This window comes from Pseudomonas sp. Ors-4-3C (assembly GCF_055755035.1).
This window is the reverse complement of sequence record NZ_CM146900.1, coordinates 3,375,093-3,488,799: the sequence shown is the minus strand read 5'-3', so window position 1 is coordinate 3,488,799 and position 113,707 is coordinate 3,375,093. Positions and strand designations below refer to the sequence as shown.

Annotated in this window: 101 protein-coding genes, 5 tRNA genes and 1 pseudogene (2 of these 107 only partly in view); 73 read left to right on the top strand and 34 right to left on the bottom strand. The window is 59.7% G+C overall.

The window, feature by feature from the left end:
- Positions 1-26, top strand: the final stretch of a protein-coding gene (locus ACVHNU_RS15640; protein WP_003226592.1) for a hypothetical protein. Its footprint begins 208 nt before the window's first position; the window shows 26 of its 234 coding nt (coding positions 209-234); its start codon lies beyond the left edge, outside the window; it ends in the stop codon at positions 24-26.
- Positions 27-120: 94 nt separating this feature from the next.
- On the opposite strand, the gene sulA is transcribed toward ACVHNU_RS15640, so the two are convergent.
- Positions 121-594, bottom strand: coding sequence for an SOS-induced cell division inhibitor SulA (gene sulA / locus ACVHNU_RS15635; RefSeq protein ID WP_338802554.1), 474 nt, complete (start codon positions 592-594; stop codon positions 121-123).
- Positions 595-604: 10 nt separating this feature from the next.
- Positions 605-1,213, bottom strand: coding sequence for a transcriptional repressor LexA (lexA, locus tag ACVHNU_RS15630; RefSeq protein WP_003226590.1), 609 nt, complete (start codon positions 1,211-1,213; stop codon positions 605-607).
- A 229-nt stretch (positions 1,214-1,442) separates the two neighbouring features.
- On the opposite strand from lexA, the gene ACVHNU_RS15625 reads away from it, so the two are divergent.
- The 4 genes from ACVHNU_RS15625 to ACVHNU_RS15610 all read left to right on the top strand — a co-directional run bounded on the left by ACVHNU_RS15625 (position 1,443) and on the right by ACVHNU_RS15610 (position 7,372).
- Positions 1,443-2,150: a TetR/AcrR family transcriptional regulator gene (locus ACVHNU_RS15625; protein ID WP_007961819.1), complete on the top strand. Its 708-nt coding sequence runs from the start codon at positions 1,443-1,445 to the stop codon at positions 2,148-2,150.
- 158 nt (positions 2,151-2,308) lie between these two features.
- Positions 2,309-3,319, top strand: coding sequence for a beta-N-acetylhexosaminidase (gene nagZ / locus ACVHNU_RS15620; protein WP_003226589.1), 1,011 nt, complete (start codon positions 2,309-2,311; stop codon positions 3,317-3,319).
- Between the two features lie 12 nt (positions 3,320-3,331).
- Entirely contained in the window at positions 3,332-4,069 is a 738-nt protein-coding gene (locus ACVHNU_RS15615; protein WP_103485793.1) for an S-methyl-5'-thioinosine phosphorylase, read from the top strand.
- A 9-nt stretch (positions 4,070-4,078) separates the two neighbouring features.
- On the top strand, positions 4,079-7,372 hold the full coding sequence (locus ACVHNU_RS15610; protein WP_473017752.1) for a DEAD/DEAH box helicase: 3,294 nt from the start codon (positions 4,079-4,081) through the stop codon (positions 7,370-7,372).
- A 148-nt stretch (positions 7,373-7,520) separates the two neighbouring features.
- On the opposite strand, the gene ACVHNU_RS15605 is transcribed toward ACVHNU_RS15610, so the two are convergent.
- From ACVHNU_RS15605 to mfd, 3 genes are read right to left on the bottom strand one after another with little or no spacing between them, the layout of a single operon-like run.
- Positions 7,521-10,211 (bottom strand): DEAD/DEAH box helicase, encoded by a 2,691-nt coding sequence (locus tag ACVHNU_RS15605; RefSeq protein ID WP_003226586.1) that lies wholly within the window; start codon positions 10,209-10,211, stop codon positions 7,521-7,523.
- Between the two features lie 11 nt (positions 10,212-10,222).
- The gene (locus ACVHNU_RS15600) at positions 10,223-10,789 is read right to left on the bottom strand and encodes a peptidoglycan binding protein CsiV (protein ID WP_262142950.1); all 567 of its coding nucleotides are present in this window, start codon (positions 10,787-10,789) and stop codon (positions 10,223-10,225) included.
- Positions 10,790-10,799: 10 nt separating this feature from the next.
- Positions 10,800-14,249, bottom strand: a complete 3,450-nt coding sequence (gene mfd / locus ACVHNU_RS15595; RefSeq protein ID WP_262142951.1) for a transcription-repair coupling factor — start codon at positions 14,247-14,249, stop codon at positions 10,800-10,802.
- 354 nt (positions 14,250-14,603) lie between these two features.
- Between mfd and ACVHNU_RS15590 the strand changes: the two genes are divergently transcribed.
- Positions 14,604-16,067, top strand: a complete 1,464-nt coding sequence (locus tag ACVHNU_RS15590; protein WP_003226583.1) for a glyceraldehyde-3-phosphate dehydrogenase — start codon at positions 14,604-14,606, stop codon at positions 16,065-16,067.
- Positions 16,068-16,248: 181 nt separating this feature from the next.
- Here the strand turns inward: ACVHNU_RS15590 and tcuC are convergent, their stop codons facing one another.
- Entirely contained in the window at positions 16,249-17,550 is a 1,302-nt protein-coding gene (tcuC, locus tag ACVHNU_RS15585; RefSeq protein ID WP_103485788.1) for an MFS transporter, read from the bottom strand.
- A 416-nt stretch (positions 17,551-17,966) separates the two neighbouring features.
- Here tcuC and ACVHNU_RS15580 point away from each other — a divergent pair, with 416 nt between their 5' ends.
- Positions 17,967-18,911 (top strand): FAD:protein FMN transferase, encoded by a 945-nt coding sequence (locus tag ACVHNU_RS15580; protein ID WP_473020076.1) that lies wholly within the window; start codon positions 17,967-17,969, stop codon positions 18,909-18,911.
- A 198-nt stretch (positions 18,912-19,109) separates the two neighbouring features.
- A complete protein-coding gene (gene sthA, locus ACVHNU_RS15575) occupies positions 19,110-20,504 on the top strand; it encodes a Si-specific NAD(P)(+) transhydrogenase (protein WP_003226580.1) in 1,395 nt (464 codons plus the stop codon).
- 42 nt (positions 20,505-20,546) lie between these two features.
- On the opposite strand, the gene ACVHNU_RS15570 is transcribed toward sthA, so the two are convergent.
- The gene (locus ACVHNU_RS15570; protein ID WP_003226579.1) at positions 20,547-21,269 is read right to left on the bottom strand and encodes a glycerophosphodiester phosphodiesterase; all 723 of its coding nucleotides are present in this window, start codon (positions 21,267-21,269) and stop codon (positions 20,547-20,549) included.
- Between the two features lie 14 nt (positions 21,270-21,283).
- Positions 21,284-21,865 (bottom strand): PilZ domain-containing protein, encoded by a 582-nt coding sequence (locus ACVHNU_RS15565; protein ID WP_003226578.1) that lies wholly within the window; start codon positions 21,863-21,865, stop codon positions 21,284-21,286.
- A 94-nt stretch (positions 21,866-21,959) separates the two neighbouring features.
- On the opposite strand from ACVHNU_RS15565, the gene ACVHNU_RS15560 reads away from it, so the two are divergent.
- The 3 genes from ACVHNU_RS15560 (at position 21,960) to ACVHNU_RS15550 (ending at position 25,210) form a co-directional block, all read left to right on the top strand.
- Complete coding sequence (locus ACVHNU_RS15560) at positions 21,960-23,210, top strand: lipoprotein-releasing ABC transporter permease subunit (protein ID WP_473017749.1); 1,251 nt, start codon at positions 21,960-21,962, stop codon at positions 23,208-23,210.
- Positions 23,211-23,217: 7 nt separating this feature from the next.
- Positions 23,218-23,901, top strand: coding sequence for a lipoprotein-releasing ABC transporter ATP-binding protein LolD (gene lolD / locus ACVHNU_RS15555; RefSeq protein WP_164747873.1), 684 nt, complete (start codon positions 23,218-23,220; stop codon positions 23,899-23,901).
- 64 nt (positions 23,902-23,965) lie between these two features.
- Positions 23,966-25,210: a lipoprotein-releasing ABC transporter permease subunit gene (locus ACVHNU_RS15550; RefSeq protein WP_103485785.1), complete on the top strand. Its 1,245-nt coding sequence runs from the start codon at positions 23,966-23,968 to the stop codon at positions 25,208-25,210.
- Between the two features lie 108 nt (positions 25,211-25,318).
- Here the strand turns inward: ACVHNU_RS15550 and ACVHNU_RS15545 are convergent, their stop codons facing one another.
- Together ACVHNU_RS15545 and ACVHNU_RS15540 are read right to left on the bottom strand one after the other, a co-directional pair.
- On the bottom strand, positions 25,319-26,668 hold the full coding sequence (locus tag ACVHNU_RS15545) for a heavy metal sensor histidine kinase (RefSeq protein ID WP_473017748.1): 1,350 nt from the start codon (positions 26,666-26,668) through the stop codon (positions 25,319-25,321).
- On the bottom strand, positions 26,668-27,348 hold the full coding sequence (locus ACVHNU_RS15540) for a heavy metal response regulator transcription factor (RefSeq protein WP_003226570.1): 681 nt from the start codon (positions 27,346-27,348) through the stop codon (positions 26,668-26,670). Before ACVHNU_RS15540 ends, ACVHNU_RS15545 begins: the two co-directional genes overlap by 1 nt.
- A gap of 154 nt (positions 27,349-27,502) precedes the next feature.
- On the opposite strand from ACVHNU_RS15540, the gene copI reads away from it, so the two are divergent.
- Together copI and queF are read left to right on the top strand one after the other, a co-directional pair.
- Complete coding sequence (copI, locus tag ACVHNU_RS15535) at positions 27,503-28,036, top strand: copper-resistant cuproprotein CopI (RefSeq protein ID WP_201136997.1); 534 nt, start codon at positions 27,503-27,505, stop codon at positions 28,034-28,036.
- Between the two features lie 61 nt (positions 28,037-28,097).
- Positions 28,098-28,928 carry an NADPH-dependent 7-cyano-7-deazaguanine reductase QueF gene (queF, locus tag ACVHNU_RS15530; RefSeq protein WP_473017747.1) on the top strand — a complete coding sequence of 277 codons (831 nt, stop codon included), beginning with the start codon at positions 28,098-28,100 and terminating at the stop codon, positions 28,926-28,928.
- Between the two features lie 172 nt (positions 28,929-29,100).
- Here queF and ACVHNU_RS15525 read toward each other — a convergent pair whose 3' ends face one another.
- Positions 29,101-29,364: a DUF4404 family protein gene (locus ACVHNU_RS15525; protein ID WP_003226564.1), complete on the bottom strand. Its 264-nt coding sequence runs from the start codon at positions 29,362-29,364 to the stop codon at positions 29,101-29,103.
- A 109-nt stretch (positions 29,365-29,473) separates the two neighbouring features.
- Positions 29,474-30,094, bottom strand: coding sequence for an HAD family phosphatase (locus ACVHNU_RS15520; RefSeq protein ID WP_262142955.1), 621 nt, complete (start codon positions 30,092-30,094; stop codon positions 29,474-29,476).
- A 195-nt stretch (positions 30,095-30,289) separates the two neighbouring features.
- Between ACVHNU_RS15520 and ACVHNU_RS15515 the strand changes: the two genes are divergently transcribed.
- A complete protein-coding gene (locus tag ACVHNU_RS15515) occupies positions 30,290-30,979 on the top strand; it encodes an MlaA family lipoprotein (RefSeq protein WP_103485780.1) in 690 nt (229 codons plus the stop codon).
- Positions 30,980-31,032: 53 nt separating this feature from the next.
- On the opposite strand, the gene ACVHNU_RS15510 is transcribed toward ACVHNU_RS15515, so the two are convergent.
- Positions 31,033-31,332, bottom strand: a complete 300-nt coding sequence (locus ACVHNU_RS15510) for a PilZ domain-containing protein (RefSeq protein ID WP_003226557.1) — start codon at positions 31,330-31,332, stop codon at positions 31,033-31,035.
- Positions 31,333-31,606: 274 nt separating this feature from the next.
- Here ACVHNU_RS15510 and rssB point away from each other — a divergent pair, with 274 nt between their 5' ends.
- Complete coding sequence (gene rssB, locus ACVHNU_RS15505) at positions 31,607-32,791, top strand: two-component system response regulator RssB (protein ID WP_003226555.1); 1,185 nt, start codon at positions 31,607-31,609, stop codon at positions 32,789-32,791.
- Complete coding sequence (rssC, locus tag ACVHNU_RS15500; protein ID WP_003226553.1) at positions 32,788-33,270, top strand: anti-sigma factor antagonist RssC; 483 nt, start codon at positions 32,788-32,790, stop codon at positions 33,268-33,270. Before rssB ends, rssC begins: the two co-directional genes overlap by 4 nt.
- Positions 33,271-33,485: 215 nt before the next feature.
- Here the strand turns inward: rssC and tal are convergent, their stop codons facing one another.
- The gene (gene tal, locus ACVHNU_RS15495) at positions 33,486-34,412 is read right to left on the bottom strand and encodes a transaldolase (RefSeq protein WP_003226550.1); all 927 of its coding nucleotides are present in this window, start codon (positions 34,410-34,412) and stop codon (positions 33,486-33,488) included.
- A 207-nt stretch (positions 34,413-34,619) separates the two neighbouring features.
- Complete coding sequence (locus ACVHNU_RS15490; RefSeq protein ID WP_473017746.1) at positions 34,620-35,570, bottom strand: glycosyl hydrolase family 5; 951 nt, start codon at positions 35,568-35,570, stop codon at positions 34,620-34,622.
- Between the two features lie 291 nt (positions 35,571-35,861).
- Between ACVHNU_RS15490 and ACVHNU_RS15485 the strand changes: the two genes are divergently transcribed.
- The 8 genes from ACVHNU_RS15485 to ACVHNU_RS15450 all read left to right on the top strand — a co-directional run bounded on the left by ACVHNU_RS15485 (position 35,862) and on the right by ACVHNU_RS15450 (position 45,548).
- A complete protein-coding gene (locus ACVHNU_RS15485; protein WP_003226547.1) occupies positions 35,862-36,302 on the top strand; it encodes a low molecular weight protein-tyrosine-phosphatase in 441 nt (146 codons plus the stop codon).
- Between the two features lie 38 nt (positions 36,303-36,340).
- On the top strand, positions 36,341-38,569 hold the full coding sequence (locus tag ACVHNU_RS15480) for a polysaccharide biosynthesis tyrosine autokinase (RefSeq protein ID WP_473017745.1): 2,229 nt from the start codon (positions 36,341-36,343) through the stop codon (positions 38,567-38,569).
- A gap of 38 nt (positions 38,570-38,607) precedes the next feature.
- Complete coding sequence (locus ACVHNU_RS15475; RefSeq protein WP_003226542.1) at positions 38,608-39,690, top strand: glycosyltransferase; 1,083 nt, start codon at positions 38,608-38,610, stop codon at positions 39,688-39,690.
- A 15-nt stretch (positions 39,691-39,705) separates the two neighbouring features.
- On the top strand, positions 39,706-40,818 hold the full coding sequence (locus ACVHNU_RS15470; RefSeq protein WP_473017744.1) for a polysaccharide pyruvyl transferase family protein: 1,113 nt from the start codon (positions 39,706-39,708) through the stop codon (positions 40,816-40,818).
- Positions 40,815-42,044 carry an MATE family efflux transporter gene (locus ACVHNU_RS15465; RefSeq protein WP_473017743.1) on the top strand — a complete coding sequence of 410 codons (1,230 nt, stop codon included), beginning with the start codon at positions 40,815-40,817 and terminating at the stop codon, positions 42,042-42,044. The genes ACVHNU_RS15470 and ACVHNU_RS15465 overlap by 4 nt, the downstream gene beginning before the upstream one ends.
- Positions 42,035-43,138 carry a hypothetical protein gene (locus ACVHNU_RS15460; RefSeq protein WP_003226536.1) on the top strand — a complete coding sequence of 368 codons (1,104 nt, stop codon included), beginning with the start codon at positions 42,035-42,037 and terminating at the stop codon, positions 43,136-43,138. The genes ACVHNU_RS15465 and ACVHNU_RS15460 overlap by 10 nt, the downstream gene beginning before the upstream one ends.
- Before the next feature lie 12 nt (positions 43,139-43,150).
- On the top strand, positions 43,151-44,194 hold the full coding sequence (locus ACVHNU_RS15455; protein WP_473017742.1) for an acyltransferase family protein: 1,044 nt from the start codon (positions 43,151-43,153) through the stop codon (positions 44,192-44,194).
- Positions 44,195-44,408: 214 nt separating this feature from the next.
- Positions 44,409-45,548 carry an SGNH/GDSL hydrolase family protein gene (locus ACVHNU_RS15450; RefSeq protein WP_473017740.1) on the top strand — a complete coding sequence of 380 codons (1,140 nt, stop codon included), beginning with the start codon at positions 44,409-44,411 and terminating at the stop codon, positions 45,546-45,548.
- Positions 45,549-45,639: 91 nt separating this feature from the next.
- Here the strand turns inward: ACVHNU_RS15450 and ACVHNU_RS15445 are convergent, their stop codons facing one another.
- Together ACVHNU_RS15445 and galU are read right to left on the bottom strand one after the other, a co-directional pair.
- Complete coding sequence (locus ACVHNU_RS15445) at positions 45,640-46,044, bottom strand: mannose-1-phosphate guanylyltransferase (RefSeq protein WP_473017738.1); 405 nt, start codon at positions 46,042-46,044, stop codon at positions 45,640-45,642.
- Between the two features lie 38 nt (positions 46,045-46,082).
- Entirely contained in the window at positions 46,083-46,916 is an 834-nt protein-coding gene (galU, locus tag ACVHNU_RS15440) for a UTP--glucose-1-phosphate uridylyltransferase GalU (protein ID WP_103484261.1), read from the bottom strand.
- 389 nt (positions 46,917-47,305) lie between these two features.
- Between galU and galE the strand changes: the two genes are divergently transcribed.
- From galE to ACVHNU_RS15410, 6 genes are all read left to right on the top strand, one after another.
- Entirely contained in the window at positions 47,306-48,322 is a 1,017-nt protein-coding gene (gene galE, locus ACVHNU_RS15435; RefSeq protein ID WP_473017736.1) for a UDP-glucose 4-epimerase GalE, read from the top strand.
- A 231-nt stretch (positions 48,323-48,553) separates the two neighbouring features.
- The gene (locus ACVHNU_RS15430; protein WP_003226528.1) at positions 48,554-48,790 is read left to right on the top strand and encodes a hypothetical protein; all 237 of its coding nucleotides are present in this window, start codon (positions 48,554-48,556) and stop codon (positions 48,788-48,790) included.
- 90 nt (positions 48,791-48,880) lie between these two features.
- Positions 48,881-49,996, top strand: a complete 1,116-nt coding sequence (locus ACVHNU_RS15425) for a polysaccharide biosynthesis/export family protein (RefSeq protein WP_177434754.1) — start codon at positions 48,881-48,883, stop codon at positions 49,994-49,996.
- Between the two features lie 8 nt (positions 49,997-50,004).
- On the top strand, positions 50,005-50,670 hold the full coding sequence (locus ACVHNU_RS15420; protein ID WP_003226524.1) for a YjbF family lipoprotein: 666 nt from the start codon (positions 50,005-50,007) through the stop codon (positions 50,668-50,670).
- On the top strand, positions 50,667-51,428 hold the full coding sequence (locus tag ACVHNU_RS15415; RefSeq protein WP_473017735.1) for a capsule biosynthesis GfcC family protein: 762 nt from the start codon (positions 50,667-50,669) through the stop codon (positions 51,426-51,428). Before ACVHNU_RS15420 ends, ACVHNU_RS15415 begins: the two co-directional genes overlap by 4 nt.
- Complete coding sequence (locus ACVHNU_RS15410; RefSeq protein WP_473017734.1) at positions 51,425-53,503, top strand: YjbH domain-containing protein; 2,079 nt, start codon at positions 51,425-51,427, stop codon at positions 53,501-53,503. Before ACVHNU_RS15415 ends, ACVHNU_RS15410 begins: the two co-directional genes overlap by 4 nt.
- A gap of 1,508 nt (positions 53,504-55,011) precedes the next feature.
- On the opposite strand, the gene ACVHNU_RS15405 is transcribed toward ACVHNU_RS15410, so the two are convergent.
- From ACVHNU_RS15405 to ACVHNU_RS15395, 3 genes are all read right to left on the bottom strand, one after another.
- A complete protein-coding gene (locus ACVHNU_RS15405; protein ID WP_201137009.1) occupies positions 55,012-56,406 on the bottom strand; it encodes an undecaprenyl-phosphate glucose phosphotransferase in 1,395 nt (464 codons plus the stop codon).
- Between the two features lie 389 nt (positions 56,407-56,795).
- Positions 56,796-57,455 (bottom strand): winged helix-turn-helix domain-containing protein, encoded by a 660-nt coding sequence (locus ACVHNU_RS15400; RefSeq protein ID WP_103520637.1) that lies wholly within the window; start codon positions 57,453-57,455, stop codon positions 56,796-56,798.
- 279 nt (positions 57,456-57,734) lie between these two features.
- Positions 57,735-58,478 carry a winged helix-turn-helix domain-containing protein gene (locus ACVHNU_RS15395; RefSeq protein WP_473017733.1) on the bottom strand — a complete coding sequence of 248 codons (744 nt, stop codon included), beginning with the start codon at positions 58,476-58,478 and terminating at the stop codon, positions 57,735-57,737.
- A gap of 507 nt (positions 58,479-58,985) precedes the next feature.
- Here ACVHNU_RS15395 and ACVHNU_RS15390 point away from each other — a divergent pair.
- Entirely contained in the window at positions 58,986-59,819 is an 834-nt protein-coding gene (locus ACVHNU_RS15390; RefSeq protein ID WP_473017731.1) for an undecaprenyl-diphosphate phosphatase, read from the top strand.
- Positions 59,820-59,871: 52 nt separating this feature from the next.
- Here the strand turns inward: ACVHNU_RS15390 and dusA are convergent, their stop codons facing one another.
- A complete protein-coding gene (gene dusA / locus ACVHNU_RS15385) occupies positions 59,872-60,867 on the bottom strand; it encodes a tRNA dihydrouridine(20/20a) synthase DusA (protein ID WP_003226510.1) in 996 nt (331 codons plus the stop codon).
- A 200-nt stretch (positions 60,868-61,067) separates the two neighbouring features.
- On the opposite strand from dusA, the gene ACVHNU_RS15380 reads away from it, so the two are divergent.
- The 7 genes and pseudogenes from ACVHNU_RS15380 (at position 61,068) to ACVHNU_RS15350 (ending at position 67,072) form a co-directional block, all read left to right on the top strand.
- A complete protein-coding gene (locus ACVHNU_RS15380; RefSeq protein WP_103484270.1) occupies positions 61,068-61,445 on the top strand; it encodes a DUF6232 family protein in 378 nt (125 codons plus the stop codon).
- A gap of 747 nt (positions 61,446-62,192) precedes the next feature.
- Entirely contained in the window at positions 62,193-62,594 is a 402-nt protein-coding gene (locus ACVHNU_RS15375) for a hypothetical protein (protein WP_226500016.1), read from the top strand.
- A 501-nt stretch (positions 62,595-63,095) separates the two neighbouring features.
- A complete protein-coding gene (locus tag ACVHNU_RS15370) occupies positions 63,096-63,458 on the top strand; it encodes a DUF6124 family protein (protein WP_473017730.1) in 363 nt (120 codons plus the stop codon).
- Between the two features lie 447 nt (positions 63,459-63,905).
- Positions 63,906-64,982 (top strand): annotated as a pseudogene (locus ACVHNU_RS15365) (methyl-accepting chemotaxis protein); the annotation flags it as partial.
- Positions 64,968-65,840, top strand: coding sequence for a methyl-accepting chemotaxis protein (locus ACVHNU_RS15360; protein ID WP_473020075.1), 873 nt, complete (start codon positions 64,968-64,970; stop codon positions 65,838-65,840). The pseudogene ACVHNU_RS15365 and the gene ACVHNU_RS15360, both read left to right, overlap by 15 nt.
- 134 nt (positions 65,841-65,974) lie before the next feature.
- Positions 65,975-66,754 carry a S6 modification regulatory phosphodiesterase RimA gene (gene rimA, locus ACVHNU_RS15355; protein WP_473017728.1) on the top strand — a complete coding sequence of 260 codons (780 nt, stop codon included), beginning with the start codon at positions 65,975-65,977 and terminating at the stop codon, positions 66,752-66,754.
- Positions 66,755-66,856: 102 nt separating this feature from the next.
- The gene (locus tag ACVHNU_RS15350) at positions 66,857-67,072 is read left to right on the top strand and encodes a hypothetical protein (protein ID WP_081794889.1); all 216 of its coding nucleotides are present in this window, start codon (positions 66,857-66,859) and stop codon (positions 67,070-67,072) included.
- Between the two features lie 132 nt (positions 67,073-67,204).
- On the opposite strand, the gene ACVHNU_RS15345 is transcribed toward ACVHNU_RS15350, so the two are convergent.
- Positions 67,205-67,990, bottom strand: coding sequence for a transporter substrate-binding domain-containing protein (locus ACVHNU_RS15345; protein ID WP_473017727.1), 786 nt, complete (start codon positions 67,988-67,990; stop codon positions 67,205-67,207).
- Between the two features lie 76 nt (positions 67,991-68,066).
- Positions 68,067-68,537: a hypothetical protein gene (locus ACVHNU_RS15340; protein ID WP_473017726.1), complete on the bottom strand. Its 471-nt coding sequence runs from the start codon at positions 68,535-68,537 to the stop codon at positions 68,067-68,069.
- A gap of 165 nt (positions 68,538-68,702) precedes the next feature.
- On the opposite strand from ACVHNU_RS15340, the gene ACVHNU_RS15335 reads away from it, so the two are divergent.
- The 5 genes from ACVHNU_RS15335 (at position 68,703) to ACVHNU_RS15315 (ending at position 73,062) form a co-directional block, all read left to right on the top strand.
- Positions 68,703-69,368, top strand: a complete 666-nt coding sequence (locus tag ACVHNU_RS15335; protein ID WP_473017725.1) for a ribonuclease T2 — start codon at positions 68,703-68,705, stop codon at positions 69,366-69,368.
- A gap of 135 nt (positions 69,369-69,503) precedes the next feature.
- Complete coding sequence (locus tag ACVHNU_RS15330; RefSeq protein ID WP_473017723.1) at positions 69,504-70,001, top strand: PAAR domain-containing protein; 498 nt, start codon at positions 69,504-69,506, stop codon at positions 69,999-70,001.
- Positions 70,002-70,004: 3 nt separating this feature from the next.
- Entirely contained in the window at positions 70,005-70,733 is a 729-nt protein-coding gene (locus ACVHNU_RS15325; RefSeq protein ID WP_473017722.1) for an alpha/beta hydrolase, read from the top strand.
- Positions 70,733-71,257, top strand: coding sequence for a hypothetical protein (locus ACVHNU_RS15320; RefSeq protein WP_201137114.1), 525 nt, complete (start codon positions 70,733-70,735; stop codon positions 71,255-71,257). Before ACVHNU_RS15325 ends, ACVHNU_RS15320 begins: the two co-directional genes overlap by 1 nt.
- Positions 71,258-71,493: 236 nt before the next feature.
- Positions 71,494-73,062: a sensor domain-containing diguanylate cyclase gene (locus ACVHNU_RS15315; RefSeq protein ID WP_473017721.1), complete on the top strand. Its 1,569-nt coding sequence runs from the start codon at positions 71,494-71,496 to the stop codon at positions 73,060-73,062.
- Between the two features lie 77 nt (positions 73,063-73,139).
- Here ACVHNU_RS15315 and ACVHNU_RS15310 read toward each other — a convergent pair whose 3' ends face one another.
- Together ACVHNU_RS15310 and ACVHNU_RS15305 are read right to left on the bottom strand one after the other, a co-directional pair.
- A complete protein-coding gene (locus tag ACVHNU_RS15310; RefSeq protein ID WP_201138490.1) occupies positions 73,140-73,445 on the bottom strand; it encodes a hypothetical protein in 306 nt (101 codons plus the stop codon).
- A gap of 89 nt (positions 73,446-73,534) precedes the next feature.
- On the bottom strand, positions 73,535-74,119 hold the full coding sequence (locus ACVHNU_RS15305; RefSeq protein ID WP_473017720.1) for a GNAT family N-acetyltransferase: 585 nt from the start codon (positions 74,117-74,119) through the stop codon (positions 73,535-73,537).
- Between the two features lie 127 nt (positions 74,120-74,246).
- Between ACVHNU_RS15305 and xth the strand changes: the two genes are divergently transcribed.
- Both xth and ACVHNU_RS15295 read left to right on the top strand, forming a co-directional pair.
- On the top strand, positions 74,247-75,041 hold the full coding sequence (gene xth, locus ACVHNU_RS15300) for an exodeoxyribonuclease III (protein ID WP_003226468.1): 795 nt from the start codon (positions 74,247-74,249) through the stop codon (positions 75,039-75,041).
- Between the two features lie 100 nt (positions 75,042-75,141).
- Positions 75,142-75,969, top strand: a complete 828-nt coding sequence (locus ACVHNU_RS15295; RefSeq protein WP_473017719.1) for an arylamine N-acetyltransferase family protein — start codon at positions 75,142-75,144, stop codon at positions 75,967-75,969.
- Positions 75,970-75,971: 2 nt separating this feature from the next.
- Here ACVHNU_RS15295 and ACVHNU_RS15290 read toward each other — a convergent pair whose 3' ends face one another.
- A complete protein-coding gene (locus tag ACVHNU_RS15290; RefSeq protein ID WP_473017718.1) occupies positions 75,972-76,304 on the bottom strand; it encodes a BrnA antitoxin family protein in 333 nt (110 codons plus the stop codon).
- 3 nt (positions 76,305-76,307) lie between these two features.
- Positions 76,308-76,592, bottom strand: a complete 285-nt coding sequence (locus ACVHNU_RS15285) for a BrnT family toxin (RefSeq protein ID WP_473017717.1) — start codon at positions 76,590-76,592, stop codon at positions 76,308-76,310.
- A gap of 253 nt (positions 76,593-76,845) precedes the next feature.
- Between ACVHNU_RS15285 and ACVHNU_RS15280 the strand changes: the two genes are divergently transcribed.
- On the top strand, positions 76,846-78,372 hold the full coding sequence (locus ACVHNU_RS15280) for a nucleobase:cation symporter-2 family protein (protein WP_473017716.1): 1,527 nt from the start codon (positions 76,846-76,848) through the stop codon (positions 78,370-78,372).
- A gap of 122 nt (positions 78,373-78,494) precedes the next feature.
- On the opposite strand, the gene ACVHNU_RS15275 is transcribed toward ACVHNU_RS15280, so the two are convergent.
- A tRNA-Asn gene (locus ACVHNU_RS15275) sits at positions 78,495-78,570 on the bottom strand.
- 227 nt (positions 78,571-78,797) lie between these two features.
- Here ACVHNU_RS15275 and ACVHNU_RS15270 point away from each other — a divergent pair.
- The gene (locus ACVHNU_RS15270; RefSeq protein WP_003226459.1) at positions 78,798-79,028 is read left to right on the top strand and encodes a hypothetical protein; all 231 of its coding nucleotides are present in this window, start codon (positions 78,798-78,800) and stop codon (positions 79,026-79,028) included.
- Here the strand turns inward: ACVHNU_RS15270 and ACVHNU_RS15265 are convergent.
- Both ACVHNU_RS15265 and ACVHNU_RS15260 read right to left on the bottom strand, forming a co-directional pair.
- Positions 79,025-79,225 (bottom strand): hypothetical protein, encoded by a 201-nt coding sequence (locus ACVHNU_RS15265; RefSeq protein WP_003226457.1) that lies wholly within the window; start codon positions 79,223-79,225, stop codon positions 79,025-79,027. The genes ACVHNU_RS15270 and ACVHNU_RS15265 overlap by 4 nt on opposite strands.
- A gap of 226 nt (positions 79,226-79,451) precedes the next feature.
- Positions 79,452-80,648 carry an amino acid aminotransferase gene (locus ACVHNU_RS15260; protein WP_473017715.1) on the bottom strand — a complete coding sequence of 399 codons (1,197 nt, stop codon included), beginning with the start codon at positions 80,646-80,648 and terminating at the stop codon, positions 79,452-79,454.
- Between the two features lie 337 nt (positions 80,649-80,985).
- On the opposite strand from ACVHNU_RS15260, the gene uvrB reads away from it, so the two are divergent.
- Positions 80,986-83,001, top strand: a complete 2,016-nt coding sequence (gene uvrB / locus ACVHNU_RS15255; RefSeq protein ID WP_003226454.1) for an excinuclease ABC subunit UvrB — start codon at positions 80,986-80,988, stop codon at positions 82,999-83,001.
- Between the two features lie 139 nt (positions 83,002-83,140).
- On the opposite strand, the gene ACVHNU_RS15250 is transcribed toward uvrB, so the two are convergent.
- Both ACVHNU_RS15250 and ACVHNU_RS15245 read right to left on the bottom strand, forming a co-directional pair.
- Positions 83,141-84,691 (bottom strand): MDR family MFS transporter, encoded by a 1,551-nt coding sequence (locus tag ACVHNU_RS15250; protein WP_260525034.1) that lies wholly within the window; start codon positions 84,689-84,691, stop codon positions 83,141-83,143.
- Positions 84,681-85,730, bottom strand: a complete 1,050-nt coding sequence (locus ACVHNU_RS15245) for an HlyD family secretion protein (RefSeq protein ID WP_103522046.1) — start codon at positions 85,728-85,730, stop codon at positions 84,681-84,683. Before ACVHNU_RS15245 ends, ACVHNU_RS15250 begins: the two co-directional genes overlap by 11 nt.
- Before the next feature lie 231 nt (positions 85,731-85,961).
- Between ACVHNU_RS15245 and gltX the strand changes: the two genes are divergently transcribed.
- From gltX to ACVHNU_RS15195, 10 genes are all read left to right on the top strand, one after another.
- Positions 85,962-87,443: a glutamate--tRNA ligase gene (gene gltX / locus ACVHNU_RS15240; protein ID WP_103484287.1), complete on the top strand. Its 1,482-nt coding sequence runs from the start codon at positions 85,962-85,964 to the stop codon at positions 87,441-87,443.
- A gap of 203 nt (positions 87,444-87,646) precedes the next feature.
- Positions 87,647-87,722 (top strand) — tRNA-Ala (locus tag ACVHNU_RS15235).
- Between the two features lie 79 nt (positions 87,723-87,801).
- Positions 87,802-87,877, top strand: a tRNA-Glu gene (locus ACVHNU_RS15230).
- Positions 87,878-87,930: 53 nt separating this feature from the next.
- A tRNA-Ala gene (locus ACVHNU_RS15225) sits at positions 87,931-88,006 on the top strand.
- An 80-nt stretch (positions 88,007-88,086) separates the two neighbouring features.
- A tRNA-Glu gene (locus tag ACVHNU_RS15220) sits at positions 88,087-88,162 on the top strand.
- A 181-nt stretch (positions 88,163-88,343) separates the two neighbouring features.
- Positions 88,344-88,883, top strand: coding sequence for a TetR/AcrR family transcriptional regulator (locus ACVHNU_RS15215; RefSeq protein WP_045122549.1), 540 nt, complete (start codon positions 88,344-88,346; stop codon positions 88,881-88,883).
- A 30-nt stretch (positions 88,884-88,913) separates the two neighbouring features.
- Positions 88,914-89,747: an alpha/beta fold hydrolase gene (locus tag ACVHNU_RS15210; RefSeq protein ID WP_003226446.1), complete on the top strand. Its 834-nt coding sequence runs from the start codon at positions 88,914-88,916 to the stop codon at positions 89,745-89,747.
- A gap of 46 nt (positions 89,748-89,793) precedes the next feature.
- On the top strand, positions 89,794-90,243 hold the full coding sequence (locus ACVHNU_RS15205; protein ID WP_003226444.1) for an acyl-CoA thioesterase: 450 nt from the start codon (positions 89,794-89,796) through the stop codon (positions 90,241-90,243).
- A gap of 169 nt (positions 90,244-90,412) precedes the next feature.
- The gene (locus ACVHNU_RS15200) at positions 90,413-91,372 is read left to right on the top strand and encodes a tRNA dihydrouridine synthase (RefSeq protein WP_003226441.1); all 960 of its coding nucleotides are present in this window, start codon (positions 90,413-90,415) and stop codon (positions 91,370-91,372) included.
- 120 nt (positions 91,373-91,492) lie between these two features.
- Positions 91,493-91,936 carry an Hsp20 family protein gene (locus ACVHNU_RS15195; RefSeq protein WP_003226440.1) on the top strand — a complete coding sequence of 148 codons (444 nt, stop codon included), beginning with the start codon at positions 91,493-91,495 and terminating at the stop codon, positions 91,934-91,936.
- Between the two features lie 45 nt (positions 91,937-91,981).
- On the opposite strand, the gene ACVHNU_RS15190 is transcribed toward ACVHNU_RS15195, so the two are convergent.
- Together ACVHNU_RS15190 and ACVHNU_RS15185 are read right to left on the bottom strand one after the other, a co-directional pair.
- Complete coding sequence (locus ACVHNU_RS15190) at positions 91,982-95,260, bottom strand: PAS domain S-box protein (protein ID WP_139055556.1); 3,279 nt, start codon at positions 95,258-95,260, stop codon at positions 91,982-91,984.
- Between the two features lie 68 nt (positions 95,261-95,328).
- Positions 95,329-96,219, bottom strand: a complete 891-nt coding sequence (locus ACVHNU_RS15185) for a LysR family transcriptional regulator (RefSeq protein WP_007969232.1) — start codon at positions 96,217-96,219, stop codon at positions 95,329-95,331.
- 141 nt (positions 96,220-96,360) lie between these two features.
- Here ACVHNU_RS15185 and leuC point away from each other — a divergent pair, with 141 nt between their 5' ends.
- The 15 genes from leuC to ACVHNU_RS15110 form a co-directional block, all read left to right on the top strand.
- Positions 96,361-97,779 (top strand): 3-isopropylmalate dehydratase large subunit, encoded by a 1,419-nt coding sequence (leuC, locus tag ACVHNU_RS15180; protein WP_095136733.1) that lies wholly within the window; start codon positions 96,361-96,363, stop codon positions 97,777-97,779.
- A 12-nt stretch (positions 97,780-97,791) separates the two neighbouring features.
- Positions 97,792-98,436, top strand: a complete 645-nt coding sequence (leuD, locus tag ACVHNU_RS15175) for a 3-isopropylmalate dehydratase small subunit (RefSeq protein ID WP_103484400.1) — start codon at positions 97,792-97,794, stop codon at positions 98,434-98,436.
- A gap of 137 nt (positions 98,437-98,573) precedes the next feature.
- Positions 98,574-99,341 carry a class I SAM-dependent methyltransferase gene (locus tag ACVHNU_RS15170; protein WP_103520448.1) on the top strand — a complete coding sequence of 256 codons (768 nt, stop codon included), beginning with the start codon at positions 98,574-98,576 and terminating at the stop codon, positions 99,339-99,341.
- Positions 99,342-99,393: 52 nt separating this feature from the next.
- Positions 99,394-100,476 carry a 3-isopropylmalate dehydrogenase gene (gene leuB / locus ACVHNU_RS15165; protein ID WP_003226430.1) on the top strand — a complete coding sequence of 361 codons (1,083 nt, stop codon included), beginning with the start codon at positions 99,394-99,396 and terminating at the stop codon, positions 100,474-100,476.
- Between the two features lie 66 nt (positions 100,477-100,542).
- Entirely contained in the window at positions 100,543-101,655 is a 1,113-nt protein-coding gene (gene asd, locus ACVHNU_RS15160; RefSeq protein ID WP_003226428.1) for an aspartate-semialdehyde dehydrogenase, read from the top strand.
- 247 nt (positions 101,656-101,902) lie between these two features.
- Complete coding sequence (locus tag ACVHNU_RS15155) at positions 101,903-102,913, top strand: aspartate-semialdehyde dehydrogenase (RefSeq protein WP_473017714.1); 1,011 nt, start codon at positions 101,903-101,905, stop codon at positions 102,911-102,913.
- 209 nt (positions 102,914-103,122) lie between these two features.
- The gene (locus ACVHNU_RS15150; protein ID WP_473017712.1) at positions 103,123-105,771 is read left to right on the top strand and encodes a motility hub landmark protein FimV; all 2,649 of its coding nucleotides are present in this window, start codon (positions 103,123-103,125) and stop codon (positions 105,769-105,771) included.
- Between the two features lie 263 nt (positions 105,772-106,034).
- Positions 106,035-106,859 (top strand): tRNA pseudouridine(38-40) synthase TruA, encoded by an 825-nt coding sequence (gene truA, locus ACVHNU_RS15145; RefSeq protein WP_171061913.1) that lies wholly within the window; start codon positions 106,035-106,037, stop codon positions 106,857-106,859.
- A gap of 65 nt (positions 106,860-106,924) precedes the next feature.
- Entirely contained in the window at positions 106,925-107,569 is a 645-nt protein-coding gene (locus ACVHNU_RS15140; protein ID WP_103520452.1) for a phosphoribosylanthranilate isomerase, read from the top strand.
- A 200-nt stretch (positions 107,570-107,769) separates the two neighbouring features.
- Positions 107,770-108,690 carry an acetyl-CoA carboxylase, carboxyltransferase subunit beta gene (gene accD, locus ACVHNU_RS15135; RefSeq protein ID WP_027611535.1) on the top strand — a complete coding sequence of 307 codons (921 nt, stop codon included), beginning with the start codon at positions 107,770-107,772 and terminating at the stop codon, positions 108,688-108,690.
- Positions 108,687-109,994: a bifunctional tetrahydrofolate synthase/dihydrofolate synthase gene (gene folC, locus ACVHNU_RS15130; RefSeq protein WP_473017711.1), complete on the top strand. Its 1,308-nt coding sequence runs from the start codon at positions 108,687-108,689 to the stop codon at positions 109,992-109,994. Before accD ends, folC begins: the two co-directional genes overlap by 4 nt.
- Positions 109,978-110,631: an SPOR domain-containing protein gene (locus ACVHNU_RS15125; protein ID WP_400497106.1), complete on the top strand. Its 654-nt coding sequence runs from the start codon at positions 109,978-109,980 to the stop codon at positions 110,629-110,631. The genes folC and ACVHNU_RS15125 overlap by 17 nt, the downstream gene beginning before the upstream one ends.
- Positions 110,632-110,729: 98 nt before the next feature.
- Positions 110,730-111,290, top strand: a complete 561-nt coding sequence (locus ACVHNU_RS15120) for a CvpA family protein (RefSeq protein WP_045122548.1) — start codon at positions 110,730-110,732, stop codon at positions 111,288-111,290.
- Positions 111,291-111,331: 41 nt separating this feature from the next.
- Positions 111,332-112,837 (top strand): amidophosphoribosyltransferase, encoded by a 1,506-nt coding sequence (gene purF / locus ACVHNU_RS15115; RefSeq protein ID WP_003226416.1) that lies wholly within the window; start codon positions 111,332-111,334, stop codon positions 112,835-112,837.
- An 80-nt stretch (positions 112,838-112,917) separates the two neighbouring features.
- On the top strand, positions 112,918-113,707 hold the 5' portion of the coding sequence (locus ACVHNU_RS15110; RefSeq protein WP_473017709.1) for an O-succinylhomoserine sulfhydrylase. It continues 422 nt past the right edge of the window; the window shows 790 of its 1,212 coding nt (coding positions 1-790); its start codon is at positions 112,918-112,920; its stop codon lies beyond the right edge, outside the window.

Below are 113,707 nucleotides of genomic sequence, written 5' to 3'. Positions count from 1 at the left end.
AAGAAGGGCCGCGGGTTCTTCACTGAGCCCCGCCTGTCGGCGTTTGCTGTTACCGCATCAGATCGGCTTCTCTGTCCTTGGAGAAGCCATGCGCTTCACACAGCGCGTGTCACAAGTGAATCAACCCAATCGAATATTCAAGCTCTGAGCGTCGCCCGTGCGCGCAGCGCTGATCAACTGCTGCCGTGAGCTTGTGTTCAGCGGGTTGAGCCAGGTCACCACCGTGTGGCTACGACCCAGACGCAGTGCTTCGCAGGCCAGTTGCTGGGCGCTTTGCGCGCCACGTGGTTGCAGCAGCAGAATGCGTTCACGGTTCAGGCCGGCCTCGCGCAGCCAGGTCTGAGTCAGGCTGGCAGGAGGGGCAATCAGCGTCAGCCAGCGCGCGTCCTGATCTTCGCTCAGTTCGCGCAGGATCGGGGCTAGCAGGTTCAGGCAGTTCCCGGCTGCACCGCGCAGTGACAGCTCGCTGAATACTTCCGGTTCGGCAATCCATGGGCGCTCGACCACATCTTTCAGGATCGGCGCCATCGGTTGTGCCAGAAACACTTCGAATAACGGCAGTTGTGTTTGCTGAGGTGTGTGTGGGAACTGCATAAAGCCTCCTTTAGCGGCGGATTACGCCGACACTCAAGCCTTCGATCACCAGTTCCTGATCTTTCAGGTCGACTTCGATAGGGGCGAACTCGGGGTTTTCGGCAATCAGCCAGACTTTGCTGCCTTCGCGCTTGAAGCGTTTGACGGTGACTTCGTCGCCGATTCGCGCAACCACGACCTGACCATTGCGTGCTTCACGGGTGGTGTGAACCGCCAGCAGGTCACCGTCGAAAATACCGATGTCCTTCATGCTCATGCCGTGTACGCGCAGCAGGTAATCAGCGCGAGGGTGGAAGAACGCAGGGTTGATATTGCAGGACTCTTCGATGTGCTGCTGGGCAAGGATCGGTGCACCGGCAGCGACCCGGCCAATGATCGGCAGGGTAGAGTCGTCAGCCTTGGCTTCAAACCCGGGAATGCGAATGCCGCGGGAGGCGCCTGGGGTCATCTCGATCGCACCCTTGCGGGCCAGGGCCTTGAGGTGTTCTTCCGCCGCGTTGGGCGACTTGAATCCCAGTTCCTGAGCGATTTCCGCGCGGGTTGGCGGGTAGCCGTTGTCTTCGAGGCAGCGTTTGATAAAGGCCAGAATCTCGGCTTGGCGTGGCGTCAGCTTTAGCATATTGATCGCTCTGTCTTTTTATACAGTGACTGGGATTATATACAGTGAAGCGGTCTTGGCAATGCCCGTTTTTTTGCAGGCCGCCGGACGGTCGGCAGCCGTGCTTATTAAAGGAGCGGTCCAGTGTGGTTAAATAGCTGACCGACCATTCCCAAAACGGACTGGCAGGCTTGACAAGGCACAGGCTGAAACGTATGTTTCAAACAAGTGTTTGTCAGGCGGAGTAGCCATGGCCCAGTCGGAAACCGTTGAACGCATTCTTGATGCTGCCGAGCAGTTGTTCGCGGAGAAAGGTTTCGCGGAAACCTCATTGCGTTTGATCACCAGCAAAGCCGGAGTAAACCTGGCGGCGGTGAACTATCATTTCGGCTCCAAGAAAGCGCTGATCCAGGCGGTTTTCTCGCGCTTCCTCGGGCCGTTCTGCATCAGCCTCGATAAGGAGCTGGAGCGTCGCCAGGCCAAGCCTGAAAACAAGCCGACCCTTGAAGAACTGCTTGAAATTCTCGTCGAACAGGCGCTCGTGGTGCAGCCACGCAGCGGTAACGATCTGTCGATCTTCATGCGTTTGCTCGGCCTGGCGTTCAGCCAGAGCCAAGGCCACTTGCGTCGCTATCTGGAAGACATGTACGGCAAGGTGTTCCGCCGCTACATGCTGCTGGTCAATGAAGCAGCTCCACGCATTCCACCTATCGAACTGTTCTGGCGCGTGCACTTCATGCTCGGCGCTGCGGCGTTCAGCATGTCCGGGATCAAGGCCTTGCGTGCGATTGCCGAGACCGATTTCGGCGTCAACACCTCGATTGAACAGGTGATGCGTCTGATGGTGCCGTTCCTTGCCGCCGGCATGCGTGCCGAAACCGGTGTCACCGACCCGGCCATGGCGACTGCGCAACTTCGTCCGCGCAGCAAATCGACCCCGGTAGCCGCCAAGGTTTAACCGCACACGGGTGGGCGCGGCAGTTTACATCCGCTAAGCTAGCCGCCCATGCCGACTCTCGTTCTGAACCCGTTTCCTATCGACATCGCCAACCTGCCGGGCAACGCTCTCGGTGGCGATGTCGTGCGAATCGGGTTTTTCGTTTTCAAGGAATCTCTATGACTGCTGGCCTGCAAGGCTCGTTGATGGTGGACGTCGCCGGTACCTGGCTGACGGCCGAGGATCGCCAATTGTTGCGTCAGCCCGAAGTGGGCGGCCTGATCATTTTTGCCCGCAACATCGAGCATCCGCGCCAGGTGCGTGAGTTGAGCGCCGCCATCCGCGCCATTCGCCCGGATCTGCTGCTGGCGGTCGATCAGGAGGGCGGTCGCGTGCAGCGTCTGCGTCAGGGCTTCGTGCGCCTGCCGGCGATGCGCGCCATTGCCGACAACTCGAACGCCGAATACCTCGCCGAACAATGCGGCTGGATCATGGCCACCGAAGTGCTGGCGGTTGGCCTCGACCTGAGTTTCGCCCCGGTGCTGGATCTGGATTACCAGCGCAGCGCCGTGGTTGGCACGCGTTCGTTCGAAGGGGATCCCGAGCGCGCCGCGTTGCTCGCCGGCGCCTTCATTCGCGGTATGAACAGCGCGGGCATGGCCGCTACCGGCAAGCATTTCCCCGGTCACGGTTGGGCCGAAGCCGACTCCCACGTCGCGATCCCGAATGACGAACGCAGTCTCGACGAGATTCGTGCCAACGACCTCGTACCGTTCGCCAGACTCAGCAAGCAATTGGCAGCGGTGATGCCGGCGCACGTCATCTATCCGCAAGTCGATTCGCAGCCGGCCGGGTTCTCCCGCCGTTGGTTGCAGGACATCCTGCGCGGCGAGTTGCAGTTCGACGGCGTGATTTTCAGCGACGACCTGTCGATGGCCGGCGCCCATGTGGTCGGCGACGCCGCCAGTCGCATTGAAGCCGCGCTCAGCGCCGGTTGCGACATGGGCCTGGTGTGCAACGACCGCGCTGCGGCCGAACTGGCCCTGAGTGCTGCGCAACGGATGAAGGTCAAGCCGTCCGCACGCATTGCGCGGATGCGCGGGCAGGCGTTCGCCAGCACCGACTACCGTCAGGATCCGCGCTGGCTCACCGCCATCGGCGCGCTAAAAGACGCTCAATTGATCGATTAAGGACTCTTCGTTATGACGGTTTACGCAATCATCGGTGGCACCGGCCTGACCCAGCTCGAAGGCTTGAGCATTCGTCAGTCGTTGGCGGTGGACACCCCTTACGGTGCGCCTTCGGCCGAGGTGCAAATCGGCGAGTACGCCGGCAAGGAAGTGCTGTTCCTCGCCCGTCACGGCCATCCACATCGCTTCCCGCCGCACAAGGTCAACTACCGCGCCAACCTGTGGGCGCTGAAGCAGGCCGGCGCCGAGGCGATCATCGCGGTCAATGCGGTGGGCGGTATTCATCCGGCGATGGGTACCGGCCATTTCTGCGTGCCGCATCAGATCGTTGATTACACCAGTGGCCGCGAACACACGTTTTTCGCCGATGATCTGGAGCACGTCACCCATATCGATTTCAGCTTCCCTTACAGTGAGCCGCTGCGTCAGCAATTGATCGCCGCGCTGGCTGCCGAAGGCTGCGAATACAGCGATCAGGGCGTGTACGCCTGCACCCAGGGCCCGCGTCTGGAAACCGTAGCGGAGATCGTGCGTCTGGAGCGTGACGGTTGCGACATCGTCGGCATGACCGGCATGCCGGAAGCGGCATTGGCCCGTGAGCTGGATCTGGATTACGCCTGCCTGTCGCTGGTGGTGAACCCGGCAGCAGGCAAGACCACGGCGGTGATCACCATGGCCGAAATCGAGCAGGCGCTGCATGACGGGATGGGCAAGGTGAAATCGACGTTGGCGCGGGTGTTGGCCAGCTAAGGACTGTCCATGAGCATTTTCATCGAGCGGCTTAAAGGGCTGGCATGGACTGACGCATTCAGTAGCAAGGCGTTGGCCAAGGCCCGCGCTTATGCTGCCGATGATCGGGTAGAGATCATCGAGATCGATGACAGGAAGATCGAGGCGTTCTGCGTCGGTTCGGAAACTCAGGCATATGAACAAAGCATCTACCTGTCCGAAGATCGCCTGGGATCGGTTAATTTGCGTTGCTTGTGCACCTGCCCCGTCGTGATTGATTGCAAGCACTGCGCGGCGGTGCTCTATCACCTGCAGGGCATTGACGACGATACGTCCGAAAGTGACGCACAGATCCCCTTGGGTCGGGCGCTCGAGCATTGGCTTTCGACAGTCCCCGTCCCGGCCAGGCCCGTCGACGAAGGGGCGCAAACCGCGGGCACGCGCCTGTTTTACAAACTCAAACCCACGGCTGCGAACGGCAAGTGGCTGCTCGATATTTTCAAGGTCTATCAGCTCAAGAGCGGCGAGTTACGCGAAGTAAAACCGATGTATTCGCTGTCGGACATGCTCATGCGCCAGCCCGGTTATCTGTCCGAACTGGATCTGCGCGTCGCCAGGCTGTTGGTCGCCATGCATTCCCATCACGCCTATTACAGCGGCTATCCGCTGGAAGGCAGCAGTGGCGCGGAACTGCTGGAAATGCTCCTGCGCACCTCGCGCCTGTTCCTCGACTTCGAAAACTTGCAGCCACTGACGCCGGGCGCGAAACGCATGGGTCTGTTCTCTTGGGCCGAGCAGGCCGACGGTGGGTTCCGCGCCCAGTGGAGCAGTGCCGAGGCTGCGCAGGAAACCGTGCTGGCGCTGGAGCCGCTTTATTACCTCGATCGTGAGCAGCGACAGGTTGGCCCTCTGTTCAGTGAGCTGGAAGAAAAACTGGCCTGCCATTTGACCCTCGCCCCAGACATCCCCGCGCGTCAGGCGATGCAGTTCAGCCATCGCATGAGCGCGATGACCAAAATCCCGCCGCCGCACAAACTCACCGAACGAATCATCGATGACGTGTTTCCGCAGCCGCAACTGACCTTGGTCAGCGGCCGGGAGCGTTCGCGCTGGGAATACGTTCTGGAGCACCGCGCCGCTCTGGTGTTTACCTACAACGGTCATCCGGCGGTGGATCGTCATCCGGAAGTGATGATCCTCAATGGCACTGAAACCCAGCGCATTCGACGCCAGCCTGCGATGGAAAAGAAGCTGCGCCAGAGCTTGCAAAAGCACGGCTTCAAAAAAGCCACGCGCAAGAGCGCTATGGATCGTCCCGGCGAGATGTTCACCTTGCCGGATGATTCCGCCTGGCTCGGATTCATGCATGAAGGGCTTGCCACACTGCGCGCCGCGGACTGGGAAATCGAAATCAGTCCCGGCTTCCATTTCGATGTGCAGCCGGTTGAACACTGGTACGCGGAGGTCGAAGAAGAGGCCGGGCATCAATGGTTTGATCTGCAACTGGGCATCGTCGTCAATGGCGAGCGCTACAGCTTGTTGCCGATCCTTCTGCATCTGTTGCGCACCCAGCCACGTTTGCTCGACCCGGTGAATCTGGCGCAACGCAGCGACGACGAAAAACTCCTGATCGAACTCAAGCCCAGCGGTTTTGGCGACCCGGCAGGCGCCAAGGTGGCGTTGCCGCTGAGTCGGGTCAAACCGCTGATGGCGACGCTGGGCGAGCTGTACCTGGGCGGACATCAGGGCGATGCGCTGCGCTTGACTGCTCCAGACGCCGCGCGCCTGAGTATGCTCGATGGCGTGCCACTGGAATGGCAGGGCGGCGAACGCCTGCGCACTTTTGCCAAGCGGCTGCACAATTCCAGTCACACCCACATTGCTGCGCCGGCCGGCCTTAATGCGCAACTGCGCCCGTATCAGCTCGAAGGCCTTGGCTGGATGCAGACTCTGCGGGAGCTGGAGGTCGGCGGCATTCTTGGCGATGACATGGGCTTGGGCAAAACCCTGCAGACCCTGGCGCATCTGCTCACGGAAAAGCACGCCGGGCGCCTCGATTGCCCGGCACTGGCGGTGATGCCGACCAGCCTGATTCCCAACTGGCTCGACGAGGCCCAGCGCTTCACGCCTCAGTTGAAGGTCCTGGCGCTGCATGGGGCCGGGCGGCAAAAAGACTTCGCCAATCTCGCCGAATACGACTTGGTGCTGACCACTTACGCCTTGCTGCCCAGGGATCTTGAAACTTTACGGCCGCAGTCGTGGAGCGTACTGATTCTCGACGAAGCGCAGAACATCAAGAACCCGCTGAGCAAAGCGGCGCAGGCCGCACGTGACTTGCAGGCCCGTCAGCGCTTGTGTCTGAGCGGCACGCCACTGGAAAACCATCTCGGCGAGCTGTGGTCGCAGTTTCATTTCCTCATGCCTGGCTGGCTGGGCGACAGCAAATCCTTCAACCGCGATTACCGCACACCGATCGAGAAGCATGGCAATGTCCAGCGCATGCAGCACCTGACGGCGCGCATCAAGCCATTTCTGCTGCGTCGCAAGAAAGATCAGGTCGCCACTGAGCTGCCGCCGAAAACCGAAATCATCCATTGGGTTGAACTCAGCGACGGCCAGCGCGACGTCTATGAAACGGTGCGCGTGGCGATGGACAAAAAAGTGCGCGACGAAATTGCCCGCAGTGGTGTGGCGCGCAGTCAGATCATCATTCTTGATGCCTTGCTCAAGCTGCGTCAGGTCTGCTGCGATCTGCGCTTGATCAACATGCCGCTCACGGCGAAGGCATTGCGCTCGGGCAGCGGCAAGCTGATCAGCCTGATGGAGATGCTCGAAGAGTTGCTCGGCGAAGGTCGGCGCATCCTGCTGTTCTCCCAGTTCACCTCGATGCTGGCGCTGATCGAACAGGAGTTGCAGCAGCGCGCTATCGATTATTCGTTGCTGACTGGCGACACCACCGACCGGCGCACGCCAGTCAAGAATTTCCAGGGCGGCAAGGTGCCGTTGTTCCTCATCAGCCTCAAGGCTGGCGGTACCGGTCTGAACCTGACGGCTGCGGACACGGTGATCCACTTCGACCCGTGGTGGAACCCGGCGGTGGAGAGTCAGGCAACTGATCGCGCTTATCGTATCGGGCAGAACAATCCGGTGTTTGTTTACAAGTTGATTGCCAAAGGTACCGTGGAGGAAAAAATCCAGGCGCTGCAGCAGGAGAAGGCTGCGCTGGCCGGGGCGGTGCTGGAAGGCGGTACGACAGGTGGGTTCAAGCTGGAGCAGAGTGACATCGAGGCGCTGTTTGCGCCGCTGCCGGTTTCCAGGGGTTGACTGTCCAGGTCAGAGTTCGACATCTGATGGCCCCATCGCTGGCAAGCCAGCTCCCACAGGTTTTGTAATGTTCACAAATTAGTGCTCAACGCAAAGCACCGTGGGAGCTGGCTTGCCAGCGATGGCAATTTATCGGAAAAAACACATCTCAACGCTTGTCGAACTTGTCCGGCAACGGCGCAAACAGCGCTTCAATATCATCGCTCTGCAGTTTCCAGTCCCCGGCCTTGCGCCCATCCAGTACGCCCGCTGCCAAGTCAGACTTTTCCTTCTGCAGGTGCTGAATCTTCTCTTCCACCGTGCCCCGGGCAATCATCTTGTAGACGAACACCGGTTTCTCCTGGCCGATTCGATACGCACGGTCAGTCGCCTGATTCTCGGTGGCGGGGTTCCACCACGGGTCGTAATGGATCACCGTATCCGCTTCGGTCAGGTTCAAGCCGACGCCGCCAGCCTTCAGGCTGATCAGAAAGATCTGACGCTTGCCGCTCTGGAATTCCTTCACCGGCGTGCGCCGATCACGGGTCTGGCCCGTCAGCAAGGCGTAGGCCACGTTGCGTTTTTTCAGTTCGTCTTCGATCAGTGACAGCATCGAGGTGAACTGCGAGAACAGCAGAATCCGCCGACCTTCTTCGAACAGCTCTTCGAGCATTTCCATCAGGCTGTCGAGTTTGCCCGAGGTGCTGCCACGGGCGGGCAGGGTGGCGTCGTTGACCAGGCGCAGGTCGCAGCAGACCTGGCGCAGCTTGAGCAGGGCTTCAAGAATGATGATCTGGCTACGCGCCACGCCTTTGCGAGTGATCTCGTCGCGGACTTTCTTGTCCATCGCCAGGCGCATGGTTTCGTAAACGTCGCGCTGCGCCTCATTGAGATCGACCCAGTGGATGATCTCGGTTTTGGGCGGCAGTTCGGTGGCCACCTGTTCCTTGGTGCGGCGCAGCAGAAACGGTTTTATCCGCCCATTGAGGTGCTGCAGCCTGACTTCGCTGGCGCGTTTTTCGATCGGCACGCGGTAGTCGGCATTGAAGCTTTTGACATCGCCCAACCAGCCCGGCAGCAGAAAGTGGAACAACGACCACAACTCGCCGAGGTGGTTTTCCAGCGGTGTGCCACTCAGGCACAGGCGCTGGCGCGCGTTGAGTTCGCGAGCGGCCTGCGCGGCCTTGCTGTTGGGGTTCTTGATGTACTGGGCTTCGTCGAGAACCAGAACGTGCAAGGGCTGTTGTGCCAGCCGTTCGACGTCCTTGGGCAGCAGCGCGTACGTGGTGAGGATCAGGTCGAAGTCGGCCAGATGATCGAAATGCTTTTTGCGGCCGGCACCGTACAGCGCGACCACTTTCAGTTGCGGCGTGAAGTGCGCGGCCTCGTCGAGCCAGTTCGGGATCAGGCTGGTGGGCATCACCACCATGCACGGTCGATCCAGGCGTCCGGCGTTTTTCTCGCTGAGAATATGCGCCAGGGTCTGTAGGGTTTTGCCCAGGCCCATGTCGTCCGCCAGAATCCCGCCAACCTCAAGCTGACGCAGCGACTGCATCCAGCTCAAGCCTTCGAGCTGATAGGGACGCAACGTCGCGTTCAAGCCCTTCGGCGCTTTGGCCGTGTAATCGCGAATGTCGCGCAGGCGTTGGGCGAAACTGCGGATCTGCTCGCCGCCTTCCCACAGCAGGGGAATGCCTTCCAGCGAATTGAGGCGCGTGGCGTCGGCCTTGCTCAGGCGCAGGGTGGTTTCGCCCGGCTCCTGCAAGTAGAACTCGCCCAGCGTTGCCAGTACCGGTTTTAGTCGGCCAAGGGGCAGCGCCACTTGCAACGGCCCGTGCTCACTGTTGCGTTGCGGCACATTGACCAGAATCAGCTCGTCATCGCGGCGCCGCGCCAGGCGTTCCGGGTTGAGGATTTCCGTGTGCGAACGCATCAGGTTGAGCAGGATCGGCAGCAGGCTCAGGCGTTCACCATTGACGATGATCCCCAGTTCCAGATCGAACCAGTCGCGCTCCGGCGCCTGTTCGACGGTGGCGTACCAGTCGTCGACGGCGGTCAGGTCGAAACCGAACTCCTCGTCGATCTGCAATTCCCAGCCTTGGGTGCGCAGCTTCGGCAGTTCGTTGAGGGTAAACGTCAGCCAGGCGCTGTCGTTGACCATCTCGTACAGCTCGCCGGCGCTTTCCGGCAGCGCTTTGCTCTGGCGCGTGGCGATACGGAAGCCGAGGATTCTTAACTGTTCGCGGTAGGACTGTTCCACTTCCGGATGGCGTTTTATCCGCAGGGTCTGCGTTTCCTGACGAATCAGAATGTCGCTGTTTTTCTGTCCGCTGACGTATTCATCCAGATAGCTGAACGACAGCGCTGCTCGATGCTGAATGTAACGCTGCATTTTGCCGTTGCGCGGCTCGAACGCGCTGAACTCGACACTCGCCAGCCACAGGCGCGGCAGCGGTTGCACGTTGTCCACCAGCACTTGCGGCGGCGCTTTGGGGCTACGGTTCTCCAATACGGCCTGGAGTTTTTCCAGCAGCTCGGCGTCTTTCGCAGCGGCAGGGTATTCGAGGGTTTCCTGCACTTGCAGCAGCACCGCGGCGCAGTGTTTGCAGTTGTTGCGCACCGGGCAGGTACAGGTGGCGTCAACCAGCAACAGGGTGTCTTTGGCTGACTCGCGCAGGTGAATGGTCTGACGGTAGACGTTACCGCCAGAGCCTTCGCAACTGGCGGTGATGGTTGCATCGCCGACCTGTGCGATGCGTACCCGGTTCTCCAGGGCGTAGCGGCGGCCACGCTCCAGGCTCTGTTCCTTGAATCGGCTGACCCAGGAGGGTGCCAACGGTTTACTCAGGGGCGGGGACATAAGGACTTCGATCAGTCCGGAATCGCTTCAGGGGCTTGCCGTGGGGCGGGCGCCGTCAGGGAGGTGATCTTGATCAGCAGCGCCAGGTGGCCGTTGTCGAGATAGTTGAGCTGGCCGTTCTTGGTGTGGCTGTCCTGCTTCAGGCGTTCGCTGGCAGTGACCATGCCGTTGCTGTCGATCTGGTTGACCCAGAAGTCGGCGTTCACGTCGGTGAAGCGCCCGAGTTTCAATTCCAGGGTGCCCTCGATCGGGAACTGGCCGAACTGTTCCTTGCCGTCGCTGACGGCGACCTTGGTCGGCGCTTCGCCGAGGGTCTGCTGCCAGGCCTTGTGCATCAGCACGCTGTAATCACCGCTGGCGGTGAGTTTGCTGGCAATGTCGCCGAGCGCGGGTGTGCGCAGGCTGTCATCACCCAGGCGTCGAGCGCCGGCGGCCCAGTCTTCCGGCGCGGCGCGGCTGACAATCGCCGGTACAGCGTTCTGGCGCACCAGAATCATTTCGACCTGATACAGGTCATCGGCGAAAACCGAAGGGGCTACCAAGGCAAGTAGCAAAGTCAGTGAGCGAAACAGGCGCATGCGGCGTCCTTCAAACAGTTTTCGGGAGGAGGCGCTCGAACAGCGCCTCTACAGTATTAAAGCGCTCTTCCGGGCGCTCCATCGGCACCTGGAACTTGAACATCGTGGCGCCTTCGAATTTGTAGCGTTTTGGCTGAGTCTGGATCAGTTTGATCAGAGTCATCGGGTCTACCGGCGTCTGCGCGGCGAACTCGATACGCCCACCCTGCGGCCCACCGTCGACCTTCTTGATGCCCAACTGCTCGGCCTGCAACTTCAGTGCGGTAATGCGTACCAGGTTCTTGGTCGGCTCAGGCAGCAGACCGAAACGGTCGATCATCTCCACTTGCAGATCCTTCAGGCCTTCCTCGTCGGTGGCCGAAGCGATGCGCTTGTACAGAATCAGACGGGCGTGAACATCCGGCAGATAGTCTTCCGGAATCAGCGCCGGCACCCGCAGGTTGACCTCCGGGCCTCCGCCGAGCGGTTGATCGAGGTTCGGCTGTTCGCCCTTGCGGATCGACTTCACTGCGCGCTCGAGCATTTCCATGTACAGGGTGAAACCGACTGCCTGAATCTGCCCGCTCTGGCCATCGCCCAGCAGTTCGCCGGCGCCACGGATTTCCAGGTCGTTGGTCGCCAGCACGAAACCGGCGCCCAGATCCTGAGTGTTGGCAATCGCTTCCAGACGCTTTTCTGCGTCCGAAGTGATTTGCTGGCGCGGCGGCGTCAACAGGTAGGCATAGGCCTGGTGGTGACTGCGCCCGACGCGTCCACGCAACTGGTGCAATTGCGCCAGGCCGAACTTGTCGGCGCGCTCGATGATGATGGTGTTGGCGCTTGGCACGTCGATGCCGGTCTCGATGATGGTCGAGGCGATCAGCACGTTGAAGCGCTTGTGATAGAAGTCGCTCATCACCTGTTCGAGTTCGCGTTCGCGCATCTGCCCGTGGCCGATGCCGATTCGCGCTTCCGGCACCAGTTCGGCCAAGTCCGCCGCGCACTTCTCGATGGTCTTCACGTCGTTGTGCAGGTAGTAAACCTGACCGCCACGCAGCAGTTCACGCAGCAGGGCCTCTTTGACCGTGCTCTTGTTCTGCTCCATGACGAAGGTGCGCACCGACAGGCGTCGCGCCGGCGGCGTGGCGATGATCGACAGGTCGCGCATGCCCGACACCGCCATATTCAGCGTGCGCGGAATCGGCGTGGCAGTCAGCGTAAGAATGTCGACTTCGCTGCGCAGGGCTTTGAGCTGTTCTTTCTGACGCACACCGAAGCGGTGTTCTTCGTCGATGATCACCAGACCGAGGTTTTTGATCTTCACGTCGTCGGACAGCAGTTTGTGCGTACCGATGACGATGTCGATCTTGCCTTCCGCGAGATCGGCAATCGCTGCATTCACTTCCTTGGCCGATTTGAAGCGGCTCATCACTTCCACGGTCACTGGCCAGTCGGCGAAGCGGTCGCGGAAGCTGTTGTAGTGCTGTTGGGCGAGCAGGGTGGTCGGCACCAGAATCGCTACCTGGCGTCCGCCATGCACGGCGATGAACGCAGCGCGCATCGCCACTTCGGTCTTGCCGAAACCCACGTCGCCGCAGACCAGACGATCCATCGGCTTTGGCGCGAGCATGTCTTCGCGCACGGCTTCGATGGTCGCTTGCTGGTCCGGCGTTTCTTCGAACGGGAAACCGGCGCTGAACGTCGCGTAATCGGCTTTCGGGTCGGCAAACGCGTAGCCTTCGCGGGCGGCACGACGGGCATAGATGTCGAGCAGCTCAGCGGCGACATCGCGCACCTGTTCGGCGGCTTTGCGCTTGGCTTTCTGCCAGGTCTCGGAGCCGAGGCGGTGCAACGGCGCCAGCGCGTCATCGCTGCCGGTGTAGCGGGCGATCAGATGCAGGTTGGCCACCGGCACGTAGAGCTTGGCGTTCTCCGCGTATTCCAGGGTGAGGAATTCCGCCGCCTGATTGTCGATCTCCAGAATCGTCAGGCCGAGATAACGTCCGACGCCGTGGTCGATGTGCACCACCGGTGCGCCTTCGCGCAGCTCGGTGAGGTTCTTGATCACCGCATCGTTGTTGGCGTCGGCGCGCTTTTCGCGACGGCGGCGCTGCATGACTCGCTGACCGAACAGCGGGCTCTCGGCCACCAGCGCCAGCGCCGGGTCGTCGAGCATCAAGCCTTCGTCGAGCGGCGCAATGGTGATCGCCAGACGATCCTTGCTCGAAACGAAGTCCGGCCAGCTGTCGACGGTTTTCGGCCGCAGCTTCAGACGTTCCAGCAGTTCCAGCAGGACTTCACGACGGCCCGCGGACTCGGCGGTGAACAGCACACGCCCTGGGAATTCATCAAGGAACGCCGAGAGCGCCGCCAGCGGTTGCGTGGCCTTGGCTTCGATCGCCAGGTTTGGCAGTGCTTGCGCCGGGAAGCGCTCGCGGCCGGCACCGGATTCGACGTCCTGCTGACTGGCGACGACCCGTGGCCAGCTCTTGAGGCGCGCGAAGCAGTCTTCCACCGGCAGGAACAATTCCGCAGGCGGCAATAGAGGGCGCGATGGATCGACGCGGCGCTCTTCGTAGCGATTGCGCACGTCGTTCCAGAAGTTTTCTGCTGCTTGTTCGATACCCGGCAGCGAAAACACTTGAGTGTCCTGCGGCAGGTAATCGAACAGTGTCGAGGTTTCGTCGAAGAACAGCGGCAGGTAGTACTCGATACCGGCTGGGGTGATGCCACTGCTCAAGTCCTGGAAGATCGGGCAGCGCCGGAAGTCGACGTCGAAACGCTCGCGAAAGCGCGCCTTGAAGCGCGTGACTGCATCTTTCTGCAGCGGGAACTCGCGGGCCGGCAGCAGCTTGACCGATTCGACCTTGTCGATGGAACGCTGGTTTTCCGGATCGAAGGTGCGCAGGGTTTCGATTTCGTCGTCGAACAGGTCGATGCGATAGGGCAGTTTGCTGCCCATCGGGAACAGGTCGATCAGCGCACCGCGTACGGTGAACTCGCCGTGCTCGTAAACCGTATCGACGTAGCGATAGCCGCTGGCTTCCAGGCGCGAGCGCATCTGTTCGACATCGAGCTTCTGGCCGACATCCAGCACCAGGCTGCTGCCGAGCAGGAATTTGGTTGGCGCCAGGCGGTGCAGGGCGGTGGTGATCGGGACCACCAGCACGCCGTGCGCCAGTTCCGGCAACCTGTAAAGGCTGGCGATGCGCTGGGAAATGATGTCCTGGTGCGGCGAGAACAGATCGTACGGCAGGGTTTCCCAGTCGGGAAAATGCAGAACCGGCAAATCCGGGGCGAAGAAGCTCAGCTCCTGCTCCAGCCGTTCGGCACTCTGGCTGTCGGCGGTCAGTAGCAGCGTGAAGCGCTTGGCTGCGCTGGCAGCCTCGGCAATCGCCAGGCTGAGGGCGGCACCGGGCAAGTTGCCCCAATGCTGTTTACCTGCCGCGGCAGGGAGAAGCGGTAGACGCAGAACAGGCACGGAAGGTTGAGCTCCAGGCGTTGCGACAAAGTCGGTAATTGTAGCGGCGTCCGGTGCCGCCTGTCAGTTGCAGACTGCGTCTATCTTCGCGGTTTGCGCGAAATGTAGTGGTAACCATAAAAACGAGCACTTTTTTAGTGGTTATGTAGTGCCGAAATCGACTGGTGTTACGGAGGGTTACAGACATCGTCTAACAGTCGTCGAAAAATTGACTGCGCTGAAAGCCCCGGTTTTACTGGGCTGGCGCGGGGCGTAATTTTTTTGAACGGAATTTTGTTACCGATTGCGCGACAAGCGCGCATTGCTACAAGAGGTTCTCGGCGGCATAATGTAGCCCCTTTTTTCTGCCCCTACATGTGGAAGGTTCCCGTGACTCAGAAGCCCGACCAGTGTCTTGGTGAATGGATCGACCGTGAAGCACTCGCAGAAGCGATGATTCCGCTTATCGGTCAGCTCTACCGCAATAACAACGTGGTGAGCTCGATCTATGGCCGCAGCCTGATCAACCAGTCTGTCATCGCGATTCTCAAAGCTCACCGCTTTGCTCGCCACCGTTCCTCCGACGATAGCGAACTCTCCGTCCACGAAACATTCCCTCTGCTTAAAGCCATGAGCGAGCTCAAGCTCGGCGCGGCTTCGGTAGACCTGGGCAAGTTGGCGTTCAAATTCCGCAGCGAAGGCAATGGCCGCAGCGCCGAGCAGTTCGTTCGTGAAGAACTGGCTGACGTGGTTGGTCAGCAAAACGCTTCGGCCCGTAAAGGCACTGACGTTGTGCTGTACGGCTTCGGTCGTATCGGCCGTCTGCTGGCGCGCATCCTGATCGAGAAAACCGGTGGTGGCGACGGTCTGCGTCTGCGTGCCATCGTCGTGCGCAAAGGCGCTGAAAACGACCTGACCAAACGCGCCAGCCTGCTGCGTCGCGATTCGGTACACGGTCCGTTCAACGGCACCATCGTCATCGACGAAGAAAACAACACCATCACCGCCAACGGTAACCTGATCCAGGTGATCTACGCGAAGAACCCGACCGAGGTGGATTACACCCAGTACGGCATCAAAGACGCGCTGCTGGTGGACAACACCGGTGTATGGCGTGACGCCGATGGCCTGGGTCAGCACCTGCAATGCCCGGGTGTTGCTCGCGTTGTTCTGACCGCGCCTGGCAAAGGCAAGCTGAAGAACATCGTTCACGGTATCAACCACAACGAAATCACCGCTGACGACAAGATCGTGTCCGCCGCTTCCTGCACCACCAACGCCATCGTGCCGGTGCTGAAGGCTGTGAATGACAAGTTCGGCATCATCAACGGTCACGTCGAAACCGTTCACTCGTACACCAACGACCAGAACCTGATCGACAACTTCCACAAGGGCGATCGCCGTGGCCGTTCCGCCGCGCTGAACATGGTCATCACCGAGACCGGTGCTGCCACCGCTGCTGCCAAGGCCCTGCCTGAGCTGGCCGGCAAGCTGACCGGTAACGCGATCCGCGTTCCGACGCCAAACGTGTCGATGGCCATTCTCAACCTGAACCTTGAGAAAGCCGCCAGCCGTGAAGAGATGAACGAGTACCTGCGCTACATGGCGCTGCACTCCGATCTGCACAAGCAAATCGACTTCGTCAACTCGCAGGAAGTGGTGTCCACTGACTTCGTGGGTTCGCGTCACGCCGGTGTGGTCGATGCTGAAGCAACCATCGTTCAGGACAACCGCGTTGTTCTGTACGTCTGGTACGACAACGAGTTCGGCTACAGCTGCCAGGTGGTTCGCGTGATGGAAGACATGGCCGGTGTAAACCCGCCAGCGTTCCCGCGCTAAGCCTTAGCTGCAAATGAAAACGCCCCGACTTTGGTCGGGGCGTTTTTTTATGCCTGCTGAATCTCTATTGCCTGTACCGGCCTCTTCGGGAGCAAGCCACCTCCCACAGGTTTGGCGGTGTTCACATCATCGTGTTGGCACCACCGGACACTGTGGGAGGGGGCTTGCTCCCGAAGGCGTCCTATCGGGCGCCGCCGACTATCGAGGCCTGCGCAGTCCGCAGCTCATGCTTGTTGCCACGGAACAGCACCAGCGTCGCAATCAGCCCCAGCACCGCCGCACCGCTGAGCCAGATCCCCGGCGCAGCCTTGTTGTCCAGCACATGAATCAGGTAAGTACAGGCCGCTGGCGTAAAGCCGCCAAAGGTCGCCGTCGCCAGGCTATAGGCCAGCGAGAACCCGGTCGTGCGCACTTCCACCGGCATGATTTCGGTCAGCGCCACCACCATCGCACCGTTGTACGAGCCGTACAGGAACGACAGCCACAGTTCGACGATCAGCAAGTGACTGAAGCTCGGGTTCGCCACCAGCCACGACAATGCCGGGTAAGCGGTCAGGATTGCCAGAATGGTCGCCGCCAGCAGTAGGGGTTTGCGCCCGATCTTGTCGGAGACCGCGCCCATCACCGGCAGCCAGAAGAAGTTCGACAGGCCGATACATACGGTCACCAGCAGCGCGTCGAAGTCCGACAGATGCAGTTCGGCCTTGCCGAAGGTCGGGGTGTAGGCGGTGATCAGGTAGAACGAAACCGTGGTCATCACCACCAGCGCCATGCCGGCGATGACGATGCCAAAGTTCTGACCGATCGAACGGACGATTTCGCGCAGGGTAGGGCGATGTTTACGCGCCTGGAATTCCGGCGTTTCTTCCAGCGAGCGACGAATCACGAAGATCACCGGAACGATCATGCAGCCGATCAGGAACGGCACGCGCCAGCCCCAGTCACCCATCTGTTCCGGGCTCAGCCAGTGGTTGAGACCCACCCCGAGCAGGCCGGCAAAGACCACCGCTGCTTGCTGGCTTGCCGACTGCCAACTGACGAAAAAGCCCTTGCGGCCCGGTGTGGCGATTTCCGCCAGATACACCGAAACACCGCCCAGCTCGACGCCGGCCGAGAAGCCTTGCAGCAAACGGCCGAATAGCACGATCAGCGGGGCGGCGACGCCGAGGGTGGCGTAGCCGGGGACGCAGGCAATCAGCACCGTACCGGCGGCCATCAGCGCCAGCGTAATGATCAGACCTTGGCGACGGCCATGGCGGTCAATATAGGCACCGAGGAAAATCGCTCCCAGCGGACGCATCAGGAAGCCGGCACCGAACGTCGCCAGGGAGAGCATCAGGGAAGCGAAGGCGCTGTCGGCCGGGAAGAAGGTTTTGGCAATGGCCGTGGCGTAGAAGCCATAGACCATAAAGTCGAACATCTCGAGAAAATTGCCGCTGACAACGCGAAAAATCGCTTTGCCTTTGCCCGTGGTGGAGGACATTGGTTCGTACTCTCTGTTGGCTGTCTTATTGGAAATCCCTGAACTAGACACGTCCTCGCCGTCACGCGGCAAACTCAGGCAGTACCCGTGAACAGTTTTGTAACCATATGTGTATAAAGAACGTTAGGCAACAATTGGTTAGGGCACTGCTTAAACGATATAGCCATTACGAAGGCCAGCATGACGCTATCAAGCGAATGAAAAACCTGTAGGAGCTGCGGAACGCTGCGATCTTTTGATGTTGCTTGAAAAGATCAAAAGCAAAAGATCGCAGCCTCGTTTCACTCGGCAGCTCCTACAGGTTCTGGCGCATAATCTTCAGCTTTGTGTGGGGAGTAGGGGATTTGTCTAAAAGGAGGCTGATCAGCCTTTTGCTGCTGGTGGGCGCCTTGTCCGGCTGCGGCAACGGCGACTCCATGGAAAGCTTCGGCGGCCCGACCATGGGCAGCACCTATTCAATCAAGTATGTGCGCCACGCCGGTCTTCCCGAGGCCGCGCAGGTCCAGCTTGAAGTGGAAAAAATCCTCACCGACGTCGATCAGCAGATGTCGACCTATCGCAGTGACTCAGACATCGAGCGCTTCAATGCTTTGCCGGCGAACAGCTGTCAGACCATGCCGGCTGCCGTGCTCGAATTGGTCCGTGTCGGCGAACAGCTGTCAGAGCAAAGCGAAGGTTCCTACGACCTGACCGTCGAGCCGCTGATGAACCTGTGGGGGTTCGGCCCGCAAGGGCGTGAAGAGAAAGTCCCCAGTCCCGCCGCACTGTCCGAAACCCTTGAGCGGGTCGGCTACCACCATTTGCATATCGACGGCGACCGCTTGTGCAAGGATGCGCCGGTCGAAGTCGACTTCAACAGCATCGCCGCCGGTTACGCCGTCGACACCATCGCAGCCAGGCTCGAGTCGATGGGGATCCATGACTATCTCGCCGAAGCCACCGGTGAGCTAAAGGCCAAGGGCAAGAAGCTTGATGGTTCGTCCTGGCGTATTGCGCTGGAAGAACCGCGAGACGATCAACAGGTGGCCGAACGGATCATTCAGGTCGACGGCTACGGCGTTTCCACCTCCGGTGATTACCGTAACTATTTCCTGCAGGATGGCCGGCGCTATTCCCACACCTTCGATGCGCGTAGCGGGGCGCCGGTCCTACACAACCTGGCGTCGGTCACGGTGATTCATCCTTCAGCGTTGATGGCCGATGGACTATCGACGCTGTTGCTGATTCTCGGGCCTGAAAGGGCTTGGGACTATGCCGAAAAACATGACATTGGTGCATTCTTCGTCATTCGTGCCGATACAGGTTTCGTTATCCGCACCAGTACGGCTTTCGAGCGCCTCAATCACGCAAAAGTTGACTGAAAACAGTACGAAAGCTGGCGTTGTAGTGCAGGCAAAAGTAGCCTACGACGCGACCAAGGGTTAATGTGCGCGGCGTTGACGCTTCTATAGACTGTGTCCGGGTTCTTTACTGACCCCCAATTGTTCCTTCGCGCCGCGATTCGGCGTGAATTTAGCCGCCGGTGCTGCTGGCACCGCGGCCTGTTCTGAGGAGTACGCATGGCTGTCTACAACTACGACGTGGTGGTGTTGGGTTCCGGCCCGGCGGGAGAAGGCGCGGCAATGAACGCCGCCAAAGCAGGGCGCAAGGTGGCGATGGTCGATAGCCGTCGCCAGGTCGGCGGTAACTGCACCCACCTGGGAACCATCCCGTCCAAGGCCCTGCGTCACTCGGTCCGGCAGATCATGCAGTTCAACACCAACCCGATGTTCCGGGCGATCGGCGAGCCGCGCTGGTTCTCCTTCCCGGACGTGTTGAAAAGCGCCGAGAAAGTCATTTCCAAACAAGTCGCTTCGCGTACCGGCTACTACGCCCGTAACCGCGTCGACGTGTTCTTCGGCACCGGCAGCTTCGCTGACGAGCAAACCATCGAAGTGGTCTGCGCCAACGGTGTGGTCGAGAAGCTGGTGGCCAAGCACATCATCATCGCCACCGGTTCGCGCCCGTATCGCCCGGCGGATATCGATTTCAATCACCCGCGTATCTACGATAGCGACACCATCCTCAGCCTCGGCCACACCCCGCGCAAACTGATCGTTTACGGCGCCGGCGTGATCGGTTGCGAATACGCCTCGATCTTCAGCGGTCTGGGGGTACTGGTTGAACTGGTGGACAACCGTGGTCAGTTGCTGAGCTTCCTCGACTCGGAAATCTCCCAGGCGTTGAGCTACCACTTCAGCAACAACAACATCACTGTGCGCCACAACGAGGACTACGATCGCGTTGAAGGTGTGGACAACGGTGTGATCCTGCACCTGAAGTCCGGCAAGAAGATCAAGGCCGACGCCTTGCTCTGGTGCAACGGCCGTACCGGCAACACCGACCAGCTCGGTCTGGAAAACATCGGCGTCAAGGTCAACAGCCGTGGCCAGATCGAAGTCGACGAGGCCTACCGCACTTGCGTGCCGAACATCTACGGTGCCGGCGACGTGATCGGCTGGCCGAGCCTGGCCAGTGCCGCCCACGACCAAGGTCGCTCGGCTGCCGGCAGCATCGTTGATAACGGTAGCTGGCGCTTTGTGAACGATGTGCCGACCGGCATCTACACCATTCCGGAGATCAGCTCGATCGGCAAGAACGAGCAGGAGCTGACCCAGGCCAAGGTGCCGTACGAAGTCGGCAAAGCGTTCTTCAAGAGCATGGCGCGTGCACAGATCGCCGGCGAGCCGCAAGGCATGCTGAAGATCCTGTTCCACCGTGAAACCCTGGAAGTGCTGGGCGTTCACTGCTTCGGTTATCAGGCGTCGGAGATCGTGCACATCGGTCAGGCGATCATGAGTCAGCCGGGCGAGTTGAACACCCTGAAGTACTTCGTCAACACCACGTTCAACTACCCGACCATGGCCGAAGCCTATCGGGTAGCGGCGTACGACGGCCTCAACCGGCTTTTTTGACGGGCTCCGGCCGGTGGCCTGAGCCGGCCGGGGAGACCGATTTCAGCAATTCTCGAGGGTGGCAGTGGCCAAACCGGGAAAGTCTGTAATCAGGCTGTCAACGCCGAAGTCGGCGAGTCTGCGCATCAGCGCAGGCTCGTTGACGGTCCACACCGAGACATGCAGCCCCTGACGTTGCGCCTTCTGCAGGCGTTCCGGCGTACACAGCGTCCAGTTCAACGCCAGAATCTCACAGCCATAGCTGGCCGCGACTTTTAGCGGGTCGAGCCAGGCGTATTCGGCTACCAGTCCCCGCGACACGTCCGGCACCAGGTCCAGTGCCGCCTTCAGCACTTCCCGCGAACTCGAAGTAATGGTGACCTTGTCCAGCAAACCATGACGCTGGGCCATCTCGCGAATCGCCAGCACGGTGGTCGCCGCGCGGGTGCGCGATGCACTTTTGACTTCCAGCTGCCAGTGCTCGAAATCACATTTTTCGAACAACTCTTCCAGTGTCGGAATCGGGCACGGCTTGATCCAGCCCGGGCCGCCCTTGCGCGCGTCGTAGGTCACCAGTTCGGCGGCGGTGTGCTCGACCACCTTGCCGCGCCGGTCGGTGGTGCGCTTGAGGGTAGGGTCGTGGATCACCATCAGCTCGCCGTCCTTGGACAGGTGCAGATCCAGTTCGCAACGGCGTACGCCGTGCTTGAGACATTCCTGAAAACTGGTCAGGGTGTTTTCCGGTGCTTCGCCCTTGGCGCCGCGGTGGCCGTAGATGAGGGTCACGGTGCTTCCTTAATTTAAATGCCTGATTCGTTCTGTTCACGGGCCAGGCGTCGTTCCTGGGCCTGTTTCTGCAGGATATAGCGGGCGAGCAACTGGCGCTGGGCGTCGGTCAAGTGTTCGAACTCGGTGCCGACGTCGTAACCGTCGCCCTTGCGGTCGCAATGGGTGACGCGGGCGCGCAGCAGCAGGCCCAGCGCCTGCGGCATCAGCACCAGTTTCACCGACAGGTGCGCGCCAGTGGCCAGCGCGGTCGGGTGCTGAAAATCGATCCCGCCTTCGGAGATGATCACCGGTTGCGGCTCGCCGATATGGCCGAGCACGGTCAGGGCGACCACCTGGCTGAGCAGGTCGATACGTTTGTTCTGGGATTTGAGGAACGCGGCGATGGCCCGGTCGCGCTCGCTGATCTGGCGCAACAGGTGCTGCGATTCGAATTCGCTCAGGTGCAGTTCGCTGAGCAGGTTGAACAGCGGGGAAGCATCCTGCAACACTTCCTGGCCAGCGGCTTCGGGAGCGGACAGGGGCCGAATTTCCAGTGCGATCGTGTCCTCGATACGGTAGTATTCGCGGCGATCTTCTTCATCTAATGTCGACATGGCGAACCCATGGTAGCGGCGGTGGTCTGAGTGTAAAGCTGGTTATCGACCCCCGCCACAAGGACGTTCCTTTTCCCTCCGAACAAGCCCCGACATGTTCAGACCTCTCTTCGTATTTATCGGCACGCGTTATACCCGTGCAAAGCGTCGCAATCATTTTGTGTCATTCATTTCCCTGACTTCGATGATCGGGCTCGCCCTTGGCGTGGTCGTGATGATCGTGGTGCTATCGGTGATGAACGGCTTCGATCATGAGATGCGCACCCGCGTGTTGGGCATGGTGCCCCACGCGACTCTTGAAACCGGCGAACCGATCAACGATTGGCAAAGCCTCGCCGCCAAGGTCAAGCGCAACCCGGAGGTGACGGCCGTTGCGCCGTTCACCCAGATGCAGGGTTTGCTGACCAACAACGGCCAGGTGTCCAAGGTGTTGCTCAACGCCATCGACCCCGCGCTCGAGCGCAATGTGTCGATCATCGACAACTTCATGAAGCAGGGCAAACTCGACGACCTGACGCCGGGCAGCTTCGGCATCGTCATCGGCGACAAGGCCGCGACCAAGCTCGGCGTAGGCCTCGGTGACAAGGTCACCTTCGTCGCGCCGGAGGTCAGCGTGACCCCGGCCGGGATGTTCCCGCGCATGAAGCGTTTCACCGTGGTCGGCATTTTTCATGTCGGCGCCGGTGAGCTGGACGGCTATCTGGGCGTCACCAACCTGCAGGATCTGGCGAAGATGCACCGCTGGAAACCTGATCAGGTGCAGGGCATCCGGTTGAAGTTCGATGATCTGTTCCAGGCGCCGCGCGTGGCCTGGACCATCGCCCAGCAACTGGGCGAAGACCATTACTACGCCCGCGACTGGACCCGCACCCACGGCAATCTGTATCAGGCGATCCGCATGGAAAAAGCCATGATCGGTCTGCTGTTGCTGCTGATCGTCGCCGTGGCTGCGTTCAACATCATTTCCACGCTGGTGATGGTGGTGAATGACAAGAAGAGCGACATCGCCATTCTGCGCACCCTCGGCGCTACGCCGGGGACGATCATGCGCACGTTCATGGTGCAGGGCACCGTGATCGGCGTGGTCGGTACGGCCATCGGCGCGGTGGTCGGGGTTCTCGCGGCGTTGAACGTCAGCGCGGCGATTTCCGCCCTCGAAGGGCTGATCGGCCACAAGTTCCTCAACGCCGATGTGTATTTCATTGATTACCTGCCGTCGCAGGTGCAGAGCCAGGACGTGGTCATGGTCTGCGCGGCTGCGTTGGTCCTGAGTTTCCTCGCCACCCTGTATCCCGCCTGGCGTGCCGCGCGCACCCAGCCGGCGGAGGCGCTACGTTATGAGTGAGTCGGGCATGAGTGATAAAGCAATCTTGAGCTGCCGCAATCTCGGCAAATCCTACGAGGAAGGCCCGGAGTCGGTGCAAGTGTTGGCCGGTCTGCAACTGGAGTTGCACCCGGGCGAGCGAGTGGCGATCGTCGGCAAGTCCGGTTCGGGCAAAAGTACCTTGCTCAACCTGCTGGGCGGTCTCGATACGCCGACCGAGGGCAGCGTCTGGCTCGACGGTGAAGAACTGTCGGCCCTGAGCGAGAAGAAGCGTGGCCTGCTGCGTAACCGCGCCCTCGGGTTCGTGTATCAGTTCCACCACTTGCTGCCGGAGTTCACCGCGCTGGAAAACGTCTGCATGCCGCTGCTGATCGGCAAGACTGCGATCCCGGAAGCACGTCAGCGCGCTACGGCGTTGCTCGAGCGCGTAGGTCTGGGTCATCGTCTGGAACACAAACCGGCCGAGCTGTCCGGTGGTGAACGCCAGCGTGTGGCTATCGCCCGTGCACTGGTGAACAATCCGGGCCTGGTAATGCTCGACGAGCCGACCGGCAACCTCGATTCGCACACCGCCGAAGGCATTCAGGACTTGATGCTGGAACTCAGCACTTCGATGCGCACCGCGTTCCTGGTGGTGACTCACGACATGAACCTGGCCCGCCAGATGGACCGCGTCCTGCAATTGCAGGAAGGTTGCCTGACCGCCATTTGACCGACCGAAACCCGGTGCCTGTGTAAGGCATCGGGTCTTTTATTTTTATACGGTGCCCCAGCGAATGTTCAGACCGTTATCGATCTTTATCGGCACGCGCTATACCCGCGCCAAACGCCGCAATCGCTTTGTTTCGTTCATCTCGATGACTTCGATGATCGGGCTCGCCCTCGGCGTGCTGGCGATGATCGTGGTGCTGTCGGTGATGAACGGTTTTCAGCGTGAGATGAGCTCGCGCATCCTCGGCATGGTGCCGCACGCGACCATCGTTGGCGTCAAGCCGATCGATGACTGGCAGCCAGTGGCCGCTGCCGCGCTGAAAAATCCCGAAGTGACCGCCGCCGTGCCGTTCACCGAGATGGAAGGCATGCTGTCCTACAAGGGCTCGATGCAGCCGATCCAGATCAGCGGTGTCGATCCGGCCCAGGAAGGCAAGGTGTCGATCGTGGCCCAGCACATCGTGCAGGGGCGTCTTGATGATCTGAAACCCGGCGAGTTCGGTGTGGTGATCGGTGAAATCACCGCGCGGCGCTTCCGTCTCAATGTCGGTGACAAGATCACCCTGATCGTGCCGGAAGTCAGCACCGCACCGGGGGGTATCACCCCGCGCATGCAGCGCCTGAACGTAGTCGGTGTGTTCAAGGTCGGCGCCGAACTGGACGGTTCGATGGGCCTGATCCACGTGGCCGATGCCGCGACCATGCAGCACTGGCAGCCGAATCAGGTGCAGAGCGTGCGCCTGGCGGTGAAGGACCTGTACGCCGCGCCAAAAGTCTCCTCGGACATCGCCGCGGGCCTCGGTGCCGACTTCAAGGCGGATGACTGGACTCACACCCAGGGCAGTCTGTTCAGCGCGATGAAAATGGAAAAAACCATGATCGGCCTGCTGTTGCTGATGATCGTCGCGGTGGCGGCGTTCAACATCATCGCCACGCTGATCATGGTGGTGAACGACAAGGGCGCGGACATCGCGATCCTGCGCACCATCGGCGCCACGCCACGGCAGATCATGGCGATCTTCATGGTGCAGGGCACGGTGATCGGCATTGTCGGCACACTGATTGGCGGCGTGCTCGGGGTGATCGCGGCGCTCAACGTCAGTGAAATGGTTGGCTGGGTCGAGCGTGTCACCGGCCAGCACATCTTCAGTTCCGATGTGTACTTCGTCAGCAACCTGCCTTCGGAATTGCAGGGCGGGGATGTGCTGTTGATCTGCTCGGCAGGCTTTATTCTGAGCTTCCTGGCGACGGTGTACCCGGCGTTGCGGGCGGCGAAGATCGAGCCGGCTCACGCGTTGAGATATTCGTAAGCGCCAATACCGCCTTCGCGAGCAAGCCCGCTCCCACAGAGGATTTGTGTACGACGCAGATCCAATGTGGGAGCGGGCTTGCTCGCGAAGGGGCCGGACCTGCTGGCCTCAAACTTCCTTGGGCAACTCAATCACAAACCGCGTCCACCCCGCAGCCGATTCGCAATGAATCTGCCCACCATGCGCGCGGACGATCGATCGGGTAATCGCCAACCCCAACCCAGCATGCTCACTGCTGCCTTCCTGCCGCGCCGGATCCGCCCGATAAAACCGGTCAAACAGCCGTGGCAACAGTTCTGCTGAAATCCCTTCGCCACTGTTCTCCACCGACACCTGCACCCTGTGCGGCTGATCGACGATGGACAAGCGCACGCTGCCTGTCGCCGGAGTAAAGCGCAGCGCGTTGTCCAGCAGATTCGACAAGGCCCGGCGCAACATATTGCGATCACCTTCCATGCGCGCATGACCTTCGCGGCTCAGCGTCACCCCGGCGTCCTCGGCCAATGGCGCAAAAAACTCCAGCAGCACATCGCTCTCATCCGCCAGTTCCAGCGCCTCACGGTTGGGCATCAGCAAACCGTGGTCAGCCTTGGCCAGATAAAGCATGTCGTTGATCAGTTGCGCCATCCATTGCAGTTCTTCGAGATTGCTGTGCAGGGCTTCGCGGTAATCCTCGATCGGTCGCGGGCGGGTGAGGGTGACCTGGGTGTGGGTCAGCAGGTTCGACAGCGGTGTGCGCAGTTCATGGGCGATGTCGGCAGAGAACGCCGACAGCCGTTGAAACGAGTCGTCGAGGCGTCCGAGCATGGCGTTGAAGCTGTGGGCCATTTCCGCAAGTTCTGGGGGCATTTGCGCTTCCGGCAGTCGGGCGTTGAGCGAATGTGCGGAAATCCCACGCGCCACTGCACTCATGCGCCGCAGCGGACGCAAGCCGCTGCGTGCAGCCCAGGCGCCGAGCAGCGCGGTGGCCAGCGCCGACAGCCCGACGGTCAGCCAGATCAGGTGCTGCATGCGTTGCAAAAAGTGCTGGTGATGGGTGATGTCCAGCAGCAGTGTCAGTTGGGGCGTATCGGGTTTGTCCGGGTAGAGCGGGGCATTGAGCACGCGATAGTCCATGCCGTCATTGCTGATGGTCGACAGGCCGGGCTGTTGCGGCAAGTCCGGTGGCACCTTGATCGAGCTGTCGTACCAGCGCTGGCCATCGGCCCCGGTGATGCGCAGCGAAAGATCGGCCTGCCGGCTGAGTTCATCGGCCAGCCGCGTTTCACTCTCGCTGGCCTGAACATCCTGCAAGGCACGGCGCAAACCGATCAGCTTGCCGTCGAGCAATTGCTGGTCGAGCTCAATGAAGTGCGCCTCGCTGGCGCGGTTGAACAGCACCCCGGCGAACAGCGAGACCACGGCGGTGCAGGCGGCAAACAGCAAGGCCAGATGCGAACTCAGGGACAGGCGAGGCATCAGGCCGGACGCTCTTCAAGCACGTAACCCATGCCGCGCACGGTGTGGATCAGTTTGTTGGGGAAGTCATCGTCGATCTTCAGGCGCAGGCGCCGGATCGCCACTTCGATCACGTTGGTGTCGCTGTCGAAGTTCATGTCCCAGACTTGCGAGGCAATCAGCGATTTCGGCAGCACTTCACCCTGGCGGCGCAGAAGCATTTCCAACAGGGCGAACTCCTTGGCGGTCAGGTCGATGCGCTGACCGCTGCGTTCGACGCGACGGCGAATCAGGTCCAGACGCAGATCGGCCAGTTGCAGACTGGTTTCCTGGGGCAGGGCGCTGCCCCGGCGCAGCAGGCTGCGCACCCGGGCCAGCAGTTCGGAGAAGGCGAAGGGTTTGACCAGATAATCGTCGGCGCCGAGTTCGAGGCCGTGGACCCGATCCTCGACGGCATCTTTGGCGGTCAGAAACAGTACTGGCGTGTCGAGGCCGGCAGTGCGCAACGCATGCAGGATCTGCCAACCGCTGCGCCCGGGCAGCATCACGTCGAGAATCAGCAGCGCATAATCACCGCTCAAGGCCAGTTGCTGACCGCTGTTGCCGTCGGCCACCAGCTCTGTGTTGAACCCGGCCTCGGTCAGGCCCTGGCGCAGATAGTGGCCGGTTTTCGGTTGGTCTTCGACGATCAGCAGTTTCATGGGCGGCTCGGGTTGTAGAAACGAAAGCTTTATACCGTGAGAGCAGGCGACAGGCGCCAACCTGACAAAGTTGTAATCTGTCTGTCAGGTAGCTGCCAGCGCAGGCGGGCTAGAGTTTCCCACAGGCTGAACCTTTTCTTGTTGGAGTATGACTATGTTTTTGCGCAACCCTCTGGCCGTCGCCGCCTGTTTGCTGGCGCTGAGTTCACCTGTCTGGGCCGCACCCGCGCACAGCTATGACTTCGGCCAGCCGGCGCCAGCGGCCAAGGCCAGCCGCAACATCGAGGTGGTGCTGAACGACATGTCGTTCGAGCCGAAGGCGATTCAGGTCAAGGCCGGTGAGACGGTTCGCTTTGTGCTGGTGAATAAAGGCCAGTTGTTGCACGAATTCAACCTCGGCGACGCGGCGATGCATGCCAGGCATCAGCAGGAAATGTTGCAGATGCAGCAAAGCGGCATGCTCACGCCTACAGGCATGAAAGAAATGTCCCACGACATGGCCGGCATGGATCACGGCAGCATGGACCACGGCATGAAGCACGACGACCCCAACAGCGTGCTGGTCGAGCCGGGCAAGACCGCCGAGCTGACCTGGACCTTCAGCAAAGCCACCAGCCTGGAATTTGCCTGCAATATTCCGGGTCACTACCAGGCAGGCATGGTCGGCAAACTGACTGTCAGTCAGTAAGCACTCAAAGGCGAGAGCAAAGGCTGATAGAATCCGCTGATTCTTCAGTCAGGTTTCCGCCATGCATCCCGCAGCCGAACATTCGCCGCTGGGCAAATCCAGCGAATACATCGCCACTTACACGCCGTCCCTGCTGTTCCCGATTCCGCGTACCGCGAAATGGGCCGAGCTGGGCCTGACCGCCGAAACCTTGCCGTATAAAGGCGTGGATTTCTGGAACTGCTTTGAACTGTCGTGGTTGTTGCCATCGGGCAAACCGGTGGTGGCGATCGGTGAATTCAGCATTCCGGCGGATTCGCCGAACATCATCGAATCGAAGTCGTTCAAGCTGTACCTGAACTCGCTGAACCAGACGCCGTTTGCCGACATCACCAGCCTGGAAGCGACGCTGGTCAAGGACTTGTCGGCCGCTGCCGGCAAACCGGTCGGCGTGCGCGTGCGCAGCCTGAAAGATGTCGAAGCCGAAGGCGTCGTGGCGTTGCCGGGCGTGTGCATCGACGATCTGGATATCAGCGTCAGCAACTATGCGCATCCGCGTCCGGAACTGCTGCGTTGCGATGATTCGCGGATTGTCGAAGAGAGCGTGCACAGCCATCTGCTCAAATCCAATTGCCCGGTGACCAGTCAGCCGGACTGGGGCAGCGTGGTAGTCGAATATCGCGGCGCGGCGCTGGATCACGCGAGCCTGCTGGAGTACATCGTCAGTTTCCGCCAGCATTCGGACTTCCACGAACAGTGCGTGGAGCGGATCTTCCTCGACCTGCAACGTTTGCTGAAGCCAGAGAAACTGACGGTGTTTGCGCGCTATGTGCGTCGGGGTGGGCTGGATATCAACCCGTATCGCAGCACTGAAGCGGTACAACTGCCGAACCATCGCCTGGTGCGTCAATGAACATCTGAAGGGTGGGAGCGGGCTTGCTCGCGAAAGCGGTGTGTCAGTTGATGATGCATTGGCTGACACACCGCTTTCGCGAGCAAGCCCGCTCCCACAATGACCGTGTTCACATCACGAATATGAAAAAGCCCTGCCAGACATGGCAGGGCTTTTTTGTATGGCGCGGGAATCAGATCCCCATGCTGCCCAGCGCATTGACGATATTGCGCAGGGTGCCGGCAATGGCCGGGTGTTCGACTTCGAAGCGTTCCACCGCCAGGTTCACACCGTCGGCGATGCTCGCGTCCTGAGTGGCAGTTTCCAGTTTGATTTCCGATTCAATCTGCGCCATCAGCGCACGCAGATCTTCACGCTCATCTTCGGACAGCGGCGGATTCTGCTCCAGTTGCTCGCGCAGGGTATTGAGCTGTTCTTGAAGTTCACGGGCGGGCATGGTGTGGTTCCTTTTATCTATAGGCACTGGCATTGACCGCAGCCGCGCGCCAAAGGTCTATGGCTGACCTTTAGATTAATCCACTCTGCTGCAACCTGCATGATCCCGGTCAGGGCTTTTCGCCTTTGAGGCGGCGCAGGCTGATGTCGGCCAGGCAAGTGTCGAGTTCGCCCAGATGATCGATCACCGAGTGCACGCCGAGGCCAAACAATTGCAGGGTCGCCTTGCCGCGCAGCTGCTCGCGCTCCTTCTGGCTCAAGGCTTGCCACTCGCTCGGCGCCAGGCCACACAACGAGCCGCAGGACGCCAGGCCAATGGTCCACAACCCGGCGTTGAGGCCAGATTGCAGCAGGCGTGGCTCGCCGCTGACCAGCACGCAGCCATCCAGACGGCTGACGTTCAACCCCATCAGCGCCTGCCAGCAGGCGTTCGGCGCTGGCCATGGATTGATTGTTGCTGAATATTGCGTCGGTTTGATCCAACCCGGCAGCGAGGCCGCCAGCGGTTGCGCGAGGGCCGGGGGCAGCTCATCAATCCACGCACAGGGAATCTGCTGGCGCTGCAGGCTGAGCAGGCTGTCGAGGGCGCCAGGCGTGGCGTCGGCCTGTTCGGGCAGTACGCTGGCGTGTTGATGGGCGCGGGCACCGAAATCCACCAGACAGCCACTGAGTCCGAACAGCACGGCGGTCAGACCGGGCGCGGCGACAGGCAAGGCTTCAGCGTGTGTCATGGCAACGTCCCTGAAATAGTCATGAGGCTAGGGGACGGCGGTGACAGTTGGATGACAGGCGTGTGAAGGGGGCTTGGAAAGGTCCTACACGACTCTTCATTGGTAGACTGCCCAAAACGGCTTTTGCGCTTATACTAGCGGTCTTAACGCCTGGGCCCGGGTGCCCGCGCCAGTAAAAATCCAAGGAGTTTTTCTATGCGCTGGAGCAATCCTCTCGCTCAGCTATGTGTATGTGCCAGCGTCTTGCTGGTTCCGTTCGCCGCCAACGCCGCAACGGAAGAAGACCCTTGGGAAAGCGTCAACCGCCCGATCTTCCAGTTCAACGACTTCGTCGACACCTACGCGCTCAAGCCGCTGGCGCAGGGCTACGAGTACGTGACGCCGCAGTTCCTCGAGGACGGCATCCACAACATGTTCCGCAACGTCGGTGATGTCACCAACCTGGCGAACAACATTCTGCAGGCCAAACCGGCAGCAGCCGGTGTCGATACCGCGCGTATCATTTTCAACACCACCTTCGGCCTGCTGGGCTTCTTCGACGTCGGCACCAAAATGGGCCTGCATCGCAGCGACGAAGACTTCGGTCAGACTCTCGGTTACTGGGGCGTTGGCAGCGGTCCGTATGTGATGCTGCCGTTGCTCGGCCCTAGCACCCTGCGTGACGCACCGTCGAAGTACGTCGACAGCTACACCGCTCCGTATCGCTACATCAACGACATCCCGGTGCGTAACTCGACGTTCGGCCTGAACATCGTCGACACCCGCGCCAGCCTGCTGTCGAGCGAGAAGCTGATCAGCGGCGACAAATACACCTTCATCCGCAACGCCTACCTGCAGAACCGCGAGTTCAAGGTCAAGGATGGTAAGGTCGTAGACGATTTTTAATGTCGATCCATGATCAGAAGGCGGCCTCTTGAGGCCGCCTTTTTTGTGTGCGCTTATTTCATCTTCAGAATGGTCAGACCGAGTTTCTGGCTGTCACCGTCCTGGGGCTTGACCCACACCACTTCAGTCTCGGCCTCCAGTCCGCTCAGCGCCGCGTGCTCGGAGTCGATGCGCACGCTCAAGCGGTCGCCTACCGCGAACTGGCGCGGTGCTTCAACCTGCATGCCACTGCTGGAGAGGTCGATGCACACGCCCGACACCTGATCCCCTTCATGAATCAACACCACATCGGCATCGACCCGCATGCGGATGAAATCGCGCTTTTCGCTGTAGTCCCGACCGGTTTGACTCATGGCTTTGACCTTCCATTGGGTTACGGTTTGAGCTGTTCTTATAACTCTCGGTGATTTGACAAGTAAAGTCGTCAAGCGACCATCGGCGCATGCTTGAAACGCCCCGCGGATGGGAGTACCGTCTGCGCCTTAGAAGGGCACCTCTGGTGCAATCGCGTTCCGGCTCAGTGCTCGAAAGCGGTGCAGCAGAGAGGCTAGAAAGCGAATCCAGTAGTCTGAGCCGGGCCGATGCCCCGCCTGCTACGCCAACCTAATTCTGGCGCCGTTTGCCCACATGCCAAAAACCAGTGCCACGCTGCTGATAATCGATGATGACGAAGTAGTGCGCGCGAGCCTCGCGGCCTATTTGGAAGACAGTGGTTTCAGCGTCCTGCAGGCCAGCAACGGCCAACAGGGTCTTCAGGTATTCGAGCAAGACAAGCCCGACCTGGTCATCTGCGATCTGCGCATGCCGCAGATGGGCGGTCTCGAATTCATCCGTCAGGTCACCGAGCGGTCACCGCAAACGCCGATGATCGTCGTTTCGGGTGCGGGCGTGATGAACGACGCGGTCGAGGCGTTGCGCCTGGGTGCCGCGGACTACCTGATCAAGCCTCTCGAAGACCTGGCCGTGCTCGAGCACTCGGTGCGTCGCGCGCTTGATCGTGCGCGCCTGTTGCTGGAGAACCAGCGCTACCGCGAGAAGCTGGAGAAGGCCAACCGCGAGCTCGAAGCCAGCCTGAACCTGCTCCAGGAAGACCAGAACGCCGGTCGCCAGGTGCAGATGAACATGCTGCCGGAAAGTCCGTGGCGCATTGACGAGTTCCAGTTTGCTCACCAGATCATCCCGTCGCTGTACCTGTCGGGTGATTTTGTCGATTACTTCCGCGTCGACGAGCGTCGGGTGGCGTTCTACCTGGCCGACGTCTCGGGCCATGGCGCCTCTTCAGCGTTCGTCACCGTGCTGCTGAAGTTCATGACCACGCGCTTGCTGTTCGAGTCCAAGCGCAACGGCACGTTGCCGGAATTCAAGCCTTCGGAAGTGCTTGGTCATATCAACCGGGGGCTGATCAGCTGTAAGCTGGGCAAGCACGTCACAATGGTCGGTGGAGTCATCGACGAGGAGACCGGTTTGTTGACCTATAGCATCGGCGGCCATCTGCCGTTGCCTGTGTTGTACACGCCTGACAGTGTTCGTTACCTCGAAGGCCGCGGTTTGCCGGTGGGCCTGTTCAATGAGGCCACCTACGAAGATCACGTGCTTGAGCTGCCTCCGACTTTCAGCCTGACGCTGATGTCCGACGGCATTCTGGATCTGTTGCCAGAACCGACGCTCAAGGAAAAAGAAGCTGCTTTGCCTCAACGGGTGAAGGCGGCGGGCGGCAGCCTGGATGGTCTGCGGCAAGTGTTTGAATTGGCCACGCTAGGGGAGATGCCGGATGATATCGCCCTGTTGGTGTTGAGCAGGAACCTTCAATGAGTACCGGTAGAATCCAGTTCGCCGAGCAGGACGGCACCTTCGTCCTGAAGTTCGTCGGTGAAGTTCGCCTGACCCTGTGTTCGGCGTTGGATGCGACTATTGAGAAAATCTTCACCGCGTTGAATTTCAACGCGATCGTGATCGATTTGACCGAAACCCGTAGCATCGACAGCACCACCCTCGGTCTGCTGGCCAAACTGTCGATCCTGTCGCGGCAAAAGGTCGGCCTGCTGCCGACCGTCGTCACCACCCACGAAGACATCACCCGTCTGCTGCAGTCGATGGGCTTCGAGCAGGTGTTCAACATCGTCAACCACCCGGTGCCTTGCCCCGAGTGCCTGGACGACCTGCCGGATCAGGATCAGTCCGAAGAAGTGGTGCGGATCAAGGTGCTCGAAGCGCACAAGATCCTCATGGGCCTGAACGACTCCAATCGTGAAGCCTTCCATGACCTGGTGAATGCCCTCGAACGGCATTGATGGCCTGAAATGTGGGTAGGGCCTGCTGGCCCTATCGCGAGCAGGCTCACTCCTACAGGGTTTCTCATTCGACGCATAATCTTGAGTAATCCACAGATCCACTGTAGGAGTGAGCCTGCTCGCGATAGCTCTCGCCAAAACACTAATAATCCAGCAGGCACAAAAAAAGGGCGAACCCAACCGGGTTCGCCCTTTTTGCATTTCAGCGACTCAGATCACAGCTTGGCCTGCAACAGCGCCTCAAGCTTCTCCTGGTCACGGGCAAACTGACGGATGCCCTCAGCCAGTTTCTCGGTGGCCATCGCGTCTTCGTTGGACAACCAACGGAACTGCGCTTCGTTCAGGATCAGGCGGGCTTCGCCAGCGTGGCCCGGGGCGAGTTTGCGCTCCAGTTTGCCGGTGTCTGCCGCGAGCTTGTCGATCAGGTCCGGGCTGATGGTCAGACGGTCGCAACCGGCCAGTTGCTCGATCTGGCTCAGGTTGCGGAAGCTGGCGCCCATGACCACGGTCTTGTAGTCATTAGCCTTGTAGTAGTTGTAGATGCGAGTCACCGACTGTACGCCTGGATCATCGGCGCCGGTGTAGTCGTTGCCGTTGGCCTTTTTGTACCAGTCATAGATGCGGCCCACGAACGGCGAGATCAGGAACACCCCGGCGTCAGCGCAAGCGGCAGCCTGAGCGAAGGAGAACAGCAGGGTCAGGTTGGTCTGGATGCCTTCCTTCTCGAGAATTTCGGCAGCGCGGATGCCTTCCCAGGTCGAAGCGATCTTGATCAGCACGCGGTCACGGCCGATGCCGGCCTTGTCGTACAGCTCGATCAGACGATGCGCACGCTTGAGCACGGCGTCCTGGTCGAACGACAGGCGCGCATCCACTTCGGTGGAGATACGGCCCGGAATCACTTTGAGGATTTCCTGGCCCACGGCGACGCCAAAACGGTCGCTGGCCAGGCCCACATCGCCCTTGCAGTCGCTGACGCAGGCGTTCAGCAGCTCGGCGTAAGCCGGGATAGCGGCTGCCTTGAGCAGCAGGGAAGGGTTGGTGGTGGCGTCGACCGGCTTGACCCGGGCGATCGCTTCGAAGTCGCCGGTGTCGGCAACCACGGTGGTCATCTGTTTGAGTTGTTCCAGCTTGGAAGTCATGGGTGTGCTCTGTCCTGTGGGTTTGACGACATTACCCGAGCGCTGACAGTCACTCAAGGGTATCCGGGCGTATCGGAGGCCCCGCTGGCAACAACCTGAGAACGGCTGCTTGATGGGCGGGGCGCGGTATCGATGAATACGATGCCAAAATCGGCCGCAGGTTCAAAGCAACTGACGGCCAGCGCCCCTTGAGCACATCAATGGAGGTTATTGCTGGCTTAGCTGGGTTTTGACTGCGGTTTCCGCTGGTTTCGGCTGGCCGTCGGCGGTCAACAGACCGAAGTTCTTCTCGCGGTCGTTGCTGCCGCTGTCGCTGTTTTTCCATTCGTAAATCGAGGTCAGGGCAATGTTGCGGGTTTTGATATCGGCCACGAATGCACTGATTTTACTGGCTTGGCCTTCGGTGCCGCCGTTGGAGGGGAGCGCCGAGATACCCCATTCGCTGATCACCCCCGGCAGATGGAAGTTCTGCTGGATAAACGTCTGGGCGTTGCTGATCTGCGTGCCGGTCATGCCATAGGGATGGTAGGAAACCGCGCTGAGGCATTTGGGGTATTCGCTGACGATTCGGTTGAGTGCCACGGTGGACGCCGAGCCGGCGGTCGGCGGGCGGGCAAAACCAAAACCGATCACCGGGACAGTCCAGGGTTTGTCTTGCAGGGTCTTGCACGCTGCGCTCATGAACGGCACGAATGTCGTATCGAAATTGCCGGTCGGCCAGTAGGTGTCGAGGTCTGGCTCATTCCACAACTCGATCGCCACCAGTTGCGAGCCGTAGGTCGTCGCCAGGCTGGTCAGCGCGTTGCCATAGGCGACCCCCGCGTTCGGCAGATCACTGGTATTCAACGGCGCGGTCGCGCGCAGGGTCATCAACACCGGCAGGCCAGCGTCCCTGGCCACAGCGAAGGCGTCGCTGACCTGTTTCTGGTAAGCCGCGCTGCCCAGGCTGTCAGTCCAGACGCCGAAACGCACGAAACTGAAGCCGGTCGCCTTGACCTGCTGCGCGTCGGCGGCGCAGAAGGTCTGGACCTTGACCTGAACCCCGATGGTTTTGTTGCTGGGCAATGCCGGGAACAGCTCGTTGGCGTGGACCTGGCTGGCGGTACTGAAGAGCAACAGAGTCAAGGCGCCCAAGCGGTTGAGATGTGCTGACTTCATGTCGGTTCTCCGGTTGAGAAGTGACAACGGCGAAAAGGTATCTCGTTATAACGGCTTCGAAACTAACAATGGCACTAAGTGCAGCGATGTTATTTTTTGTCAGCTATCCGTGATCTGAAAATCACAGTTATTTTTAGTCCGGTAATTCTGTTTTGGCGACTTTTGGCGCTGTGGTACTTAATACACTGGTACTGACAGGGCGAATCTATTTCTGAGTGCAGAATGATCTAGTGGGTTCATTAAGATCCGCTCTAGATGTTGGCAGAATGATATTACACAGGAATGTAAACCTTGTTCAAAAAGATCCTTGTCGTGTGCGTTGGCAATATTTGCCGAAGTCCGACAGCAGAACTTCTGCTGCGTAACGCGCTGACCCCCTCAACCATCTCTGTGACTTCCGCAGGCCTCGCGGCGCGGGTTGGCGAAGGCATGGAAGCCTCGGCGCGCCAGGTGCTGGAAGACCACGGGCACAGCGCCGAGGGCTTCCAGGCCCGGCAATTGACCGCCGATATCGTCAATGAATCAGACCTGATTCTGGTCATGGAAAAACAACATGTGAATCAGGTACTGAAGATTGCCTCGCACGCCCGAGGCAAAGTGTTTCTTCTTGGCAAGTGGCAGAGCGAAAGAGAAATACAGGATCCGTATCGTCAAGGTAAGGCCGCTTTTATTCATGCCCATGCATTGATTGAAGATGCTGTTAGCTCGTGGGCGCAGCGCCTCGGACATTGATGAATATTCTTCAGATCAGTGAATGGTAAGAAAGACTTATGCAGTTACCGTCAGTAATCGCCAACCGTGATAACGATCAAGACAGTATTGATCTTCTGGGTATATTCGGCAGTTTGATCGACCAGAAATGGCTGATCGGTGCATTCACCGGTGCCTTTATGGCCGCTGGTGTTGCCTATGCGGTATTGGCGACGCCGGTGTACCTGGCGAACGCGCTGGTTCAGGTCGAACCGAAAAAGAACGACATGCTCGGCTTTTCCGACCTCAGCAGCATGCTCGGCGGGCAATCGCCGTCGGTGACCGAAATCGGCATCATCAAGTCCCGCGCGGTGATCGGCAAAACCGTCGACGACCTGCGCCTGGACATCGACGTCACCCCCAACACCTTCCCGGTCATCGGCGGTTTTCTCGCCCGGCGTTATCGCGGCGAAACCGAATTCAGCGTGGCGCCGCCGCGTTTTGGCCTCAACAGCTACGCCTGGGGCGGCGAGCGTCTGGAGTTTACCCGGCTCAATCTGCCCAAAGAACTGTTGGGCAAGAAGCTCACCCTGGTGGCTGGCGAACAACAACACTTCCAGTTGCTCGATGACAATGACAACCTGCTGGTCGAGGGGGTCGCGGGCGAAGCTTTCGCCCAGGACGGCGTCGAGGGGTTGATCGAACGCCTGCAAGCCAACCCCGGCACCCGCTTTGAAGTGGTGCGCTATCCACGGATCGTGACGATTCAGGGTTACCAGGATGCGCTGGATATTTCCGAGCAAGGCAAGGAGTCGGGGATTATTCGCCTGGCGCTGGCCAGTTCCGATGCCGCCGAGGCAGTGAAGATCCTCAACAAGATCGCCGCGCTGTACGTCGATCAGAACGTGCGTCGCACTTCGGCGGAGGCGGCGCAAAGCCTGGCGTTCCTGCAAAGCCAGTTGCCGCAGGTCAAGCGTGATCTGGCCAAGGCCAGCGATGCGCTCAACGCGTATCAGACCCGTGGCAAGACCGTGAACATTTCCCTGGAAACCCAATCGGTGCTGGGTCAATCCGTGGCGCTGGAAACGCGGATTTCCGAGCTGAAAATGCAGCAGGCGGAAATGGACCGCAAGTTCACCAAGCAGCATCCGGCGTATCGCGCGCTGATGTCGCAGATTGGCGAATTGACCCAGCAGCAGAAATCGCTGGAAGGCAAGGTCGGCGATCTGCCGGCGACGCAACAGGAACTGCTCAACCTGACCCGCGATGTGGAAGTCGCTTCGCAGATCTACACGCAGTTGCTGAACAAATCCCAGGAGCTGGACATCGTTCGCGCCGGTGCGGTGGGCAATGTGCGCCTGATCGATCCGGCGGATGTCGACCTGAGCAGTCCGGTCAAACCGAAAAAAGCCCTGATCGTGTTGATCGCGACATTCCTCGGCGCCTTTCTCGGTGTGGCGCTGGTGCTGTTGCGCAAATCCCTGAGCAAAGGTCTGGAAGGCCCGGAAGCCATCGAACAGCTCGGGCTGCCGGTGTACGCCTCGATTCCCTACAGCGCCTTGCAGCGCGACGAGGACACGAAAAAGGGTCGGGCCACAATCACCGCCGAAACACCGGCCTATCTGCTGGCGCTGCGCAACCCGACCGACCTGTCCATCGAGTCGATTCGCAGCCTGCGCACCTGCCTGCATTTCGCCGCGCTGGATTCGACCAACAACCGCATCATGATCTCCGGCCCCAGCCCGCAGGTCGGCAAGACCTTCGTCTCCTCCAACCTCGCAGCGGTCATGGCGCAAAGCGGTCAGCGCGTGCTGTTGATCGACGCCGACATGCGCAAGGGCCACCTGCACAAGACGCTGAATGTGCCGATCACCAATGGTCTGTCGGACCTGCTGGTCAAGCGCTGCAGCATCGAGCAGGCGATCAATAAGGTGGAAATCGACAACCTGCACTTCATCAGCCGCGGCCAGGTTCCACCCAATCCTTCCGAGCTGCTGATGCACGCCAACTTCCGCGATCTGCTCGCCGAACTGAGTCAGCGCTACGACGTGGTGATCATCGATACACCGCCACTGCTGGCGGTGACGGACGCGGCGATTGTCGGGCGTGAAGCCGGGATCAGCCTGATCGTCACGCGGTTTGCGGTGAACCCGGCCAAAGAGATCGAAATGACCATTCGCCGCTTCGCGCAGAACGGCATCGAGCTCAAGGGTGCGGTGTTCAACGGCGTCGAGAAGCGCGCCGCCAGTTACTACGGCAACGGCAACTACGGTTATTACAACTACGAATACGCGTCCGACAAATCCTGAGTGTCAGCGATTGTCCTTACATGCAAGGAAGTGGGCTTGTGAAGAAAATACTGCACGTGGCTGAAACGATAAAAGGTGGGGTCGCCACCGTTATCCGCACCATCTCGGCCTCTCCCGAAGGCCAGGACTCGAATTACGAGTTGGTCTATCTGGTGCCGCTCGACCAGAAAAAAGAGCTGCACGGTATCGATGAGCAGCAGATTCGCACGTTCGAACGCAGCGGGCGCGATGTGCGTTCGCTGCTGCGTTTTGCCTGGCAACTGACCCGAGTGATGCTCAAGGAAAAACCCGATGTGGTGCATTTGCACAGCACTTTTTCCGGGGTGATCGGCCGCGTGGTCTGCGTGCTTCTGCGGCCGTGGCGCAAGCCGAAAATCGTCTATTGCCCGCACGCCTTTTCGTTCCTGATGGAAAGCTCGCCGACCAAGCAGAAGCTCTACGCGTGGATCGAGCGCGTCCTGCAGCGGGTGACCGACGTGATTATCTGCGTCAGCCGCTACGAGATGGACAAGGCCGCACGGTTCGGCATTCAGCGCTCGCGCATGAAGCTGATCTACAACGGCATTCATCAGCGTGACGAGGCGCCGAAGGCCGAGAGCCCCGCGCCGATTCATCTGCTGTTCGTCGGTCGTCTCGACTACCAGAAAGGCTTCGACGTGTTGCTCAAGGCCTTCGCCAAGGTGCAACGCAGCGATCTGAAGCTGACGGTGGTCGGCAGTGCGGTCAACGAGGACAAGGTCGAGTGTCCGCAGATGGACGCCGTCGAGTACCTGCCGTGGGTCACCCCGGCCGAGGTGCAGGCGCTGTATCAACAGGCCGACGCGCTGATCGTCCCGAGTCGCTGGGAAGGCTTCGCCATGGTGCCGCTGGAAGGCATGGCCATGGGCTTGCCGGTGATCGCCAGCAACTGCACGTCGCTGCCCGAACTGGTCACCCATGAGGTGTCCGGCTACGTCTTTCCTACCGGTGATCACCAGGCGCTGGCCGATGTGCTGGCGCGAATCCAGAAGCCGCGGTTGCTCGACCTCGGCAGCGAAGGCCGGAACATCGTGCGCGAGCGTTTCAGCGCCGCGCTGATGATCCGCCAGACCTACGACGTGTATTGCGCTCCCACTTATTAAGTAGAACTCAAGCTTATGAACGTAACGATTTTGCATGGCTACAGTGCGTCCAACTCCGGTGATGGCCTGCTCGTCGATCTGGCCATCGCGTTGGTGCAGCGCAACTTTGGCGAAGACACCGCGATCAATGTCGTGGCGTCCGATCCGCAGTCTTTCGCCTACTTGCCGCACCCGCGTTTCGACGCACCGGTGATGGCGGCCAAGGGGCTGGGGCGGGTCAAGCAGGCGGTGTTCCTCAATCAGTCGTATGCCGGGCTGGCGGATCTGTTGCGCAAGACTGATCTGATCGTTGGCGTCGGTGGCGGTTACATGCGCTCGAAAAGTGCCTTCGAACACATCAAGCTGAAACTGGGCCACGCCAAGCAACTGGAAACGGCGATTCTCAGCAAGGTGCCGTCGGTGTACCTGCCGCAAAGCATCGGGCCGTTCCATGGCGAGAGCCGCAAGATCGTCGAGCACTATGCCAGCGCCGATGCGGTGTTCGTGCGCGATAACCGCTCCTCGGCGATGTTCGATGCCTGCGAAAACGTCTACCGCGCGCCGGATCTGGCGGTGCAGTCGCTGGCCAGCAAGATCCTTCAGCAACCCAAGTTCACCCGCTGCGCCGCGTCGCCGGCCACCGTGTGCGTGGTGCTGCGCAAACCGCCGGAGTGGAGTAAGGAAAAGAAGGTCGCTTACGTCGCCAACCTGAAGTTGCTGCTGCAGCGCCTGAAGAACAAAAGCAAAGTGGTCTGCGCCGTGCAGAGCGCCGTTCGCGGCAACGATGACGGTGCGTTCTATCGCGAACTGGGCATCACCGAAGACCTGCTGCCGTTAAAAGCCACGATTGCCAAATATCAGCCGGATCTGGTGATTTCAGTGCGTCTGCACGGCGCCATCGAGTCGCTGTTGTCCGGTGTCCCGGCGTACCACATCAGCTATGAGCGCAAAGGCTTTGGCGCCTATCAGGACATGGGCGTGGAGGACTGGGTGATCAACGGTGGCGACATCAATGTCGAGCAGATCATCGACACCGTTTACGCGCCGAACGCGCTGTCGAACTTTGGTAAACGCCTGACCGACACCTGCCGCGAGATCGAGGCAAAAACCGTGGCCATGGACGAGATCATCAAAGGCGTCGTTCGATGATATTTCGGTTGCTGCTTCGCGGCGGAGCGTTAGGCGCGAAGTTTCTCCTGGTGTTGGCCATCACCCATTACCTGGGCTACGAAGCGTTGGGGTTTTACGGGGTGGTGGTCGCGGCTTCGTTGATCGCCTCGAAGTTCTACAGCGTCGGTTTCAGTTCCGAGATCAATCGGCTGATCAGCGTCGGCGGCAGTTCGCGGCGGGTGGTCGACAAAGTCCTGCTGCTGTATCTGGCGGTGGGGCTGCTGCTGTCGCTGGTGACAGTGGGGATTTACTCGCTGTTCCAGCAGCTCGAGGCGGGCACCGCGTTGATTCTTTGCGTGACGCTGGTGCTGCTCACCGAACACCTGTCGTTCGAGATCAATTCGTTCGTGTTTTCCGCGCAGAAAGCCACCGCGGGCGCGTTGCTGTTCTTCATCAAGACCGGCCTCTGGGCGCTGCTGGCGGTGGGCGGGATGATGCTCGACTGGGTTTCCGGCATCGCCAGTGTGCTGTGGCTGTGGGTGGCCGCCAACGTGCTGGTGATCATCGCCGGTTACCTGATTGTGGTGAGCGTGCACAAGGGCCGGGTCAGCGCGGCGCTGACCACGGCGACCGTGTGGAAGGCCGGGTTGCCGTTCTACTTCGGTACGGGGCTGATCGCGCTGAGTCAGTACGCCGAGCGCTTCCTGATTGCCGATCTCGAACCGTATGCCAATCTCGGTAAATACGTGTACGCGTGGTCGGCGGCGAACACTTTGCAAGCGCTGTCCTACGCGGTGGTGGCGGTGGTCGGTATTCCGGTGCTGGCCAAGCGGTTTCAGGCGGATCAGCAGGCGTTCACGGTCAGGCACTTGTTCGTCAACAAGTGGGTGATGCGCTCGCTGCTGGTGTCGGCGGCGGTGGCGGTGCTGATCTACTTGTTCTTCAACGTGGTACTCGATTACGTCGCCACCAGCGTGCCGCGTCCGGATAACGCGATTCTCGGTGTGCTGATCTTTTCCTTTGCTCTGCGGGCCATTGGCGACATCGTCTGGGGCGGTCTGATCGCCTCGAAAAACAGTCGAGTGTCATTCGCCAGCGCGGCGATCTGCCTGCTGGTGTCGGTGCCGGTCAGCTACCTGCTGATCAAGCACTATTCGATTTATGGCGCGGCGTGGGGCAATGTCTTCGCGATCATCGTCCAGCTCGGGGTGATTGCCGTGTTGACTCGGGCGACCCGTGCAAAAGGGGCGTTGGCATGGGGTTGAAGTTGCCGTGCATCGAGTTTCGCGGACGCAAACTCGATTCCTCGCTGTCGTTCCTGATTCTGTTCACCGGGCTGTTTCTGTCGGTGGCGATGCCGCTGCTGATCCCTCGCGCTCCGGGCCCGGATGCGATGACCTTGTGGTCGTCCTATGCGCGCGCCGACAACTGCAATTTCTGGAACCCGTTCTCGCCGGATCGCTCCTCCTACGAGTGTTCGGCGTTCCTGCTGCGGCCCACCGGGATCAACCTGACCAACGCCTGGGCCTACGGGATGTTCTGCAATTTCTTCCTCACGGCGATTCCGGTGGTGGTGTTCCGGCGCATGCCGCTGGCGATCTTCGGCACCCTGTGTCTGTGGGGGATTGTGCGTTCGTTTTTTCTGGAAAACCTGACCAAGGAAATCATCGTTTCGGTGGCGGTGCTGAGCATTTTGTTCAGCTCGCTGACGCGTAAATATCGTGGCGGATTTTTTCTGTCGGCGGTGATTTACGGCGTGCTGATCCGCCCTTACTGGATTCTGTTTTCACTGTCGTGGGTCGGCGTTTGCGTGATGAAGAAGTACGTGTCGCGCTTCACCTTCTTCCTGATGCTGTTCCTGTTTTATCTGGCGGTGGCCATGGCGATTCAGCTGGCGCTGGGGTTTCCGGTGTCGTCGATTCGCGCCAGCAACAACGAGTTGCGTACGGCGGGGGAGGAGGGCTCGAAATCGCTGATCGTCTCGTGGCTCAGCGGTAGTGATTTTGTCTCGCAGGCGTTGGACTCGATGATCATTTTTTTCCGCCTGTCGTTCCCGGTGGAGCTGATTCTGTTGTCCGGGCCGGGCCAGGTGATCTTCGTCGCGTTGATGATCATGACTGCGCTGCTGCTGTTCAAAGTCATCACTTCCACCGATTACAAAGGCGCGCCGATCGAGACCAAACCCAAGGAACTGATCGCGATTCCGCTGGCGTTCCTGCTGGTGCAGGGTTTGTTCGAGCCGGACTTCGGTTCCTTCGCCCGGCACTTTTCCATGGTGGTGCCGGTGCTGTTTGTCGGCCTGGGTTTGATGTTGCGCGCCAACAAACCGGTGCGGGTTGAATCAAGAGTTCTGAATTAAGGCGGGTGCTGTATGTCGAGCAAGAAAAAATCGCTGGAGATCGAAACCCTGCGTGGCCTGGCGTGCCTGCTGCTGGTGCTTTATCACGTCATCGGCCCGTTGGGCGGGGGGCTGAAAATCGATCTCGGCTCGCCGTTCCGCGTCATTGCCGACTCGATGGTGTACGTGCGCATGCCGCTGTTCACCTTCATTTCCGGCTACATCTATTCGATTTACAAAATTCGCGGCAATGACTTTTCCGCATTCTTCAGCGGCAAGGTGCGGCGGCTGATCGTGCCGCTGTTTTGCGTCGGCGTGCCGTTCTCGGTGTTGCAGGCGGTGGGGCCGGGGGTGAACAAGGACGTGGGTGTGATCGATGCGTTGTTGTCGTTCTGGGTGCCGGTCAATCACTTCTGGTTCCTGCAGGCGGTGTTCATCATTTTCATGTTTGTCGGGCTGCTCGAATGGCGCGGGCTGCTGCGCTCGATGACGCGCTTGTACCTGCTGTTCGGGTTCGCTGCGGCGGTGTTTCTGTTGCCACCGTTCAAGCTTGATGCGTTCGGCATCAATGGGGCGATTTACCTGCTGCCGTTTTTTGTGGCGGGGATGATCGGCCAGGAAAATGTCGAGGCGCTGAAGCAACGCTTCAAGGTGATCGGGCCGCTGGTGTTTGTGTTGATCTCGCTGACGCTGCTGTACGTGGCGGCGATTGATCGCGAGCTGATCGTTGACCGCCGCAGCCTGATCGGTCTGACCGTGGGCTGCGTGTCGTGCATCGCCTTGCTGTCGAGTGACATGCGCTCGAAGTGGCTGACCTGGCTGGGCGGCTACTCTTACGCGATCTTCCTGTTCCACGTGCTGTTTGCCGCGACTTCACGGTTTGTCATGGGGCGGCTGGGAATAAAAGACGAAAGCATTCTGGTGCTCAGCGGTGTGCTGTTTGGCTTGTTGGGGCCGGTGGTGTTGTCGATGATTTTCAGCTGCTTCAATGTCACTTCGGTGCTGTTTCTCGGGGAGCGTGCGGCGAAGAAGAAGCCAGCGGTTGGCGTTACTCCGGTGGTGCCGGCCAATAGCTGAAAAGCTTCGCGAGCAAGCCCGCTCCCACAGGTTTCGGTGCTGGGCACAGATTCAGCAGATGACCGCAATTCCTGTAGGAGTGAGCCTGCTCGCGATAGCGGTATGTCAATCAGAGTTGCACCGTCTGGACCAACGCCATCGCGAGCAGGCTCACTCCTACAATGGATCTGGGTCGTACTCCAGTCCCCTCATTCCAGAGTGAAGGAAATAACGCATGTTGGCAGTAGATGACGCTCAGCCCGTCGCGGCGTCGGTGGTGGAAGTGGGCGACGCCCGCGAGCGCTTTGCGCAGTGGCGCGAAGGCAAGGCCGGGAAGGTGTTGTCGGTCTCGGTGATCGGCGACAGCTACAGCGCCGGGCAGAATTTTTATCTGAACAAACTGGTGCAGCGCGTGGCCGGCGAGGTCGGTTTTGCCGGCCCCGGTTATGTCGGTTTCAACCATGGCGCGGCGCTCGGTGGCACGCACTTCAAATACACCCGTAGCAGCGAAAAATACTTCGGTGGTGGCTGGCAAGTGTCCGGCCTCGGCCAGGCCAGCCCCGACAGCCGCACGGTGACCGGCAAACCCGGTGCCTGGCTGCAAATCGATGCCAGTCCGACACCCGCCATCGACACCAAAGTCACCCAGGCGAAACTGCTCTACCTGGGCAACGGCGAGCCCAGTGAGCTGCGTTACCGCTGGACGCCCGCGCAAGACTGGCAGCCCTTGAAACTTGGAGGGTCAGGCGTACAGGAAGTACCACTCGCAGGTCTCTCGGCAGCGGCAGACTGGTCATTCAAACTGGAAGTGGTGAAGGGCGCGCCGACCTTGTTTGGCCTGTGGATGAGCAACGAGCAGAGCGGCGTGCGGGTCTCGAAACTGGCGGCCTCGGGCGCGGCATCGGCGGACTTTTATCACCAGGATCGGCAATGGCAGGTGCAGTGGAAAGCTGCCGTGTCGAAGATTCCCGCCGACGTTTACCTGATCATGCTCGGCGGCAACGATCAGGGCTTCGGGGTGAAACCCGCGGAGTATCTGCAGAACGTTCAGGGCTTGGTGGCGATGATCCGCGAGATTCAACCGGCGGCGAGCATCAACCTGATCATGCGTCAGGACACCACGCGTTCCAGTGCCTATCCGATGTCAGCGTATGCGCAAGTCTTGCAACCGTGGGCGCATGAGCAGCAGTTGGGATTTGCCAATCTGCAATGCGCGTTCGGCCCTGACGTCAAACGCTATGCGGCGGCGATGATCGGGCCGGACAGGATTCATCCGCAGCCGGCCACGGGCGGGAAGGTGATTGCTGATTACTTCTATCGCTGGATTGTCAGTGGCATCAACGCGGACAGTTGCGACCCCACAAAACCCCTGTAGGAGCTGCGGCACGCTGCGATCTTTTGATCTTGTTTTTCAAGATCAGGATCAAAAGATCGCAGCGTGCCGCAGCTCCTACAGGCAAGTGTTTTTATTTGAAGTTATCTATCTGGCTCAGGAGCTCGGCAGTCTTCTGCGGCATCAACTGCGTCGCACACCGCGTCTCGACATTGATGATGATCGCCGGCTCGTTGCAGCACAGGCGTACGCGGAATCGCCAGTCGCTGAAGATCACTTTCAACCCATCCCGGTCGTCCATTTCCAGTGCCTGCTCGGCATAGCGTTGTTTCAGATGGGCGAGCAGGGGATAGGGATCCGCCAGCGCTCGGCGAATGTCGCCGGACGCCGGAAACATGCCGATGCGCTCCACCAGCAGAATGCTGCCCAGCCACGACTCGTTGGCGCTGGGCAACGGCTGATGGCGTGGCAGCCAACTCACCGCCCCGAGGTTGCCCACCTCCCGTTCAATCTCTGCTGCATGCTGTGCCATGTTCATGGGTTGCCTCCTGAAAAGAGAAGTGGGCGGGAGCCGTCTCAGCGGCCCTTGAGGTAAACGTTGTCGTAGCAGAAGTTGGTCGCCTGCAGGTAACCCTCGGCGTCGCCGCAGTCGAAGCGCAGGCCCTTGAACTTGTAGGCCAGCACGCAACCGTTCTGCGCCTGTTTCATCAGCGCGTCGGTGATCTGGATCTCGCCGCCCTTGCCCGGTTGGGTGTCGGCGATCAGGTCGAAAATGTCCGGAGTGAGGATGTAGCGGCCGATGATCGCCAGGTTCGACGGGGCATCCTGCGGCGCCGGTTTCTCCACCATGTTATTGACCCGATAGATGCCGTCGGACATCAGCTCGCCGGCGATCACCCCGTACTTGTGGGTCTGGTCGGCCGGAACTTCCTGGATGGCGACGATCGAGCAGCGGAATTTCTTGTACAGCTGGATCATCTGCGACAGCACGCCGTCACCTTCCAGGTTCAGGCACAAGTCATCGGCCAGCACCACGGCGAAGGGTTCATCGCCGATCAACGGGCGGCCGCTGAGAATCGCGTGACCGAGGCCCTTCATTTCCACCTGACGGGTGTAGGAGAAGGTGCAGGTGTCGATCAGTTCGCGGGTGCCGGCGAGGAATTTTTCTTTCTCGGTGCCGCGAATCTGGTGTTCGAGTTCGTAGCTGATATCGAAGTGGTCTTCCAGCGCACGCTTGCCCCGACCGGTGACGATGGCCATGTGTTGCAGGCCGGCGTCCCGTGCTTCTTCAACGGCGTATTCGATCAACGGTTTGTTGACGATCGGCAGCATCTCTTTCGGCATGGCTTTGGTCGCCGGCAAGAAACGCGTGCCGTAACCGGCAGCGGGGAACAAACATTTACGAATCATAAAAGTATCCTGGACAGTCATGGAACACAGGCAACGGATGCGCACACTTACGAAGGCGCACAAGTTTCAATGATTATTGAACGAGTACTTTAATACCTGAGTCAGGTTGTTAATGGCAATTAGCGCGAAGGCTAAAACATGACAATGTTATGAGATGTCGGTAACAACGTTATTAGTTATTTTTAGTCGGTATCTGTTGATAGTGATGAGTGTACTTGGGGTGCTAATAAGTACCGGGCAATACAGTTTGACCTGCAAAAATATTTATTGCCAGTGGTTGAACCAATTTTGTTTGAGGCTGTTGTCGTCCTTATTTGTGTGGTGCGCCACAGATTGAATAAAAGGGACTTGACACGCTACTTGTCACTTATCCAATGACGGACCGCGCTATGAAGATTCTGGTAACGGGTGGTGCCGGCTATATCGGCTCGCACACCACACTTGCGCTGCTTGAAGCAGGTTATGAAGTTGTTGTACTGGATAATCTTTGCAACAGCAGCGATGCGGCACTGCACGCGATAGAAGGTATTTGCGGCAAAAGCGCGCTGATGATTCGCGGCGATGTCTGCGACCGGGCGTTGCTCGACCGGATTTTCCGCGAGCATCAAATCGATGCGGTGCTGCATTTTGCCGGGCTCAAGGCCGTCGGCGAGAGCGTGCGCAAGCCGCTGGATTACTACGAAAACAACGTCGGCGGCAGCATCACCTTGTGTCAGGCGATGGCCGCAGCGGGCGTGTTCCGGCTGGTGTTCAGCTCGTCGGCCACGGTGTACGGCGAGCCTGAACAGATGCCGATCCGCGAGGATTTCCCCACCGGCATTCCGACCAATCCTTATGGTCAATCCAAGCTGATCGTCGAGAACGTGCTGCGCGACCTGAGTCAGGCCGAGCCGCGCTGGAGCATCGCCTTGCTGCGTTACTTCAACCCGATCGGTGCGCATCACAGCGGGCATATGGGCGAAGACCCCTGCGGCATCCCCAACAACCTGCTGCCTTACATCAGCCAGGTCGCGGTCGGCAGCCTGCAGGAGTTATCGATCTTCGGCGACGATTACCCGACCATCGACGGTACCGGGGTGCGCGATTACATCCACGTCGTCGACCTCGCCGATGGCCATCTGAAGGCCTTGCAGTCGATTGCCGGACGTCCGGGCATCCACACTTGGAACCTCGGCACCGGCGACGGCTACAGCGTGATGCAAGTGCTGCATGCCTTCGAACAGGCCAGCGGGCGTCCGGTGCCGTACCGGGTGATGCCGCGTCGCAGCGGTGACATTGCCGAGAGCTGGGCCGACGCGTCCAAGGCTGCCAAAGAGCTCGGCTGGAAAGCCACGCGCAGTTTGCAGGACATGGTCACCGACACTTGGCGCTGGCAATCCAATCATCCGCGCGGTTATCTCGAATGATGTCGTTCTAATACTGAATGTTAGTTTCGGTCAGGTGTTAGATATCGTCGGGAAAATACGCTGGAAATGCCTTTTGCAAGTCCGTAGATATAAACCTGCCGTTCGACTTTTATCAGTTGGGTAAGACTGTGAAAGAACGACGGATCTTGTTCGCGCATTTTGCGGACTTGAACGCTACCACCGCTAACACAGGCCGGTTTTTAACAGGCCGAATGTTAGAAAGGAGTTGATATGAAAAAAGTGATGGCGATTGCCCTGTTGACGATGTTGAGCAACTGGGCGTCCGCTGCTGAAGCGCCGCTTACTGCGGTGACCAATGTATCTGGCAGTGTCGCGGCTTCTACCGCGCCTGCTGCCAGTACGGCAATGGTTGCCAGTGCAGTGGCGGCGTCCAACAGTGGTGGAAGTGCCAATGGCGGTACCACCGGTACTACGGGTACCACCGGTACAACCGGCACGCACAACTAACAGGAACATTTGTTAGTGCAGTACAGGGTCGCCCGACGCAAGTCGGGTGACTTTGTTTTTAGATTCGCCCTTGAATAGCGTAGTGCCATTATGACTCGTAGTTTTTCTCTTTTGCTGTTGGCAAGTATCGCTTTGCAAGGTTGCATGTTTTCCCCCGGCCAATACCTGAGCACCGGCGACATCACGCGCCAGGGCGCCAGCGAAAGCAGTCGGGTCGAGCTGATTCCGATCACGCCCAAGCTGATCTCGATGACCCGCGCCACGCAAAAGCGTGAGACGGTGCCGGCGGAATTGTTGGCGACGCCGGCGGAATACCGCATCGGCAGCAACGATGTGCTGTACATCACGGTCTGGGATCACCCGGAGCTGACCGCGCCATCGGGGGCACAACAGCAGATCGACGCCAACGGTCGACTGGTGCGCTCCGATGGCACGCTGTACTACCCGTTCATCAAGGAAGTGCAGGCGGCCGGCAAGACTATTCAACAGTTGCGTGCGGACATCGAATCCCGCCTGTCGGCGTTCATCGCCGAGCCGCAAGTGGATGTCGCGGTGCTGCGTTTCGCCAGTCAGAAAGTAGTGGTCTCGGGCGCCGTGGCCAAGGCCGGTCCGCAGCCGATTTCCACCAACCCGTTGAGCGTGGTCGAAGCCCTCGGTACTGCCGGTATCGACACCAACAACGCCGATCTGTCGGGCCTGTTGCTGACCCGCAATGGCCGGGTGTATCCGCTCAATCTCGACTCGCTGAACCATCAGGATTCCGAGTTGCAGCACGTCTTTCTCAAGGGCGGCGACCAGCTCTATCTGCCATACAACGACAACAAGCGCATTTACGTCATGGGCGAAGTCAATCAGCCCCGTGCGCTGAGCTTCAAGACCGCGACGATGAACCTCTCCGACGTGCTCGGTTCGGTCGGCGGCTTGAGCCAGACCACTTCCAACGGCAACGCGGTGTACGTGATTCGCGGGGTGGAAAACCTCGATGTCGAGCCGGCGAAGATCTATCAACTGGAAGCCCAGTCGCCGACCGCCATGGCACTGGCTTCGCACTTTGAAGTGCGTCCCCAGGATGTGGTGTACGTCGGCCCGGCCAACGTCACGCGCTGGAACCGCTTCATCAGCCAACTGGTGCCGTCGGCATCGATTGTCGGGACCGGGGCTTCCGCTGCGAAGAACTGGAGCGAATTCAGTAACAACAGCAAATAAGGCCGACCGTGAAAACCTTGAAAGTTGGCGTCTGCCTGATGGCGGCCTTGATGTTGTGTGGCTGTAACCCGCTGATGACCGCTTCGGTGCGCAACCTCAAGTCGGCGGTGATCGGCCCGGATGAGCTGGACGTGAGCGCGGCCCAGGTGGCCGAGGTCAAGTATCCGCAAGTCAAACTGACCACGCCCTCCGGCTCCGGGGTGCTGGCGCTGGTGCGTGAGCGTGATGATCTGCAGTTCTGGGTCGCTTCCGGCAAACAGGTGTTGCTGCTGCGTGACGGCCTCGCCGTGCGCACCATCGGCCTCGGCGTCGAGGGCGATCTGGACGGCACGCGGTTGGCCGACAACGCGCCGTTCAAACGCGGCCTGCATCAAGTCGCCGATGGTTTCACCAGTCAGCGCTGGATCGACCTGTACAAGGGCCAGGAGGTTGGCTTGATCGTCAACAGCCGGTTCTCCCGCCGATCCACGCAAACCCTGGACATTCTCGACAAGCGATACACCGTGCTGCGTGTCGACGAGCGCATCGACGTCCCGGCCATCGGCCTGCACGCGACCAACCATTACTGGGTCGATCCGGTGGACGGTTTCATCCTGCAGAGCGAGCAGCAACTGACCGCGCAAATGCGCGTGCGCATCGTGCAATTGACTCCCGATCGCAGGCACCTGCCATGAAGCGCTTACGGATGTTATCGGCGGTTTTGCTGTTGCTCAGCGGCGTCAGTCAGGCAGCGGTCACGGTCAGTGGCGATGTGGCCAACCCAGGGCCGGTGGATTTGCCACCGGGCGGGCGCTTGCTCGACGTGATCAGCGTGGCCGTACCGAATGCCGAAGGTTACTGGCTGGCCGGCGAGTTGTTGCGCCAGTCGTTGCTGGAACAGCAGGCCCGGCTCAAGGCCGGCGTGTTGTTCGATCTCGATGTGCTGCAGCGCATGGCTTCGCTGTTTGACCGACCCAGTCGCGCGGCGCTGGCGTTGCGCTTGGCCGAACAGGTGCGGCAGATGCCGGTCACCGGGCGCCAGGTCGCGGATCTCGATCCGGTCGCGGTGGAGGTCGGTTTTGCGCGCAACATTCGTCTCGACGATGGTGATCGGCTGATCTACCCGAAACGGGTCGACGAGGTACAGGTATTGGGCGCCGTCGCCGAAACCTGTCACCTGCCTTATCAGCCTCTGCTGGAGGCGCGCGAGTACCTGGAAAGATGCACGCCGCTGGACGATGCCGAGGCCGATTACCTGTGGCTGATCCAGCCCAATGGTGCGGTGCGGCGCGTGGGCATTGCGCATTGGAATCGCGAGAGCGGGCAGTTTCCCGTGGCCGGCAGCAAGATTCTGGTGCCGGTGAAAAACGATGATCTGGATCCGCCTGTTCCTGAACTGAATCAGCAGTTGGCCGAATTGATTGCCACGCAGCTGGCTGAGGTGGTTCGTTGAAGTTACGTGTTGCAGCTGTGTTGTTATTGCCGTGCGGTCTGGTGCATGCCGAACCGCGTATTACCCAGAATGATTTCGGTGGCACCGGTCTGTTGCAGACCCCGACCGCACGCATGGCCCCGGCCGGCGAGCTGAGCGTCAACGCCAACCGCACCGAGCCTTACAGCCGCTACAGCGTGTCGCTGCAGCCACTGGACTGGCTCGAAGGCTCGTTCCGCTACACCGCCATCACCAACCGCCCGTACGGGCCGGAGTCGATGAGCGGCAGCCAGAGCTATAAGGACAAGGCGGTCGATGCCAAAGTCCGGCTGTGGCAGGAAACCCACTGGGCCCCCGATGTCGCTTTGGGCTTCCGAGACATTGGCGGTACCGGCTTGTTCGCCAGCGAATATTTCGTCGCCAACAAGCGCTTTGATAATTTCGATTTCAGCGCCGGCATTGCCTGGGGTTATCTCGGTAATCGTGGCGACCTCGACAACCCGCTGGGCTACCTCGATGATCGCTTCAAGACCCGTCCGGCCCTGGAAGGCACCGGTGACGTCAACGCGGGTTCGTACTTTCGCGGCAAGCCGTCGTTCTTCGGTGGCGTGAGCTATCAGACACCGTGGGATCGACTCAGCCTGAAACTCGAATACGAAGGCAACGACTACAAGCACGAGCCCAAGGACAACGTGATCAAGCAAGACTCGCCGATCAACTTCGGCGCGGTGTTCAAGGTGGCGGATTCGGTGGACGTCAGCGCGGCGTGGGAGCGGGGCAACACGGCGATGTTCGGCATCACGTTCCATACCAATTTCGTCAGCCGCAAGGCGCCGGCCAAGACCTACGATCCAACGCCTGAACCGCTGCCGGCGAAGATGCCGACCACGCCGATGGAGCAGGTCAACTGGGCCGACGTGTCGCAACGCTTGCAGCAAAACGCCGGGTACAAGGTCGAGCGCATCAGCCAGCGTGATTCCGAGCTGATCGTCTACGGCGAGCAGCAGCGTTACTTCCATTCGTCGAAGGCCGTTGGCCGCGCGAGTCGGATTCTCGACAACAGTGTGAATGACGACATCAATTGGTTCACCGTGGTCAACAAGCGTTACGACCTGCCACTGGAAGAGACCAGCGTGCCACGCCAGACCTTCCGTGAAGTGATCAACAACGAGGAGCCGCTGGAGTCGTTGCACCGCACCACCGAGATCAACCCGGCGATGCCGCACAACGAGAAAACCCTCTACAACGAAGCGCCGCAGCATTTCAGCTATGGCGTCGGTCTGGGCTTCAAGCAAAACGTCGGCGGCCCGGATGGTTTGCTCTATCAATTGAGTGCCGATGCGGACGCCGAGTACCGTTTCAACCGCAACACCTGGTGGAGCGGGCTGGTCAGTGCCAACCTGGTGAACAACTTCGACAAGTTCACTTACGATGCGCCGAGCGGTCTGCCGCGGGTGCGTACCGATTTGCGTCAGTACCTGACCACCTCGGAAGTGACCATGCCGTTGTTCCAGGTCAGCCATGCCGAGCAGTTGGACAAAGACCTGTATGGCATGGTCTACGGTGGTTATCTGGAGTCGATGTTTGCTGGCGTCGGCGGTGAGGTGTTGTTCCGTCCGACCGGGGAGCGCTGGTCGGTGGGGGCGGATCTGAACTATGTGCGTCAGCGCGAGTTCGACCAGGGTTTTGGCCTGCGCGACTATTCGGTCTGGACCGGGCACATCACCGGCTACACCGACTTGCCGTACGACACGCTGGCGGCGGTCAGCGTCGGTCGCTACCTGGCCGGCGACTGGGGCGGCACGCTCGACATCTCTCGCGAGTTCTTCAACGGCGTGCGCTTCGGCGCCTGGGCGACGATCACCACGGCGGGCAGTGCCGAGTATGGGGAGGGTAGTTTCGACAAGGGCCTCTACCTGTCGATCCCGTTCGACGAAATGATGAGCATGTCGACCATGCGCCGCGCCAACCTGGTCTGGGCCCCCTTGACCCGTGACGGCGGCGCCAGGCTCAATCGCAGCTTCCAGCTGCACTCGATGACCGATAGCCGCGAGGGCGACATGTTCTACCGCAACTTCTCGAAGATTAACGAGTAATCCCGAAAACCCCTTGAGACCTGTGGGAGCGGGCTTGCTCGCGAAGGCGTCAGCCCAGTCGGCATCCCTGTCGCCTGAAACACCGCCATCGCGAGCAGGCTCACTCCTACAATGGGGCTGCGGTGAGGCCACACATCCCGACGCGATCCCACAATCCCTGTGGGAGCGGGCTTGCTCGCGAAAGCGTCGGCACATTCAACATCTCTGTCGCCTGACACAACGCCATCGCTTGCAGGCAAGCTCCCACAATGGTCCGGGGTGAACCGAATATCCGATCCATACCCCCGATCCCTGTAGGAGTGAGCCTGCTCGCGATGGCGTCAGCCCAGTCGACATCCCTGTTGCCTGAAACACCGCCATCGCGAGCAGGCTCACTCCTACAATGGGGGTTGCGGTGAGGCCACACATCCCGATGCGATCCGCAATCTCTGTGGGAGCGGGCTTGCTCGCGAAGGCGTCGGCACATTCAGCATATGTGCTGCCAGATCCACCGCTTTCGCGGGCAAGCCACGCTCCCACAGTAGATTGGGGTGAAGCGGATATCTCGATCCATACCGAGATCCCCTGTGGGAGCGGGCTTGCTCGCGAAGGCGTCGGCACATTCAATATCTGCGCTGCCTGACCCACCGCTTTCGCGGGCAAGCCACGCTCCCACAGTGGTTCGGGGTGAACCGAATACCCGATCCATACCCCGATCCCTGTAGGAGTGAGCCTGCTCGCGATGTCGTCGGCACATTCAACATCCCTGTCGCCTGAAACACCGCCATCGCGAGCAGGCTCACTCCTACAATGGGGTCGCGGTGAGGCCACACATCCCGATGCGATCCGCAATCTCTGTGGGAGCGGGCTTGCTCGCGAAGGCGTCGGCACATTCAGCATATGTGCTGCCAGATCCACCGCTTTCGCGGGCAAGCCACGCTCCCACAGTAGATTGGGGTGAAGCGGATATCTCGATCCATACCGAGATCCCCTGTGGGAGCGGGCTTGCTCGCGAAGGCGTCGGCACATTCAGCATCTGCGCTGCCTGACCCACCGCTTTCGCGGGCAAGCCACGCTCCCACAGTAGATTGGGGTGAAGCGGATATCTCGATCCATACCGAGATCCCCTGTGGGAGCGGGCTTGCTCGCGAAGGCGTCGGCCCATTCAACATCTGCGCTGCCTGACCCACCGCTTTCGCGGGCAAGCCACGCTCCCACAGTGGTTCGGGGTGAACCGAATACCTGATCCATACCCCGATCCCTGTAGGAGCGAGCCTGCTCGCGAAGGCGCCAGTCCATTCAAAATCCATGTTGCCTGATCCACCGCTATCGCTTGCAGGCAAGCTCCCACAGTGATTTTGTGGTGTGCCCGATTTGAGTGAACGCCGCCGGACCCTGTGGGAGCGGGCTTGCCCGCGAAGGCGCCGGCACTGCCACCATCGCAACAGCCTGATCCACTACCCAAATCCCGCCCACAAAAAAGGGGACTTTCGTCCCCTTGCGGTATTGCCTGATCTACCACTCGCCCATCAATAAATGTCTTTCGACAGCAACGTAAACGGCGTCTTCACCAGGATCTTCAGATCCAGCCACAACGACCAGTTGTTGATGTAATGCAGGTCCATCTCGACGCGACGCTGCATTTTGTCGATGGTGTCGGTCTCGCCACGGCAGCCGCTGATCTGTGCCAGCCCGGTAATACCCGGTTTGATTCGATGACGAGCCATGTACGCGAGGATTTTCCCCGAGTAGTAGTTGTTGTGCGCCACCGCGTGCGGACGTGGACCGACCAACGCCATTTGCCCCTGCAGCACGTTGAACAACTGCGGCAGCTCGTCCAGCGAAGTGCGGCGGATGAAGCGCCCGACCGCAGTAATACGCGAGTCGTTGCGGCTGGCCTGAACCACTTCGCGGTCATCGTGCACGCGCATCGAGCGGAATTTCCACACCTGAATCACCTTGCCGTTCCAGCCGTGGCGATCCTGCTTGAAGAACACCGGCCCCGGCGAGTTGATCTTCACTGCCAACGCAATGAACAGCAGCACCGGACTCAACAGGATGATCGCCAGCAACGCCACGCCTTTTTCCAACAGGCTCTTGCTCAGCGCAGCAGTAGGGCGGCTGGTCAGCGGGCTTTCGTTAAGGCAGATCGCCGGCAGACCGTCCACGACCTTCACCGAGTGGTTGAGCAGGGTCAGACTGTTCAAGTCCGGCACCCAGACCACATCGACGTTGGCGCCGAGCAAATCGACGTACATCGCTTCGATTTTCGCCGCCTCCGCCAGCGGCAGGGTGATGTACAGACGACGGATGTCATGGTCTTTGATCAGCTCGAGCAAATCTTCCTGATCGCCGACCACACGCGGCGCATTCGCATCCAGATTCGGCGTCGGGCCATTGCTGACCAGGCCTACCAACGGCAGGTTTTCCACCTGACTGATCTTCTTTGCCAGACCCAGTGCCAGCTCGCCGGTACCAACGATCAGGGTTTTCTGCGCGCTGGTGCGGGAGCGCTGGTAGTACTTGGAAAAGGCGTGCAACGGTGCGTACAGCAACGCCTGACCGAGGAAACCGTACACCGCCCAACTCAGCGTCACCTCGCGGGAGAACACCTCGTCGGCCTTGCACACGAACGCGATGCAAGCCAGCGCGACCATGGTCATCGACCAGCCCATGAACAAACGTCCGAGCCCGGTCAGGTAATTGTCCTGCTTGCGATACACGCCGCTGAACGTATACGCCGGCACCGAGGCCAGTACCGCCAGTGTCGCGCACATGCGGTAATAGAACTCGACGGTGCCTGTGTGCCGTTCAGCCAGTATGAATAACAACGCAACAATGAAAGCCTGCGCCAATGCCCATTGGCCCCAGAAGGTAAGTCCCTTGAGGCCGTTATTTCGATTGATCCGTAGAGAAAGTTCCATGAGATATCCCCAGAAATACGTCCATTCAGGTTTCGACAGTTGAAGTCCGAGTTGCTAGATAGGCTTGTTGTTGTTATTGGACGAGTGTCCTGAGGTAACAACGTCGATAGGCCGAACTGTCGTCAATCAATAGACTAAGTTATTGCCGGAGAGGGTGTCTGACGAGTTCTAACAAGATGGCACAGTGCCAACTTTTTAATAATCAAATACAAGGTTGTTAGAAAAGGTCGCAGAGCAGGGGGTGAATAAATTATGTTGTGTTTGTTACTGTAGGAGGGGTGGAGGCAGGGAGCTATTATTACCAGGGAGGTGAAGTCAAACAGAGTGCTCTTGTTGTTTTTGTAATCGCACTGTTTTCTGTTTGTTTTGTTCGTGGATATCGTACGTGTTTACGCAACGATTTCCTGGATGAGGCAATAACCGCGGTTTCTTACGGCACGAAACAATCGCTCACCATTACTCGCGCTTTTGAACTTGTCCTGCAGGCGACTCAGGCACATCTCCAGGCCACGATATTGCTCCGGCTCGCGGCCGATGCTGAGGATCAGGTCATCACGACTGACTACGCGTTCCTCGTGATGGAGCATTTTGCGCACCAGTGCGGTTTCCAGGCCGGTAAGGCTGATCTCGACGCCTTCCTTGACCAGAGCGCCTTGATCGTTGTCCAGATGCCAGGTTTCGCTGCACGGAGTGCCGTCTTCATTGGCTGAAGTCTGGTGGCTGGTGTCCGCGTTCATTGTCGGGGATTGGTGAAACGGGTTTGCCGATTGTGCGGCGAGCCATTCCGATTCGAGGGTGGCCAGTATGCGCTGGGTATCGTGTTCAATCGTGCGGGCGACGTTTTTCCGAGTGCCGCTTGGGTAAGAAAACTCCATCAGCATCGGGGCGGAAGAGGGCGAAGTAGCACCTTCAATAAACATTTGTGCCTGAGACGTGCCAAACGAATTGAAGCGCTCGCTGGACAGAATGCTCTCAAGTTCACGCTGCGACGTTGTACTGTTGGTCACGACGACAAAATATTTTCTTGGGAGGGTTGTACTAGTTTCCATGTCTCTCTCCTAAAATGTGCACCAAAATGGGCGAAAAGATAAATCGGCAGGCGAGCAATAACTTCCTTGGAAGTAATCGACAGGCAGGGTCTGGGCCCAAAATGGCCCTCGATAAGTTCCACTCGTTCTGCTGCTATGTTGTTAAGTTTATTGTTATGGTTCGGTGTAGCCGTGCTCATTCAATTGCTTGATTATAATTAGGTATGAAGTACAACTAGAGCGGTATGGTTGCATATGACGATCCTTCGTAAGTATGCAAAGAGGATGGCTGCCCGAGAGTCAGGCAGTCGATATCAGACCCCGCATCAGGCGATAGCCGTAGCCGCGGATGCTCTGAATCGCGTTCGTACCATACATGTCCTTGATTTTTCCACGCAAGCGGCTGATGGATTTTTCCAGCGCCCTCGGGTCGTAGAAATTGGTATTGAGCCCCATGATGCTGGCGATTTCATCATGGCTGAGAATGTGATTGCTGGTCTGCGCAAAGGCTTCCAGGATCTTCATCTCGGCAAACGAGATGTCGAGTTTCTGGCTGGTGCCGCCCAGCAGGCAGATGCGCGTAGGGTCGAGTGTGAGGTTGATATCCCGCTGCCATTCTTCACTGTTGAAGAACTCACCGAGCAACTCGTCGCCCTCGTCGGAAAGGGTGTTGAGCTTGATACAGAAGTCGGCCCCGGCCAGGAAATACTTGATCTTGTTGAACGCGCCGCGACCGGTAATGACCGCGCAAATGATCGGCTTCAAGTTATTGATGCGCAGGTTCTCGATCAGCGCAAGATTGTCTTCCAGCGCTTGCGGAGTGTCGATAACGATGAAGATGGCTCGATACGAACCAGAAAGTTCATTGTGCTTAAATGAACTAGTGTACGAACTGGCCTCAAGTGCCATATCAGTGCGTACGTGCTTTGCGACCAGCGCTCTAAAATGTTCGGCCACGCCACAGGTTCGGCCCAGAGTGAGAACACCGGGTACGTCGTTTGTCGGGCGCGGACTTCTAGTCGCCAAGTTCCCTGAGAGCATCATGCATTGACTCGAATTAGGTGCTGACATCGGGATGTTAAAGCACCGGTTCTCATCTGTGACTGACAATTGGTAACATTCACGCGATTTTTAGACGTGGCTCCCGAGTTTTCTAACAATAATTAAGCATTTCAAGCTTTTAGTTGATTTTCTCGGGGCTGTGAACTAGTCGTTACATGGTGGCAATGTGGAATTGTGCCACTATTTTGAATCTATGGCCACGGCTTTATTCATGTCCAATTGCCACTGTCCGTGATCGTGAGATAGTGTGAGCTTGATCACACTTTATTGGCTGATCCAACTTTTTTCTACTAAATGCCTAAATATTTTTCGAGCGGTTCGTAGGCGGACGATTATTAACATGGCTTGAGTGTGTCTTTTGATAAGACATATTCTCCGTCGCCTGATCAGGCAATGGGTGTCGCGTTATACCGATTGTTTAACTTCAGATACTCAATTCCTGAATACAGTTGACCGGTCGCTCATCAAGAGCGCTCTGACGGAGGATTAATGGATTTCTGGACCTTTATCCAGGTGTTGATTTTAGGCGCAGTGGAAGGCCTGACCGAGTTCTTGCCGATCTCCAGTACCGGCCACCAGATCATCGTCGCCGACTTGCTGGACTTCGGCGGCGAACGCGCGATGGCGTTCAACATCATTATTCAACTGGGGGCAATTCTGGCCGTAGTCTGGGAGTTCCGCCCGAAGATCTTCGACATCGTCAAAGGCCTGCCCACCCAACGCAATGCGCAACGTTTCACCCTCAACCTGCTGATCGCCTTTCTGCCGGCGGTGGTCCTCGGCGTGCTGTTCGCTGACAAAATCCATCAATACCTGTTTAACCCGATCACCGTGGCCATGGCCTTGGTAGTGGGCGGCGTCGTCATGTTGTGGGCCGAACAGCGCAACCATGTCGTGAGCGTCGATCACGTCGACGACATGCGCTGGTCAGACGCGTTGAAGATCGGTTTCGTGCAATGCCTGGCAATGATCCCCGGCACGTCGCGCTCCGGCTCGACCATCATCGGCGGTTTATTGTTCGGCTTGTCCCGGAAAGCCGCCACAGAGTTCTCGTTTTTCCTCGCCATGCCGACCATGGTCGGCGCCGCGGTGTACTCCGGCTACAAATACCGCGACCTGTTCCAGGCCAGCGACCTGCCGGTGTTCGCCCTCGGTTTCGTCATCGCCTTCATCTTCGCCATGATCGCCGTGCGCGGCCTGCTCAAATTCATCGCCAACCACAGCTACGCCGCGTTCGCCTGGTATCGGATCGCGTTTGGCTTGTTGATTCTGGCGACGTGGTTGTTTGGCTGGGTGAACTGGACGGAAGCGGCGGCGGGGTGATGCGCACGCCAGGCGGGTAAACCCGCCTGGCGCGTTTTACGGAAGGAGGGCATCAACGCCCTTGCAGCAACTCGCCAGCCTGATCCAGCAGCGCCAGCGGATCCTTGGCCTTGTGAATATCCACCGACAACAACTGGCGGAACTTGCGCGCCCCCGGGAACCCGGTGCCCAGCCCCAGCACATGTCGGGTGATGTGATGCATCGCGCCGCCTGCCTGCAAATGCTCGGCAATATACGGCCGCAACTGCGCCAGCGCCTCGGCACGGCTGATCACCGGCGCGCTGCTGCCGAACAACTGCTGATCCACCTCCGCAAGCAAATACGGATTGTGATAAGCCTCACGCCCGAGCATCACACCGTCAAAGGTCTGCAAATGCTCATGGCAGGCCTCCATCGTCTTGATCCCGCCGTTCAGCACAATCTCCAGCTCCGGAAAATCCGCCTTCAACTGCGCCGCCACGTCATACCGCAACGGCGGAATGTCGCGATTCTCCTTCGGCGACAACCCCTCCAGAATCGCAATCCGCGCATGCACGGTAAAACTGGTACACCCGGCATCCCGCACCGTCCCGACGAAATCACACAGCTCGGCGTAACTGTCCCGCCCATTGATCCCGATCCGATGCTTCACCGTCACCGGAATCGACACCGCATCGCGCATCGCCTTCACACAATCCGCCACCAACTGCGGATGCCCCATCAGGCACGCACCAATCATATTGTTCTGCACCCGATCACTCGGGCAGCCAACATTCAGATTCACCTCGTCGTAACCATGCTCCTGCGCCATGCGCGCGCAAGCGGCCAGATCCAGCGGAACGCTACCGCCGAGTTGCAAGGCGAGAGGGTGCTCGGCTTCGTTGTGACGGAGGAAACGTTCGTGATCGCCGTTGAGGAGGGCACCGGTGGTGACCATTTCGGTGTAAAGCAGGGCGTTCTTCGACAGGAGGCGTAGGAAGAAACGGCAGTGGCGGTCGGTCCAATCCATCATCGGGGCGACGGAGAAGCGGCGGGAGAGTGGGGCGGGTGTGGCGGTGATAGGGGACATTGGCGGTTCTGGATTGGGTGGGGCTGGGAGGTGGGGGAGTTTATCAGGATTGAGAGTGGCGGGCTTGCAGATGCTCTCCCGCGATGATTGCGACATTTGTGAGTGCTTTTTTCAATCATCTGACTAGCATAGGGTGGCTATTTGATGGCTAAATCCCTATTTTCTAAACCAACAAAACCAAGCCTGTGCAGGGAGAAGCAATGGACGCTCAGCAAGAAAAAGTCTTTTTTGACGAACGTGAAGTAAAGGTTACCAACAGCCGATTCATCCTTCCGGGGCAAAAGACGTTCGCGATGAGCGGAGTCACGGCAGTGAAAACCTCTCAAATAAATCCTAACCGTACTTGGCCCATACTGCTGATGATTGTCGGGGCGATTATCGGATATAACAAAGGTATAAATACCGCTTCCGTCGTCTTGTTTTTTGCAGGTCTTGCTTGGTTCCTTATGCAGAAGACGATATATACAATTGTACTTACTACGTCTTCTGGGGAGCAGCAAGCTCTGCAAGATGCGGATCTTTCTTGGATTTCCAGAGTCGTTGGCGCGATAAATGACTCAATCATTCATCGTGGATGAAAAAGCGACGGATTTATTTAATGCTAGGTGCTCGACGGTAAAAAAGCCGGCGGCAAATAAATCCGTCCCATTTGTTCATACCACTTGCTCGTCCTGATTCCCTCTTTGCAGGCCAACTTTACCGTCAGCGGTGTACCCAGGATCAAGTCGACTGAAGTTACTCATTTTCATGGTCACGCCATTCTCATTTCGAAACATCTCCTGACTAGCGATGCCGAGTAATTTCCCCATTCGGCCTAGGAAAGCGGAGAGTACAGCGAGGTCTTGGTGAGGATCGTGGGGGCGATGATAGTCGATGGCGGAAATAGAGATCAAGAGCAAGAATTAACTCGTCCCGTGTCCATGGAGGATTTCGTTTTTTCTTTTTCTACTCAAAAGTAGAAAATGGGGCTTTTTGACTTTCCAAAATTTTTCCTCTCATTAGATGGCTTTGATTTGCGGCTACTTGCCATACTTATTACCTTTGATAGTTGTTTCAATCGGAAATATTTTTTGGTTGGGGAGTCATTTCGTAAAGGTGGTCGGCGTAACGCGCGTTTGATGACCAAGGAGTGAATGATGAGTTGTTCTGGAGGACCTGTAATTGATCAGGAGCAGTTGAGGAGGCTCAGGGAAAAATTGCTTAGAGCGGTCGTAAACAAGCGATCTGACAGGTGGTGTTTGTCGCTTTGGAGTCGATTTATTAGGGCTAGAGACGGCCAGCAATGTGTAGTCTGCAGCTCTGACGATCGGATTCAGGCGCATCATGTGTTCAGAAGAACCTTGCTTCCACATGCTAGATACGAAACCGGCAATGGGATCACGCTTTGCTATCAATGTCACAAGATCGCACATGAGGGATTCAATGGGCGACCTGATTTCAGTTTGCCAATAGGGGCACAAGGTGGTGACGATCAAGATGAGGTCGCTTTTTACTACCTAAAACTGCTTGAGTCAGCGGAAGCTTTCAGCCTAGATCACGACGAGTTTTATGCCTTCAGCAATGAGATGCTGAGTTTTTTCGTTAAGGTCCAAGGCTTTGAGCATCTTTATTGGAAGGTCCAAGACAAGGAAATAACGGGCCTACTGATGGCTTACAACATATGGTTTCGTGCACCGGAGGCGATGTCGCTCGCTATTTTGAAAGCTAATTTGCCGGAGTTCTTTTAGATTGGAGTTTTGATCACTCACGATTGATAGCACGCTTTGCCGTCCTCTCACTGGAGCGACTTACAGCGCTTGAAAAAGGGCCGAATTGCTCTTTGTACTGGTGACCGTATCTTATTAGCGTGCTCTTAGAACCTCTGCGAACAGAAAAATCGCGTCTGTTTAAATGAAGCCTATTGTTGCAGTCCCGCTCCTACACCACCTTGCACCATCCCCTACACCTAAGACAGAATCCGCCGGCTTGTGCGTCTAGCCCGCAGGTTCTATCGTCCCTACGTCACTGAAAACCAGTGATCGGGTTTGGTAGCCCGTCTCCGTCAGAAGCACAAGACTACTGTCTTGCGAGGGCGTTTCTCGTCTTCGTTTTATGGTGGTCATGCGCGGGGCGTCTTCGGATGCGCCGGGGTTCCTGACGACCGGTCTACCAACCTGCGTATGGCCTCCACCCTTCGTTTGGTAGCGAGAGTGATGGCTCCTTTTCGTTTATCCGTCAGGAGTTACACCATGTTCAAACCAACACCGAATCCCCCAGAATCCGACCCCGCATCCCCCTACGAATCCCTCGATTCCCGCAAACTCCACGAAGCCGCCGAGCGCGCCCTCGATCACTACCTCACCCCAACCAGCCAGATCATGGCCAGCGGTGATCAATCCAAACCAATGTTCCTCGCCAACCCGGCCTACGACACCGAATCCCTGCTCGCCAACGCCAGTGAATCCCTGGGTTCCGCCACGACCATGCTCAACGATTTCGCCGCGTTGCTGGATGTCTCGCACCGTAAGACGCTGTTGGGCATTGCGCAGGTGGTGATGTTGGGGGAGTTGGCGGTGAATCAGGCGTTGGATAACGTCGAGCTCAAGGCGTAGAGCGCTGCCCTCCGTGGCAAGCGGCGAGGTCGTGGTCGCGGAGGGCGTTCTGTCGATGCGCAAGACATCCGCCGAAAATGGCGGTTTTCAACCTGTTTCCGTAGCAATAGCGATGTGCCACGAAAAATGATGGCAATGCGTCATCATGCGAACGAAAAAGTTCACTGCTTGTACAAAAATATAAAGTTGTACAACTTTTCCCAAAGTTTATAGCATCCGTTCCCAACACCTTTGCTGAAACGATAAATCCAGCTTGAGTCCTGGATTTGTCCGTCGGTGCGTGGGCCGTCAAAACGGTTTTCGCATCGGCTATTTGCAGCCGGGTCAGTGGAAGCTGCCCGTATTTCGCCCAGGACGACGACCCCGAATATGAGTGGTAACTCCGGTTATCAGAGATCTACTTTTTGTGCCTGACGCTGAATCGCGTCAGGGCGTTAGAGGCTGAACATGGCAGAAGCATCGAATTTCCTGGGCAACATCAAGGTTTCCCGAAAGTTGGGGGCCGGGTTTGGCGTTCTTTTGCTGGCGGTGGGGGCGGTGGCCTTCATTGGCTATAGCAGCAGTAATGTGCTGGTGGATCGCCTGGACACAACGCGTCTGATCGGCACGCTCAACGATGCGTCGCAGGACATGCGGCTGTCGGAGAAGCAGTACGAAGCGGCGGCGGATGCGGCGTTTGCCGAGTCTTATCAGTCGCAGCTGACGGTGTTGCAGGGGCTGATCGCCAAGGCGTTGCAGACCCTGACGCGGGCGGAAAACCAGCAGGCCTTGAAGCAGTTGCAGGACACCACGTTGGCTTACGATCAGCGGGTCAAGCGCTTGATCGAGGCGGACAAGGCGACCAGCGATGCGCTGAAACCGTTGGGGGCAATGTCGGACAAGTACGCCGAGACCTTCAACAGCATGTTCGAGAGCACCACGGCCAGTGCGTTGGCGTCGGCCGACAGCGCACGGGTGGCGGACTTGCGCACGGTGGCGGATCTGCGCAATGGCATGACGATGTTTCGGCTGATGTTGCGGCGTTATATCGCCGTGCCGAGCGAGGCCAACAAGAAGGTGCTGCTGGACACCACTGATGCGTTTCTGGCCGACATGAGCAAGGCGCGCAGCGGTTTGCCGGCGGCCCTGTCGAGTCAGCTTGAAGAGGCGCAGGCCGGCATGCGCCGTTATCGCGAGGTGCTGGTGGAGGTCGCCGCGCTGTTCGAGCAGAAGCAGAGCCTGCGCCAGCAGGTGGATCAGCAGAGCCAGGCGATGGACAGCATCATGACCGGCCTGATGGACACCCAGCAGCGTCTGGCTCGGGACGATCAACAGCGTGCGTTTATCCAGATTGCAGTGCTGACGGTGCTGGCGCTGGTGGTCGGTCTGTTTGCTTCGGTGCTGATCTCGCGGCAGATCACCGGGCCGCTGGCGCTGACGGTGGAGCTGGCGCGACGGATTGCCAAGGGCGATCTGACGGTGCAAGCCAAATCCAGCCGCAAGGATGAGTTGGGCGATCTGCAAAATGCGATGCAGGACATGGCGCAAAGCCTGAATACGCTGGTGCAGGGGATCGGTAACGGTGTCACGCATATTTCGACATCGGCCGAGAAGCTCTCGGCGATGAGCGAGCAGACCAGCGCCGGTGTGCGTCAGCAGAAAGTCGAGGTGGACCAAGTCGCCACGGCGATGCACGAAATGGCTTCGACGGTGCAGGAGGTGGCGCGCAATACCACGGACGCATCCGCCGCTGCGACCCTGGCCGATCAGCAGGCGCGTCACGGCAGTGCGGTGGTCAAGCAGGCGACCGTGCAGATCAGTGAATTGTCGGTGGCGATCGAAGAGTTGGGCGCAGCGATGAACGTGCTGTCCCAGGACAGTGAGCAGATCGGCAAGGTCATCGATGTGATCAAGGCAGTCGCTGAGCAGACCAACTTGCTGGCGCTGAACGCGGCGATTGAAGCGGCGCGGGCGGGGGAGCAGGGCCGTGGTTTCGCCGTGGTTGCCGATGAAGTGCGGTCGCTGGCGCAGCGCACCCAGGATTCGACCAAGGAAATCGAAGCGCTGATTGTCACCCTGCAACAGGGCACGCAAGCGGCATCTACACTGATGACATCCAGCCGCGAGCGCACCCTGGACACCGTGGTGCTGGCGCAGAAGGCCGAGCAGGCGATTACCGAGATCAACCATTCAATCGGCACGATCCAGCAAATGAGCCTGCAGATTTCCGCCGCCGCCGAGCAGCAAAGCGCGGTGGCCGATGAGATCAATCGCAGCATCGTCAGTGTGCGCGATGTGGCCGATCAGTCGGCCGTCGCCAGTGAAGAAAGTGCTGCCGCGACCATTGAACTGGCGTCGCTGGGGCAGGACCTGCAGCGCATGACATCGCATTTTCGAATCTGATGGCGTTTTGAGATGAACTTGGGCTGGCCTGACCGGTCAGCGTGTATAAGTGGGGGCCGCCGAGCGGCGGCCATCCGGTCCGTGCTGTTATTTTCTGGGCCATGGAAGGTTACAACCCGCTCTCAGGGGGCGTCATGACCAATATTCCCGTTTTCCCCCAGCCCAGCGGGGGGTGCCAAGGATGCCGGCAAAAAGGCGAGGCCGATATGGCGTTCTCCTTTGCTTTCCAGCCGATTGTGGATGTGCGTGATCAATCGACCTTCGCCCACGAGGCGTTGGTCCGGGGCGTGCAGGGCGAGGGTGCGCTGTCGGTGCTGGAGCAGGTCGATGACCAGAACCGCTATCGCTTCGATCAACTGTGCCGCGTGCGTGCGATCTCCACGGCTGCGCAGTTGGGGCTCACCGGGTTTCTTTCGATCAATTTCCTGCCCAACGCGGTGTATCGCCCGGACATGTGCATTCGCAGCACGCTGGAGGCGGCCCGCGCACATGCGTTCCCGCTTGATCGACTGATCTTCGAAGCGGTCGAGGGCGAGCACGTCGAAAGCAACAAACACTTGATGAACATCTTGCGCGAATACCGCGAGTTCGGCTTCAAGACCGCCATTGATGACTTCGGTGCGGGGTATTCCGGGCTGAATCTGCTGGCGGACTTTCAGCCGGACCTGATCAAACTGGACATGGCGCTGATTCGCGATATCCATCGCGACCGCGTACGCCAGGCGATTGTGCGTGGCGTGGTGGGCATGTGTGCCGAGTTGGGCGTCGACGTGATTGCCGAGGGCATCGAGCATCCGGAAGAGCGCGATTTTCTCGCTGATTGCGGGATTTATCTGATGCAGGGTTTCTGGTTCGCCAAACCGGCGTTTGAGGCGATGGCGCAGATTCCGGTGGAGGCGTGGCAGCCGATTTGAGGCGAACCTGAACCCGCGCTGTCGATCGGCAAAGTTTCATCTTGCCGGGTGCGGCGAAGGCCTACGATGCTTGCACAAGATCATCCCAAGGGGAGCCGTACCATGCGCACCAATGTCGTCAAAGTGCTGTTGATCGCTGCAGCTGTCTCGGTATTGAGTGCCTGTTCGGGCTCCGGTGGGCTGACCACCACCAGTTGTTTCTCCTCGGATTGCCAATCGCCGGAGGGTCGCACAAATGCAACGACCCTCAAATTCGGCGGTAACAGTATTGGTAGCAGCTTGAACCAGTACAGCTCCGGGATGTTGCACGACGATTGATCAAAATCGAGGCTGAACCTGTGGCGAGGGAGCTTGCTCCCGCTGGGGCGCGCAGCGCCCCCCAAAAAGAAGGTCTGCTGTGCAGTCCAGCGGGAGCAAGCTCCCTCGCCACAAATGTTTGTGCCTGGAAGATTACTGCGGCAGCGCCAGCCACTCACCAATGACCTTCTGATAACTGCCAGTGACTTTGCTCAGGTGCAGCCACTGGTCAACGTACAGTTTCCAGCTGATGTCATCGCGCGGCAGCAGATAGGCTTTTTCGCCGTACTGCATGTACTGGTGCGGATTCACCGCGCACAAACCCGGTTTGAGTTTCTGCTGATACAGCGCTTCCGAGGCGTCGGTGATCATCACGTCGGCCTTGTTATCGAGCAGTTGCTGGAAGATCGTCACGTTGTCGTGCAGGGCCAGTTGCGCCTTGGGCAGGAACGCGTGGACGAAAGCCTCGTTGGTGCCGCCTGCCGGTTCGACCAGGCGTACGTTGGGCTGGTTGATCTGCTCGATGGTCTGGTATTTGGACTGATCGGCACAACGCACCAGCGGGATCTTGCCGTCGCTGTCGAGGGTGTTGCTGAAGTAGGCTTTCTTCTGCCGCTCCAGCGTCACCGAAATCCCGCCCATGCCGATGTCGCACTTGCCGGCCTGCATGTCCGGCATCAGGGTTTTCCAGGTGGTTTGCACCCACTCGACTTTCACGCCGAGGCTGTCGGCCAGCGAGCGCGCCATGGCGATGTCGATACCCTCGAAGTCGCCGTCGCTGCGTTTGAAGGTGTAGGGCTTGTAGTCGCCAGTGGTGCAGACGCGCAACTGGCCTTGTTGCTGGATGGTGTCGAGGTGCGAAGTTTGCTCGGTGGCCTGAGCGCTGAAATTCAGTGCGAGCAATGAACCGAGCAAGAGCAGTTTTTTGTTGTTGGGCATGTCTGTCGGGCTTCAAAGGGATCGGAGTGAGAAGTTAAACACGTTCCCGGCGCTGATCCCTATGGGTAGCTCGCGGTCAGAGGCCGAGACCTTCCTGCACCACCTGCAACAGATTGTTCTCCGTCAGCGCAATGGCATCCAGTTCCTGACCGGTTTCCACCGTTTGCAACCACCAATGGCTTTCGTGATGTTCATCGACGGTGCGCAGCAGATAGGTGTTGCGCTCGGGCAGGGTGATCTGCACGCGGCCGGCGCCGTCCTCGGTAAACCGCGCGATGGGATCAAATGTCAGGGTTCGTTGATTGGCTTCGATCACCAGTTGGTCGATCGCGTAATCGTGGCTCTCGCCGTCGGGTGAGCTTTCGCAAACGTGGGTTGGATTGCGGCGGATTTTCAGGCCGACTTCGGTGACTGGCTGCAGCCAGCCCTCGATGCGGTGGTACAGATCGTAGACCTGCGCCGGCCAGCAATCGATCTCCAGCGCGGCATCCGCATGGGTGTGCCGTGTTTGCTTGAGTTTGGCGGCGAGTTCGTCTGCTTTACTCATTTCGGATCCCTTGGTTTGATGTCTGCCTGTTAATCGTAGACCTTTCAACGGCGTACGGCGTTGCCTTGCGTCATGCGCTTGCAACACAAGCATGTCGAAATCAGCGCTGGCCAAGTCTGGTCAGGATCGAAAACCACGGACGCAGGCGTCCCAAGGAGCGGGTAGATGAAAAAGCTGTTTACAATTTTGGCAGTGATTGCGCTGACGGCCGGTAGCATCGGCCTCAGTTCGGCGCGTCAGTCGAACGCCAGCAAGGTGCAAACGGAAGCGGTGGCGGGGCAGTTCGATTACTACCTGCTGACGCTGTCCTGGTCGCCGACCTTTTGCCTGACACACAAGGACGACGTGCAGTGTTCCGGCAAGGGCTACGGTTTCGTGCTGCATGGTCTGTGGCCGCAATACGCCAATGGCGGCTGGCCGGAGTCCTGCCCGCCGCTGACCACCCTGTCGGCAGCTGAAACGACCAAAGGCCTGACGCTGTTCCCGACCAAAAAACTGCTCGATCACGAGTGGTCCAAGCACGGCACCTGCAGCGGTCTGGGCGCGATGGGTTATCTGGACGAAGCGAACAAAGCGGTCGGCGCGGTGAAAATCCCGCAAGAGCTGCAACCGTTCAGTTCCTCGTACTACTTCGAAGCCCAGGAAATCGCCGACCTGTTCCGCAAGGCCAACCCGGGGATCCCGGCGGATGGCATCGCGGTGATCTGCAGCGGCCCGGAACTGTCGGAGGTGCGGGTGTGCATGGGCAAGGATCTGCAGTTCGGCGCGTGCGGCAAGGGCGTGAAGACGCAGTGCAGGGCGGGGGATATTCGGGTACCGCCATCGCGTTGATGTGAGCGGTTTCACGAACAGGAAAGGGCGCCCAAGCAGGCGCCTTTTTTTCGCCTGAAGGTTTGAAGCACCCGGAAAATTCACGCATGCTTGCGCCCCCCAAAGGATGACCCGCAACACTGCAAGGAGCTGTTCATGAGCGGAAAACCCGCCGCCCGCGTCACCGATCCAACCGCCTGCCCACTCCCGGGGCATGGCACCAATCCGATTGCCAGTGGCTCGCCGAATGTGAATTTCGACGGATTGGCGGCCGCGCGAATGACCGACAAATCAGCGTGCGGTAGCCCCATTACTGGCGGCGTTTCCTCAACAGTTTTTATCAATGGCTTAAACGCCGCGACCCTGGACAGCACCGGGGGGCACGGCAATGTGGTCATTGGTGGGTCAGGCACGGTCATCATCGGTGACACAGTAACAGCGGCGCCTTTCAGTGGTCTGCTGCCAATGCCGGTGCATTTCACAGACAAGTTGAAACTGGTCAATGACGTGACCGGTGAGCCCATGATCAATCATCCCTACGTGATCCAGCGTGCAGACGGGCGTCTGGAACACGGGGTGTCTGACGCTAACGGGTTCACCCACGAAGTCAGCTCGCACCTGCCTGAAACCATCAAGCTGTTTTTGCAGGAGTGAGGCATGACCGCTGAAACAGTAACGTGCGCGAAAGGCAACAATTACAAGCTGCACAAGGAACATGCGCTGACGGATAAGAAGGATGTCAGTGACAAGCCTGTGCCGGTGGAGAGTACCAAGGCGATTGTGTTTTTTATTGGCGGCGCAGGGGATAAGGAAAGTTATTATTTTTCGGGGCCGTTCGGGAACGTGAACCAGGCCATGACCGGTTTCGACAAACGTAATCTGGACCTGACCAAACTAGGAAAATATAAATCCCAATGGCTTGGGTATAACGAGGTTCGGGGAAAGAAGGACATCCAAAAAAATGTTCTCAACATAATTCCCTACAAGTCTTGTCCAATCTACATTGTCGGACACAGCCTTGGGGGATGGAACGGCGCGCATTTGACCAGTGTAATGTCGGAGTGGGGTTACAGGATCAACATGCTCGTTACGCTCGACCCCGTAGGTGAAGGTACTTTGGTGTGGCTGGGATCCGATATCTACGGAGATAAGCCAACACCGATGGCTGATTTCTGGGTAAACATTAAAGCTATGCCTTCCAAGCCAGACCAGTCCGACTCGGTGGCGGATTTCGGGGAAAAATGGCAAGTGCTGTGCGGGCCTGACATTAATGTCACCATGGATACGAACCACGCTAATGCTCCAGCGATGTTTACCCGACCTGTCGTTGAAGGAAAATCGGCAAGTGATTTGATGTTCGAGTCAATTCGAGAGAGCAATCGCTGATGAAAAGATTGTCTGTTCTTCTGTTAGCCATATTGTGCTCGTCATGTGCCAAAGATCACACAGTGCCTCCTGCGAATCTCAACTTCCTGTCAGTGGAAAGGGAAAGTATTGGTCTGCTTTACAAAATTCATTACGACTCGGATGTAAATCTTTTGGATTTGTTCGGAAGAGGTATGGGGAAGGGCGCAGCGTCGACGATGTTTGAGTGTCCGCTTGGTGATGATCAGAATTTTTCCATCACTAACCGATTCAGGTACTCGGCTTACGGACTGATTGAGGTGGAAGAAACCAGTCAGGCAGGCGGTAAATTCAACTATATGACGAGTGCTTTTTTGCGACAGACCCAAAATAACGGTACTTCGCAAGAGGATCTCTCAGTACAGGAATTGAATGCCCTTCTGCTTGGTAAACAACAAATCCCCTGCAAAGTCGTCGTCACCGCGTACGGCTACAAACCCTACTACTCAAACACCATGAACCTGCCGGTTGCGGATTTGCTGCGGGAAATCAACAAACCCCGATAGCCGTCATCGGTGCACTGCGCGATTGCCCTACGCAGATACGCGAGGGCGATCACCCGCAAATCCACAACTGAAAATAAATCGACGCACAGCGTTCATCCAAATCTCTTGCGCGCCGATACAACTGGGCGGGCATGTGTTGGCGCGGCGGGTTTGCTGTGCGCACCCCGGTGGGCTACGCTCACGAAAAGTAAGGGTTTCGGGCTGCGGCCCCTGTCGTACCTGCCCAGGACACGTTTTTGCCAATCCCCATTCACGATCCGCATCAGACTCCCGGCACGCTTAAACGCCTGCCGCTGCGCAAGGCGGCAGCGCTGTTCATCGTTGCAGTGTGCCTGTGCCTGTCCGGATTGCTGTATCTGCAACTTGAGCAGACACGACGCCAGGATCTCGCGAACGCGCAGACCGCTTCTTCCAACCTGACCCGGGCCATGGCGCAGCAGGCCGAAGACACGTTTCTGGCCGCCGATCTGGTGCTCACCAGCCTGGTCGATTGGGTCGAGGACGATGGTTACGGCGCCGCGCAACGACCACGTCTGCAAAAAACCTTCGCGCGTCGGGTGCAACAACTGGAACAGTTGCACGGCATGTTCCTGTTCGATCGCGACGGTCAGTGGGTGATCACGTCATTTACGGATCTACCTCGTGGCAATGGTGTGGCCGACCGCGAGTACTTCAAGTTTCACCAGCAGAACGTGTCCTCCGTGGCGCACATCGGCCCGGCGATTCGCAGCCGCGAGAATGGCGAGTGGATCATCCCGATCTCGAAACGCATCAACGACCGTGCCGGCAATTTCCAGGGCGTGCTGATGGCCGGGATCAAGATGGCGTACTTCGACCGGTTCTTCAAAAGCTTCAGCCTCGATAACAACGGCATCATGTTTCTCGGCCTCAAGGACGGCACGTTGCTGGCGCGGCGGCCGTTCGACGAAGGCCTGATCGGTTCGTCGCTGGCCAAAGGCAGGATTTACCAGAAGCTGCTGCCCGAAGCCCCGGCCGGTACCGCGATGATCAAGTCGGTGGTCGATGGCGTGGTGCGTCTGTACGGCTACCGGCAATTGGCGTCGTATCCGCTGGTGGTCGCGGCGGCGTCATCGCGCGATACGATTCTCAAGGGTTGGTATGAGCGGGCCTTTCAGTCCAGCGTGATTGTGGCGCTGGTGATTCTTGGCGTCGGCCTGTTCGGCTGGGTGTTCATTCATCAGGTGCGCGACGGCGAGCGTATCGAGAAAAACTTGCGCAAGGCGCAGCGGGCACTGGAGCAGATCGCTACCCACGACAGCCTGACAGGGCTGGCAAACCGGCGGCTGTTCGAGCGATCGCTGGAGATCGAATTTGCCCGCGGCGCACGCCAGTCGAGTCCGGTCGGTCTGATCATGCTCGATATCGATTTCTTCAAGCGCTACAACGATGCCTACGGTCATGTGGCGGGCGATCATTGCCTGACGCAGGTGGCGCAGGTGCTGAAAAATTGTACCCAGCGCAAGTCTGACCTGGCGGTGCGTTACGGTGGTGAGGAGTTTGCGGTGCTGTTGCCGGACACCGACATCAACGGCGCGCTGGCGATTGCCGGGCAGATCCGGCGCAGCGTGATGGACAAACGCATCACCCACAGCGGCTCTCCGACCGGGTATCTGACGGTAAGTCTGGGCTGTTACTCGTTTATTCCCAGCGGCAATGACAGCCTGGAGGTGTTTATCCAGCGTGCTGACGCGGCGTTGTATCAGGCGAAAAATGCCGGCCGCAATCGCGCGGCGGTGTTGTCGCTGGATGCAGGCTTTGCCGAGTTGATTCGTTCGGATCGCTGACGTTTCGACGCTTCAACAAGGGTGAGGGAGCAAGCTCCCTCACGCGGGTCTCATCACCAACCGTAACGCCGGTTCGTTCAGCTGCCCGAGCCACCGCCCGCACCGCCGGTTCCGCCCCCGGCCGCGCCAGTGCCGCCGCCAGCGCCGGAGCCCGAACCCATGGCGCCGCCGTTGGTGCCGGTGCCGTTGCCAGAACCGGGACTGCCGGTGCCGTTACTGCCGGCAGGTGCGCCTGGCGTGTTGTCTGGCGGCTTTGGCGTGCTGCTGTTGACGTCGGGATTGCTGGTCGAGGTGCCGGAACTGTCGTTCGCGGCGAAGCTGGCAGCCGAGGCCGTAGCAAGCAGGCCAGCGAGCAACAAAGAGGTGAGGGTGCGTGTGGTCATGGTACGTCTCCAAAAGGGGTCGGTTACCTGACTTTGGTCTGACACTTTTGCCCGTTGGTGCCGATTGGCTGACGAGCGGTTGTTCAGCCTCAGCGCCTGTCGTCAGCCAGTTTCTGCTCCAGCGCCTGTCGCACCTGCGGCCACTCGTCATCGATGATGCTGAAACGTACCGAGTTGCGCTTGCGCCCGTCCGGCATGATCCGCTCGTGGCGCACGATGCCTTCCTGTTGCGCTCCGAGGCGCAGAATCGCGTTGCGCGACTTCTGGTTGTTCTCGTCGGTGGTGAACTGCACTCGCACGCAGTCGAGCACCTCGAAGGCGTGACGCAACATCAGGTATTTGGCTTCGGTGTTGACGAAGGATTTCTGCCAGCGCGCGGAAATCCAGCTGCTGCCGATTTCCAGCTTGCGATTGAGCGGGTCGATCTTCCAGAACCGGGTCGAGCCGATGACTTCGCCGCTATCCTTCAACACAATCACAAACGGCATGACCGTGCCGGCGTCGCGGCCGTCCAGGGCCTTCTTCAGGTAGCTGTCGATGGTGCTCGCCGAAGGCACCACGGTGACGGTGAGGTTCCACAGTTCGCCGTCAGCGGCGGCGTGGAGCAGGGCGTCGGCGTCGCTGTACTGAAGCGGGCGCAGGAGGATGCGCGGGCCTTGCAGCGTGGTGAGCATGGGAGCAGGTCTCGGCAGGTTGGGGCAGTGGCGAGCGCCTATTACGCCGCAGTCGGTTGATCCGATGCAACCACCGTCGCCGCTACAGAGTCACAATTTTCACACCTTGTTCGTCGGAGTCTGGACGATGAAAAACCTGCGGATCGCCACGTTCAACGTCAACGGCTTGCGCGCACGCTTGCCGAACCTGCTGGAGTGGCTCAAGCGCGAACAACCGGACATCGCGTGCCTGCAGGAACTCAAGTCAGTCGACAGTGCATTTCCTGTAGCTGAACTTGAAGCCGCCGGTTATGGCGCGATCTGGCACGGTCAGGCGTCATGGAACGGGGTGGCGATCCTCGCCCGTGATGCGCAACCGCTGGAGAGCCGCCGCGGCCTGCCGGGCGATCCCGAGGACAAGCACAGTCGTTATCTGGAAGCGGCGGTGCACGGGGTATTGGTCGGCTGCCTGTACCTGCCCAACGGCAACCCGCAGCCGGGGCCGAAGTTCGACTACAAACTGGCCTGGTTCGAGCGCTTGATCCGTTACGCCAAGGATCTGCAAGGCAGCGATCATCCGGTGGTGCTGGCCGGCGATTACAACGTGGTGCCCACCGACATGGACATCTACAACACCCGCTCGTGGCTCAAGGATGCGCTGCTGCAACCCGAAAGCCGCGAGTGTTATCAACGGCTGCTTGATCAGGGCTGGACCGATTCGCTGCGCCATCTGTATCCCGATGATCGCCTCTACACGTTCTGGGATTACTTTCGTCAGCATTGGCAAACCAACTCTGGCCTGCGCATCGATCATCTGCTGCTCAACCCGGCACTCAGCCCGTACTTGCATGAGGCTGGTGTAGACGCCTGGGTGCGCAACGAACCGCACGCCAGCGACCATGCGCCGACCTGGATTCGCATCGGTTCGCGCAAACGTCGGTAACGTTGATTGGCGAAATCAATTGTCGGAATCGGCGCCCGATCCCGTATACATGTCGGCCAGCGGCGCAGCGATCCGCGGCCACATGCAAAAGGACTGAGCAATGAGCGAGCCACGTCTGGCGAATCCGACGTTGTACCTGCAACACCTGGGCTTCGATGCCCCACCGGCACCGACGCTGGAAACCCTGCGGCAGTTGCAGTTGCGCCATACCGGCGTCTTTCCCTTCGAGAATCTGTCGACGATCACGGGCGCACCGGTACTGATCGATCTGGCGTCGGTCGAACAAAAGGTTCTCCACGGTGGCCGTGGCGGTTACTGCTACGAACTGAACAATCTGTTTCTGGCGTTATTGCTGGAGCTGGGCTTCGACGCCCGTGGCATCTCCGGGCGTGTGGTGCTGGCGCAACCCGAAGGCACGTGGGCGGCGCGTACCCATCGCTTGAGCCTGGTAATCATCGATGGCGAGCGCTACATCACCGACGTTGGCTTTGGCGGTATGGTGCCGACCGCGCCGCTGCTGCTCGATACCGAGGCTGAACAGGCGACGCCGCACGAGTCCTATCGCATCGAGAAACAGGCCGATGGCTACATGCTGCGCGCCAATGTCGCCGGCGAATGGCGCGCGATGTACCTGTTTGACCTGCAACGCCAGGAAGACATCGATTACACCCTAGGCAACTGGTACGTATCGACTCATCCGGAATCACCGTTTGCTCAGCGGCTGATGGTTGCGCGCACCGGCGATGGCTGGCGCCGGACCCTGAACAACGGCAGTTTCGCGATTCATCATATGGGCGGCGCCAGCGAGCGACGCGAGGTGGCGGATGTCGCTGAACTGCTTGAAGTGCTGGAGCAGGAATTCGGCCTGCGCGTGCCTGACCAGCCGCATGTGCGCCAGTCGCTGGCGCGGGTGATTCTGCCAGCCTGATCTCAGGGCTTGGCGTCCGGTTCCAGTACCCGGCGGATTTCCCCGACCGCAGCCGACAGCTTTTTTTCCAGACTCTTGAGGTCGGCGGCGGTGATGCCTTTCTTGAATTGCCCGGAGTGGGGCGGCTCGACCTCCTGCTTTTTGCTGCCAGCCTCCAGCAGGGCATGGCGCAGGGTGTTGTTGATCACGGTCTGATAACCAAACCCTTCGTTTTCCGCCACGCTGCGGGCGGCTTCGATGACCGCGTCATCGAGCATGATGGTGATGCGGGTTTTGCCCTTGGTGGGCGCCAAGGCTCCGCGTTTGCCCTGCGAGAAGTCGTATTCTTCTTTCATCGTTCAAGCCTCCTGAAAATAAGCGCAACGCTCGCTCGGTGTGGCGACACGTGCAGAAATGATTCGTACGACGTTGGCTTCGCGATAACTGTACGCAACCAACAGCAAACGTCCTTTGCCATCGAGACCGAGGGTGACCCAGCGCTGTTCGTCATGGTCGTTGTCCTCGATCGTCAGCGCGCGTTCGTCATGAAAGACCGGCTCGGTCTCGGCAAGGCTGACGCCTCTATGCTTGAGTTTGTTGGCTGCGTTCTTGCTTTTGTCGTACTGAATTTCGAATGACTTCATTATGCATACTTTATATGTATAAAAAACAGCGCCGATACACCGCTGGTCGCCATGAACACTTCAGCCTAGTGCGATAAAAACCGGGGGCAGGAGGGGATGTGTTGCCGGATTTGTGGGAGATGGGGGTGGCGAGATAGAAGCTTGGGTGGCTACCTATCCATTATGTGACTGATAAGTTGTATACAACTCTATGGACATTTGTCACGAGTATTGAATACAGTGTGCGCATAACAAAAACCAGGGAACCCCCCACATGAAAACGCCCCATGTTTCACACCAACGGCCCGAGGACGAAAATCTCGGGGTCGGCGCGAATATGGCTTACGGCCTGCAACATGTTCTGACCATGTACGGCGGTATCGTTGCGGTGCCGCTGATCATCGGCCAGGCGGCCGGGCTGTCGCCGGCGGACATTGGTTTGTTGATTGCTGCTTCATTGTTTGCGGGGGGGCTGGCGACACTGCTGCAAACCCTGGGTCTACCGTTTTTTGGCTGTCAGTTGCCGCTGGTGCAGGGCGTGTCGTTCTCCGGTGTGGCGACCATGGTCGCGATCGTCAGCAGTGGCGGGGAGGGCGGCTTCCAGTCTGTGCTGGGCGCGGTGATTGCCGCGTCGTTGATCGGCTTGCTGATCACCCCGGTGTTCTCGCGAATCACCAAGTTTTTCCCACCGCTGGTAACCGGCATCGTGATCACCACCATCGGTCTGACGCTGATGCCGGTGGCCGCGCGTTGGGCCATGGGTGGCAACAGCCATGCGCCGGACTTCGGCAGCATGCAGAACATCGGTCTGGCGGCGGTGACGCTGGTGCTGGTGCTGCTGTTGAGCAAGGTCGGCAGCTCGACCATCTCGCGTCTGTCGATCCTGTTGGCCATGGTGATCGGCACGATTCTCGCGGTGTTCCTCGGCATGGCGGATTTCTCCGGTGTCGCCCAAGGGCCGATGTTCGGCTTTCCGACGCCGTTTCACTTCGGCATGCCGACTTTCCACTTCGCCGCGATCCTGTCGATGTGCATCGTGGTCATGGTGACCCTGGTGGAAACCTCGGCGGACATTCTGGCGGTCGGTGAGATCATCGGCACCAAAGTCGACTCCAAGCGCCTGGGCAACGGACTGCGCGCGGACATGCTGTCGAGCATGTTTGCGCCGATCTTCGGTTCGTTCACCCAGAGCGCCTTCGCGCAGAACGTCGGGCTGGTGGCGGTGACCGGAATCAAGAGCCGTTATGTCGTGGCCACCGGCGGTGTTTTCCTGGTGATTCTCGGCCTGCTGCCGTTCATGGGGCGGGTGATCGCTGCGGTGCCGACGTCAGTGCTGGGCGGCGCCGGTATCGTGCTGTTCGGGACGGTCGCGGCGAGCGGGATTCGTACCCTGTCGAAGGTCGATTACCGCAACAACGTCAACCTGATCATCGTCGCAACCTCGATCGGCTTCGGCATGATCCCGATTGCCGCACCGAACTTCTACGACCATTTCCCGAGCTGGTTCGCGACCATTTTCCACTCGGGCATCAGCTCGTCGGCGATCATGGCGATTGTGCTGAACCTGACTTTCAACCACTTCACTGCCGGCAACTCGGACCAGCAGTCGGTGTTTGCCGCAGCGGAAGAGCGCACCCTGCGTTATCGCGACCTGGCGGCGCTGCGGGAAGGCGATTACTTCAGCGACGGCAAGCTGCACGATTGCGATGGCAAGGAAGTGCCGGTGATCGAGGTCGATGCCGATCATGACCACGGTCACGGTACGCCGAAGACCCAAGTGAAGAGCAGCGAACACGTCTGATCGCTGAATGCATGAAAAGGGCCGATCTGTTGTGAGACAGATCGGCCCTTTTCGTTTCGCAGCGGTTTTTCCATCGCCCACAAAAAAGCCCCTGAATCTTTCGATTCAGGGGCTTTGCTATTTGGCTCCACAACCTGGACTCGAACCAGGGACCCAATGATTAACAGTCATTTGCTCTACCAACTGAGCTATTGCGGAATTGGTGCGTATGTTACTGATTCAAAAAGAGAAGTCAAGCACAGGATATAAAATTTCTGGTTTGAGCAGGACGGACGGTGCTTTGTCAGCGATTAGCGATTACCAGAACCGCCTCACAGGTCTACCATGGCTGCCCGGAAGTGGTCACACGCGCTGCCGGCCATTTGCCAAAAGGTACGCGCCATGATTCAAACCGTTCTGATTTCTCTTTCACGCGAGGTGTTCGTATGAGCGTCACGCAGATCAGCCTGCCTAAAGGCGTCGGCCCGCACGCCGAGAAACTCTTCGACGCGATTACCCAGGCCAGCACCGCTGAGGAGTTGAACCGCGCCGGCGGCAAGGCCGAAGGTTTCGTGCTCGGCCTGGAAAGCACCAAGGCAATCAAAAGCCAGATCGCCGAATCGCTGTACGTCGCCTATGACGACGCAGCCAGTCAACGTGCGACGGAACTGGCTTAACCGCCGAAAGTGATGGTGCCGAGCATCAGCTTGGCATAAGCCGCGGTGGCGGCCAGTTGCACCAGCCACAAGGCCAGGCCACCAAGGAACACGCCCGCTGCGACTTGCAGCACCAGGCTCTTGTCGCGCTTGGCCGTGGTTCGAGGGATGAAATCATCCAGATCGTCTCGGTCGGCGCGCAGGTTGTCATTTTTCATTTGGGTTCTCACAGAATTCCTGGATGTATACGAAATCTGTGGGAGCGGGCTTGATCGCGAAAGCGTCGGGTCAGTCGCCATGATCTTTGGCTGATACACCGGTTTCGCGAGCAAGCCCGCTCCTACAGTTTCGATTTGTGTGCAGTTTAGAGGGAATGTTGCATTCCTTCGGACAAATAAAAAACGGGAAGCCCCAAGGCTTCCCGTTTTTCATTGCCAGGCGAAATCAGATGACCTGAACGATCGCATCCGTGACCGCTTTGATGTTGCTCTGGTTCAGTGCCGCGACGCAGATGCGGCCGGTGTCCAGGGCGTAGATGCCGAACTCGCTGCGCAGGCGGTGCACCTGTTCGGTGGTCAGGCCGGAGTAGGAGAACATGCCGCGCTGACGGCCGACGAAGCTGAAGTCACGCTGCGGGGCTTTCTCGGCCAGCAGGGCAACCATCTGCTCGCGCATGCCGCGAATGCGCAGACGCATTTCTGCCAGTTCCGCTTCCCACTGCGCGCGCAGTTCCGGGCTGTTCAGCACGGCGGCGACGATGCTTGCACCGTGGGTCGGCGGGTTGGAGTAGTTGGTGCGGATCACACGCTTGACCTGCGACAGCACGCGCGCGCTTTCTTCTTTCGATTCGCTGACGATCGACAGGGCGCCAACGCGCTCGCCGTACAGCGAGAACGACTTGGAGAACGAACTCGAGACGAAGAAAGTCAGGCCCGATTCAGCGAACAGGCGCACAGCCGCCGCGTCTTCGTCGATGCCGTCGCCGAAACCCTGGTAAGCCATGTCGAGGAATGGCACGTGACCTTTGGCCTTGACCGCTTCCAGAACGTTTTTCCAGTCAGCCGGGCTCAGGTCGACGCCGGTCGGGTTGTGGCAGCAGGCGTGCAGCACCACGACCGAGCCGTTCGGCAGGGCGTTGAGGTCTTCGAGCATGCCGGCACGGTTCACGTCGTGGGTGGCGGCGTCGTAGTAACGGTAGTTCTGCACCGGGAAACCAGCGGTTTCGAACAGCGCGCGGTGGTTTTCCCAGCTCGGGTCGCTGATCGCCACGACGGCGTTCGGCAGCAGTTGCTTGAGGAAGTCGGCACCGATTTTCAGTGCGCCGGTACCGCCGACAGCCTGAGTGGTGACGATGCGACCGGCAGCGATCAGCGGCGAGTCGTTACCGAATAGCAGCTTTTGCACCGCCTGGTCGTAGGCCGCGATGCCGTCGATCGGCAGGTAGCCACGGGAGGCGTGCTGAGCAGCGCGAATGGTTTCGGCTTCGATCACCGCGCGCAGCAGGGGAATTCGCCCCTCTTCGTTGCAGTAAACACCTACACCCAGGTTGACCTTGGTGGTCCGGGTATCGGCGTTGAATGCTTCGTTGAGGCCCAGGATTGGATCGCGGGGTGCCATTTCGACAGCGGAGAACAGGCTCATTATTACGGCGGCTCTGAATGGAGAGTGGAGGGACGTGTCGCGCTCCAGCCGAATGCACTAGAGCGGTGCACAAACGGGGAGCTAGTATAGAGGCCATCACTGAGCAATGGCGACAGGCGATTCAGCTTTTCAGGCAAGTTTTTCCGATTATTTCTTGACCGTTAGTCGATTGACTCTGTCAGAGACTTTACCGGATGTAGGACGTTTGCCTTGAAAGGCGAGGCAATCGGCTCCACATTGAGCACAATCTTCGTTTTTCCTTGGGCGACAACGGTCGTTTGCGGTCATCCCCGTGGCTCGGCTGTTTTCTGCGCGAGCCGCGATCCCAGAGGTGTGTATGTCCGAATTCCAGCTAGTCACCCGCTTCGAGCCCGCCGGCGATCAGCCTGAAGCCATCCGCCAATTGGTGGAGGGCATCGAGGCTGGGCTGGCGCACCAGACGCTGCTCGGTGTGACCGGCTCGGGCAAGACCTTCAGCATCGCCAATGTCATCTCGCAGGTACAGCGCCCGACGCTGGTGCTGGCGCCGAACAAGACCCTCGCCGCGCAACTGTATGGCGAGTTCAAGGCGTTCTTTCCGAACAACGCGGTCGAGTATTTCGTTTCCTACTACGACTACTACCAGCCCGAAGCCTATGTGCCGTCGTCCGACACCTTCATCGAGAAGGACGCGTCGATCAACGACCACATCGAGCAGATGCGTCTGTCCGCGACCAAAGCGTTGCTCGAGCGCAAGGACGCGATCATCGTCACCACGGTGTCGTGCATTTACGGTCTCGGTAGCCCGGAAACCTATTTGAAGATGGTGCTGCACGTCGATCGCGGCGACAAACTCGATCAGCGCGCCTTGCTGCGGCGTCTGGCCGATCTGCAATACACCCGCAACGACATGGATTTTGCCCGGGCGACGTTCCGGGTGCGCGGCGATGTGATCGACATCTATCCGGCGGAATCCGATCTGGAAGCGATCCGCATCGAGCTGTTCGATGACGAGGTCGAGAGCATTTCCGCGTTCGACCCGCTGACCGGCGAAGTCATCCGCAAGATGCCGCGCTTCACGTTTTACCCGAAGAGTCACTACGTGACGCCGCGCGAGACCCTGCTCGACGCCATCGAGCACATCAAAGTCGAGTTGCAGGAGCGCCTCGAATACCTGCGCAGCAACAACAAACTGGTCGAGGCCCAGCGCCTTGAACAGCGCACGCGTTTCGACCTGGAAATGATCCTCGAACTGGGTTACTGCAACGGCATCGAAAACTACTCGCGCTACCTGTCCGGGCGCCCGGCCGGTGCCGCGCCGCCGACGCTGTATGACTATCTGCCGGCCGACGCCTTGCTGGTGATCGACGAATCCCACGTCAGCGTGCCGCAAGTCGGCGCGATGTATAAGGGTGACCGTTCGCGTAAAGAGACCCTGGTCGAATACGGCTTCCGCTTGCCTTCGGCACTGGACAACCGGCCGATGCGTTTTGACGAGTGGGAAGGGGTGAGCCCGCAGACCATTTTCGTCTCGGCGACCCCGGGCAACTACGAGGCCGAACATGCCGGGCGCGTGGTCGAGCAAGTGGTGCGTCCGACCGGTCTGGTCGACCCGCAGGTTGAAGTGCGTCCGGCGCTGACCCAGGTTGATGACCTGCTCTCGGAAATCACCAAACGCGTGGCGGTCGAGGAGCGGGTGCTGGTCACCACGCTGACCAAGCGCATGGCCGAAGACCTCACCGATTACCTCGCCGACCACGGTGTGCGCGTGCGTTATCTGCACTCAGACATCGACACGGTCGAGCGGGTCGAGATCATTCGCGATCTGCGTCTCGGCACCTTTGATGTGCTGGTGGGGATCAACCTGCTGCGTGAAGGTCTGGACATGCCGGAAGTGTCGCTGGTGGCGATTCTCGACGCGGACAAGGAAGGCTTCCTGCGTTCCGAGCGCTCGCTGATCCAGACCATCGGCCGGGCGGCGCGGAACCTCAATGGCCGGGCGATTCTCTACGCCGATCGCATCACTGGCTCGATGGAGCGGGCGATTGGCGAGACCGAGCGTCGTCGCGATAAGCAGATCGCCTTCAACCTGGAAAACGGAATCACCCCGAAGGGTGTGTTCAAGGACGTCGCCGACATCATGGAAGGCGCCACCGTGCCCGGCTCGCGCAGCAAGAAGCGCAAGGGCATGGCCAAGGCTGCCGAAGAAAGCGCCAAGTACGAAGCCGAACTGCGCTCGCCGAGCGAAATCACCAAGCGCATTCGGGCGCTGGAAGAGAAGATGTATCAACTGGCGCGGGATCTGGAGTTTGAGGCGGCGGCGCAGATGCGCGATGAGATTGCCAAACTTCGCGAGCGGCTGTTGGCGGTTTGATCTTCATCGTCTGACCGGGCCTCTTCGCGAGCAAGCCCGCTCCCACAGGGATTGATGGTGTACACAAAATGTGTGATCACCAAAGAAACTTGTGGGAGCGGGCTTGCTCGCGAAGAGGCCGGTCCAGACACCACAAAAATCAGTGAGCTTCCCCAGCCTTCAACCCCGCCGGCAATTTTCTGGTCAGCAAAATCGCCAGCATGCTGATCCCCAGCGCAATCCCGACAAAGTGAAACGCATCGTTATAGGCCATGATCAGCGCCTGCTGATGCACGATCTCGCTCATCTTGCCCAGCGCCGCGGTGTCGCTGCCAAACCGGTCGGTCATTGAGGCCATGCGTTCGGCCACTTGCGGGTTGGTCGGCACAATCGACTCACGCAGATAATCGAAGTAGGTCTTGGTTCGCGCATCCAAAAGCGTGGCGAGCAGGGCAATGCCGATCGCACCGCCAAGGTTGCGCAGGATGTTGAACAGACTCGATGCCGACCCCGCGTCCTGCGGCAGGATGTACGCCGTGGCGATCAGCGAAATGGTGACCATGATCAGCGGCTGACCCAGCGCGCGGATGATCTGGATCTGATTGAACTGCGGCCCGGCGAAATCCGGGTTGAGCACCCCCGAAGAAAAACTCGCCAGCCCGAACAAGCCAAAGCCAAGGGTGCACAGCCACTTCGGCGACACGAACTTCATCAGCTTCGGCACCAGCGGAATCAGGAACAGCTGCGGCACGCCCATCCACATGATCACTTCGCCGATCTGCAGGGCGTTGTAGTTCTGGATCTGCGCCAGGTACAGCGGCAGCAGATAAATCGAGCCATACAAGCCGACGCCCATGCCGAGGCTGGAAATGCTCGACAGGCCGAAGTTGCGATTGCGCAGAATGCCGAGGTTGATCAGCGGATTGGGTTTGGAAATCTGCACGATGACGAAGGTGATCAGGCTCAGCAGGGCAATGCTGCCCAAGGTCACGATCAGGTTCGATTCGAGCCAGTCCTTGCGATGGCCCTCTTCAAGAAAAACCTGCAGACAACCGAGGCCGACACCCAGCGTGAGAATCCCGGTGTAGTCGGTGCTTTTCAGCAGTTCCCAGTGCGCTTCCTTCTTTTCCAGCCCGTACATCAGCCCGGCGATCATGATCAGCCCCGGCGGGATGTTGATGTAGAAAATGTATTCCCAGCCCCAGTTTTCCGTGAGCCAGCCGCCGAGTGTCGGGCCGATGGAGGGGGCGAAGGTCGCGGTCATGGCGAACATCGCCATGCCTTTGGCGCGGTGGTGTTCGGGGAGTTTGATCAGGGTCAGGGTGAACGCCAGCGGAATCAGCGCGCCGCCGGTGAAGCCTTGCATGGCACGAAAGACGATCATGCTTTCGAGGCTCCAGGCCATCGAACATAGCAAGGATGAAATTAGAAAACCCAGCGACACCCACACCGCCAGCCGTCGCGCCGAGAGCAGCTGCACCAGCCACGCGGTCAGCGGGATCATGATGATTTCCGCGACCAGGTACGAGGTAGAAATCCACGAGCCTTCTTCCAGCGTCGCCGACAGCGCGCCCTGAATGTCCTTGAGCGAAGAGTTGGTGATCTGGATGTCGAGCACTGCCATAAAGGCGCCGAGCATCACGCTCATCACCGCGATCCAGTCCCGCCGGGTCGGTTCGCCGACCGGGCGGATCAGCGAATCACCGGCCATTGTCTGGGGCGTCTTTGATATTCACGGTGGCGGTGACCGACATGCCCGGGCGGATCTTGCCGTGCAGCGGGTTGTCGGCCTTGAACGTCAGTTTCACCGGAATTCGCTGCACGACTTTGGTGAAGTTGCCGGTGGCGTTGTCCGGCGGCAGCAGGCTGAACTGCGCACCGGAGGCGGCGAACAGGCTGTCGACCCGCGCTTCGATCGGCGTGTCACTGTAAGCGTCGAAGGTCAGCTCGGCTTTTTGTCCGGGGAGCATGCGGCCGATCTGGGTTTCCTTGAAGTTGGCCTGCACCCAGATGTCTTCATCGGGAACGATCGACAGCAGATAGGCGCCGGCCTGCACCACCTGGCCATTGCGTGCGGCACGCTGGCCGACCATGCCGCTAATCGGCGCGTGGATTTCGCTGCGGGTCAGGTTGAGTTCGGCTTGCGCCAGATCGGCGCGGGCGTTGGCGATCTGCGCGTCGAGGCGTTTGATCTCGGCGGTGAGTGCGTTGACCTGCTGGCGCTGGCTCTGTGCATCGGCCTGGGCCTTGGCCACTTGCGAGCGGGCGATATGGGCGTCAGCGGAAAGGGTGGTCACCCGCTCCTCGGAAACGTAACCGGGTTTGCGCAGGGTTTCGGCGCGCGACAAGTCGACCTGCGAGCGGCCCAGCGTGGCCTGCGATGCGGCGACTTGTGCGTCACTGGAGGCGATCAGACTGGCCTGCTGAGTCAATTTGCTCTGTGCCTGCAAACGCTCAGCTTCGCGAGTGGCGAGGGCGGCATTGGCGCGATCGACGGCCAGGCGGAAATCAGCGGGTTCAAGGCGCACCAGCAACTGGCCCTTTTCCACATGCTGGTTGTCCTGCACCAGCACTTCGTCGATGCGTGCGCTCAATTGGCTGGAAACGCGGGTGATCTCGCCCTGGACATAGGCGTTATCAGTGCTTTCATAAAACCGGCCCTTGAAAAACCAATGGGCGAAGAAGCCCCCGGCAATCAACAGAACCAGCAGCAGGAAAATAAACAGGCGACGCTTGAGTTGGGCAGGCATGAGGCAAACTGTAGTCGAGGAATTGTAAGGAAAGTTCTCTGCGGCTGAATCTGGCATACAGCCGATAAACGGTAAATGCCAACGGCTGATATTCGGCCCGTCACCACGGTCTATGGGCGTTACAGACGCAAACTTGGCTTAAATGCCCTGTCCGCTGGAGCGGGGCGGGTGTCGCCTGTTACCATTCGCGGCTTGATTGTTCTTTGCTTTTCATTCTTTTCGAGACATGCCATGACCACCGTCCGCACTCGCATCGCGCCATCGCCTACCGGGGACCCCCACGTAGGTACCGCTTACATCGCATTGTTCAACTACTGCTTTGCCAAGCAGCATGGCGGTGAGTTCATCCTGCGCATCGAAGACACCGACCAGTTGCGTTCGACCCGCGAGTCCGAACAGCAGATCTTCGACGCCCTGCGCTGGCTGGGTATCGACTGGAGCGAAGGCCCGGACGTTGGCGGCCCGCACGGTCCGTACCGGCAGAGCGAGCGTGGCGATATCTATCAGAAGTATTGCCAGCAACTGGTCGACATGGGCCACGCATTCCCGTGCTTCTGCACCGCTGAAGAACTGGACCAGATGCGCGCCGAGCAGATGGCGCGCGGCGAAACCCCGCGTTACGACGGCCGCGCGCTGCTGCTGTCGAAGGAAGAAGTCGCGGCCCGTCTGGCGGCTGGCGAACCGCACGTGATCCGCATGAAAGTGCCGACCGAAGGCGTCTGCGTGGTGCCGGACATGCTGCGCGGCGATGTCGAGATCCCGTGGGATCGTATGGACATGCAAGTGCTGATGAAGACCGACGGCCTGCCGACGTACTTCCTCGCCAACGTGGTCGACGACCACCTGATGGGCATCACCCACGTGCTGCGCGGCGAAGAGTGGCTGCCATCGGCGCCGAAACTGATTCTGCTGTACGAATACTTCGGCTGGGAACAACCGGAGCTGTGCTACATGCCGCTGCTGCGTAACCCGGACAAGAGCAAGCTGTCCAAGCGCAAGAACCCGACCTCGGTGACGTTCTACGAGCGCATGGGCTTCATGCCGGAAGCGATGCTCAACTACCTCGGTCGCATGGGCTGGTCGATGCCGGACGAGCGCGAGAAGTTCTCGCTGCAGGAAATGGTCGACAACTTCGACCTCAAGCGCGTGTCGCTCGGCGGGCCGATCTTCGACATCGAGAAACTGTCGTGGCTCAACGGTCAGTGGCTGCGTGACCTGCCGGTGGAAGAGTTCGCCGCACGCGTGCAGAAGTGGGCGTTCAACTCCGAATACATGATGAAGATCGCACCGCTGGTGCAGGGTCGCGTGGAAACCTTCAGTCAGGTTGCACCGCTGGGCGGCTTCTTCTTTGCCGGTGGCGTGAACCCGGATGCCAAGCTGTTCGAGTCGAAAAAGCTCTCGGGCGATCAGGTGCGTCAACTGATGCAACTGATCCTGTGGAAGCTGGAAAGCCTGCGGCAGTGGGAGAAGGACAACATCACCGCAACGATTCAGGCAGTGGTCGAATCCCTCGAGCTGAAATTGCGTGACGCGATGCCGCTGATGTTTGCCGCGATCACCGGGCAGGCCAGTTCGGTGTCGGTGCTCGATGCAATGGAAATCCTCGGCCCGGACCTGACCCGTTTCCGTCTGCGCCAGGCGATCGACCTGCTGGGCGGTGTGTCGAAGAAAGAAAACAAAGAGTGGGAAAAGCTGCTGGGCGCGATTGCCTGAGCACGTCTGACTCTGCAGTAACCACCGAAGGCCGGGATCGTTTGATTCCGGCCTTCGGCGTTTTTCCCCCGGATTTTCGGGGGGAGGGCGGTAAGTGATTGTTATGCCGACAAAAAACTTTGAAATTTTTCAAAAATAAGTTTGACAGGCTTTCGATACGCCCTTAAGATTCGCCCCGTCCTCAGCGATGACATCAACGATGAGGGGCTATAGCTCAGCTGGGAGAGCGCTTGCATGGCATGCAAGAGGTCGACGGTTCGATCCCGTCTAGCTCCACCAATTTACACTTCGAAGCCTGGCCACACCGGCTCCGAAGCGATCAACACTCAGCGTTGATCAGTTGTATAGAAGGGTTTGCGTCCCCTTCGTCTAGTGGCCTAGGACACCGCCCTTTCACGGCGGTAACAGGGGTTCGAGTCCCCTAGGGGACGCCAGTTTTACAGAAGTGATGTTGCAAGATGTCACTCCGCCGCGAGGCGAAAAATCCGGGGCTATAGCTCAGCTGGGAGAGCGCCTGCATGGCATGCAGGAGGTCAGCGGTTCGATCCCGCTTAGCTCCACCAATTTACAGTTCAAGGTCTGGCCACACCGGCCTTGAATCAGATCAGATCTCAGCACTGATCAGCTGTATAGAAGGGTTTGTGTCCCCTTCGTCTAGTGGCCTAGGACACCGCCCTTTCACGGCGGTAACAGGGGTTCGAGTCCCCTAGGGGACGCCACGATTACCCGCTCTGCGGGATTTATAAGGGTCATTCAATTATTGAATGGCCCTTTTGTTTGTCTGGCATTTGGCCAAATCTCCTTTTTCCTTACACTGTGCTTCAGACCAGCGGTCATATCCTCGACTTGCAGAATATTATTATGCGAATAATATTCTAGTCGTAATATTCGGAGGCAACGATGAACGATAAAAAAGCTCAAACCCGCGAACGCATCCTCAAGGCTGCCAGCGCTGCACTGATCCAGCGCGGTCCGGCAGATCCCAGCGTGGGCGAAGTGATGGGCGCCGCCGGCCTGACCGTCGGAGGTTTCTACGCGCACTTCGAAAGCAAGGACGCCATGATGCTCGAGGCGTTCAAGCAATTGCTGGGACGTCGACGCGACTTGATTGCCGACATGGACTCCGAGCTGACCGGCGAAGAGCGTCGCGCCTTGGTCGCTGCGTTCTATCTGTCGCGCAAGCATCGCGACTCCAGCGACGCCGCGTGTCCGATTCCGGCTTCGATCGGCGAGCTGGGACGTTTGCCGGAGTCGTTTCGCATCGCGCTGAACGAACACCTGGAACTGATGATTGCGCAGTTGGCGTCCAGCCCCGAGGACACCGACAAAGCACTGGCCGATGTGGCGTTGATGGTGGGTGGTCTGGCGTTGGCACGCGCGCTGGGCCCGGGCGATTTATCCGATCGATTGCTGCGCGCTGCCAAGTCGGCGGTGCGTTGACCTGAAGGCAACTCGCCTGAGGAGAGAGCGATGAACACGTTGAAGTGGGTTCGTGGCGTTAATGGCACCTTGGGCTGGATTGCACCGCAACGGGTAGCAAGCAAAATGCGTCAGGCGTTCATGACGCCACGTTCGCTGCCGCTGCGCGATTGGGAGCTGCCGCTGCTGGCGAGCGCCGAACGCATCACGCTGCGTTTCGGCCTGTCGGCGCTGCGCTGGGGCCAGGGACCGGCGGTGCTGTTGATGCACGGCTGGGAAGGGCGACCCACGCAGTTTGCAGCGTTGATCACCGCGCTGGTCGAGGCCGGTTACACCGTTGTCGCGCTGGACGGCCCGGCCCACGGCCGCTCACCGGGGCGCGAGGCCAATGTCGTGCTGTTCGCCCGCGCCATGCTCGAAGCCGCTGCGGAACTGCCACCTCTTCAAGCCGTCATCGGCCACTCGATGGGCGGCGCCAGCGCCATGCTTGCCGTGCAACTGGGCCTGCGCACCGAAACCCTCGTCAGCATCGCAGCTCCCGCGCGGATTCTCGGCGTGCTGCGCGGTTTTGCCCGCTATGTCGGCATGCCACCGCGGGCGCGCTCGGCGTTCATCCGACAGGTCGAGCAGGACGTCGGCATGCGTGCCGCGACCCTCGATGTCGCGCACTATCAACTGGATATGCCGGGCCTGATCGTGCATGCCGAGGACGACACCTTCGTCTCGGTCAAGGAATCGCAATTGATCCACGAGTCCTGGTTCGACAGCCGCCTGCTGCGCCTGGAAAGCGGCGGCCACCAGCGAGTGCTGGCCGACCCTCGGGTGGTTGATGGGGTGTTATCACTGTTGGCGGGGCGCAGCCTTCAGGCGCGGCAATCGGCCTGACATCCGTTACACTGCCCCGGTTGAATAATCTGACCGGGAGTGGGGCATGGGCTGGGATCGGGCAACGCCGTTCACCATTGATCTGCAAGTAGGCGCCGAGGACATCGACGGGCTGGGCCACGCGAACAACGCGGTGTACGTGACCTGGCTCGAACGCTGCGCCTGGCGCCACTCGCAGCGGCTGGGGCTGGATCTGGTCGAGTACCGGCGCCTGGACCGGGCGATGGCCGTGGTGCGCCACGAAATCGATTACCTGGCGGCGGCCTACGAAGGCGACGAGCTGCAACTGGCGACCTGGATCGTCGATTGGGATCAGCGCCTGAAAATGACCCGCCACTTCCAGCTGATCCGCCCCAGCGACAACGCCACTTTACTGCGCGCCCAAACCACGTTCGTCTGCATCGAACTGTCTACCGGCAAGCCCAAGCGCATGCCGGCGGAATTCATCGAGGGTTATGGCCCGGCGATCCAAAGTCCAGAAACAGTGCAGCTCTAATGTGGGAGCGAGCTTGCTCGCGAAAGCGGTGGGCCAGTGACGGTTGCATCAACTGATACACCGCTTTCGCGAGCAAGCTCGCTCCCACAGGAAAGAGTGTTGTTCTGCGGATTTGCGCGATATCCAGTAAACTGCCGCACGTTTTTTCTTCCTGAGTAGTGTTTTCCCCATGCAAATTGCCCTGGCGCCCATGGAGGGGTTGGTCGACGACATCCTGCGCGACGTGCTGACCCGCGTTGGCGGCATCGACTGGTGCGTGACCGAGTTCATTCGGATCAACGATCAGTTGCTCACCCCGGCCTACTTCCACAAGTTCGGCCCGGAGCTGCTCAACGGCGCCCGCACCCGTTCCGGTGTGCCGTTGCGCGTGCAATTGTTGGGCTCCGATCCGGTGTGCCTGGCGGAAAACGCGGCGCTGGCCTGCGAGCTCGGCTCGGAAGTCATCGACCTGAACTTCGGCTGCCCGGCCAAGACCGTCAACAAATCCCGGGGCGGGGCAGTGCTGCTCAAGGAGCCGGAACTGCTCAACAGCATCGTCGAGCACGTGCGTCGCGCCGTGCCGGCACATATCCCGGTCACCGCGAAGATGCGCCTGGGCTTCGACAGCCCGGACGGTTCGCTGGTCTGCGCCACTGCGCTGGCCGAGGGCGGCGCCGAGCACATCGTGGTTCACGCCCGGACCAAGGTCGATGGCTACAAGCCGCCGGCGCATTGGGAGTGGATTCCGCGGGTGCAGGACGTGGTCAAGGTGCCGGTGTTCGCCAACGGTGATATCTGGAGCGTCGAGGACTGGCGCCGCTGCCGCGAGATCAGTGGTGTCGAAGACATCATGCTCGGTCGCGGTCTGGTGTCACGCCCGGATCTGGCCCGGCAGATCGCTGCCGCGCGCGCCGGTGAAGAAGTGGTCGAGATGAGCTGGGCCGAGCTGCTGCCGCTGATTCAGGACTTCTGGCTGCAAGCCAAGGCGCAGATGACTGCACGCCAATCGCCGGGTCGCTTGAAGCAATGGCTGGCGATGCTGACGCGCAATTATCCCGAGGCCACCGAGCTGTTTACCGTGCTGCGTCGTGAGACAGAACCGGATCAAGTCTCGCGTTTGCTCGGTTTGCCAGTCGCCGAAGCGGCCTGAAAAAATCTTCAAATAATCTCTTGAAATCATTTTGGCGGTCCCTATCTAAGGGGTACGCGATGCCGAATTCGGGTCGCGGAGTCAAAAAACCTTGCTGATTGTTTTCAGGAGATTTGAACCATGAGTACTGCATTTTCCCTGGCACCACTGTTCCGTTCCTCGGTGGGTTTCGACCGTTTCAACGATCTGTTCGAAACCGCGCTGCGCAACGAGCCAGGCAGCACCTACCCACCCTACAACGTGGAAAAACACGGTGACGATCAATACCGCATCGTCGTAGCGGCAGCCGGTTTCCAGGAAGAAGACCTGGAGCTGCAAGTCGAGAAGGGTGTGCTGACCATCAGTGGCGGCAAGCGTGATGCCAACGAAGGCGTGACCTTCCTGCATCAAGGCATTGCCCAGCGTGCTTTCAAGCTGTCCTTCCGCCTGGCCGATCACATCGAGATCAAGGCCGCCGATCTGAGCAATGGTCTGCTGAGCATCGACCTGTTGCGGGTGATCCCGGAAGAAGCGAAAGCCAAGCGCATCCCGATCAGCGGAGCGCAAAAGCCGGCTCTGCAGTAAGGCCGAGTGAAAAAGGGCGCCAACGGCGCCCTTTTTTTGTGCTCGTCATTCGAGCATCTTTTTCAACGCCTCCAACGCCACCGGCCGACTGTGCAGATAGCCCTGATACAGATGGCAACCCAGCCCCTGCAGGAACGCCAGTTGCTCCGGCGTCTCGACACCTTCGGCAATCACCTCCAGTTCCAGGCTGCGGGCCATGGCGACGATGGCGCGGATGATCTCGGCGTCGTTGGGGTCGGTGGTCGCGTCGCGGATGAATGACTGGTCGATTTTCAGGGTGTCCACCGGCAAGCGTTTGAGGTAGGTCAGCGATGAATAGCCGGTGCCGAAATCGTCCATGGCGAAGCTCACGCCGAGTTTTTTCAGGCGGCGCATTTTGCTGATGGTGTCTTCCAGGTTCTGGATGACGATGCCTTCGGTGATCTCCAGTTTCAGCAGCGAGCATGGCAGACCGTGGCTGCTCATGCTGTGTTCGATGCGTTCGACGAAGTCGTTCTGGCGGAACTGGCGTGGGCTGATGTTCACGCACAGGCTGAAGTTGAGCGGATCGACCAGTTTCAAGGCAATCAGCTGTTTGAACGCCTCGCAGGCCTCGTCGAGGATCCAGGTGCCGACTTCCAGAATCAGACCGCTGTCTTCCAGCACCTTGATGAACTCGGTGGGCGATTGCGCGCCGAGTTCCGGGTGATTCCAGCGCACCAGGGCTTCGGCGCCAATGATGCGGTTGTCCCGCGCATCGACCTGCGGCTGGTAGTGCACGTTGAATTCGCCACGGGACAGCGCCAGACGCAGATCGGTCTCCATGCGCAGCCGTTCGCTGGCCGCCTTCTGCATGGTGTTGTGGTACATCTGCGTGGTGTTGCGCCCGGAGTCCTTGGCGCGGTACAGGGCAATGTCTGCGCGCTTGAGCAGATCGGTCGGGGTCGAGCCGTGATCGGGAATCAGTGCCACGCCGATACTCGGCGTCACTTGCAGGCGCTGGCCGTCGAGGAACATCGGCTCCGACAGCAGTTCGCGAATGGTGTCGGCCAGTTCCCGCACTTGTGCACTGACCTCGTTGCGCGTGCCTTCCAGACCGCTGAGCAGCACCACGAATTCATCGCCGCCGAGACGTGCAACCGTGTCTTCCATGCGCACGCTGGCTTCAAGCCGCGCAGTGACGATTTTCAGCACCGTGTCGCCGACCGGGTGGCCGAGCGAGTCGTTGATGTGCTTGAAGTGGTCAAGATCGAGGAACAGCAGCGCGCCGCGCAGATTGTGGCGCTTGAGCAGGGCGATCTGCTGGCTCAGGCGATCCATCAGCAGGGCGCGGTTGGGGAGGTTGGTCAGCGGGTCGTGATAGGCCAGGTGACGGATCTGCGCTTCAGCATTTTTCAGCAGGCTGACGTCGCGGGCGGTCAGCAGCAGGCATGCGGTTTCGTTGAGGGTGATCGGTTCGATCGACACTTCCACGGTCAGCAGTTCGCCGCGCTTGTTGCGCCCGAGCATTTCCTGATGATGCACGCGGCCTTTGATCTGCAGTTCGGCAAACAGCGCCGAGCGTTGTTTCTCTTCGGCCCAGATGCCGATCTGGTACACGGTTTTGCCCACCACTTCTTCCGCGCGATAGCCGGTGAGGCGGCAGAAACCGTCGTTGACCTCCAGATAACGCCCGGTGTCGCGCTCGGTGATGGTGATCGCATCGGGGCTGGAGTGAAACGCCTTGGCGAATTTCTCTTCGCTGGCCTTGAGTGCGGCTTCGGAGCGCTGCTGCTGGGTGATGTCGCGCAAAGTGGTGACGATGCACGGCTGATTGCCAACGCTGATCTGTCGGCTGGAAATCACACAGGTCAGTGACTGGCCGTCCTTGTGCTGGACGATGATCGCGACATTGCTCAGGCCCTGTTCGCGGATCACCCGCTCGATGCGTTGCAGGCTTTTCGCCGAGGCGTCCCACAGGCCGATGTCTTCGGCGGTGCGCCCGATCACGTCGGCGGCGCTCCAGCCGAAGGTCTGGGTGAAGCTGTTATTGATTTCGATGAACTCGCCGCTGTCCTGCCGCGTGACGCAGATCGGATCGGGGCTGACCTGGAACAACGTGGCGAATTTCTCTTCCGAGGCCACCAGACGTTGCTCGCGCTCGACCTGATCAGTGATGTCCAGCAAGGTCCCGGCCATGCGCAGCGGCGCGCCGTTCTCGTCGCGATAGAGGCGGGCGCGGCTTTCCAGATAGCGTGAGCTGCCATCCGGCAATTGCACGCGGTAGGTCAGCTGATAATTGCCCGCCGGGCCTTCGCGCAGGCTGCGGTAGGCGTCGCGCATGCTGTCGCGTTCTTCGCCGGGCACGCCTTCAAAGAACTCTTCGAACGACTCGTGAAACGGGATCGGCTCCAGCCCGTGCAGTTGCGCGGCCCGTGCCGAGCCATAGAGCATGCCGCTGGGGATGTGCCAGTCCCAGGTGCCGAGCTGCGCCGAGTCCAGCGCCAGATCGAGGCGTTCCTGGCTGTCTTTCAAGGCGTGTTCGGCGGCTTTGCGTTCGGTGGTGTCGAGAAACGTGCTGAGCAGATACGGCTGGCCTTCGAGTTCGACCTTCTGCGCGCTGAGGATGCCGTCATGAATCTGCCCGTTGCTGGCGCGGAACTGCACTTCCATGCTGATCAGTTCGCCCTTGGCCTTGGTCCTTTTCACCAGTTCTGCGCGTTGCTCCGGGTGCACCCACAGGCCCAGCTCCAGGGTGGTGCGGCCAATGGCGCTCTGTACCGGCCAACCGAACAGGCTTTCGAAATATTGGTTGGCCTCGGTGATCAGACCGTCTTCCTGGCGCGTCAGCAGCACCATGTTCGGGCACAGGTGAAAGAGTGTGGCGAAACGTTTCTCCGAGCTGCTCAGGGCCTGCTCGCGTTGGCGCTGGTGGGTGATTTCGCGAATCACCCCGATCATTCGAGGACGCCCCTGTTTGTCCGGTAGCAGACTGCCGCTGATTTCCAGCCAGTGCAGACTGCCGTCGGGCCAGCGGATACGGTGGTGCATCGCCTGTTCCAGCGGTGCTCCGGCAATCACCGCGTGGAATGCCCTGACAGTTTTCGCCCGGTCCTCGGGCGGCAACAGGTCGAGGTATTCCAGATCCTGCGGTAGCGGTTGCCGTGGATCGAAGCCGAACAGCGCCTGGGTGCCCCGTGACCAACTGATCTGCCCGCGCTCGATGTCCCAATACCAGGCACCGAGCCGGGCGCCGTTGAGCGCGGCGAGCAATTGCGGCGCACTCTCCCAGCTCTGCTCGGAACGTCGCGGATCAATGGCCTGAATACGCGGCATCGGCGGAATTCGGTCAACAGATTTGGGCATTGTTAACGGGCCTTGAGCTGATGGTGGCGTTAGGCACAGGGACAGCGGCTCTGTAGGAGTAGCACAAGTTAGCCCGGAGTCCCTGGCAGATCGATTTGCGCATCCAGCAAAGCCATGAAGGCCCTTGCTGCATTCGACAGCGTCCGTTCGGTGTGCACGATATAGCCTAGCTGGCGACTGAGCTGTATGCCCGGCAAAGGTATGCGCGCGACCTGTTCATCAAGCATGGTGCGTGGCAGAACACTCCAGGCCAGACCGATGGAGACCATCATCTTGATGGTTTCCAGGTAGTTGGTGCTCATGGCGATGTTCGGCGTCAGCCCTTGGGCTTCGAACAAACGTTGGACAATATGATGAGTAAAGGTGTTGCCTCCGGGAAAAACCGCCGGATGACCGGCAATATCCGCCAGACTCACCGCGCCGTTGCTGATCAGCGAATGCTCCGGCGCCACCACGAAATCCAGCGGGTCGTCCCACACCGGCGTGGCTTTGACCAGCGTGTGTGGCTCTGGCGCAAGAGTGATGACTGCCAGTTCAGCGCGGCCATGGAGAATTTCCTCGTAGGCCACTTCCGAATCGAGGAACTGAATATCCAGCGCCACTTGTGGGTAGCGGCGGGTGAATTCCCTCAATAGCGGCGGCAAACGGTGCAGGCCGATGTGGTGACTGGTGGCCAGGGTCAGCCGGCCGCTGACTTCGCCGGTCAGGTTGGTCAGGGCGCGGCGTGTGTCGTCCAGCACGTTGAGAATCTGGTACGCCCGGGGCAGCAGGGCGCGGCCGGCCTCGGTCAGACCGACTTCACGACCGAGTCGATCGAACAACCGCACCTTCAGTTGTTGCTCCAGTCCGGCGATGCGTTTGCTGATCGCCGGCTGCGTCAGATGCAGGCGTTCCCCGGCGCCGGAGAAGCTGCCGGTCTCGGCGATGGCGATAAAAGCATTGAGGTTGGCCAGATCCATGGTTCGTATTCCAGTTGGTTATCCAAAGCATAAAAAATATGAATTTGAGTTATTTAATGTAACGCCATAGGATCGGCCTCACAAGCCAAAGGGTTATTGATAAGCCCAAGGCATAGAAACAAGCTGATGAGGAACCGTCTGATGGCCGGCAAAACGCTCTACGACAAGCTCTGGGATTCGCATTTGGTCAAACAGCGCGACGATGGCTCGGCGCTGATCTACATCGATCGTCACATCATCCACGAAGTGACCTCGCCGCAAGCCTTCGAAGGCCTGCGTCTGGCCGGGCGCAAGCCTTGGCGCATCGATGCCAACATCGCGACCCCGGACCACAACGTACCGACCACGCCAGAGCGCAAGGGCGGCATCGAAGCGATTGCCGACCAGGTCTCGCGTTTGCAGGTTCAGACCCTCGATGACAACTGTGATGAGTACGGCATTGTCGAGTTCAAGATGAACGACATCCGTCAGGGCATCGTCCACGTGATCAGCCCGGAGCAGGGCGCAACCTTGCCGGGCATGACCGTGGTCTGCGGCGACTCGCACACCTCGACCCACGGCGCTTTCGGTGCCTTGGCGCACGGGATCGGCACTTCCGAGGTCGAGCACGTGCTCGCCACCCAGTGCCTGGTCGCGAAGAAAATGAAGAACATGCTGGTGCGTGTCGAAGGTCAGTTGCCATTCGGCGTGACCGCCAAGGACATCGTCCTCGCGGTGATCGGCAAGATCGGCACCGCCGGCGGTAACGGCCATGCCATCGAATTCGCCGGCAGCGCGATTCGCGATCTGTCCGTCGAAGGCCGCATGACCATCTGCAACATGTCCATCGAAGCCGGCGCCCGTGTGGGTCTGGTGGCTGCGGACGAAAAGACTGTCGAGTACGTCAAGGGCCGTCCGTTCGCACCGAAAGGCGCGCAGTGGGATCAGGCGGTTGAAGCCTGGAAAGATCTGGTCTCCGACGCCGACGCCAAGTTCGACACCGTGGTTGAACTCGACGCTGCGCAGATCAAGCCGCAAGTCAGCTGGGGCACCTCCCCGGAAATGGTCCTGGCCGTTGATCAGAACGTGCCGGACCCGGCGAAAGAGATGGATCTGGTCAAGCGCGATTCGATTGTCCGCGCCTTGAAATACATGGGTTTGACTGCCAATCAGGCGATCACCGACATTCAGCTGGATCGCGTGTTCATCGGTTCCTGCACCAACTCGCGTATCGAAGACCTGCGCGCTGCGGCCGTGATCGCCAAGGGTCGCAAAGTCGCTTCGACGATCAAGCAGGCAATCGTCGTACCGGGCTCGGGTCTGGTGAAGGCGCAGGCGGAAGCCGAAGGTCTGGACAAGATCTTCCTCGAAGCCGGTTTCGAATGGCGTGAGCCGGGTTGCTCGATGTGCCTGGCGATGAACCCGGACCGTTTGGAGTCCGGCGAGCATTGCGCCTCGACCTCCAACCGTAACTTCGAAGGCCGTCAGGGTGCCGGTGGCCGTACCCACCTCGTGAGCCCGGCCATGGCCGCTGCGGCGGCGGTGAACGGTCGTTTCATCGACGTTCGTGAATTGATCTAAAAGGAGCGCAGCATGAAAGCTTTTACCCAGCACACTGGTCTTGTCGCGCCTCTGGATCGTGCCAACGTCGACACCGACCAGATCATTCCCAAGCAGTTCTTGAAGTCGATCAAGCGCACCGGTTTCGGCCCGAACCTGTTCGACGAGTGGCGCTACCTGGATGTCGGCCAGCCGTATCAGGACAACTCCAAGCGCCCGCTGAACAAGGACTTCGTGCTCAACGCCGAGCGTTATCAAGGCGCCAGCGTGTTGCTCGCCCGTGAGAACTTCGGGTGCGGCTCCAGCCGTGAACACGCCCCGTGGGCGCTGGAAGAATACGGTTTCCGCAGCATCATCGCGCCGAGCTACGCCGATATCTTCTTCAACAACAGCTTCAAGAACGGCTTGTTGCCGATCATCTTGAGCGACGCTGAAGTCGATGAACTGTTCAAGCAGGTCGAGGCTAATCCGGGCTACCAATTGCAGATCGATCTGCAGGCGCAGACCGTGACCCGGCCGGATGGCAAGGTGTTGAGCTTCGAGATCGACGCGTTCCGCAAGCATTGCCTGCTCAATGGTCTGGACGATATCGGTTTGACCTTGCAGGACGGCGATGCGATTGCGGCGTTTGAGGCCAAACATCGTGTGAGCCAGCCGTGGTTGTTTCGCGACGCATGATTGATTCGAGATTGATGTAGTCAGGGCCGACCTCTTCGCGAGCAAGCCCGCTCCCACAGGGGAATGCATTTCAAATGTGGGAGCGGGCTTGCTCGCGAAGGCGGCAGCTCAAACAACACAAATGCCAGGAAATGACTATGACCAGCACCGCCCAGCACACCCAGGTTGTACAAAAGCAATTCGGTGAACAGGCCGCCGCCTACCTGAGCAGCGCCGTTCACGCTCAGGGCACTGAATTTGCGCTGCTACAGGCTGAACTGGCGGGGCAGGGCGCTGCTCGGGTGCTGGATCTGGGGTGCGGTGCCGGTCATGTGAGTTTTCATGTGGCGCCGCTGGTGAAAGAAGTGGTGGCCTACGACCTGTCGCAGCAAATGCTCGACGTGGTCGCCGCCGCAGCCGTTGATCGCGGTTTTGCCAATATCTCCACGGTCAACGGCGCCGCCGAGCGCCTGCCGTTTGCCGATGGCGAATTCGATTACGTGTTCAGCCGTTATTCGGCGCACCATTGGAGCGACCTCGGGGTGGCCCTGCGTGAAGTGCGGCGGGTGCTGAAGCCGGGTGGCGTGGCAGCGTTCATCGACGTGTTGTCACCGGGCAGCCCGTTGTTCGACACTTACCTGCAGAGCGTCGAAGTGCTGCGCGACACCAGCCACGTGCGCGATTATTCCGCCGGCGAGTGGCTACGGCAGGTCAGCGAGGCCGGGCTGCATACCCGCAGCACCAGTCGTCAGCGCCTGCGTCTGGAATACAGCAGTTGGGTCGAGCGCATGCGCACACCCGAAGTGATGCGCGCGGCGATCCGCCAGTTGCAGCAGTCGATGGGCAACGAAGTGCGCGAATATTTTGAGATTGATGCCGATGGCTCGTTCAGTACAGATGTATTGGTACTGTGGGCCGAGCGCTAAGAATTTTTCCGGGCGCGCCTGCGGGCGCTCCGACTGATGACATGAGGAAAGCATGAGCAAGCAGATTCTGATTCTCCCAGGCGACGGTATTGGTCCGGAAATCATGGCCGAAGCGGTCAAGGTGCTGGAGCTGGCCAACGACAAGTACAGCCTGGGCTTCGAGCTGAGCCATGACGTGATCGGTGGCGCGGCCATCGACAAGCACGGCGTGCCACTGGCCGACGAAACCCTCGACCGTGCCCGTGCTGCCGACGCCGTCCTGCTGGGCGCAGTGGGCGGCCCGAAATGGGACACCATCGAGCGTGACATCCGCCCTGAGCGTGGTCTGCTGAAAATCCGTGCGCAACTGGGCCTGTTCGGCAACCTGCGTCCGGCGATCCTCTACCCGCAACTGGCCGACGCTTCGAGCCTGAAGCCGGAAATCGTTGCCGGTCTGGACATCCTGATCGTGCGTGAGCTGACCGGTGGCATCTACTTCGGCGCGCCACGCGGCACCCGTACCCTGGAAAACGGCGAGCGTCAGTCCTACGACACCTTGCCGTACAGCGAAAGCGAAATCCGCCGCATCGCCCGCGTCGGTTTCGACATGGCCATGGTCCGTGGCAAGAAACTTTGCTCGGTGGACAAGGCCAACGTGCTGGCATCCAGCCAACTGTGGCGTGAAGTGGTCGAGCAGGTCGCCAAGGATTACCCTGAAGTCGAGCTGAGCCACATGTACGTCGACAACGCCGCCATGCAACTGGTGCGCGCGCCGAAGCAGTTCGACGTGATCGTCACCGACAACATGTTCGGCGACATCCTGTCGGACGAAGCCTCGATGCTTACCGGTTCGATCGGCATGCTGCCCTCGGCCTCGCTGGATTCGAACAACAAGGGCATGTACGAGCCTTGCCACGGTTCGGCGCCGGACATCGCCGGCAAAGGCATTGCCAACCCGCTGGCAACGATTTTGTCGGTGTCGATGATGCTGCGTTACAGCTTCAATCTGCACGACGCGGCCGATGCCATCGAGAAAGCCGTCAGCGTGGTTCTCGACCAAGGCTTGCGCACCGGCGACATCTATTCGGCCGGTTGTACCAAAGTCGGAACGCAGGAAATGGGTGACGCAGTAGTCGCCGCGCTGCGGAATCTGTAATCTCTCGGGCCCGCTGCGAAATTCAATACAAAGCAGCGGCCCACTTTTCAAGAAGGTGTAGTTGCGATGAAACGTGTAGGTCTGATCGGTTGGCGCGGCATGGTCGGTTCCGTGCTCATGCAGCGGATGCTGGAAGAGCAGGATTTCGATCTTATCGAGCCGGTGTTTTTCACCACTTCCAATGTCGGTGGCCAAGGCCCGTCCGTGGGCAAGGACATTGCTCCGCTCAAGGACGCTTACAGCATTGAAGAGCTGAAAACCCTCGACGTGATCCTGACCTGCCAGGGCGGCGACTACACCAGCGAAGTATTCCCCAAGCTGCGCGAAGCCGGCTGGCAGGGTTACTGGATCGACGCGGCGTCCAGCCTGCGCATGAACGATGACGCGGTGATCATTCTCGACCCGGTCAACCGCAAGGTCATCGACCAGCAACTGGACGCGGGCACCAAGAACTACATCGGTGGCAACTGCACCGTCAGCCTGATGCTGATGGGCCTGGGCGGTCTGTTCGAGGCCGGTCTGGTCGAGTGGATGAGCGCCATGACTTATCAGGCGGCCTCCGGTGCCGGCGCGCAGAACATGCGTGAACTGATCAAGCAGATGGGCGCGACTCACGCCGCTGTCGCCGATCAACTGGCCGACCCGGCCAGCGCGATCCTCGACATTGACCGTCGCGTGGCCGAAGCCATGCGCAGCGACGCGTACCCGACCGAAAACTTCGGCGTACCGCTGGCCGGCAGCCTGATCCCGTGGATCGACAAGGAACTGCCGAACGGCCAGAGCCGCGAAGAGTGGAAGGCCCAGGCCGAGACCAACAAGATCCTCGGCCGCTTCAAGAGCCCGATCCCGGTCGACGGCATCTGCGTGCGCATCGGCGCCATGCGTTGCCACAGCCAGGCGCTGACCATCAAGCTGAACAAAGACGTGCCGATCGCCGACATCGAAGGGCTGATCAGCCAGCACAACCCTTGGGTCAAACTGGTGCCGAACAACCGCGACATCAGCATGCAGGAGCTGAGCCCGACCAAGGTTACCGGCACCCTGAACGTACCGGTGGGTCGTCTGCGCAAGCTGAACATGGGGTCGCAATTCGTCGGTGCCTTCACCGTCGGCGACCAACTGCTGTGGGGTGCGGCCGAACCGCTGCGCCGCATGCTGCGGATCCTGCTGGAGCGTTGATCGCTTGAAGTCGTGAAAGAACCCGCGCCTTGTGAGAGGTGCGGGTTTTTTTATGCCTGAGGGTTCCCGGTGTCAGGTCTGGCGCCTTCGCGAGCAAGCCCGCTCCCACATTAGAACTGCGTTCCCCTGTGGGAGCGAGCTTGCTCGCGAAGGGGCCGGTGCAGACACTGCAGATTCCGACAGAAATTGCCTGCATGCCAGTCACCCGGTAAAGTGCCGCTCCCCCCGTTTCGCCAGAGGTAGAACCATGACCCAGACCCTTGATATTGCCGTCGTCGGCGCCACCGGTACTGTCGGCGAAACCCTCGTTCAGATTCTCGAAGAGCGCGACTTTCCGGTCGGCAACCTGCACTTGCTGGCGAGCAGCGAATCCGCCGGCAGTGCGGTGCTGTTTCGCAACAAGAACGTGCGCGTGCGCGAAGTCGACGAGTTCGATTTCAGCAAGGTCAAACTGGTGTTCTTCGCCGCTGGCGCTGCCGTTTCCCTGAGTTACGCGGCGCGTGCCCACGCGGCCGGTTGCTCGCTGATTGACCTGTCCGGTGCGTTGCCGGCCGAGCAGGCGCCGCAAGTGGTGCCGGAAGCCAACGCTGAGGTGCTCGCCGGTCTGAAAGCGCCGTTCCAGGTCAGCAGCCCAAGCCCTTCGGCCACTGCGCTGGCCGTAGTGCTGGCGCCGCTGCTCGATTTGATCGAGCTGCAATACGTCAATGTCACCGCCAATCTGGCCGTGTCCGCCCAGGGTCGCGAAGCCGTGACCGAGCTGGCCCGGCAGACTGCCGAGCTGCTGAACATGCGTCCGCTGGAGCCAACGTTCTTCGACCGTCAGATGGCCTTCAACCTGCTGGCCCAGGTCGGCACGCCCGACGCTCAAGGCCACACGCTGCTGGAAAAACGTCTGGTGCGCGAGTTGCGTCAGGTGCTGAAGCAGCCTTTATTAAAGATTTCCGCAACTTGCGTTCAAGCCCCGGTGTTTTTTGGCGATAGCTATAGCGTGACCTTGCAGTCAGCGAGCGCGGTCGACCTGGCAAAGGTCAACGCTGCGCTTGAGGACGCGCCCGGCATCGAGCTGGTTGAAGCCGGCGATTATCCGACCGCGGTGGGTGACGCGGTGGGGCAGGATGTGGTCTATGTCGGTCGGGTGCGCAGCGGCGTCGATGACCCGGCGGAACTTAATCTGTGGCTGACGTCAGATAACGTACGCAAGGGGGCAGCCCTGAATGCTGTGCAGGTCGCTGAATTGTTGATAAAAGACCTGCTGTAAAAGATACTTGGCAACAATTTGTCGACTGATTCTAGGTGAGCGCTATGCTTGCCCGGAGCACTTGATAACGTGTCACCCTCCGGGACTTTCCGGGGCATCAAAGAAATGATCGCGCGCGGCAGTCTGTCGTCGTCGCGCGCAATGCCTTACGGCAGCGGCAATCAACATCTTCTCGCTGGCCGAGGAACGTTCAAACAAAGGATGAGGCTATGGTTCAAGTTCGCAAACTGGTGTTAGCAATAGCGGCCGCCTCGGCGCTGTCCTCCGGTATGGCGCATGCCCTCGGGCTCGGGGAGCTGACCCTGAAGTCGACCCTGAACCAGCCGCTGGTGGCCGAGATCGAGCTGCTCGACGTCAAGGATCTCACCGCTGCAGAAGTGGTGCCAAGCCTGGCCTCGCCAGAAGATTTCGCCAAGGCCGGCGTTGATCGCCAGGCCTTTCTCAACGACCTGACGTTCACCCCGGTGCTCAACGCCAGCGGCAAGAGCGTGCTGCGCGTGACTTCGAGCAAGCCACTGTCGGAACCGATGGTGAAATTCCTCGTCCAGGTGATGTGGCCGAACGGCCGTCTGCTGCGCGATTACAGTGTGCTGCTGGATCCGTCGAAGTTCTCGCCGCAGACCGCTGACGCCGCCGCGCAACCGGCGCCGTCGCAGACCATCACTGCGCCGACCACTGGTGCCACGCACCCGACGCAATACACCACCACGCCGCGCGACACCCTGTGGGAAATCGCCGCGAAGGCGCGTACCGGCGGTTCGGTGCAGCAGACCATGCTGGCGATTCAGGCGCTGAACCCGGATGCGTTCATCGACGGCAACATCAACCGACTGAAAACCGGTCAGGTGCTACGTCTGCCGGATGCAACGCAAAGTGCCGCGCTGCCGCAGTCCAAGGCGATTGCCGAAGTGGCGGCGCAGAACGAAGCCTGGCGTCAGGGTCGTCGCTATGTAGCCAAGCCTGGCACCGGCCAGCAGCAGCTCGATGCCACCAAGCGTGGCCGCAGCAATGTCGGCACCGGGCAGAATGCCAAGGACAACCTGAGCCTGGTGTCTGCCGAAGGCGCCAAGGGTCGTGGCAAAGGCCCGGCAGGCGATGCCAAGGCTTTGAGCAACAAACTGGCGGTCACCCAGGAAAGCCTCGACACGACCCGTCGTGACAACGAGGAACTGAAAAGCCGCATGGCCGATCTGCAAAGCCAACTGGACAAGCTGCAGCGCCTGATCGAGCTGAAGAACAATCAACTGGCGAAGATGCAGGCCGAAGGCCCGGGCGCCGCGCCAGCCGCCACCGCTGCCGTACCGGCGATCACCGCCGAACTGGCCGCGACCCCGCCAGCCACCCCGGCAGAAGCGGCGCCAACGCCAGAGTCGGCGATCGCGCCACCGGTCGATACGCCTGCCGAAACGCCGGCGGTCGCGCCGAAGCCGGTTGTCGATGAGGATAAAACCTTCAACGAACTGCTGACCAATCCGATCCTGCTGGGTCTGATCGGTGGCGGTGCGGTGGTGCTGCTGCTTCTGCTGTTGCTGCTGGCTCGTCGCCGCAAAGCCCAGCAGGAAGCCGAGAAACACCTGCGCATGGCCCGCGCCCTGGCGGAAGAGCAAGAGTTCTCTGCCGAGCAGGATCTGCCGGAAAGCAGCTTCGAAGGCCTTGAAGTACCCGCTGCCAGCGTCAAGCTCAACACCGCGGCAGCTGCGCCAGCGCCAGCGCCAGCGGCAGTCGTGGCTCCGGTGGTGATGGCTGAGCCGATTGCCGCGCCATTGGTCGCGCCGGCCGCCGAGCGTTCCGATGACGTGCTGGACAAGGCTCAGTCGCACATCAACGCCGGTCGCCTGAATCAGGCCGCCGCGCTGCTCGAAGAGGGCGTCAGCCTCGAGCCGCAGCGCAGCGATCTGCGTCTGAAGCTGATGGAAGTCTACGGTCAGCAGGGCGACCGCGATGCATTCGTTGGTCAGGAGCGTCAGCTGGTGGCCAACGGCGATAACTTCGCCAAGGTCGAAGAACTGAAAAAACGCTTCCCGGCCATGACCGTCGTCGCGGTCGCGGGTCTGGCCGCAGCGGCGGTCGCCGCCGAACTGGACGCGCAATACGTCAAGGACCTGCTGCTCGACGAGCCAGAGGCGCCTGCACCTGAGCCTGCTCCTGCGGCAGACGACCTGGATAGCGCGTTCGACCTGAGCCTGGACGACCTCGACAACATCACCCCGGTTGAGCCTGCCCCTGTCGTCGCGCCTGAAGCGCCGGTAGAGCTGGACGAATTCCCGGCAGACGACGATCTGAGCTTCGAATCGGTGCTGCAACAGCAGACCGAGATCAAAGAGAACCTCGACGACCTGTCGGACTTCGACCTCGATCTGGATCTGGGTGCCGAGCCTGCGCCAGCCCCGGCGGCGGACCTGGCGGACGATGACTTCCTGCTGGATCTGGACGAAGGCGTGAAAGACCTGTCGCCGGTCGAGCCTGCGGTCGTCAACGAAGTGCCGCAGGACGATCTGGAGCTGCCGGCCGATTTCGATCTGTCGCTGGCCGACGAAATGGACAGCAACCCGGCGGCCGAGCCTGACGCATTCGCAGCGGAACTGAATGACGTCAACGCCGAGCTGGATCGCTTGTCGCAGAGCATTGCCGAGCCAACCTTCACCGAAAACGATGCGGCATTGGGTGGTGATCTGGGGGAAGACGATTTCGACTTCCTCGCCGGTACCGACGAAGCCGCGACCAAGCTCGATCTGGCTCAGGCCTACATCGACATGGGCGACAGCGACGGCGCGCGCGACATCCTCAACGAAGTGTTGACCGAGGGTGACGAAAAGCAGCGTGGCGAAGCCAAGGAAATGCTTTCGCACCTGGCGTGATTCGGCGGTAAACAAAACGGCAGCCCATCGAGGCTGCCGTTTTTGTTTGGGCTGGATTTTGTAGCGGCAGTGCTATCGCCATCGCGAGCAGGCTCACTCCTACAGTTGGAATGCGTTCTCCTGTAGGAGTGAGCCTGCTCGCGATTGGGCCGGAACTACCCATAGAGAATTCTGGCATCCCCGACTCACAGCCTTATAATGCCCGCCTTTGCACATCAGCAGGCTGTCCCACTTTGGCAAACATAGATAACCCGGTCGCCGAAATGGCACCCGACGGCTTTTACCGCGTCGCGCTTGGCGTTGAATACAAAGGTTCGCGCTACAGCGGCTGGCAGCGCCAGTTGACCGGCGTGGCCACGGTGCAGGAAGAACTCGAGAAAGCCTTGTCGAAAGTCGCCAACTCGCCGGTTTCACTGCAGTGCGCCGGGCGTACCGACGCGGGCGTGCATGCCTGCGGACAAGTGGTGCATTTCGATACGCAAGTCGATCGTTCGCTGAAAGCCTGGGTGATGGGCGCCAATATCAATCTGCCCCACGACATCAGCGTCAGCTGGGCGCGGGTGATGCCGGCGCATTTTCATGCGCGGTTCAAAGCCATCGCGCGGCGTTATCGCTATGTGATCTACAACGATCAGATTCGTCCGGCCCATCTCAACGAAGAGATCACCTGGAACCATCGCCCGCTCGACGTCGAGCGTATGGCCGAGGCCGCGCAGTATCTGATCGGTACTCATGATTTCAGTGCGTTCCGTGCCGGGCAGTGCCAAGCGAAATCGCCGATCAAGAAAATGCACCACCTGCGCGTGACTCGCCACGGCAAGATGATCGTTCTCGATATTCGCGCCAACGCCTTTTTGCACCACATGGTGCGCAACATTGCCGGTGTGCTGATGACCATCGGTGCCGGCGAGCGTCCGGTCGAGTGGATGAAGGAAGTCCTGGAGAGTCGCGAGCGCCGTTCCGGTGGCGTGACGGCGCATCCGTTCGGTCTGTATCTGGTGCAAGTCGAGTACCACGACGAGTTCCCGTTGCCCGAGCGTTTCATCGGGCCACATTTCCTTACGGGTTTCTCGGGCCTTGACGGCTGACGCCCCCGAACGCTTTTGTTACCATCCGGGACTTTCCCGGTTTTTGCCTTGAGGTTTTTATCGACATGTCAGCCGTTCGCAGCAAGATTTGCGGGATTACCCGCATAGAAGATGCGTTGGCAGCGGTCGAGGCGGGAGCCGATGCGATCGGTTTCGTGTTTTACGCCAAGAGCCCGCGGGCGGTAAGCGTGCAGCAGGCAAGGGCGATCATTCAGGCGTTGCCGCCGTTCGTGACCACCGTTGGCCTGTTCGTCAATGCCAGCCGCTGCGAGTTGGGGGAAATCCTCGATGCCGTGCCGCTGGATCTGTTGCAGTTCCATGGCGACGAAGTCGTTGCCGACTGTGAAGGCTGGCATCGTCCCTACATCAAGGCGCTGCGGGTCAAGGCCGGCGACGACATCGCGGCTGCCGTCGATGCTTATCCGAGCGCCAGTGGCGTGCTGCTCGACACTTACGTCGAAGGCGTGCCCGGCGGAACCGGCGAGGCATTCGACTGGTCATTGATTCCGCAAACGTTGAGCAAGCCGCTGATCCTGGCCGGTGGCCTCACCCCGGAAAACGTCGCCGACGCCGTAGCCCGGGTCAAACCTTACGCGGTCGATGTCAGCGGCGGGGTAGAAGCGAGCAAAGGCATCAAGGATCATGCGAAGATCCGCGCGTTCATCAATGCCGTACGTAGAAGCTCGCAGGGAGCGTCTACTTCGATGTGACGGCTGGCAGTCTGCCGCCGTCCATCAATGCACTTGCACAAAGCAGGCGAGGCTGAGGGTTTCTGGAGTTGCACGCAGGTCATGTTTCGCGCTGACCGCGGCGTTCCATCAATCATCGCCACACACATGAATTTAGCTGAAGGGCATACGCGGGGCTGCGAACCAGAGCGTTCGGGCCGCCGGTACTGGAGAAAAAAAGCATGAGCAACTGGTTGGTAGACAAACTGATCCCTTCGATCATGCGTTCGGAGGTCAAGAAGAGCTCGGTGCCTGAAGGTCTGTGGCACAAATGCCCGTCCTGCGAGGCTGTGCTGTATCGCCCTGAGCTGGAAAAGACCCTGGACGTTTGCCCCAAGTGCAACCACCACATGCGCATCGGCGCACGGGCGCGCATCGACATCTTCCTGGATGCCGAAGGCCGCAACGAGCTGGGTGCAGACCTGGAGCCGGTTGACCGTCTGAAGTTCCGCGACGGCAAGAAGTACAAGGACCGTCTGGTCGCAGCCCAAAAGCAGACCGGCGAAAAAGACGCGCTGATCTCCGTCAGCGGCACCCTGTTGGGTATGCCGGTGGTGGTGTCGGCGTTCGAATTCAGCTTCATGGGCGGTTCCATGGGCGCCATCGTCGGTGAGCGCTTCGTGCGCGCCGCCAACTACGCCCTGGAAAACCGTTGCCCGATGATCTGCTTCGCCGCCTCCGGTGGTGCGCGCATGCAGGAAGCGCTGATCTCGCTGATGCAGATGGCCAAGACTTCGGCCGTGCTCGCGCGTCTGCGTGAAGAAGGCATTCCGTTCATCTCGGTGCTGACCGACCCGGTCTACGGCGGCGTTTCCGCCAGTCTGGCGATGCTCGGCGACGTGATCGTCGGTGAGCCGAAAGCCCTGATCGGCTTCGCCGGTCCGCGTGTGATCGAGCAGACCGTGCGTGAAAAGCTGCCGGAAGGCTTCCAGCGCAGCGAGTTCCTGCTGGAGCATGGCGCGATCGACCTGATCATTGATCGTCGTGAATTGCGTCCACGTCTGGGCAATCTGCTGGCGCAACTGACCGGCCAGCCGACTCCGACCTACGTCGCCGCTCCTGTCGAGCCAATCGTCGTTCCACCGGTGCCTGCCAACGTATGACCGAGCGTACCCTTGGCGAGTGGCTCGCCTACCTTGAGCAGTTGCATCCATCGGCCATCGACATGGGGCTGGAGCGTTCGCAACAGGTAGCGTCCCGCATGGGGCTGGGCCAGCCGGCGCCTCGGGTGATTACGGTTACCGGCACCAACGGCAAGGGTTCGACCTGCGCTTTCGTGGCTTCGTTGCTGCGGGCGCAGGGCCTGAGCGTGGGTGTCTACAATTCTCCGCACCTGCTGCGTTACAACGAGCGGGTGCAGCTCAATGGCGTCGAAGCCACTGACGCACAGCTGTGCGAAGCTTTCGCTGCGGTCGAGGCCGGGCGTGGCGACACTTCCCTGACTTACTTCGAAATGGGCACCCTGGCGGCGTTCTGGCTGTTTCAGCAGGCAAAACTTGACGCTGTGGTGCTGGAAGTCGGTCTGGGCGGGCGTCTGGACACGGTCAACGTGGTGGATGCCGATATCGCGCTGGTCACCAGCATTGGTGTCGATCATGCCGAGTACCTGGGTAATACCCGCGAGTCCGTGGCTTTCGAGAAGGCCGGGATTTTCCGCCAAGGCAAGCCTGCGCTGTGCGGCGACCTGAATCCTCCGCAACCTCTGCTCGACAAGGTTCGCGAGCTGGCGTGCCCGCTCTCTCTGCGCGGGCGCGACTTCGATCTGGGAATCACCGATCACAACTGGCAATGGCGCGGCACTGACGCACAGGGTCAGGCGGTCGAATTGCATGATTTGCCGCTGCTCGACCTGCCGATGGAAAACGCAGCGCTGGCATTGCAGGCGTATCTGCTGCTCGGTTTGCCGTGGAATGCGTCGCAAATTGTTGCGGCCTTGCAGGCCACTCGCGTGGTCGGCCGGCTGGATCTGCGCTCGTTCGAGTTCAACGGCAAGCGCCTGAACCTGCTGCTGGACGTGGGGCATAACCCGCACGCGGCGGAGTATCTGGCGCGACGTCTGGCCAGCCGGCCACCGGTGGGCAAGCGTCTGGCGGTGTTCGGCCTGTTGGCGGACAAGGATCTGGATGGTGTTGTCGGCGAATTGAATGCTAGTGTCCAGCACTGGGCGGTAGCGCCGCTGGATTCGCCGCGTGCGCGTCCGGTCAGTGAATTACACGCGGCGTTGCAGAACCTTGGCGCCTCTGTCACGTCCTATGACAGTGTCGCGGCTGCGCTGGAAGGGCAGTGCGAGATCGCAACCAGCGACGACGAGATTCTGTTGTTCGGATCATTTTATTGTGTCGCCGAGGCCCTTGAATGGCTGGCCCGGCGCTCCACGGAGGAAGCGGCAAATGGCTTTGCTGGATAAAGCGTACAAGCAGCGCATGGTTGGTGCCCTGGTGCTGGTGGCGCTGGCGGTGATTTTCCTGCCGATGCTGTTTTCCCGTCAGGACGAGCAGCGCCAGGTCACGGTCGATGCACCGGCTGCGCCGCAAGCACCTGCCGTGCCGCAAGTGCAGCTTGAGCCGGTAGCCGTGCCCGAGCCGCAAGCACTGCCGCAGGAACCGGTCCCGAGTGATGACGAAGTGGCCGAGCAATCGGCGCCGTCGATGCCGATTGCCCCAGCACCAGCACCAGCACCGGCTCCGGTAGCCAAACCGGTTGCGCCCGCGCCAGTCGCCAAGCCTGCTCCGGCGCCGGCCCAGCCGATTGCTGCCGCTCCGGCCAAGCCTGACACCACACAAAGCCGCGTCGACGCCAACGGTCTGTCGGTCAGCTGGTCGGTGCAACTGGCCAGTCTGTCGAGTCGCGCCAGCGCCGAAAGCCTGCAGAAAACCCTGCGCAGCCAAGGCTACAACGCCTACATCCGTTCCGCCGATGGCAAGAATCGGGTGTTCGTCGGCCCGCTGATCGAGCGCGCCGAAGCCGATCGTCTGCGTGATCTGTTGGGTCGTCAGCAGAACCTCAAGGGTTTTGTCGTGCGCTTCCAGCCAGAGCGTGGCTAAAAACTATCGTCCGGATTGAAATGCACTGACAATCGCAGCTTACCGACAGCGGTGCGCTCTGCTAAAATGCGCCGCCTTATCCGTCTGTAGGCTGCACTGTGCCATTTACCATGGTTGACTGGGCGATTGTTGCAATCATCGCCATCTCCGCTTTGATCAGTTTGAGCCGCGGCTTCGTCAAGGAAGCATTATCGCTGGTGACCTGGATCATCGCAGGAGCTGTTGCCTGGATGTTCGGTGGCTCACTGTCCGAGTACCTCGCCGGATACATCGAAACCCCATCGGCTCGCGTGATCGCGGGCTGTGCCATCATGTTTGTCGCCACACTGATCGTGGGCGCAATGATCAATTATCTTATCGGCGAGTTGGTGCGCGTGACCGGGTTGTCCGGCACCGACCGATTCCTGGGCATGGCCTTCGGCGCGGCGCGTGGCGTGTTGCTGGTGGTCGTGGCAGTCGGGCTGTTGAGCCTGGGGCCGGTACAGCAGGACGGGTGGTGGAAAGAGTCACAGCTCGTGCCAAAGTTTCTATTGGTCGCCGATTGGTCCAAAAACCTGATTCTCGGGTGGAGCAGTCAGTGGCTTGCCAGCGGAATCAGCGTACCCGCTGATATTCCGTTCAAGGAGCAACTCTTGCCGTCGGCCAAAACGCCTCAGTGAGTGTTGTTCAGTTCAGATCCATTAAGTAGGGGTTGCGTCGCATGTGTGGCATCGTCGGTATCGTCGGTAAGTCGAACGTCAATCAGGCGCTGTATGACGCGCTAACCGTGCTCCAGCACCGCGGCCAGGACGCTGCCGGTATCGTGACCAGCCATGATGGCCGGTTATTCCTGCGCAAGGACAATGGCCTGGTGCGTGACGTGTTTCAGCAGCGTCACATGCAGCGCCTGGTCGGCCACATGGGTATCGGTCACGTCCGTTACCCGACTGCCGGCAGCTCGACCTCGGCCGAAGCGCAGCCGTTTTACGTCAACTCGCCGTACGGCATCACCCTGGCGCACAACGGCAACCTGACCAACGTTGAACAGTTGGCCAAGGAAATCTACGAATCCGACCTGCGTCACGTCAATACCAGTTCCGACTCGGAAGTATTGTTGAACGTGTTCGCTCACGAGCTGGCCCAGCGCGGCAAGCTGCAGCCGACCGAAGAGGATGTATTTGCCGCTGTGACCGACGTGCACAACCGTTGCGTCGGCGGTTACGCGGTGGTGGCGATGATCACCGGTTACGGCATCGTCGGTTTCCGTGACCCGCACGGCATTCGTCCGATCGTGTTCGGCCAGCGTCACACCGACGAAGGCGTCGAGTACATGATCGCTTCCGAAAGCGTTTCGCTGGACGTGCTCGGTTTCACTCTGATTCGCGACCTGGCCCCGGGCGAAGCGGTCTACATCACTGAAGACGGCAAGCTGCACACTCGTCAGTGCGCGACCAACCCGTCCCTGACCCCGTGCATCTTCGAGCACGTCTACCTGGCGCGTCCGGATTCGATCATCGACGGTGTGTCGGTGTACAAGGCGCGTCTGCGCATGGGCGAGAAACTCGCCGAGAAGATCCTGCGCGAGCGTCCAGAGCACGACATCGACGTGGTCATCCCGATCCCGGACACCAGCCGCACCGCCGCGCTGGAACTGGCGAACCACCTGGGCGTGAAATTCCGCGAAGGCTTCGTCAAGAACCGTTACATCGGCCGGACCTTCATCATGCCGGGCCAGGCGGCGCGCAAGAAGTCGGTTCGCCAGAAGCTCAACGCGATCGAGCTGGAATTCCGCGGCAAGAACGTGATGCTGGTCGACGACTCGATCGTACGCGGCACCACCTGCAAGCAGATCATCCAGATGGCTCGCGAAGCCGGCGCGAAAAACGTCTACTTCTGCTCCGCGGCTCCTGCCGTACGCTTCCCGAACGTTTACGGCATCGACATGCCGAGCGCTCACGAACTGATCGCGCACAATCGTTCGACTCAGGACGTGGCGGATCTGATCGGCGCTGACTGGCTGATCTATCAGGACCTGCCTGACTTGATCGAAGCGGTCGGTGGCGGCAAGATCAAGATCGAAAACTTCGATTGCGCAGTGTTCGACGGCAAGTACGTCACCGGCGACGTCGACGAGGCTTACCTGGACAAGATCGAGCAGGCACGCAACGATGCCTCGAAGGTCAAGACCCAGGCGGTCAGTGCGATCATCGATCTGTACAACAACTGAGTTTCTACCGGCCCTGAGGGGCCGGTTTTGTATCTGGCAAAAGACTTTCATTTATTCAGAACAGGGCAAGGAGTGACAGCATGAGTCAGGAATGGGATGCCGGTCGGCTGGACAGCGACCTCGAAGGCGTAGCGTTCGATACCCTGGCCGTACGTGCCGGTCAGCACCGTACGCCGGAAGGCGAACACGGTGATCCGATGTTCTTCACTTCCAGCTACGTGTTCCGTACCGCTGCCGACGCGGCTGCGCGGTTTGCCGGGGAAGTGCCGGGCAACGTTTACTCGCGCTACACCAACCCGACCGTGCGCGCGTTCGAAGAGCGTATCGCCGCGCTGGAAGGCGCCGAACAAGCGGTCGCCACCGCCACGGGCATGGCCGCGATCATGGCTGTCGTGATGAGCCTGTGCAGCGCCGGTGATCACGTCCTGGTGTCGCGCAGCGTGTTCGGCTCGACCATCAGTCTGTTCGAGAAGTACTTCAAGCGTTTCGGTGTGCAAGTCGACTACGTGCCGCTGGCCGATCTGTCGGGTTGGGATGCGGCGATCAAGCCGAACACCAAGCTGCTGTTCGTCGAGTCGCCGTCCAACCCGCTGGCTGAGCTGGTGGATATCGCCGCGCTGGCGGAAATCGCTCACGCCAAAGGCGCGATGCTGGTGGTCGACAACTGCTTCTGCACGCCTGCCTTGCAGCAGCCGCTGAAACTCGGCGCGGACATCGTCGTGCACTCGGCGACCAAGTTCATCGACGGTCAGGGCCGTTGCATGGGCGGTGTGGTGGCTGGTCGCAGCGAGCAGATGAAAGAAGTTGTCGGTTTCCTGCGCACCGCCGGGCCGACCCTGAGCCCGTTCAACGCCTGGATCTTCCTCAAGG

Bases quoted from the DNA above. Each gene is read 5' to 3' on its own strand.
- ACVHNU_RS15345 (WP_473017727.1), bottom strand. From the start codon at position 67,990: ATGCCCAACAACAAAAAACTGCTCTTGCTCGGTTCATTGCTCGCACTG.
- tal (WP_003226550.1), bottom strand. From the start codon at position 34,412: ATGACTTCCAAGCTGGAACAACTCAAACAGATGACCACCGTGGTTGCC.
- ACVHNU_RS15210 (WP_003226446.1), top strand. From the start codon at position 88,914: ATGAACACGTTGAAGTGGGTTCGTGGCGTTAATGGCACCTTGGGCTGG.
- ACVHNU_RS15155 (WP_473017714.1), top strand. From the start codon at position 101,903: ATGACCCAGACCCTTGATATTGCCGTCGTCGGCGCCACCGGTACTGTC.
- ACVHNU_RS15125 (WP_400497106.1), top strand. From the start codon at position 109,978: ATGGCTTTGCTGGATAAAGCGTACAAGCAGCGCATGGTTGGTGCCCTG.
- lexA (WP_003226590.1), bottom strand. From the start codon at position 1,213: ATGCTAAAGCTGACGCCACGCCAAGCCGAGATTCTGGCCTTTATCAAA.
- accD (WP_027611535.1), top strand. From the start codon at position 107,770: ATGAGCAACTGGTTGGTAGACAAACTGATCCCTTCGATCATGCGTTCG.
- gltX (WP_103484287.1), top strand. From the start codon at position 85,962: ATGACCACCGTCCGCACTCGCATCGCGCCATCGCCTACCGGGGACCCC.
- ACVHNU_RS15245 (WP_103522046.1), bottom strand. From the start codon at position 85,730: ATGCCTGCCCAACTCAAGCGTCGCCTGTTTATTTTCCTGCTGCTGGTT.
- ACVHNU_RS15305 (WP_473017720.1), bottom strand. From the start codon at position 74,119: ATGCTCACCACGCTGCAAGGCCCGCGCATCCTCCTGCGCCCGCTTCAG.
- purF (WP_003226416.1), top strand. From the start codon at position 111,332: ATGTGTGGCATCGTCGGTATCGTCGGTAAGTCGAACGTCAATCAGGCG.
- ACVHNU_RS15270 (WP_003226459.1), top strand. From the start codon at position 78,798: ATGAGCGTCACGCAGATCAGCCTGCCTAAAGGCGTCGGCCCGCACGCC.
- ACVHNU_RS15430 (WP_003226528.1), top strand. From the start codon at position 48,554: ATGAAAAAAGTGATGGCGATTGCCCTGTTGACGATGTTGAGCAACTGG.
- ACVHNU_RS15250 (WP_260525034.1), bottom strand. From the start codon at position 84,691: ATGGCCGGTGATTCGCTGATCCGCCCGGTCGGCGAACCGACCCGGCGG.
- ACVHNU_RS15310 (WP_201138490.1), bottom strand. From the start codon at position 73,445: ATGACCACACGCACCCTCACCTCTTTGTTGCTCGCTGGCCTGCTTGCT.
- ACVHNU_RS15320 (WP_201137114.1), top strand. From the start codon at position 70,733: ATGAAAAGATTGTCTGTTCTTCTGTTAGCCATATTGTGCTCGTCATGT.
- ACVHNU_RS15205 (WP_003226444.1), top strand. From the start codon at position 89,794: ATGGGCTGGGATCGGGCAACGCCGTTCACCATTGATCTGCAAGTAGGC.
- ACVHNU_RS15150 (WP_473017712.1), top strand. From the start codon at position 103,123: ATGGTTCAAGTTCGCAAACTGGTGTTAGCAATAGCGGCCGCCTCGGCG.
- ACVHNU_RS15360 (WP_473020075.1), top strand. From the start codon at position 64,968: ATGCAGGACATGGCGCAAAGCCTGAATACGCTGGTGCAGGGGATCGGT.
- ACVHNU_RS15390 (WP_473017731.1), top strand. From the start codon at position 58,986: ATGGATTTCTGGACCTTTATCCAGGTGTTGATTTTAGGCGCAGTGGAA.
- ACVHNU_RS15425 (WP_177434754.1), top strand. From the start codon at position 48,881: ATGACTCGTAGTTTTTCTCTTTTGCTGTTGGCAAGTATCGCTTTGCAA.
- ACVHNU_RS15465 (WP_473017743.1), top strand. From the start codon at position 40,815: ATGATATTTCGGTTGCTGCTTCGCGGCGGAGCGTTAGGCGCGAAGTTT.
- ACVHNU_RS15580 (WP_473020076.1), top strand. From the start codon at position 17,967: ATGGAAAGCTTCGGCGGCCCGACCATGGGCAGCACCTATTCAATCAAG.
- ACVHNU_RS15590 (WP_003226583.1), top strand. From the start codon at position 14,604: ATGTGGAAGGTTCCCGTGACTCAGAAGCCCGACCAGTGTCTTGGTGAA.
- asd (WP_003226428.1), top strand. From the start codon at position 100,543: ATGAAACGTGTAGGTCTGATCGGTTGGCGCGGCATGGTCGGTTCCGTG.
- sulA (WP_338802554.1), bottom strand. From the start codon at position 594: ATGCAGTTCCCACACACACCTCAGCAAACACAACTGCCGTTATTCGAA.
- ACVHNU_RS15170 (WP_103520448.1), top strand. From the start codon at position 98,574: ATGACCAGCACCGCCCAGCACACCCAGGTTGTACAAAAGCAATTCGGT.
- ACVHNU_RS15565 (WP_003226578.1), bottom strand. From the start codon at position 21,865: ATGTCGACATTAGATGAAGAAGATCGCCGCGAATACTACCGTATCGAG.
- ACVHNU_RS15550 (WP_103485785.1), top strand. From the start codon at position 23,966: ATGTTCAGACCGTTATCGATCTTTATCGGCACGCGCTATACCCGCGCC.
- leuD (WP_103484400.1), top strand. From the start codon at position 97,792: ATGAAAGCTTTTACCCAGCACACTGGTCTTGTCGCGCCTCTGGATCGT.
- ACVHNU_RS15455 (WP_473017742.1), top strand. From the start codon at position 43,151: ATGTCGAGCAAGAAAAAATCGCTGGAGATCGAAACCCTGCGTGGCCTG.
- ACVHNU_RS15515 (WP_103485780.1), top strand. From the start codon at position 30,290: ATGCGCTGGAGCAATCCTCTCGCTCAGCTATGTGTATGTGCCAGCGTC.
- ACVHNU_RS15380 (WP_103484270.1), top strand. From the start codon at position 61,068: ATGGACGCTCAGCAAGAAAAAGTCTTTTTTGACGAACGTGAAGTAAAG.
- ACVHNU_RS15540 (WP_003226570.1), bottom strand. From the start codon at position 27,348: ATGAAACTGCTGATCGTCGAAGACCAACCGAAAACCGGCCACTATCTG.
- ACVHNU_RS15615 (WP_103485793.1), top strand. From the start codon at position 3,332: ATGACGGTTTACGCAATCATCGGTGGCACCGGCCTGACCCAGCTCGAA.
- rssB (WP_003226555.1), top strand. From the start codon at position 31,607: ATGCCAAAAACCAGTGCCACGCTGCTGATAATCGATGATGACGAAGTA.
- ACVHNU_RS15350 (WP_081794889.1), top strand. From the start codon at position 66,857: ATGCGCACCAATGTCGTCAAAGTGCTGTTGATCGCTGCAGCTGTCTCG.
- ACVHNU_RS15285 (WP_473017717.1), bottom strand. From the start codon at position 76,592: ATGAAGTCATTCGAAATTCAGTACGACAAAAGCAAGAACGCAGCCAAC.
- dusA (WP_003226510.1), bottom strand. From the start codon at position 60,867: ATGTCCCCTATCACCGCCACACCCGCCCCACTCTCCCGCCGCTTCTCC.
- ACVHNU_RS15560 (WP_473017749.1), top strand. From the start codon at position 21,960: ATGTTCAGACCTCTCTTCGTATTTATCGGCACGCGTTATACCCGTGCA.
- ACVHNU_RS15545 (WP_473017748.1), bottom strand. From the start codon at position 26,668: ATGCCTCGCCTGTCCCTGAGTTCGCATCTGGCCTTGCTGTTTGCCGCC.
- ACVHNU_RS15185 (WP_007969232.1), bottom strand. From the start codon at position 96,219: ATGGATCTGGCCAACCTCAATGCTTTTATCGCCATCGCCGAGACCGGC.
- tcuC (WP_103485788.1), bottom strand. From the start codon at position 17,550: ATGTCCTCCACCACGGGCAAAGGCAAAGCGATTTTTCGCGTTGTCAGC.
- ACVHNU_RS15445 (WP_473017738.1), bottom strand. From the start codon at position 46,044: ATGAACATGGCACAGCATGCAGCAGAGATTGAACGGGAGGTGGGCAAC.
- truA (WP_171061913.1), top strand. From the start codon at position 106,035: ATGGCACCCGACGGCTTTTACCGCGTCGCGCTTGGCGTTGAATACAAA.
- ACVHNU_RS15415 (WP_473017735.1), top strand. From the start codon at position 50,667: ATGAAGCGCTTACGGATGTTATCGGCGGTTTTGCTGTTGCTCAGCGGC.
- queF (WP_473017747.1), top strand. From the start codon at position 28,098: ATGCATCCCGCAGCCGAACATTCGCCGCTGGGCAAATCCAGCGAATAC.
- ACVHNU_RS15480 (WP_473017745.1), top strand. From the start codon at position 36,341: ATGCAGTTACCGTCAGTAATCGCCAACCGTGATAACGATCAAGACAGT.
- nagZ (WP_003226589.1), top strand. From the start codon at position 2,309: ATGACTGCTGGCCTGCAAGGCTCGTTGATGGTGGACGTCGCCGGTACC.
- ACVHNU_RS15610 (WP_473017752.1), top strand. From the start codon at position 4,079: ATGAGCATTTTCATCGAGCGGCTTAAAGGGCTGGCATGGACTGACGCA.
- ACVHNU_RS15605 (WP_003226586.1), bottom strand. From the start codon at position 10,211: ATGTCCCCGCCCCTGAGTAAACCGTTGGCACCCTCCTGGGTCAGCCGA.
- ACVHNU_RS15200 (WP_003226441.1), top strand. From the start codon at position 90,413: ATGCAAATTGCCCTGGCGCCCATGGAGGGGTTGGTCGACGACATCCTG.
- galU (WP_103484261.1), bottom strand. From the start codon at position 46,916: ATGATTCGTAAATGTTTGTTCCCCGCTGCCGGTTACGGCACGCGTTTC.
- galE (WP_473017736.1), top strand. From the start codon at position 47,306: ATGAAGATTCTGGTAACGGGTGGTGCCGGCTATATCGGCTCGCACACC.
- xth (WP_003226468.1), top strand. From the start codon at position 74,247: ATGAAAAACCTGCGGATCGCCACGTTCAACGTCAACGGCTTGCGCGCA.
- ACVHNU_RS15460 (WP_003226536.1), top strand. From the start codon at position 42,035: ATGGGGTTGAAGTTGCCGTGCATCGAGTTTCGCGGACGCAAACTCGAT.
- ACVHNU_RS15280 (WP_473017716.1), top strand. From the start codon at position 76,846: ATGAAAACGCCCCATGTTTCACACCAACGGCCCGAGGACGAAAATCTC.
- ACVHNU_RS15490 (WP_473017746.1), bottom strand. From the start codon at position 35,570: ATGAAGTCAGCACATCTCAACCGCTTGGGCGCCTTGACTCTGTTGCTC.
- copI (WP_201136997.1), top strand. From the start codon at position 27,503: ATGTTTTTGCGCAACCCTCTGGCCGTCGCCGCCTGTTTGCTGGCGCTG.
- ACVHNU_RS15295 (WP_473017719.1), top strand. From the start codon at position 75,142: ATGAGCGAGCCACGTCTGGCGAATCCGACGTTGTACCTGCAACACCTG.
- leuB (WP_003226430.1), top strand. From the start codon at position 99,394: ATGAGCAAGCAGATTCTGATTCTCCCAGGCGACGGTATTGGTCCGGAA.
- sthA (WP_003226580.1), top strand. From the start codon at position 19,110: ATGGCTGTCTACAACTACGACGTGGTGGTGTTGGGTTCCGGCCCGGCG.
- ACVHNU_RS15625 (WP_007961819.1), top strand. From the start codon at position 1,443: ATGGCCCAGTCGGAAACCGTTGAACGCATTCTTGATGCTGCCGAGCAG.
- ACVHNU_RS15450 (WP_473017740.1), top strand. From the start codon at position 44,409: ATGTTGGCAGTAGATGACGCTCAGCCCGTCGCGGCGTCGGTGGTGGAA.
- ACVHNU_RS15600 (WP_262142950.1), bottom strand. From the start codon at position 10,789: ATGCGCCTGTTTCGCTCACTGACTTTGCTACTTGCCTTGGTAGCCCCT.
- ACVHNU_RS15395 (WP_473017733.1), bottom strand. From the start codon at position 58,478: ATGATGCTCTCAGGGAACTTGGCGACTAGAAGTCCGCGCCCGACAAAC.
- ACVHNU_RS15525 (WP_003226564.1), bottom strand. From the start codon at position 29,364: ATGCCCGCCCGTGAACTTCAAGAACAGCTCAATACCCTGCGCGAGCAA.
- ACVHNU_RS15260 (WP_473017715.1), bottom strand. From the start codon at position 80,648: ATGAGCCTGTTCTCCGCTGTCGAAATGGCACCCCGCGATCCAATCCTG.
- ACVHNU_RS15405 (WP_201137009.1), bottom strand. From the start codon at position 56,406: ATGGAACTTTCTCTACGGATCAATCGAAATAACGGCCTCAAGGGACTT.
- rimA (WP_473017728.1), top strand. From the start codon at position 65,975: ATGACCAATATTCCCGTTTTCCCCCAGCCCAGCGGGGGGTGCCAAGGA.
- folC (WP_473017711.1), top strand. From the start codon at position 108,687: ATGACCGAGCGTACCCTTGGCGAGTGGCTCGCCTACCTTGAGCAGTTG.
- ACVHNU_RS15140 (WP_103520452.1), top strand. From the start codon at position 106,925: ATGTCAGCCGTTCGCAGCAAGATTTGCGGGATTACCCGCATAGAAGAT.
- ACVHNU_RS15520 (WP_262142955.1), bottom strand. From the start codon at position 30,094: ATGACACACGCTGAAGCCTTGCCTGTCGCCGCGCCCGGTCTGACCGCC.
- leuC (WP_095136733.1), top strand. From the start codon at position 96,361: ATGGCCGGCAAAACGCTCTACGACAAGCTCTGGGATTCGCATTTGGTC.
- ACVHNU_RS15470 (WP_473017744.1), top strand. From the start codon at position 39,706: ATGAACGTAACGATTTTGCATGGCTACAGTGCGTCCAACTCCGGTGAT.
- ACVHNU_RS15215 (WP_045122549.1), top strand. From the start codon at position 88,344: ATGAACGATAAAAAAGCTCAAACCCGCGAACGCATCCTCAAGGCTGCC.
- uvrB (WP_003226454.1), top strand. From the start codon at position 80,986: ATGTCCGAATTCCAGCTAGTCACCCGCTTCGAGCCCGCCGGCGATCAG.
- ACVHNU_RS15370 (WP_473017730.1), top strand. From the start codon at position 63,096: ATGTTCAAACCAACACCGAATCCCCCAGAATCCGACCCCGCATCCCCC.
- ACVHNU_RS15190 (WP_139055556.1), bottom strand. From the start codon at position 95,260: ATGCCCAAATCTGTTGACCGAATTCCGCCGATGCCGCGTATTCAGGCC.
- ACVHNU_RS15510 (WP_003226557.1), bottom strand. From the start codon at position 31,332: ATGAGTCAAACCGGTCGGGACTACAGCGAAAAGCGCGATTTCATCCGC.
- ACVHNU_RS15195 (WP_003226440.1), top strand. From the start codon at position 91,493: ATGAGTACTGCATTTTCCCTGGCACCACTGTTCCGTTCCTCGGTGGGT.
- ACVHNU_RS15330 (WP_473017723.1), top strand. From the start codon at position 69,504: ATGAGCGGAAAACCCGCCGCCCGCGTCACCGATCCAACCGCCTGCCCA.
- ACVHNU_RS15265 (WP_003226457.1), bottom strand. From the start codon at position 79,225: ATGAAAAATGACAACCTGCGCGCCGACCGAGACGATCTGGATGATTTC.
- ACVHNU_RS15290 (WP_473017718.1), bottom strand. From the start codon at position 76,304: ATGAAAGAAGAATACGACTTCTCGCAGGGCAAACGCGGAGCCTTGGCG.
- ACVHNU_RS15335 (WP_473017725.1), top strand. From the start codon at position 68,703: ATGAAAAAGCTGTTTACAATTTTGGCAGTGATTGCGCTGACGGCCGGT.
- ACVHNU_RS15325 (WP_473017722.1), top strand. From the start codon at position 70,005: ATGACCGCTGAAACAGTAACGTGCGCGAAAGGCAACAATTACAAGCTG.
- lolD (WP_164747873.1), top strand. From the start codon at position 23,218: ATGAGTGATAAAGCAATCTTGAGCTGCCGCAATCTCGGCAAATCCTAC.
- rssC (WP_003226553.1), top strand. From the start codon at position 32,788: ATGAGTACCGGTAGAATCCAGTTCGCCGAGCAGGACGGCACCTTCGTC.
- ACVHNU_RS15400 (WP_103520637.1), bottom strand. From the start codon at position 57,455: ATGGAAACTAGTACAACCCTCCCAAGAAAATATTTTGTCGTCGTGACC.
- ACVHNU_RS15340 (WP_473017726.1), bottom strand. From the start codon at position 68,537: ATGAGTAAAGCAGACGAACTCGCCGCCAAACTCAAGCAAACACGGCAC.